Consider the following 103675-nt stretch of genomic DNA (forward strand, 5'->3'; position numbering starts at 1 on the left):
GACGACCGGGCCGGGCCGATTCCCCGACCGGCCGTGGGTGCCGGGCGGGCCGATGCCCGGCGCTCGACCTGGTGCCTGGGCGGTCAGCCATGTACAACGCCCCGCGCCCGCCACCGATTCCACGCTGACGATGGCACCGACCACAGCCACGCCCCCGCCCCGAACCGGACACAGCTTACCAAACCCGTCACGTCGTCGCCCGGGCGGACCGCATCACCGCGCGATCTTGCAGCTTGGTCCCCGCTGAAACCATGCAAAGCGGGCATCTCGCGGGCATCAAGTGCAAGATCGCGTGAGTGTCCGATGCCGGCTGCGGGGCTGGGGAGCGTTCCTTCCGCGCAATGAGATCGGCAGGCCACATGATGGGAGCCGGGAGAGATCTTGGTACGAAAGGGCCCTCATAGGGGCCGTTTCCTACCAAGATCTGCGAAGGGCTTGGGATGGGCGGTGGGAGAGGGAGAGGGAGAGGGAGAGGGAGAGGGAGAGGGCACCCCGGGTGGGGTGGGGTGGACGCGGTGGCGCAGAGTGGCGCTGTGCGATATCTGCGCAGTGACGGACGCGTCGCCATCCGCCGTCCCCGTCCGGCCGACGAGGCGGAGTTCGTCGCCGCCGCCCGGCGCAGCCGCGACCTGCACCATCCGTGGCTGTCCGCACCCGATGACGCGCAGCGGTACGCGGCGTACCTGCGCAAGATCCGGGCGCGGGACAGCTCCGGGTTCCTGTTCTGCGACCGGGCCACCGGGCAGATCGCCGGATACGCGAACATCAGCGGCATCGTGCTCGGCGCGCTGCGCGGCGGTTACCTCGGATACGCGGCGTTCCGCCCGTACGCGGGCACCGGGCACGCCTCGGCCGGGGTGCGGCTGGTGATCGAGTACGCGTTCGGGCCGCTCGGACTGCATCGGCTGGAGGCGAACATCCAGCCCGGCAACGAGCCGTCGAAGCGGCTGGCGCGCCGGCTCGGCTTCCGGCTGGAGGGGTTCTCGCCGGACTACCTGTTCATCGACGGCGCGTGGCGCGACCACGAACGCTGGGCGATCACCGCCCCGGACGGGGTGGACCGGACGCCGGGGCGGTGACCGACCGGCCTCAGCTACCGGGCTTCGGGAACGCGACCGGGCTGCGGTGCCCGTCCCGGTCCACCGCCCGCACGCCGAAGAAGACGTTGTCCTTGGACAGGTCGATCGTCACCTCGGTGACGTCGCCGACCGGCAGCACCTTCTGCCACTGGTCGGCCGTGGTCTCCCGCCACACCACCTCGTACCCGGCCAGGTCCGGCTCGGGGCCGCGCTGCCACCGCAGCGTGGTGTCGTTGGTCAGGTTCGTGGTCACCACCGTGGCGCCCTTGGGTGTACCCGGCGCCTGGGCCAGTGACCACAGCGTCGCGGCGTTCACCCGCGCCACCCGGGTGATGTAGCCGAAGTCGCAGAACTCGGGCAGGTCGCCGTACTGCACCCCGTCGACGACGCGCACGTCCTGGTGCTGGTGGGCGAAGTCCTCGTTGGGCTCGGTGAACCGCCCGGCGGGCCACCCCTCGCGCAGGAACGAGATGTGGTCGCTGCCGCGCAGGTAGCGGTCCCGCCGGTAGATGACGCGCACGTCCATGCCGGTGGCGGAGTTCTCGGCCACGTCGGTGACGAACCGGGCGAGCTGCCGTGACGGCGAGTCGTTCTCGCCGCCGACGGACTGCCGGACGCTCGCCTCGGCCGGGGTCTCGGCGGTCGGCACGCCCTCGGCGAACAACCGCACGGTACGCGGGTCGCGGGTGCCGTCGTCGGCGGTGCTGGAGCCGACGATGTCGTTGCTGAACATGGCCTGGACGTCGGCACCGGCCGCCTTCAGCTGCGACGCCAGGTACGCCGAGCCGTACAGGCCCTGCTCCTCGGCGGCGACGGCGGCGAGCACGATGGTGGCCTCGGTGCGGCGGGTCGACAGCACCCGGGCCAGTTCCATCACCACCGCCACGCCGGAGGCGTCGTCGTCGGCGCCGGGCGCGTCGCTGACCGCGTCCATCACGTCGGTGGCCCGGGAGTCGTAGTGGCCGGTGATGACGTACACCCGCTCGGGCGTGACGTCGCCGCGCACTGTCGCCACCACGTTGGTGATGGTGGTCGGGACGGGGATGCGGGAGGCGGGCTGCTGCACGTACGACTGCAGTTCGACGCTCATCCGGCCGCCGGACGCGGCCGCGTACCCGGAGAGCTGGGCGTGGATCCAGTCGCGGGCGGCGCCGATGCCGCGTACCGGATCGGTCTGGCTGGACAGGGTGTGGCGGGTGCCGAACGCGGCGAGCCGGCGCACGACGGCCTCGATCCGGCGGCTGTCGATCTCGCGCAGCAGCGCGGTCAGCTCGCGGTCGGGCCGCTGCGGCCGGGCCGGACGGCCCGGCCCCGGGGGCGCGCCGGTCGCGGCGGCGGCCGGGGCGGCGGCGAGCGGGGTGGCGACGGCGGCGGCGGTGGCCGCGGCGGAGGCGGTGAGGAACGTACGCCGGCTGGACCTCGTGGGCCGACCCTCGGCGGTCTCGTGGTTTCCCATCCCGGCATCCTCGCGCCGATCACGAGGAATGTCCATATAGCCCCCGATGGATGGATCATGGGCACGTTTGTCGCAGGTCTGCCCGGGAACGGCAGCAGGCATGACGAAACCACGGGTGGTGATCGTGGGGGCCGGGTTCGCCGGGTACCACGCGGCCAAGACGTTGCGCCGGCTGGCCCGCGACCGGGCCGAGATCGTCCTGCTGAACACGACCGACTACTTCCTCTACCTGCCGCTGCTGCCCGAGGTGGCGGCCGGTGTGGTGGAGCCGACCCGGATCGCGGTGCCGCTCGCCGGCACGCTCGACGGCGTCCGCGTGGTGGTCGGCGAGGCCGACCGGGTCGACCTGCAGAACCGGTGGGTCGGCTACCGCTCGATCGAGGGCGAACACGGGCAGCTCGCGTACGACCGGCTGGTGCTCAGCGTCGGCAGCGTCAACAAGCTGCTGCCGATCCCCGGCGTGACCGAGTACGCCCACGGCTTCCGCGGCCTGCCCGAGGCGCTGTTCCTGCACGACCACGTGGTCCGGCAGGTCGAGCTGGCCGAGCTGACCGAGGACCCGGCCGAGCAGCGGGCCCGCTCCACGTTCGTCGTGGTCGGCGCCGGCTACACCGGCACCGAGGTGGCCGCGCACGGGCAGCTGTTCACCGACCGGCTGATGGCCCAGCGCCCGCACCTGAACGTCCGGCCGCGCTGGATGCTGCTGGACGTGGCGCCCCGGGTGCTGCCCGAACTGGACCGGCGGATGTCGGTCACCGCCGACCGGGTGCTGCGCAAGCGCGGCGTGGACGTGCGGATGGGCACGTCGGTCGCCGAGGCCACCCCGGACGGGGTGATGCTCACCGACGGCGAGTACGTCCCGACGTGCAGCCTCGTCTGGTGCGTCGGCGTACGCCCCGACCCGTTCGTGGCCGAACTGGGCCTGCGCACCGAGAAGGGCCGGCTCGTGGTCGACGAGTTCCTCAACGTCCCCGGCTACCCGGAGGTGTTCGCCTGCGGCGACGCCGCCGCCGTGCCCGACCCGACCCGCCCGGGTCAGGTGTGCGCGATGACCGCGCAGCACGCCCAGCGGCAGGGCAAGCTGGCCGCGCACAACATCGCCGCCTCGTACGGGCAGGGTGTGCGCAAGTCGTACAAGCACCACGACCTGGGCTGGGTGGTGGACCTGGGCGGCAAGGACGCGGCGGCGAATCCGCTGAAGGTGCCGCTGGCCGGGCTGCCCGCCAAGGCCGTCACGCGCGGCTACCACCTGCTCGCCATGCCGGGTAACCGTCCTCGGGTCGCGGCGGACTGGGCGCTGGACGCGACGCTGCCCCGGCCCGCCGTGCAGCTCGGCCTGGTCCCGGCCAACGCGGTGCCGCTGGAGAGCGAGTCCCCGGAGCTGGCCCGCCGCCGCTGAGCGCCGCACGCACCCGCCGGCCGGCCCTCACCCGCCGGCCGGCGGCCGTTCCGGCGCTCCCGGGCCGGCCTCCGGCCGATCCGGCGCGATCGCACCGACGGCCGGGCCCGTGTCGGGCGGACCCGCCGGTTCCGCCCGTTCGCCGTCGGCGGGCTGCGGCAGGGCCTGCCGTCCGGCCGGCGCGAACTCGCGCAGCAGCACCTGCACGATGCCGGCCGCCGGGATCGCCAGCAGCGCCCCCACCAGCCCGGCCAGCTCGACCGACAGTATCACGCTGACCAGCACCGTCAACGGGTTCAATCGCACCGCGCGGCCCATGATGACCGGTTGCAGCAGGTGGTTCTCCACCTGCTGGTAGACCACGAAGAAGACAAGCACCACGAGGCCGGCGGTGGGGGAGTGCAGGAACGCCGCGCCGGCCGCGGCGAGCGCGCCGAGCGTGGCGCCGACGAGCGGGATCAGGTCGAACACGGCGACCGTCAGCGCGATCACCGCGGCGAACGGCACACCGAGCAGGAACAGCACGACGAACGTCAGACCGCCGCAGATCACGCTGATCAGCAGGTTGCCGCTCAGGTAGCCGGTGACGATCCGGGACGAGTCACGCCCGATGCGCCGCAACCGCGCCGCCGCGCCGTCGCCGGTGAGCCGCAGCGTGGCGGCCACGATCTTCGGCGCCTCCAGGACCATCAGGTACGCCAGCACCACCACGGTGACCAGCGCGGCGACCGCCTGGGCCACGCTGCGGACCACCCCGACGGTCGGGTCGCCGAGCCGGGCGCCGTACCGGCGCAGCTGCCCGGGTTCGGCGTACCGGAGCAGGTGGAAGCGGTCCAGCAGCCGCCCGAGCGGCCCCTGCCCGGCCTGCGCCTCGCGTACGAGGTCCGGCGCCCGGTCGGCGAACCGGCCCACCTCGTCCACCAGCGGCACCACGATCAGCGCGCCGACGGCGGCGAACAGCGCGAACGCGGCCAGGAACACCAGCAGCGTGGCGAGCGCGCGCCGGTGTACCCGGCGTTCGAGACGGTCCACGAGCGGTTTGAGGGCGACCGCGAAGAACACCGCCACCAGCCCCCACACCAGCACCCGCCGGGTGGCCCAGACCAGCGCCAGCCCGACCCCGGTGGCGAGGACCAGACCGATCACGATCAGCGTCCGGCGCGCGATGGACCGATCGTCGGCGGCGCTCATCCGGCGCGGCTACCCGCGCTGCGGGTACGAAAACCCGGCTCAGCCCAGGTCGGCGTCGGTGACCGGGTGGGCGCCCGCGGCGAACGCGTCGAGCGTCGCGCCGTGCAGCACCGTTCCGGGCACCGGGTCGGCGGCGACGCGGGTGGCGAGCCGGATCACCGGGATCCGGCCCGCCGTGGGCGTGGCGGCGAGCACCACGTTGCCGTAGCGGCGTCCGCGCAGCATCCGCCGGTCGGCGACCAGGCAGACGTCGGCGAACACGGTACGCAGCGTGGCCACCTGTGACCGGGTGTGCGCCAGCGGCGGCAGATCGGTGAGGTTGATCAGGTAGAGGCCGTCCGGGCGCAGCACCCGGGCCACCTGCGCGGCGAACTCGACCGCCGCCACCTGCGGCGGCATCCGGGCCGCCCGGTACACGTCGGCCACCACCACGTCGTACGCCCCGGACGGCTCCTCGGCGACCGCCTCCCGGGCGTCGCCGAGCGCGACCACCACCTCCGGCGGCAGCCGCGGCAGCTTCCGCCGGACCAACTCGACCACCCCCGGATCGCGCTCGATCACCCGCTGCGCCGAACCGGGCCGGGTGCTCGCGAGCCAGCGCGGCAGCGTGAGCGCGCCGCCGCCGAGGTGCAGGGCGGTCAGCGCCGTGCCGCGCGGTGCGGCGAGGTCGATCGCGGCGGCGATCCGCCGCACGTACTCGAAGTGCAGGTACCGGGCGTCGGCCACGTCCACGTACGACTGCTCGACCCCGTCGGCCAGCAGCGTGCGCCCGGACGGGCGGGCCGGGTCCACCACGATCTCCAGGGTCTCGGTGTCGTCGTGATCCACGGCGGGACACGGTACCGCGCGGTCGCGGGCGGCCCCGGCCCGCGTGGGACCGGGGCCGCTCCGCCGCCGGGTCAGCCGGCCGCCATCCCGGCGCCGGCCTCGTCGACCGCCGCGTCCACCCGGTGCGCGAGGTCCACGTCCGCCGCCGTCACGCCGTCGACCTGCTGGGTCCGAACCGTCAGCACGGCGTTGTCCGGGTCCGGACGCCCGATCTGCGGCGACCGTCCGACGTCGGACTTGAGCCGGTCCAGCCGGTCGAGGACCCGGTCCAGGTTGCCGCCGGGCAGCTCGATCGTGCGCACGAGCGAGCGCCTGTCGCTGGACCAGTAGGGCAGCGTCGCGAGCGCGTCGCGCAGCTCCGCCTCGGTCAGCGGCGCGGTGGCCGAGGACGCGCCCACCAGGCCGCCGCCGAAGTCGGTCGGCCCGAGCAGGTCACGCAACTCGTCGGGTACGCGCAGCGACTCGACCAGTTCCGCGTCGGCCTCGGCGAGCGCGGCGAGCGTCGCCTCGGCCTGGTAGCGGGCCTGCTCCGGGGTGAGGCGGCTGTACCGGCCGACCTCGGCCAGGAAGCCGGGCAGGTCGGTGCGGCGTTCCATGCCGTACACCGGCACCACGTCGTGCAGGGTCAGCGGCACCGCCTCCAGCAGCCGCTCCCGTGCCGCCTCGTCCAGTGCCTGGGCCAGGGCCAGCACGGTGCCCTCCGCCGCGACCTTGGCCGTGGTGAAGTCCACCCCGGCGCGCCGGCTCACGTCGTCGACGAGATCCCGGTAAGCCATCGAGACCCCGGGTGACGGCGTCGGGTCCGGCAGCGGGCGCTGCTGCTCCGCGACGGCGACCGGCGGCGGCGCGGGACCACCCCGGGTGGTGTCCGGCTTGTGCCGTCCGGCCGGCGGCGGGCCGGACCGGTCGTGCTGGTCCAGCGAGGTGACCTGCTTGGACGCGCTCAGGCTGGCGCCGGTCTGGCTCGGCCGCAGCCCTCGTTCGCGGGCCTCGCGGGCCAGGGCCCGGCGGCGCTGGTTGTCGCCCTCCATCTGCTTGCGCATCGTCGCACCTCGTTCCTGGGTCGGTTGCGCTTGCGCCGACCGCGTTCCCGGCGCTGGCGGGAAGGTAACGGCGGACCGCCGGGGCGGACGCTTCACTCGCTGCGGGTGAGGAGCGCTCACCCCGGCGGGCGGCAGGCTCGGACGGACCGGACAACTTCCGACGCACGCGGAAGGGCAGGTCGACATGAAACGGATCGTGGAGATCGTCCCCGCCCGTCCCGGCTGGTACGCCCGTTGGCGCATCGGCCCGGACGACACCCGCTCCTACCCGGTGACCCTGTGGGCGCTGCTGGAACACCACGACGGCAGCGGACGCGAGGTGGTCGGTGTCGACTGTGTCGGGCAGTGGCCCGGCGCGGACGACGACGACATGAGTGGGGACTTCGTCCGTTATCTGTTCCAGACGCCTGATTCCGGCGTGCCCGAGGACGTCGAGCCTCCGCTCGCGGGGCAGTCGCGCGACGAGACGCGGCACCGGCAGGCCGAGCCCGCCGCCTGAGCCATCCTCCCGGCCCCCGGCCCCTGGTCCCAGGGTCGGGGGCCACCCCTGTCCGCCCGTCGCTCAGCCGCTCGACGGGTCGAACCGGGCAGGGTCAGCCGACCTCGCGGACGCCGCCGGTCAGGTCGCGCGGCGGGGCGGCCAGCAGTTCGGCCAGGCCGGTGCGGTCCAGCAGGTGCCTGATCTGCGGGTTCAGGTTGAACAGGCGGATCGCCCCGGTGCCGGCCCGGTGGATCACCACGAGCGCGCTCAGGCCGGAGGAGTCGCAGAGGTTCACCCCGGCGAAGTCGATTTCCAGCTCCTGGTGACCGTCGCGGCGCAGGTCGGCCACGGCGTCGACGAGTTCCGGCGCGGTGTCGAAGTCCAGCTCTCCGGCCAGCCGCACCCGGGCGGAACCGGCGTCGAGCCGGTCCACCTCGATGGTCAACATCTGGGAGGGCACGTTCCCATGTTCCCAGCCGGGCCCGGCCGGGAAACCCCCGGGGTCACGCGGACGCGGCCGAACCCGGCGCGGCGAGGCCCGGCGCGTCGTCGACCGGCGAGCGGTCGAGCAGACCGGTGACGCCGGTCAGGTCGAGGATGGTCTCCAGGAACCGGGGGACCGACCGCAGCTCGATGGTGGTGCCCGCGTGCTGGCCCTCCCGCCAGGCGTGCACGATCACGGACAGGCCGGTGCTGTCCATGAACTGCAGGTCGCCGAAGTCGAACACGAGCGTCACCGGACGCGCGGCGAGCAGCCGGTCGATCTCGGCGCGCAGCGGGGTCGCCGTGGCGTACGCCAGGTCACCGCCGACGACCACCACCGGAACGGCCGGGTCGGAACGATCCACGGAGATGCTCAGCGGGCTCGCCTCGGGCCTTCTCCGTTGAGGAACCACGTCACGCCTTTCCGCGGGGCTGCCGGCCGGGACCGGGATGACAGGATCGTAACAACAGCGGCATCACCTCGCTGGACGCGCGAGCGGGCCTGGCAGCGCCGTGGGGTGGCGGTCCCGGCATACCGGCGTAGGGTGGGCGGGGAGACGTGACCACAGGCGCCGGGTCCGGCGCCCCCGGGTGTCGACGAGGAGAGTGGGGCTCAGCTGGTGACTGCTGCCGACGTCAGGGGTGCCGACCCGGGCGACGGACGGATCTCCACGCCGAGCGCCGCAAGGGCTCCGGCGTGGTCCGCCGCCGCGCCCGCGCCGTCCGCTTTGCCGCCGCTGGCCGCCGACCGCGACCTCACCGTCCCGAACTGGTCCGAGGTGGTCGAGCACTTCCGTGAGGGCCTGGTCGTCTGCGACGCCGACGGTGTCGTCCAGCACGTGAGCCCGGTCGCGGAGCGCCTGATCCCCGAGGTGACGCCCGGCGAGCTGCTGGCCGCCGCCGGTCCGGCCCCGCTGCGTGGCGACGGGCCGGCCGAGTTCACCCACCACGGGCGGCGGCTGCGCGTACGCCCGGTCGCACTGTCCCACCGCCGGCGCTGCTGGTACGTCGACGACGTCACCGAGATCGTCAGCCGGGCCGACGCGCTGCTGGCCGAGCGGGCCCGCTCGGCGTTCCTCGCCGTGGTCGGCGAGAAGCTCGGCAACCCGCTGCACCCGGACCGGGCCGCCGCCGCGGTGGTGCGCCTGGCCGTGCCCACGGCGGCCGACGTGGCGGTCCTGGTCCTCGCCCCCCGCTCCGGCCGGGCCCGCTGGTGGCGGGCGGTACGCGCCGACGACCGGCCGCCGGTGGTGGACAGCGGGGTGCTGCCCGCCACGGCGCTTCCCGCGGCGATCGAGGCCGGCCTGGCCGGCACCGAGCCGCACGAGCTGGACTGGCTGGTCGAGCAGGCCGCCGACGCGGGTTGGCTGCCCGGCCTGGACACCTCCGGCGCCACCGCGCGGGTGGTGCCGCTGCCCGGCCGGGAGGCGCCCGCGGGCGCGCTGCTGGTGGCCCGGCGCGCCGACCGCTGGTACGACGAGGCCGACGTGGACCTGGTCCGCGCGTTCGCGGCCCGGGCCGGTGCGGCGCTGACCACCGCCATGCTCTACCGCGACCAGGCCGAGGTCGCCGACACGTTGCAGGCCAGCCTGCTGCCGGTCGAGCCGGCCGCCGCGACGGGCGTGCAGTGGGGCACCGCGTACCGGCCGGCGCAGGCCGGGCTGCGCATCGGCGGTGACTTCTACGGCTCGCACCGGCTCGCCGACGGCGGCTCGGTCTTCTTCCTCGGTGACGTGTCCGGCAAGGGCGTGGAGGCGGCCGTGTTCACCGGCCAGCTGCGCCAGTGCCTGCAGGCGCTGCACCGGGTCGAGACGCAGCCGGGGCGGCTGCTGAAGCTGCTCAACGACGCGTTGCTGGAGACCACGCAGGCGCACGGGCAGGGGCGGTTCGCCACCCTGGTGCTCGGCGTGGCCCGGCCGCACCGCGACGGCGGCCTGACGCTGACCCTGGCCGGCGGCGGGCACCTGCCGCCGCTGGTGCTGCGGGAGTCCGGCGAGGTCGAGGTGGTGCCGCTGCGCGGCATGCTGATCGGCGTGGTGCCCGATCCCCGCATCGGCGAGGTGACCGTGCACCTGGCGCCGGGGGAGACCTGCCTGTTCTACAGCGACGGGGTGACCGAGGCGCGCGGCGGCCGGCGCGGCGACGAGCAGTTCGGCCCCGAGCGGCTGCTCCACGCGGTGACCGGCTGCCACCGGATGCCCGCGCCGGCGCTCGCCGAGCGGGTCGAGCAGGTGACCTGCGACTGGCTCGCGCACGGCGACCACGACGACATCGCGGTGCTGGCGCTGCGCGCCACCGGGCCGGCCGGGCGGGTGCCGCGGCACCTGCACGCGGTGCCGGACCCGGCCGTGACCGAACCGACGAGGGAGTTGTCCGCGTGACCGTGCCGACCGTCGAGGCCGACCCGGGCCAGGCCTTCCCCCGCTACCTGGAGTGCCTGGCCGACGCCGACGAGTCCGCCGCCGTGGCGGTGGCCCGGGGGCTGCTGGAAGCGGGTGTGCCGGCCGAGCGGGTGCTGCTGGACCTGGTCGCACCGGCCCAGGCCGAGGTGGGTGAACGCTGGGCCCGCAACGAGTGGAGCGTCGCCCAGGAGCACGCCGCCACCCACATCAGCGAGCGGGTGGTGGCGGCGGTGGCCGCGTACGCCGATCCCCGCCCGACCCGCGGGCGGATCGTGATGGCCTGCATGGACGGCGAGTGGCACGCGCTGCCGGCCCGGCTGGTGGCCGAGGTGCTGCGGCTGCGCGGCTGGCAGGTGGTCTTCCTCGGCGCCAGCGTCCCGGCCGCGCATCTGGTGTCCTACCTGCACCGCTACGACGCGGAGGCGGTGGCGCTGGCCTGCGCGCTGCCGATGCGGCTGCCGCACGCGCACCGGATGGTGGAGGCGTGCCGCCGCTCCGACGTGCCGGTGGTGGTCGGTGGCCGGGGCTTCGGCGACGACGGCCGCTGGGCCCGCGTCCTCGGCGTGCCGTGGGCGCCCGACGCGCCGGCCGCGGCGGACCTGGTGGCCGACGAGCGGGTGTTGCGCGAGACGCCGCCCGCGCGGCTGGACCACCTGGCCGACGACGAGTACGCCAGCCTGGTCAAGCGGCGCGGCGAGCTGATCGACAGCGCCCTGGCCGATCTGCGGGAGCGGGTGCCGTCGACCGCGGACTACACGCCCACGCAGCTCGACTCCACGATCAGCGACCTCGGCTACATCGTGGACTTCCTGGCCGCCGCGCTCTACGTGGACGACGCGACGCTGTTCACCGCGTTCGTCGAGTGGCTGGTGGAGATCCTGGTCAGCCGCGGGGTGCCGGCGGGCGCGGTCGGGCTGACGCTGGAGCACTATGGACAGCAGCTGCGCGACTTCCCGCGCGCGGCCGCCTTCCTCGACCGGGGGAGGGTCCTGGTGGGCGGGTTGTCGGCGGCGGGCCGCTGAGGGGCGGCGGGGCGGCCGTCGCATATACTTGCACCACTGCAAGGATTCGCCTGCGGTGGGAGCGAGAGGGGCCACGGTGACGTTCACCGTCACGTACGCCCAGCGGGACGGGGGCGGCGCCCACCTCCGGCTGGCCGGCGAGCTCGACCTCGGCACGGCCGGAGAGCTGAACTCGGCGATCGACCGGCTGATCGCCGAGGGGCACCGTGAGCTGCTGCTCGATCTCACCGACCTGACGTTCTGCGACTCCACCGGCATCGCGGCGTTCGTCCGGGGGGACAACATCGTCGCCGCCGACGGCGGCTGGCTGCGGCTCACCGGGGCGACCGGGCGGGTCGCCCGGGTGCTCCAGGTGACCGGGCTGGCCGAGGTGCTCCACCACGACCGCGACACCGTCGACCCGACCGCGCCGGCCGCCTCCTGATCCGATACATTTCCCCGCCAGCAGCCGGCCGTGCGGCCGGGACGCCCTCCTCACCGAGAAACAGGTAACCCCATGGGTCAGACCAGTCCCAGCCCCGTTCGCATCCTGGTGGTGGACGACGACCCGGGTGACGTCCTGATGATCGAGGAAGCGCTCGCCGACTCCGACGTCGACAAGGTCATCGACGTGGTCGCCGACGGCCAGGAGGCGATGGAGTTCCTCCGCCGCGAGGGCCGGCACACCGAGGCGCAGCGCCCGGACGTGATCCTGCTCGACCTGAACATGCCCCGGATGGACGGGCGGCAGGTGCTCGGCGAGGTCAAGGGTGACGAGAGCCTGCGGACCATCCCGATCGTCGTGCTCACCACCTCCAACGCCGACACCGACGTGGTCAGCAGCTACACGCTGCAGGCCAACGCGTACGTGACGAAGCCGATCGACCTGGACGCCTTCAACGACGTGGTGCGCCGGATCGACGAGTTCTTCGGACGGGTGGTCGTGCTCCCGAAGCACCAGTAGGGGCGGGAAGTCCGGGCCTCCGCATCCTGCACATTTTGTGGGAACGGCCACGCCCGGGAGCGCCCGGACCGCAGGATCGGCTGGTGGGGACGCACACCGGCTGCCTGGGGGGCGACGCATGAGGTTCTCGGTGGTGGAGACCGGCTACGACAGGCGTCAGGTGGACGCCTGCCTGGACGAGCTGAGCCTGCGGCTCGGGCGGCTGGCGGCGCGTGCGGAGGGCGCCGCCGGGGCCGGCCGGGAGTGGGACCAGATCCGGTCGGACGCCCTGCACCTGTGTGACTTCCTGCATCGCCGTACCGCCCCGGTCGAGGGCGGCACGTCCCGCCCGCCGGCGGCCGAACGCGAGGCCGCCGAGCTGCTGGCGCAGGCCCGCGCCGAACTGGAGGCCGCCCGCGAGGAGGCCCGCCGGTTGCGGGAGGAGGCGTACGCCGAGGCCGTGCGGGCCCGCCGCGAGTTCGAGGCGGCCCTGCTGGCCCGCCGGCGCCGGGAGTCCCGGGTCGACGAGATCCTGGCCGGCGCGCGGGGCGATCGGGTGGCGGTCGACACCCCCACCGCCGCGGCGGGCGTGCGCCCCGGTGGCGGCGGGCGCAGCGCCGCCTGACCCGCGCCGGTCAGACCAGCGCCGCCACCACGGTCGTGGCGCGCTTCTCGTGCCGGGCGTACGCGTCGGGGTAGGCGGACACCTGCACCGCCTGGGCCGCGGCGGTGACGCTCATGTCCGCCCAGCCGGGTACCTCGCGCAGCGCGGCGTAGAAAGCCCGGGCCGCGTACGCGGGCCGCATGAGCTGGGCGACGGTGCCCCAGCCGCTGCTGGGCCGCTGCTGGAACAGCCCGACCGAGTCGTGGTCGGAGCCGCTGCCCTGGTGCGGATGGTCGAACGACTCGGGCAGCACGTCGCTGGCCAGGTTGTAGAGGTCGCTCTCCTGCATGGCGGTGGCGACGGCGACGACCATGGCCCGGCGGGGCATCTTCATCTCCCGCCCCACGTCGACGATGGCCTTGGCGTTGTCCATCTGCCGCTGGTCCAGGCCGGCGACCGGCCGGGGGCGCTTGGGCGGCGCAGGCTTGCGCGGCGGCTTCTTCGTCGCCGGGGTGGCGCTGGGCGTGGGGGCGGGCGGCGGCAGGGCCGCGGCGGCGGGCGGCGCGATCCGGGTGAAGTCGCGGGAGGCGCGCTGGTCGGCGGCGGCCCGGTCGGCGACGGCCTCGCGTACGTCCAGGTGTGCCGGGCCGGTCTCGCCGACGCCTGCCACGCCGATCAGGCCGAGGCAGCAGGTGACGCCGGTGGCAACAGCGATCCGGCCGGGTACGGTCCGGGCCGGGCCGCGTCGCGGCGGTTCCGGGGCGCGGTGACGCCCCACTCTCCGTTCGGCTGATGCCGGGTCAATCGTTCGGCGAACCGGGCGGTTGGCGGGCAGCGGCTGATGATCGGAGTCGTCGGGATGCACCCGCCGAGGCTAGAAAGCTTCCGGGCCTTTGCCATCGGGGTGATTGGTGGCATGCGCCACAATCTGCCGGATTCGCGGGCCGCATTAGGGGTGCTGGATCATGAAGGCCGCTAACGTCGCGTACCCGAAAGAATGCCTATGTCGGTTTCGACGGCGCGAAACGGACGTCAGGCCGAGCCGGTGGTGGCGTACCCCCGGCTCCTCCGTTCGACGGAGGGTGCCCTGGTCGGACGGCTTGCGCGCGGCGGCGGTCCACCGACCCGCCGGGATCGACGCCTCGCGATCGGACGCTCCGCACGTGCGCCTTGTGGATCATGGCGAGGCCGCCGCGCGGCGGCCCGGGCGCTCGATACGATTCCCACGGTGACGGAGCGGATGGTCGACGAGCGCCCGAGCGGCCCCCGCAGCCGGCGCGGCACGCTCGTCGTCGTCTGCGCCGTGCTGCTCGCGCTGCTGCTCGCCGGGCACCGGCTGGTGCCCAACGTGCACGGCCTGGGCAGCCTGGTGGACAGCGTCACCCCGCTGCTCGGGATCGCCGTACCGCTGCTCGCGCTGGCGGCGCTGCTGCGCCGCTCCCGGCCCGCGCTGCTGGCGGTGCTGCTGCCGGCCCTGATCTGGGCCGGGCTGTACGGACGCGCCTGGCTGCCCCCGGCCGCCGGCGCGGACGGCGCCACGGTCCGGGTGGTCAGCCAGAACCTGCGCGTGAGCAACCCCGACCCGGCCGCCACCGTCGGCGCGCTCACCGGCGACGCCCCGGACCTGATCGGGCTCCAGGAGGTCGCCGACGGCGGCCGGGTGGCGCCGGTGCTGGCCGAGCGCTACCCGCACCGGGCGGTCGTGTCGACAGTCGCGCTGTGGAGCCGGTGGCCGATCCGCGAGGCGCACGGCGTGGACACCGGGCTGGGCTGGGACCGCGCGCTGCGGGCCGTCGTGGCCGCGCCCCGGGGCGACCTGACCGTGTACGTGGTCCACCTCGGCTCCGCCCGGGCCGGGCACACCGCCACCCGGGACCAGACCGTCGCCGCGCTGGCCGACGCCGTGCGCGCCGACCCGGCCGACCGGCTGGTGGTGCTCGGCGACCTGAACACCGCCACCACCGACCGGGTCTTCGACCCGCTGACCCGGCTGCTCGGCGACGCGCAGGCCGAGGCCGGGCAGGGATTCGGCTTCACCTGGCCGGCGGAGCTACCCGTCACCCGCCCGGACCATGTCCTCTACCGGGGACTCACGCCGACCACCGCCGGAGTGCTACGCACCCCGGACAGCGACCACCGCGCCGTGACCGCCGGCTTCCGCTGGTGAACGCTCAGTGCCGGCCGTTCTCCGCCGGGGTCACGGTGAGCCGGTGCCGGCTCGGGTCGCCGCTGGAGAACGGCCACAGCCGGTCCGCGTACGCGACCAGGTCGGCCAGCTGATCCCGGGTCAGTCCCGCCGAGGAGATCTCGGCGTGCACGTCGGCCCGGTAGCGGCCGTCGTCGTCGCGGCCCAGTTTCGCCTCGGCGGTCACCTGCACGGTGTGCGCCTCGTCGGTGATCTCCCCGGCCGCCTCCACCGCCGCGTGGTGCAGGCAGGAGGCGAACGCCGCGGCCAGGAGCTGCTCCGGCGTCAGGCCGGTGCAGTGCGGCGCCAGCGGGGACGCCAGGGCGGAGGAGAGCCCGCCGTCGTCGGTGCGTACGTGACCGCCCGCCGCGGTCGCCGTGGCCGTCTCGGCCAGCCAGGAACTCGGATCCGGCATCGCGTTCCTCCCGTCACTCACCGGACCGCGTTCCCGGACCCGCAGCGGCGAAACCGTGCCCGGGCGGGCAGTAGGAGCGCTCAGCCGACCCGGCCGCTGGTCGCGGCGTCGACGGCCATCGCCTCGGTGGCCTCGGCGGCGGCCCGGCTGGTCCACGGCGACACCTGCGGTTCGCGCTGCCGGGGCAGCGCCGCGGTCATCGGCACGTAGATCCGGGCGTCCACCGCCTCGGCCAGCAGCAGCGCGGCCATCGGGCTGGTCGGCCTGGCGGACGGGTCGGCGTCGAGGCAGCGCCGGCACAGCTCGGCCACCTCGCCCGGCAGGCCCGGCACCTCGGGCAGCGGGCGGGGCGGTCGGCGGCGGCGCGACCCGAGCAGCTGGGTGGTGCTGCCGGCCTCGTACGGCAACTCGCCGGTGAGGCAGTAGTACAGCAGCACGCCGAGCGCGTACATGTCGGCGGCCGGGGTGGCCGGCTGCCGGTCCAGCTGCTCCGGCGCCAGGTACGCCGGGGTGCCCACCACCACGCCGTCCGGAGTGTGGTCCGGTGCCCCGGCCGGGGTGGCGATGCCGAAGTCGAGCACCTTCACCCCGCACGGGGTGAGGATCACGTTCGCGGGCTTCACGTCCCGGTGCACGATGCCGTGCGCGTGCGCGGCGGCCAGCGCGGCGCACACCTCGGCGCAGACCCGGACCGCGATCCGCCAGTCCAGCGGCCCGCTGCGCAGGTGCGCGGCGAGCGTCTCGCCCTCGGCCAGCTCCATCACGATGTACGGCACCGGCCGCCCGTCCGGCAGCGTCGCGGTGCCGAAGTCGTGCACGCTGGCGACGTTCGGGTGCACCAGCCGCGCCGCCGAGCGCGCCTCGGCCCGGATCCGGTCCACCGAGCCGGCGTCGCCGTCGAGCGCGGGCGAGATGAGCTTCACCGCGACGGTCCGGTCCAGCACGCGGTCGTGCGCGCGCCACACCTCCGACATGCCACCCAGGCCGGCCCGCTGTTCGAGCTCGTACCGCCCGCCCAGCGTCCGCATCGCCCACTCCTCGCCTCGTCCGGTGCCCTCCGGTCCCGCTACCCGGCCCCGGAGCTGTGCAAACCGCCGAGGGGCGGTGCCGCGGCGGGGTAGCTTCGCGGCGGGGGCGTCGAGGAACGGGGGGCAGCGGTGGCCGTGGTGCGCGTACGGTTCGTCGGCGGACCGGCCGACGAGCTGACCCGGGAGCTGCCGGCCGGGCCGGACGGCGCGCCGCCGCCCCGGTGGGTGCTGCGTCATCCGGAGGAACCGGCCGAGGGGACCGCCGACCACCTCTACGAGCGCGACGACCACGCGTCGCCCGGCGGCTGGACGATGCGGTACGTGCACACGTTCCCGTTCGGCGCGACCGAGTGAGGCCCCGGAGCGGCCGGGCGCGCCGCGTCAGGCCGGCCGGACGCCGGTGGTGCCGAGGATGACCGAGGCGACCAGCTCCGGATCGTCGTGCATCGGCACGTGCCCGCAGCCGGGCAGGTCCAGGTGCCGCGCGGCGGGCAGCCGGGTACGCGCCAGCGCCGCCTGCCGGTAGGGCAGGATCCGGTCCCGCGTACCCCAGGCCACGGTGACCGGCACTGTCGGCGCGCCCGCGTAGGCGTATCCCCGTCCGGCGCGGGCGACGGCGCGGAACGCCCGCGCCTGGCGCAGCGCGCGGGCGTCGGCGAGCGCGTCGTCGAGGGCCATCCGGTTCGGCCGGGCCAGGATCATGCCCATCGCCAGCATCCGCAGCGCGGGCGCGGCGAACAGGCGGCGCAGCACCGGTTCGGGCAGCCGGGCCGCGTTGCGGTGCAGGGACAGCACGGTCAGCGCCCAGCGCAGCTCACGCGCGGTGCAGAACCCGGCCGGCGACAGCGCGGTGGCCGACGAGACCGCGCCGAGCGCGGCCAGCTCCAGCGCGATCGCCCCGCCCAGGCTGTTGCCCGCGACGTGCGGGCGTTCCAGCCCGAACGCGGCGAACAGCTCGACCATGGCCACGGCCAGGCCGGGCATGTCGGCGGGCAGCCCGGCGGCGGGCACCGGGGAGCGGCCGAAGCCCGGCAGGTCGACGGCTATCACGTCGTGCGCCTCGGCGAGCCGGTCCAGCACCGGCCGCCAGGCACCGCCGTGGTGGCCGATGCCGTGCAGCAGCACCAGCGTCGGCCCGGCGCCCCGCCGCTCGTACACGACGTCCACCGGCGCGGTCACGGCCGCCCCTGCGGCGTGCTGGCGCCGAAGCCCCGGCCCAGCGCCCGGGACTGCTCCTCGATCAGCGGAACGGTGGCCCGTGCGGTGCGGCCCACCAGCCGGTCGGCCAGCGGGCTGACCAGCACCGATCGCATCGCCTGCACGCCGGCCACGGCGCGCGGCACGTACACCCGGCGGCTGCGCCGCTCGATCGCCCGGACGAACGCCTCGGCGCACTCGGCCACCGTCGTGGTGCGCCGCAGCGGCCAGGGCAGCTTCGCCAGCGCCGTGGAGAAGGCCGGCAGGTCGGCGCGCGCCTCGCGGACCAGGTCGGTGTCCACCCACGACGGATGGGCGGTGCCGACCGCCACGCCCCGGTGCGCCAGTTCGAGGCGGATCGCGTTGCCGAACTGCTCGACGCCCGCCTTCGACGCGCAGTAGGCGGCCATGCCGGGCAGCGCGGCGAACGCCGCGGCCGAGGAGACGATCAGCAGGTAGCCGCCCCGGTCCACGAGCGCCGGCACGGTCGCCGCCGCCGTGCGCATCACCCCGATCAGGTTGACCTCGACGGTACGCACCAGCGCCTCGACGTCGCCGACGGCGATCGTGCCGCGGTTGGCGACCCCGGCGTTCGCGACCACCGCGTCGATCCCGCCCAGCGCCGTCCGCGTACCGTCCACCGCCGACGCGAGGGCGTCCTGGTCGGTGACGTCGGCGGCGAACCAGGCGTGCCCCGGCCCCAGCTCGGCGGCGAGCGCGGCGAGCCGGTCGGGTTCCAGCCCGACGAGGGACAACCGGGCGCCGCGGGCCGCGGCGAGGCGGGCGGTGTGCTCGCCGATGCCCCGGGCCGCGCCGGTCACCAGCACCACCTTGCCGGCCAGTCGGCCGGAAAAACGACCGTCGATGGACATGCCGGGAAGTTACCACCGGGTAGCCCGGGTGCGGAAGACCTCGCCGGGCCTGCCCGGAACGGCACCGTACGGCGCGCACAGCTGGTACACAGGATCGGGACAGCCCGGCGACAGCGGGTCCGCCCACGATGGGGGCATGGTCATGAACGCGCAGTCCGCGCAGGGCCGCATCGAGCTGCGCCGACCGGACGGCGAACCGGTGCGGGTGCTCGTCGTCGACGACGAGCCGACGCTCACCGACCTGCTCTCGATGGCCCTGCGGTACGAGGGCTGGCAGGTCGCCACCGCGGGCAGCGGCATGGCGGCGGTCACCACCGCCCGCCAGTTCCGCCCGGACGCCGTGGTGCTCGACGTGATGCTGCCCGACCTGGACGGATTCCAGGTGCTGCGCCGCCTGCGCGAGGAGTCCCCGAGCGTGCCGGTGCTGTTCCTCACCGCCCGCGACGCCGTGGAGGAACGCGTCGCCGGGCTCACCGTCGGCGGCGACGACTACGTCACCAAGCCGTTCAGCCTGGAGGAGGTGATCGCCCGGCTGCGCGCGCTGCTGCGCCGCTCCGGCTTCGCGGTCGCCGCCCGCCAGGAGGCGGTGCTCACCGTCGGCGACCTCACCCTCGACGAGGACAGTCACGAGGTACGTCGCGGCGACGACCTGATCACGCTCACCGCCACCGAGTTCGAGCTGCTGCGCTACCTCATGCGCAACCCGCGCCGGGTGCTCAGCAAGGCGCAGATCCTCGACCGGGTGTGGAACTACGACTTCGGCGGCCAGGCCAACGTGGTCGAGCTGTACATCTCGTACCTGCGCAAGAAGATCGACGCGGGCCGCGCGCCCATGATCCACACATTGCGCGGGGCGGGTTATGTCCTCAAGCCCGCCGAGTGACAGCCGTGGCCGGCTGCGCCGCCGCCTGGCCGGCTGGTCGCTGCGCCGCCGGCTCGTGCTCTCCGTGGTGGCGCTGCTCGCGCTGGTCAGCCTCGGCATCGGCGGCCTGACCACAGTGGCGCTGCGGCACTTCCTGATCGATCAGATCGACAACCAGCTCACCTTCGGCGACCGGCGGCCCGCCGACTTCGAACGCTGGGCCCGGCGCGGCATCGACCCGCCGCGCCCGGATCAGCGGCCCACCCCGCCGGACTCCGACGAGGTCGCGCCGGATCCCCCGGGCGGCTTCCCGCCAGGCTCCGTCGCGGTCCGGGTGCCCGCCGCCGCCGAACCCGTCGGCCGGGTCCGGTCCGAGAGCGGCGGCAGCGAGGAGGTGCCCGCCGCCGACCTGACCGCGCTGGCCCGCGTACCCGTCGGCGACCGACCGCGCACCGTCGTCGTCGGGGACCGGGGGGACTACCGCGCGGTCGCGCTGCCGTCGCCGCGCGGCGACGGCGACGTGCTGGTCCTCGCGATCCCGCTGGCCCAGGTGGACGACACAGTCATGTGGATGATCGTCGCGCAGGCCGGGGTGATCGGCGCCGGCCTGGTCATCGCCGGCGCCCTCGGTCTGCTCATCGTCCGGGTCACGCTGCGCCCGCTCAACCGCGTCGCCGCCACCGCCGCCCGGGTCACCGAACTGCCGCTCGACCGTGGCGAGGTCGCCCTGTCCGTGCGGGTACCGGCCGCCGACACCGACCCCCGCACCGAGGTCGGGCAGGTCGGCGGCGCGCTCAACCGGATGCTCGGCCACGTCGCCGCCGCGCTCGCCGCCCGGCAGGCCAGCGAGACCCGGGTACGCCAGTTCGTCGCCGACGCCAGCCACGAGCTGCGCACCCCCCTGGCCGCCATCCGCGGGTACGCCGAGGTGGCCCGCCGGGGCCGCCAGGAGGTGCCGCCCGACGTGGCGCACGCGCTGCGCCGCGTCGAGTCGGAGAGCACCCGGATGACCAGCCTCGTCGACGACCTGCTGCTGCTGGCCCGGCTGGACTCCGGCCGTCCGCTGGCCGCCGAACCGGTCGACCTGACCGCCATGGCCGTGAACGCGGTCAGCGACGCGCACGTCGCCGGGCCCGACCACCGCTGGCAACTCGACCTGCCCGACGAGCCGCTCACCGTCACCGGCGACGCCCACCGGCTGCACCAGGTGCTGGCGAACCTGCTGGCGAACGCACGGGTGCACACCCCGGCCGGCACCACCGTCACGGTCCGGCTCGCACCAGCGCCCGACGGCGTCGAACTCCGCGTCACCGACGACGGACCGGGCATCCCGGAGCAGTTGCAGCCGGAGGTCTTCGAGCGGTTCGCGCGCGGCGACACCTCCCGCTCCCGCGCGCAGGGCAGCACCGGCCTGGGACTGGCCATCGTCGCCGCCGTGGTGGAGGCGCACCACGGCCGGGTCGACGTGGTCAGCCGGCCCGGCCACACCGCGTTCACGGTCTGGCTGCCGGGATCCACAGCCGACGCATAGGCCGTTCACGGGAGCGGGCCAGCGGGCCCGCCGAGTCTTGCCGGCATGAACCGAACCGACAGCCTGCCGACCGTGCCCACGGCCGCGCCACCCGGCACCGAGCCGGCCCCCGCGCCCGTACCCCTGGAGACCCGCACCGGCCGCGACCCGCGCTGGGCCCGGCCGGCCCTGCTCGGCCTGCTGGTCGTGACCGCGCTGCTCTACCTGTGGGGTCTGGGCGCCTCCGGCTGGGCCAACGCGTTCTACTCGGCCGCCGTGCAGGCCGGGTCGCAGAGCTGGACGGCGTTCTTCTACGGCTCCTCGGACGCGGCCAACTCCATTACAGTGGACAAGACCCCGGCCTCGCTGTGGTTGATGGCGCTCTCGGTGCGCATCTTCGGCCTGAGCGGCTGGTCGATCCTCGTGCCGCAGGCGCTGCTCGGCGTCGCCTCGGTCGGCGTGCTGTACGCGACAATCCGCCGCTGGTACGGCCCGGCCGCCGGACTGCTCGCCGGCGCGGTGCTCGCGCTCACCCCGGTGGCGGCGCTGATGTTCCGGTTCAACAACCCGGACGCGCTGCTGGTGTTCCTGCTCGTCGCCGCCGCGTACGCCACGGTGCGTGCGGTCGAGACGGCGAGCACCCGGTGGATCGCGCTGACCGGCGTGCTCGTCGGCTTGGGCTTCCTCACCAAGATGCTCCAGGCGTTCCTGGTGATCCCGGTCTTCGCCGGGGTCTACCTGCTGGCCGCGCCGACCGGTCTCGGACGGCGGATCCGCCGGCTGCTGCTCGCCGGGCTCGCAGTGGTCGTCTCCGCCGGCTGGTGGGTGGCGATCGTCGAGCTGGTGCCGGCGAGCGCCCGCCCCTACATCGGCGGCTCGCAGAACAACAGCATCCTGGAGCTGACGCTCGGCTACAACGGCCTGGGCCGCATCACCGGCGACGAGGTGGGCAGCGTCGGTGGCGGCGGTGGCGGCCGCCCCGGTGGGGGAGGCGGCGGACCGTTCTCCGGCCAGACCGGGCTGCTACGGATGTTCGACACCGAGGTCGGCGGGCAGATCTCCTGGCTGCTGCCGGCCGCGCTGATCCTGCTGGTGGCGGGGCTGTGGCTGGCCGGGCGGGCGCCGCGTACCGACCGCACCCGGGCCGGTCTGCTGCTCTGGGGCGGCTGGCTGCTGGTCACCGGACTGATCTTCAGCTTCATGTCCGGGATCTTCCACGCGTACTACACGGTCGCCCTGGCCCCGGCGGTCGGCGCGCTGGTCGGCATCGGCGTCACGCTGCTGTGGCGCGCCCGCTCGGCACCGGTCAGGTGGCGCCGGACCGCCGCCACGCTGGTCCTGGCCGGCGCGCTGGCGGTCACCGCCTGGTGGTCCTGGCACCTGCTCGGCCGCACCCCCGACTGGCACCCCTGGCTGCGCCCCACGGTCCTGGCCGTCGGCCTGACCACCGCAGCCCTCCTGGCCGTCTCGGCGTTCCTCACCCGCCCCCACCGAACCGCCCGGCCCTCCCCGGTGATCAAGGAGTTTGTGTCCGGAAGTGGCGTTCAGGGTGACACGAACTCCTTGATCAACCCCGAGGCGGGAGAGACGGCGGGGGAGAGGGCCGGGGTTGCCGGGCGGGTGGTGCGGTGGGTGGTGCCGGTGGTGTCTGTCGCCGGGATCGCGGTGGCGCTGGCCGGGCCGGCCGCGTACGCGATGCAGACCGCTGCCACCCCGCACAGCGGCTCGATCCCGAGCGCCGGGCCGGCCGGAGCGGGTGGCTTCGGTGGCCCCGGCGGACCGGGCGGGCGGATGCCGGGCGGCGCGAACGGGCAGTTCCCCGGTGGTCCGGGCGGCGGGAACGGGCAGTTCCCGGGCTTCCCGGGTGGCCCGAACGGCACCGGCTCCAACGGCACCGGCCCGGACGGCGGCACCGCGCCGGGTGGCATCCCGGGTCGGGGCGGCTTCCCCGGTCAGGGCGGCTTCCCAGGGCAGGGCGGCTTCCCCTGGCAGTACGGCGGGACCGGGCAGGAAGGGCGGGGGCAGCGCGGCGGTGGCATGGGCGGGCTGCTCGACGCCCGCGAGCCGAGCGCCGAGATGACCGCGCTGCTCACCGCCGACGCCGACGACTACACCTGGGTCGCCGCGACTGTCGGCTCGAACAACGCCTCCGGCTACCAGCTGGCGACCGGCCGGCCGGTCATGCCGATCGGCGGGTTCAACGGCAGTGACCCGTCGCCGACGCTCGCCCAGTTCCAGCGGTACGTCGCCGACGGGCGGATCCACTACTTCCTCGGTGGCGGCGGGTTCCGGGCCGACGGCGGCAGCAACGCCTCGGCCGAGATCGCCGCGTGGGTCGCGGAGAACTTCACCGCGACCACCGTCGACGGCGTGACCGTGTACGACCTGAGCAGCGGAAAGCAGGGCTGAGCGATGACTGACACGTACGCGCCCCGGGCCGCCGTGCAGGCCCGGCCCGCCGCCGGCAGCGCGGTGCTCGACGTGGTGGTCCCGGTCTACAACGAGGAGGCCGACCTCGGGCCCTGCGTCCGGCGGCTGCACGCGCACCTGACCGCGCACTTCCCGTACCCGTTCCGGATCACGGTGGCCGACAACGCCAGCGTGGACGGCACCCCGGCGGTGGCCCGGGCGCTCGCCGACGAGCTGCCCGAGGTGGGGGTGCTGCGCCTGGACGAGAAGGGCCGCGGCCGGGCGCTGCGGGCCGCGTGGTCGGCCTCACCGGCACCGGTGCTCGCGTACATGGACGTGGACCTGTCCACCGACCTGGCCGCGCTGCTGCCGCTTGTCGCGCCGCTCATCTCCGGGCACTCGGACCTGGCCATCGGCACCCGGCTGGCCCGCACCAGCCGGGTGGTCCGGGGCACCAAGCGGGAGGTCATCTCGCGCGGCTACAACCTGCTGCTGCGCGGTGCGCTCGCGGCGCGTTTCTCCGACGCCCAGTGCGGGTTCAAGGCGATCCGCGCCGACGTGGCCGCCGAGCTGCTGCCGCTGGTGCGCGACACCGGCTGGTTCTTCGACACCGAGCTGCTGGTCCTGGCGCAGCGGGCCGGGCTGCGCATCCACGAGGTGCCGGTGGACTGGGTGGACGACCCGGACAGCCGGGTCGACATCGTCGCCACCGCGCTGGCCGACCTGCGCGGCATCGGGCGGCTGGGCCGGGCGCTGGTGACCGGGGCGCTGCCGCTGGCACAGTTGCGCGCCCAGCTCGGCCGGGGGCCGTTGCCGGCACCGCCGGCGCAGGTGCCGATCGGGCTGCCGCGCCAGCTCGCCCGGTTCGCCGCGGTGGGCGTGGCGAGCACGCTCGCGTACCTGCTGTTGTTCCTGCTGGCCCGCGGCCCGCTCGGGGCGCAACCGGCGAACCTGCTGGCGCTGCTGCTCACCGCGGTCGCGAACACGGCGGCCAACCGGCGGCTCACGTTCGGCGTCGCCGGGCGCCGGCACGCCGGCCGGCACCACCTCCAGGGGCTGCTCGCGTTCGCGCTCGGCCTGGCCCTGACCAGCGGCTCCCTCGCCGCGCTGCACGCCACCACCACCCCGAACCGCGCCCTGGAGCTGACCGTCCTGGTGACGGCCAACCTGGCCGCCACGGCCCTGCGCTTCCTCCTGCTCCGCCTGGCCATGCACCACCGCCCCTGACCCGCACCCACTCGGTCGATCATGAAGTTGGCGGCGCGACACGCCGGGCCACGGCGCCGTCAACTTCATGATCGACGGGGAGGGTGGCAGGGTTGGGGTGTGTACCGGGAGTGGGGAGCGCCGGGAATCGCGGGCGCGGTTCTGTGGCGCAGCGTCTCCGGCGGCAGTGAGACGCGGGTGCTGCCGGACGGGTGTCTCGACCTGCTCTGGTCCAGCCGGTCCGGGCTGCTGGTGGCGGGTCCGGACCGCACCGCGCACCTGTCACGATCCGCGCCGGGGGACCGGTGGATCGGGCTGCGCCTGCCACCGGGGACCGGCCCGGCCGTGTTCGGGGTGCCGGCCGAGGAACTGCGGGACCGCCGCGTACCGCTGGCCGACCTGTGGGGCAGCGCCGCCGCCGAGGTGACCGAGCGGGTCGAGGCGGCGCTGGCCGCGCCGGGCGACGAGGCGGCCGGGGCGCTCACCCGGGTCGCCCGCGACCGGCTGCGCGCGGCCGGCGGCCCCGACCCGATCGGCGCGCATGTCGCCGCCCGCCTGGCCGCCGGGGCCACCGTCGCCGCGACCGCCGCCGAGGTCGGCCTCGGCCCGCGCGCCCTGCACCGCCGCAGCCGGGTCCTCTTCGGGTACGGCCCGAAGACGCTGGCCCGCATCCTGCGGATGCGCCGCGCGCTGGACCTGGCCCGCGCCGGTGCGCCGCTCGCCGAGGTGGCGGTGCGCAGCGGGTACGCCGACCAGGCCCACCTGACCCGCGAGGTGCGGGAGCTGGCCGGGGTGCCGCCGACCCGGCTGCTCGCCCCGGCCCGGAGCCGCGCGCAGGCGAGCTGACCGGCCCGGAAGCCGCGCACGGGGCCGGCTCGCGTCTACTCGGCCGTGGGCAGTGGGGCGAACAGATCCACGCCGTTGCCGTCCGGGTCGTGCAGGACCGCGTACCGCTGGCCCCAGAACGCGTCCCACGGCGGCATCTCGCCGTGGTGCCCGGCGCCGGTCAGCTCGGCGTACCAGCGGTCCACCTCGGCCGGGTCGGCGCACCGGAAGGCCAGGCTCATCCGGTTGTTGCCGCCGGCCGGGTCGAACTCGGGATGGAAACTGCGGATCACCTCGACCGTGTCCCAGGCCAGCCGTACCCCGTTCGGCAGGGTGACCTCGACGTGCCCTTCGGTCTCGGCGCCGGCCGGGATCGGCAGCCCCAGCCGGCGGTAGAAGTCGAGCGTGCGGGCCATGTCGGTGACCACGGCCCCGACCAGATCGAACTGCGGTGTCATGCCGGCCACGGTAGGCGCGACCGGGCCGGCCGTCTTGAACGGATCGGACGGGGGACGAGTGGCCGGTGTGGCCGCGCACCCGGACACCGAGACGTTACGGTGTGGGACAAGTCCGGCTTCGAGCAACAAAGCTCGCATTCCGGGCGTGCTCCGATGACCTGGCGACGGAAGGAAAGCAGCCGTGACGCATCTGGCCTACCTGGACGCGGGATCCGGCAGTCTCATCGTGCAGGCGGTGGTCGGCGGGGTGGCCGGGGTGGCGGTGGCCGCCAAGCTCTACTGGCGCCGCCTGGTGTCCCGGTTCCGGCGTCAGCCCTCCGACCAGGGTCCGGCGGCGTGACGATCCCCGACACCGGCGTCCGCGTCGAGCCCGGCTCCTTCCGCGACCCCGGCAACCGGGTGTTCCACCGGGGGGAGGAGGTGCTGCGCGGGCTCGACGAGCGCTCCGCCCGGGACTGGCGGGCGCTGTCCGTCACCGACTTCTTCCGGCAGGCCACCAGCACCGGGCAGATCGTCGGCACCGAGGAGCTGACCCCGACCCCTGTCGACGCGCCCTGGACCGCGGTGCTGCGGCACGAGCGGATCCCGTTCGTCTCGCACCCCTACGAGTGGTCGTACGCCATGCTGCGCGACGCGGCGCTGCTGCACCTGGACGTGCTGCGCGCCGCGCTGGAAGCAGGCTTCACCACCAAGGACGGCTCGGCGTACAACGTGCAGTGGCGTGGCGCCCGGCCGGTCTTCATCGACGTCGGATCGTTCGAGGCGCTGCGCGACGGCGAACCCTGGGCCGGCTACCGGCAGTTCTGCCAGACGCTGCTCTACCCGCTGCTCATCCAGGCCCACCTCGGGCTGGACTTCCAGCCGTTCCTGCGCGCCCGCGTCGACGGCGTCGAGCCGGACCAGATGCGGCGGCTGTTCGGCGGCACCCGGCGCTGGCGGGCCGGTGTGCCCACCCACGTGCACCTGCACGGCGCCATGCAGGCCCGCAACTCCGCCGCGAGCACCACAGACGTCCGCGCCCAGTTGCGCGCCGCCGGGTTCTCCCGCGAGCTGGCGCTCGCCACGGTACGCGGACTGGCGAAGCTGGTCCGCCGCCTCGACCACCGGCCCGGCGACAGCCACTGGTCGGACTACCAGCGCACCTGCGCGTACTCGGTGCCGGACCGGCAGGCCAAGGAGGAGTTCGTCGACCGGGCGGTGGCCGCCGTCGGTGGCGGCTCGGCGCTGGACCTGGGCGCCAACGACGGCCGGTACGCCCGCATCGCCGCCCGGCACGCCGCGCACGTCGTCGCCGTCGAGCAGGACCCGGCGGTGGTCGACACGCTCTACCGCGCGCTGCGCGACGAGGGCGAGACACGGATCCTGCCGCTGGTGATGGACCTGGCCGACCCGTCCCCGGGTGGCGGCTGGCGCGGCGTCGAGCGGGCCGCGTTCGCCGACCGGGCCCGCGCGGACACCGTGCTCGCCCTGGCCGTGGTGCACCACCTCGCGATCGGGCGCAACGTGCCGCTGCCCGAGGTGCTCGACCAGCTCACCGCGCTCACCGCCACCGGCGGCAGCCTGGTGGTGGAGTTCGTCCACCCGGACGACCCGATGGCCCGCCGGCTGCTGGCGAACAAGCCCGACGGCCTGTTCCCGGACTACCGGCGCGACGTCTTCGAGGCGCTGCTCGCCCGCCGGGGCCGGGTGGTCGCCCGCACCGAGCTGCCGTCCGGCACCCGCACGCTCTACCAGGTGGTGGTGGGTGGCTGAGGACACCCTCGCGCCACCCCGGGACCACGCCGCCCTCCCGGTCCGGCGGGAACGCCGGCCGTGGTGGCGGACCGAGGCGGCCCGGCTGGCCGAGGTGGTGGCGCTGGTCGGGCTGGTGGTCACCCAGCCGCTGCTCGACGTGCTCGGCCGCAGCCCCGACTTCTTCCTGTTCCACCGCGCCTCCCGGGCCGACGTGCTGCTGCTGGTCGCCCTGATCGCGCTCGCCCCGACAGTGCCGTTCGCACTGCTCGGCGCGTTCGCGTTGCCCGCCGGACGCCTCACCCGGGCCGCCGTGCACACCGCGTTCGTGGGCCTGCTGCTCGCCGCGCTGGCGGTCCAGGTCGGCCGGCACGTCACGCCGCTTCGGGGCGTACCCCTGCTCGTCGTCGCCGGTGTGGCCGGAGCCGCCGGCGCGGCCGCGCACCGGCGGTGGCGGGCGCCCCGGCGGGTGCTGCGGGTCGCCGCCGCCGGGCCGCTGGTGTTCGTCGGGCTGTTCCTGTTCGCCTCGCCCGCCTCGGCGGTGGTGCTGCCGCGCGGCGAGGGCGGTGCGGCCGGTGTGGCCGGCGCGGGCGCGCACCCGCCGGTGGTCATGATCGTGCTGGACGAGCTGCCGCTGGTCTCCCTGCTCGGCCCGGACGGCCGCATCGACGCCGAGCGCTACCCGAACTTCGCGGCGCTGGCCGGCGGGTCGACGTGGTACCGCAACGCCACCGGCGTCAGCGGCTGGACGCCCTACGCGCTTCCCGCGATGCTCACCGGGCGCTACCCGGAGCGGGGGGTGGCGCCGCACTACTCGCAGTACCCGGACAACCTGTTCACCGCACTCGGCGGCCTCTACCGGATCAAGGCCGAGGAGAGCATCACCCGGCTCTGCCCGCCGAGCCGCTGCGAACAGGCCACCACCCCGGAACAGGGGCTCGGCGTGCTGGTCCGGGAGAGCGGCAGGCTGCTCGGCCGGATCGCCGCGCCGGTGGACAGCCGGATCGACCCGGAGGACTCCTACCGCGAGCGGACCGCCGCCGAGGCCGGGCTGGACGCCGCCGAGCCGGTGCCGGACGACCCGAAGTTCCGCTGGGACACCCTGGATGACAACCAGCCGGCCCGGTTCACCTCGTTCCTGGCCGGGCTGCGCCCCGACACCCGGCCCACGCTGCACTTCCTGCACCTGCTGATGCCCCACTCGCCGTGGGCGTACCTGCCGTCCGGGGCGCACTACGCGGCCCCGGAGGACCTGCCGAACGACGGCGCCGGCTGGGTCGACCTGGCCCGCGCCCGGCACCTGGCGCAGCTCGGCTACACCGACCGGCTGATCGGCGAGACGCTGCGGACGCTGCGCACCACCGGCCTCTACGACAAGGCGCTGGTGGTCGTCACCGCCGACCACGGCGTCAGCTTCCGCCGCGACTGGCAGGGCCGGGGGATGGACGCCATCGACCACGCCGCGAACGAGGTGGCCTGGGTGCCGATGTTCGTCAAGGAACCCGGCCAGCGCGCCGGACGCGTGGACGACCGCAACTGGGAGCACGTCGACCTGCTGCCCACGATCGCCGACGAGACGCACATGCGGGTGCCCTGGCGGATGGACGGCCGGTCGGCGAAGGCCGCCCCGCGCGAGCGGGCCGACAAACGCTTCTACGACCGTCCCGGCCAGCCGGTCACCGTCACCGGCGGCGTGCCCGCCCCACTCCCACCGCTCCCGGTCGACCGGCTCGTCGGCACCCGCGTCGGTGACGTGCCGGTCGGCGGGACCGCCACGGTGGCGAACCGGGACGCGTTCGACGCGGTCGACCCGGCCGGCGGTCGGCTGCCCGCGATGGTCTGGGGCACCGTGCCGGACGGAGTACCCGACGGCACCCGGCTCGCCGTGGCGGTCAACGGCACCGTCGGCGCGGTGGTGCCCGTGGTGCCGCCGGACGCCGGTGGGCGGCGGTTCGCCGCGCTGCTCGCCGACGACCGTCTGTTCGCCGCCGGCGTCAATCGGCTCGACCTCTACCGGGTCGGCGACGACGGGACGCTGCGGCGGCTCACGCTGTCGTGACGGACCTCCCGAACGTGCCCATGGCCGCGCTCCCAACCGGTTTCCGGACCGGCTGGCCGGGAAACAGGTGACGCACACCTCACCCTCAAACCATGACGAGCGGTGTTCTCCGCGCCGTGATTACGGTAGAAGCGAAGGCAATTCAACGAAGATCTTGCCGGCGAAGCGAGGAACAGATGACGGAAGTCAAGCTCGACCACCCCGGTGGGCAGCTGTCGATGCCGGTGCAGTCCGCGGTTGAGGGCCCCGCCGGGATCGGGGTGAGCAAGCTGCTCAAGGAAACCGGGATGACCACGTACGACCCCGGTTTCGTGAACACCGCGTCCTGCTCGTCCGCCATCACCTACATCGACGGTGATGCCGGCATCCTGCGGTACCGGGGTTACCCGATCGACCAGCTGGCCGAGAAGTCCTCCTTCCTGGAGGTCTCCTACCTGCTGATCTACGGCGAGCTGCCGACCCAGACGCAGCTCACCGAGTTCAGCGAGCGGATCCGGCGGCACTCGCTGCTGCACGAGGAGATGCGCCGCTTCTTCGACGGCTTCCCCCGCGAAGCGCACCCGATGGCCGTGCTCTCCTCGGCCGTCAGCGCCATCTCGACCTTCTACCAGGACAGCCTGGACCCGTTCGACTCCGAGCACGTGGAGATGTCGACGGTGCGGCTGATGGCGAAGGTTCCCACCATCGCCTCGTACGCGTACAAGAAGTCGATCGGGCAGCCGCTGCTGTACCCGGACAACTCGCTGGGCTACGTCGAGAACTTCCTGCGGATGACGTTCGGCGTACCGGCCGAGCCGTACGAGGTCGACCCGGTCGTCGCCCGGGTGCTGGACATGCTGTTCATCCTGCACGCCGACCACGAGCAGAACTGCTCCACCTCGACCGTGCGGCTGGTCGGCTCCAGCAACGCCAACCTGTTCGCCTCGGTCTCGGCCGGGGTGAACGCGCTGTTCGGCCCGCTGCACGGCGGCGCCAACCAGGCCGTGCTGGAGATGCTCCAGAAGATCCAGGCCGACGGCGGGGACGTCCGCTCCTTCGTGCAGAAGGTGAAGGACAAGCAGGACGGCGTGAAGCTGATGGGCTTCGGGCACCGGGTCTACAAGAACTACGACCCGCGCGCCGCCATCGTGAAGAAGGCCGCCCAGGACGTGCTCGGCCGGATGGCCAAGCCGGACCCGCTGCTGGACCTCGCGGTGCAGCTCGAGGAGATCGCGCTCGCCGACGACTTCTTCGTGTCCCGGCGGCTCTACCCGAACGTGGACTTCTACACCGGCCTGATCTACAAGGCCATGGGCTTCCCGACGAAGATGTTCACTGTGCTGTTCGCGCTCGGCCGGCTGCCCGGCTGGATCGCGCAGTGGCGCGAGATGATCAACGACCCGGAGACCAAGATCGGTCGGCCGCGGCAGATCTACACCGGCGCCACCGAGCGGGACTACGTCCCCGCCGCCCAGCGCTGAGCGTGTAAGGAAGGGCCCCTTGTTAACGCCTCCGGTAGAGGAGGGGCCCCCTTTTAACACGCGGACGATAAAGGCCGCCGACCCTGCTCGGGTCGGCGGCCTTCGTCGTGCTCACCGGGGTGCGAGGGCGTTAATAAGGGGCCCTTCCTCTACCCGAGGCGTTAATAGGGGGCCCTTCCTTATCGCAAGCCGGCGGCGGTGAGGAGGTTGCCCTCGGGGACGCGCGGGCCGGCGTGGCCGTGTGCCATGCGGTGCTGGGCGCGGGCGGCCGTGAACGCCGGGTCGCCGGCGATGGCGGCGGCGTACGCGGCGGCCGTACGGGACGCGATGGCCGCCCAGCCGTACTGCTCGTGCACCATGGTGCGGGCCCGCCGGGCGAGCGCACGCGCCCGGTCCCGGTCCGACAGCAGCGCGTGCACCGCCTCGGCGAGGCCGTCCGGGTCGTGCGGGGCGAACGTCATCCCCGTGACGCCCGGCTCGACGATCTCGGCCAGCCCACCGGTACGGGCCACGGCGAGCGGCGCGCCCGCGGCGGCCCCCTCCAGCGCCACCATGCCGAACGGCTCGTAGATGCTCGGCACCGCGAAGCAGTCCGAGGCGGCCATCACGGCGGGCAGGTCGGTGCCGCCGAGGAACCCGGGCATGCTCACCGTGGCACCCAGCCCGAGGCGGCGCACCTCGGCCTCCAGGTCCGCCTTGTACGGCCCGTCGCCGACGATCACCGCGCGCAGCCCGGGGTGCCGGTCGCGCAGCCGGGGCAGCCCGGCCAGCAGGTGCTGCACGCCCTTCTCGTACACGAGGCGGCCGGCGAACGTGACCAGCGGGCCGTCCGCGGCGAACCGGGCGCGGGCGGCGGCGACCGCCGACGCGGGCACCCGCCAGCGGTGCGGCTCGACGCCGTTGGGGACCACGTCGACGCGGGCGGCGTCCACGCCGAACAGCGCGCCAACCTCGTCGCGCATGTAACCGGAGCAGACGATCACGCGCCCGGACTCGCCGGCGAGCCAGTGCTCGACGCCGTGGATGGTGCGGTTCATCTCCTCCGGCAGCCAGCCCTGGTGCCGGCCGGCCTCGGTGGCGTGGATGGTGCTGACCAGCGGCACGTCCAGGTGCTCGCGCAGCGTCATCGCGGTGTGCGCGACGAGCCAGTCGTGGGCGTGGATGACGTCGTACGAGCCGGAGGAGGCGGCGCGCAGCGCGGCCCGGGTGAGGGTGTGGTTGAACGCCATCGTCCAGGCGAGCAGCGAGCCGGTGGCGAGGGGAAAGGTGACCGGGTCCTCGGCGGCGCGGACGATGCGCACGCCGTCGGCGTACTCCTCCAGGGGAGCGCCCTCGGCGTGGCGGGTGACGACTGTGACCTCGTGCCCGGCGGCGGCCAGGGCGACGGACAGCGCGTGCACGTGGCGGCCGAGCCCGCCGACGAGCACCGGCGGGTACTCCCACGACAGCATCAGGATGCGCCGGGTCCGGGGCGCGGACCCGGCCGGCGACGGCGGGGCCGGGCGGGAGGTGAGGGTGGGCCGGTGGAGCCGGTCCGTCGCGGTGGCGGGCTGAGCGCCGACCCGCAGAGTGGTCACGTGGATCTCCGTCCATGCATGGTGAGGCACGCCGGCATCGGTGGCGGCGACGAGCGGTGGTCAGGAGCGACCGGACGGCCGGCCGGGCGTCGGCACCAGCTCGCCGACGACGGCCTGGGCCGGATACCGATCGCGGGCCACCGGGAGGGTGCTGACGTCGATCGGGAACCGGAACCGTCCAGTCACCCTGCCAACCTACTGCGCCGGATCGTCCCGCGCGCGGTGAGCGATCCTCATCACTCTCCGACGCCTCCGCACACATGAGACAGTCACGGGAACGGGTGCGGATACGGGTTGATCTCCTCCGGGGCGAGCGGTTCGGCCCGGTGTCCGAGCCGGACCGGCAGGTCGCGCAGCCGGGGCAGGTCGACGCGCCGGTTGCGGTGGCCGAACGTCATCGGCAGCAGCCCCGGGATCAGCACCTTCACGCTGGTGAGGCCGACGGCCGCCTGCTCGCGGGCGGTCTGGTCGACGACCACCACGTCCAGGCCCTCGTCGAGGTAGCGTCCGGTCACGTGCCGCAGGTCATCGAGCAGGTCCGTGGCCGGGCGGTAGCGCGCCGCCGGCGGGAACGCCTCCGCCACGGACAGGATCTCGTCGCGCTCGTACAGGAACGCGAAGCGCGGCCAGGCGTCCGGGCTGGCCGCCGCCAGCAGGTGGTCCTCCATGGTCCGGACCAGGTCGGAGTCGGCGACCAGGCCGGGGGCCGTGGTGTCCTCGGCGACCATCTCCCGGGTGGCCTCGGCCACGCTGGCGAGCTCCACCAGCGCGGACCACAGCGCGCGCTCCGGGTCCAGGTGCGCCCCCGCACCGCAGAACGCCCGGGGACGTCCCGGCCGCACCGCGTCGTCGACGAGCATCAGCCACACCGCCGGGACGCCTTCGGGCATGGTGATGTCGAAGACATCCAGGCGGCTGCCGGTGGTCCGCTGGATCCAGTCGACGAGCACGCGGGTCATCGGGTCGGCGGAGGTCATCGGGTCCACGCGCGGCACTGGTAGCCGGGCGTACCAGGTGGACAGGAAGGCGTCCCGCTCGGCGACCTCGAAGATGCCGTGCAGGATCGCCTCCTCGAGGTTCGCGCCCAGCGCGCAGCCGTTCGAGCACTCCGGACCGAAACCCGTGCCGTGCGAGCCGTAGTAGGCGAAGGTCTCCGGCACCAGCACCGGGCCGTCGCGCCGGAACGAGTAGGCGTACACCCATTCCATGGTCCGGTCCGGGTCGTACGCGACCGCGTGGTCGTCGGGCGGCGCGGGCGGCAGGCCGAACTCCGTCGGCTCGACGGCCCGCCGCGGTCCGAGCTCGCGGAACGAGGCGCGGGTGACGGTACGGCGGGCGCGTGGGACGTTGCCGCCGAGCCGTTCCAGCGCCTCGGCGACGGCGACGGCCACGCTCGCCGGGTAGGTGAAGGTCCGGCCGTAGCCGGCCAGTTCACCACAGCACAACGGGCCACCGATCGCGCCGGCGAGGACCATCGGGTGGTTGTGGTGGACGGTGATCGACGACAGCAGCCCGGTCTCCTCGTCGTGCAGCGCCGCCAGTAGGGCGAGGTGCTCGTCGGGAAGGCGGCGGGCCCGGTAGTCGCCGGGTGCCCGTTTCGGCCGGGACGTCAGCGTGAAGGTGCCGGCGGCCGGGCTGTCGTCCGGCAGCGGGCCGCACACCGGGCAGCCGGGTTCGGGGACGAACCGGTGCCGCTCGACGGCCAGCGAGGCCGTGGCGACCTCCAGCACCGCTTCCGCGCACCGGCCGTCGCCGCCCTGCGCGACCCGGCGCAGCTCGTCGGCCACGAGCGCGGCGACCGCGGCGCGTACCGGCGGGCCGAGGACCGGCCGGGCGGGCTGCACGTTGCCGTCGTAGAGCCCCTGCCACAGCGCGGACCGGTGCGGTGTCCCGGTGGTCCGCGCCCGGCGTTCCCGCACCTGCACGCAGTGGTGGCAGCCCGGCCGACCGGGTGTGACGAACGGTCCGATCCGTACGCCGCGCGGCGTGGTGTACACCGGGAGGAAGGGCCGGCCGGCGTCGGCAGCCGCCCGGGCGGCCATGTCGACGTCCTCCGGTGGCCCGTCGACGACGAAGACGTCGACGTCGGCGACCGGTGCGGCGCCCAGCGACTGTTCCACTGCCCGGCGCAGGGCGCCGGCGCCGAGGATCCGCAGGCCGTGACGCGGCGCCACGTCGGACGAGGCGGGGAGGGCCGGTGTGGTCGTGACATCGGTCATGCGCTGCTCCCCGCTCGTGGCGACCACGCCGCCCTGATCATGAACGGCATCACCCGCTGCGCCCCGGGCGGCGGGTCGGCGGGCCGCACCAGCAGCGACCGCCCGTCCCGTGCCAGCTCGCGCAGCAGCGGCGGCAGCGCCGTGTCCCAGTCGTAGCCGCCCACGTCCGGCCCGATCTCGGCGCCGTCCGGGCGGCGTCCGGTCACGACGGCGACCGCCGCCTGCATCGCGTTCGCCAACGCGGTGTCCGTGTCGGTGGCGCAGCTGTGGGCGAGCCACCTGTCGCCGGCGGCGACGAACACGGTCGGGGGGCGCGATCCGTCGTGCCACGCCCGTGGCTCGTGGCCGAGGAGGGTCAGCTCGTGTGCCCTGACGCGGGTCGGCTCCGGCCACCGCGTCCGGTCGAGCCACCCGCCGGGCGGAGCACCGTCGGCAGTGGTGGCCGCAGGCGGGGTCGCGGCCGCGCGTCGCAGTTTCAGGATCGCCCGGCCCTGCGCCTCCGCCCAGGTGTGACCGCCGGCGGTCACCACGACGTCCGGCTGCGCGTCGACGACAGCGCCGCGCCCGGTGTCCCACCACGCCGTGGCGGTGTCGCCGGCGAAGGCCCGCGCGGCGAGCGCCTCCAGTGCCGCCGTGGCCGCGCGCAGCAGCGCCTGCTCCCGGCTGCCGCCGACGGCGGTGAGCAGCCGCGGGGCGCCGCCGGCCAGATCCACGACCGTCGCCTCGACGCAGCTGACCGAGATCTGCGAGTGGGCGCCGGTGTCGATGGCCAGCAGCGGGCCCAGCCGCGCGTCGACCAGGAACGGCATCCGGGCGACGAACTCCTCGACGGCCACCGGCGTGCGGGCGGCCATCGCGTCGACGTGCGCGGCGAGATCGGCGTACGGGGCCGAGGGCCGGCAGGAGCGGCAGCGGGGGTGCACGTCGAGCAGATGCTCGCTGGTGACAGCGGTTTCCAGGTCCACGCGGGTCATCCGGTTCGTGGCGGTGGTCTCCGCTCCCGTCCGGTGGCGCAGGTACGCGAACCCGAGCGCCGCGCCGATCAGGCCGCAGACCGGTGCCGACAGCCACTCGGACGTCGTGTCCGGCTCGTCGGCGCCACCCGGGGGGAGCCCGGCGCCCTGCCGGCTGAGCAGGGCGCACTCCCAGCAGCCGCCGGTGACGCCGCCGCCGGTCGGGCCGATCCACGCCTCCGCGCCGCCGGGCACCGCGTGCAGGACGGGCACCCCGATCGCCCGGGCCGCCCGGTTCAGCCGCGTCGCCCGCCCGGCCATCGGACGGGCGGCGCAGTGCAGCACCGCGTCGTACCCCGTCAGCAGGCCGGCGAGCCCCTCGTCGGTGTCGAGGGCGGCGGCCGCGTCCAGCAGTGTCAGCCCGGTCGTCGGGTCCTCGGCACGACGCCGCTCGACGATCCGCCGGAAGCCGTCGCGTTCGGTGCCGGCCTCGGCGGTCTCGACCAGCGAGGCCGTACGCAGCCCGAGTTCGAACAGCGTCTGGACGAGCGCGAGCATGCCGGCGCCGGCGCCGACGAGCAGCACCCGTCCGTCGCGGAACGCCTCGAAGCGGCTCAGCGGCGCGTCGGTGACGTGCTCGGCGAACGCGATCGAGTCCCGGTAGGTGTCGAGTTCCCAGTCCCGCAACGTGTGTGGCGGCTCGCTGTCGAGGTCGCGGGCGATGCCGCGCCGGACCAGCATCCGGACCAGGTCGGTGACGAGCTGCCGCTGCGCCGGGGCCAGACCCGCGGTCAGCGCCTCCACGGTGCGGGTGCCGTCCAGATGCGGGGCGAGCCGCTGCACGAGGCCGTACGCCGACGCGCCCGCCAGGTGGGTGCCGGCGAGTCCCGTCTCCAGGTACACGCCGTCGTCGGCCGGCACGTACATCAGGTCGTCGCGGAGCTTGACCCTCACGCGGCCACCTCCTTCCGCAGGTGTCCCATCCGCACCGCGACCGCGCGCCCGGCGTCGGTGAACGCCTGCCGGCCGTGCAGGTACCGGGAGTTGTCCACGACCAGCACGTCACCGGACCGCCACGGCACCGCCACAGTCAGCCGCGCGGCGGCGTCCGCGGCGGTGGCCACGAGGTCGTCGGGCACGGGTGCGCCGGTGGCGGAGCGCACCCGCAGCCGCCGGTCGTGGTACTCCCCGGGCTGCGGGCGGCTGATGAACAGCGAGTTGCAGAACGCGGGCGCGCCGCCGAAGAGAGTCGGTGGCGTGCACCGGGTGCCGAAGCCGACTGTCATCGCCTCCTCGTCCACGTCGATGTGGATCGACTCCCACGGCCGCAGGTACGGCTCCCACTGCCGCAGCATCCGCTCCGCGGCCGCCGGGTCGGTCGTGCCGCACATCCGCTGCCACACCGGTGTGGGCAGCGCGCTCTCCCAGCGCAGCGTCAGCTCCTCACAGGCGGCGCGGACCGCGGCGGGCAGGGCGGCCAGCAGCGCGAGACCGTCGCACAGCGTCGTGGCCCCGCCGTCGGCGGCGGGCCGCTCGCACCGGAACATCAGCAGGTCCGGCGCGCCCGGCGCGTACGACGCCTCCCGGTGCAGCGGCATGCCCTGCGTTCCCCGGGTGACAGTGGTAGTCGTCGGGTCACCGCCGATCACGTCCCGCTCGTCGTGGAACCCGCCCTGGTACGGCGACGCGGTCATCAGCGCGTCGCCGAGCGCGACGTAGTCCTCGTGCCGCCACCCGCCGCGCAGCAGCACCGCGCCGTGCTCGGCGACCGCCGCGAGCACCGTGTCCGGCGTGGGGGTGCCGACGAGCGCCGGAACGTCCGGTTCAGCCATGAGGGTTCCCTTCGGTGAGATGGGCCGCCAGCACCCCGGGCCGCGGCGCGGGCGTGCCGATGAGCAGTTGCGTCAGCGGCGACGCCCCGTCCGGCAGGCCGAGCCGGGCGGCGATCGCGCCGGCGGTGAGGCCGCCCAGCGCCCGGCTCGCCGCGCCGGTCGCGGTGGCGGCGAGCCCGGCCAGGTGAAGGGCCACACCGGCGAGCAGGTGCAGCCGGTGGAACGCGGCCGGGGTGAGCTCGTCGACGGGCCGGCTTCCGGCGTGGACCAGGTAGAGGGTCGCGCCGCGGGTGACCATCCGGCGGTCGACCCGGTGCGGGTACGCCGCCGGGTCGTCGGCCGATCCCGGCGGCCCGGTCGGCACCAGCCGGTGGCGGTGCGGCTGGTAGCGGTACGCGTCCGACGGGATGCCGTCGACGGTCCGGGCGAGGCACCAGATCTCCGGGTACAGCGGCTGCCGGGCCAGCGCGGCCAGGGCCGGCGAACCGGCCCGGCCGGCGGCGCAGGCCAGGATGTCGGCGACCTGCCCGGCGGTCATCCCCGGGCCGAGGTTCGCGGCGGAGGCGCGGCGGGCGGCGGCCGCGACCAGGTCGAGCGGCCGGGCCGGCGGCAGGTCGAGCGCCCGGTCCGTCGCCGGACCCACCGGGAGGCGCTGGGCCGGAAGGCGGTCGGTCGCCGGCGGTTCGGCGTCGGTGTCCCGGCCGTACGTCGCCCGGTGCAGCGCCACCGCGCTCGGATGGGCGGCCTCGTGGCCGAGCCGGTCGTGGTCCAGCCCGGTCGCCGGGGGCGGCCCGCCGGACACAAGCGGTGTCCAGGAGACGTCAGCGGTCGCCGGGAACTCGATCGCCGCGTAGGTGGCCTCCAACTCGGCGTCGAGTCCGAGCAGCTCACCGGCGAGCGCCGGGTCGAGGTCCAGGCGCGGTGTCGCGTCCACCGGCGACGTGAGCAACTGGGCCAGCAGGACACCGGAGTCGACGATGCCCAGCCGGTAGCCGAACGCCCCGTACTTGCTGGTGTTCTTCCACGGCCGGTGGGTCAGCAGCAGCGCGTGCCGGGGCGCCGCCGCGACCCCGAGAAGCCGGTCGAGCCGGGCGGCCGGGCTGCCCGGCCGCAGCAGTTCCAGGCAGTGGTGGGGCGGGTCGTAGTGGTAGACGCCGGCCGCGAGGTCGGGGGAGCCGGCCCAGGCGAGGTAGATCTCGTTGGGGTGGAACGCCCCGCCGGAGGGCACCGATCGGCGCAGCGTGTGCCAGCCGGGCAGCAGCCGCGAGGGGGTGGGCGTGTCCAGCGGGGAGCCGGTCAACGCGGACAGTCCGGCCAGCGTGATCGTCTCCGCCCGGCGTGGCGCGTACCCGAGAAGCATCGCGCTGAGCCGGTCGAGGCAGCCGTCGCCGAGCGGCGCGGACCCCGGGCCGGGCCACCGCAGCGACCGGCGGGCCGCGCCCGGGTACCGCTTGCCGCAGGGCGGAAGGTACGCCGCCGGCTGCCCGGTGTCGTCCCGCACCGCCGCCAGGTACCGGCCGACGGCGCCGGCCCGCGAGGCCGCCATCTCAGCTGCCCGCGCTCTCGTACCGGCGCAACCCGGCCCGGAAGACCGCCCACGCCCCGGCCGCGCAGGCCGCCGCGACGACCGGGGTGACCGCGCCGGCCGTCGTCGAGGCGCCCTTGTCCAGCAGCGCGGCCGTCGGGAAGTAGCCGACGAACGCGACGGGTACGAGCGTCAGCAGCGATCGCAGACCGGTGCCGTACAGGGTCAGCGGATAGCGGGCCAGGTCGCCCAGGGTGTGCACGCTCGCCGCGAGCGAGCTGGACGGGCTCAGCAGCCAGAAGACGACAGCGTTGGTGGCCAGGTTGACCGCCAGCTTGACCAGCACCCCGCTGGCGAGCAGCACCACCGCCCAGAGCACCGTCAGCGGCGTCCAGGCCAGATCGAGGTGGACGGCCGCGGCGCCGAGCAGCGCCGCGCCGAACCCGACGTTGCCGAGACCGTTGAACCCGACCGCGTTGCCGGTGACCTGGAGCACCACCGGGTAGGGCCGGACCAGCAGGTAGTCCAGCAGGCCGAGGTTGACCAGGCCGCCGAGATGCCAGGTCCCCTCGAACAGCAGGGAGCCGATGCCCTCGGCGAGCATCACCATGGCGCAGACGTACAGCACCTCCCAGCGGGTCCACCCGCCGAGCGCCGTCACCTGCCGGAACACCATGACCACGAAGACCAGTCCGGCGAGCTGACCGAGCACCGTCGCCCCGATCGTCAGGAGCGCGTCGGCCCGGTACTCGAGCACCGCCCGCAGATGCGCGCCGAGCAACCGGCGGTAGATCCGTGCCTCGTGCATCATCGGCCGGTCACCCGCCGTGCGCGGTGAGCCGCCGCACGCCCGCGGACCACAGCAGCCGGGCCGCACCCCACAACAGCACGACCCAGAGCAGCTGTACGCCGATCAGCGTCACCGCCTCGGCACCCCGTACCTGCCCCAGGTAGATCAGCGCCGGGGTGGAGACGATGCCGGGGAACGGGGACAGCTGGCAGACGACCTGGAGCCAGCCCGGGAATAACGCGATCGGCACGAGCGCCCCGGAGAGGATGTTGGTGACCGCCACCCGGGACAGGCTCAGCCCGTGGAAGTTGCCGGTCCAGAAGCACAGCAGTCCGACGAGGTAGACCAGGCCGAACTTCAGCGGCACCACCGCGAGCAGGCTGAGCAGGAACAGTCCGGCCTGCCCGGCGGCGGGCAGCGCGGCGCCGCCGAACGCCGACACCAGCGTCGCCGCCATCACCGCCACCGTCAGCACCTCGCCGACGACGTATCCGAGCGACAGCGCGAAACGCGAGAGCTGGTAGTCGATCGGCCGGACCAGGTCGAGCGCCACGGTGCCGTGCAGCACCGGGCCGGCGATCTGCGCGTCGGTGAAGCTCGACAGCAGCGCCCCGGTCAGGAACGCCACGACCAGGTAGCCCTTCATCTGCTCCCAGGACAACCCGCCGACCTCGCCACCGGCGGCGCCGGCGAAGACGGCCTGCCAGACCGCGAACAGCGCCACGGTCTGCACCACGACCCCGGTGAGCTGGAGGAGGAACTCGCCCCGGTAGATCAGCAGCGTCGACCAGGACATCCGCGCCAGCGTCAGGTACGCCCTCATGCCGGCACCGAAGGGCTCAGCTCGCCGGCGTACGCCCGACGCACCACGTCCTCGATGGACGGCTCGTCGATCCGGATGTCCACCACCGGCGTCCGGCGGGCGACCACCGAGACGATCTCGCCCGCGCCGTACGCGCCGTGGTCGAACGTGACGGCGATCTGCCGCGCCGGCCCGTCGTGGACGAGCCGGACGCCCGGCAGGTCGGCGTCGAGGTCGCCGTGCCAGTCGGCGCCGAGTGTCAGGTGCACGGTCCGCTGGTCGGCGACCAGCCGGCGGACGGAGTCGATCGAGCCGTCGAAGATGATCCGGCCGCCGTCGATGATCACGAGCCGGCGGCAGACCTGTTCGATGTCACCGATGTCGTGCGTGGTCATCAGCACCGTGGTCCCGCTCGCGCGCTGGGCCCGCAGGAAGTCCCGGACCGCCTGCCGGGCGACGATGTCCAGTCCGATGGTCGGCTCGTCGAGGAACACCACGGGCGGTGAGTGCAGCAGCGCGGCGGCCAGGTCGGCTCGCATCCGCTGGCCGAGCGAGAGTTGCCGGGCGACCACCGGTAGCAGCCGGCCGAGCCCGAGCAGCGCGTCGAACTCCTCCAGGCGTGCCGCGTACCGGGCCCGCGGGATGCGGTGGATGTCGCGCAGCAGCGCGAGGGAGTCGCGGACCTGCAGGTCCCACCAGAGCTGGCTGCGCTGACCGAACAGCACGCCGATGTTGCGGGCGTTGGCGTGCCGGTCGCGGTGCGGGTCGAGGCCGCAGACGCGCACCCGCCCGGCGGTGGGGTGCAGGATGCCGGTGAGCAGCTTGACCGTCGTCGACTTCCCGGCGCCGTTGGGCCCGACGTACGCGACCGCCTCGCCGGAGGAGATCGACAGGTCGACGCCGTCCACCGCCACGTGCTCGACGTGTCGTGGCCGTACGAGATGGCGCAGCGAGCCGCGAAGGCCCGGCTGCTTGTCGGCGATCCGGAACCGCTTGGTCAGGCCACTGGCCTCGATCACTGGCATCGGCGCTGCCGTTCCCGGTCAGCCGGCCGCGACGGCGGCACGGTGGTGCGGGCGCAGCCGCAGCACCGAACCGAGGCCGTCGACCTCGGTCAGGGTGGTCTCGAACGCCGCGCCCATGACCCGGCCGAGGTAACCCAGGCTCGCCGGATCCGGGTCGAACCGCGCCGAGAGCTCCGCGCCGGTGGAGACCAGGTGCACCTCGTCGGCGAGGGAACCGGCGACGTTGACGAACTGGCACAGGTCCTCCCAGTAGAGGTACCGCCAGAAGTCGACGCTGACCACGGCGTCCAGGCTGTCCGGGGCGACCGGTGGCCTGATCCCGACCAGGTGGAAGTTGGCCGGACCCGCGGGCGCCCCGTAGTCGTAGGTCAACGCGCCGTCGGGCAGCCCGGCCTCGGCGCTGCCGGTGCCGACCCACAGCACCCGGTCGCCGGGCAGGCGACCGGCGAGCCGCCGCACCGCAGGACCGATCCGGCACCAGGACCGGCGTACGCAGTCGTCCATCGCCCGGCGGTAGTGCACCACCCGCTCGGCCGCGCGGGCCACGTCCACCGGCCCGGCGAACTCCCACTCCACGACCGGGTACTTCTGCGCGACCCGATCCAGGTTGTCCATGAAGTCGTTCCAGTTCTGGATGACGTTGCGGTGGTGCGGCAGGTGGTAGACGGCGGCCAGGTCGTCGTAGGCGAAGTTGCGGCCGAGCACGCCGAGGTGTGCGTGCACCCGGTAGAACAGCTCCATGTCCTCCAGGCCCCAGCGCAGGCCGAAGCCCTCGTCGAACCCGCCGACCGCCTCGAACACGTCCCGGCGTACGGACGCGTTGTGGGTGAAGCAGAACAGCCACCCGGCCAGCAGCCAGTCGTCGCCGGACGGTCCCTCCTCGGTCCCGAACCGCATGTCGCCGCCGCCGGCTCCGCGTAGCCGGGGAACGGGCATCGTCGGCTGGTCGGCCAGCGCCGCGTGCACGTGCTCGATGCCGGTCTCGTCGCGCCGGCCCATCAGCACCGCGGGCGCGGACGGGTCGCTGTGGTGGTCGAGGTGGCGGCGCAGCAGGTCCGGCGTGGCGTACGAGTCGGCGTCGAGGAACAGCAGCAGCGGTGAGGTCGCCCGCCGCGCGGCCTCGTTGCGGGCCGCCGCCCGGCCGCCGCGCTCGGGCCGCTCGACGAAGTGCAGGCGCAGCCCCTTGCCGGCGTCGGCGATGCCGGAGTACTGGCTGCCGTCCCCGCCGTCGCGGACCACGATGACCTCGAAGCGGGCCGGGTCCAGTGTCTGGCGCCGCAGCGACCGCAGCGTGAGCTCCAGACAGGGTGCGTCCGCGTGGGTGGGGATCACCACGCTCAGCTCGACGGCTCGACCGGGTTCAACGCTCATCCGACGTACCTCTCCGCTTATCTCACGAGCCGGACCACCGGCCGCGCCGACGATGGGACGGAGCCGCCGGCGTCGGCCGGCGGCTCCGCGATGATCAGTGGCAGTTGACGCAGCACCACTGGATCGGCCGGCCCTGGCACGCGGCGCCGCCGCAGGAGCCCTTGCCCATGGCGGACGGGTCGGTCAGCGTGATCCCGCCGGCCGCCGGCATGGCGTACAGCCCCGCCGACGCCTCGTCACCGGCGCCCGACCAGGAGACCGCCGTGGTGTCCAGGTCGGACAGGTCGATCGACACGTTCCTGCTTTCACCCATCGATTCATCCTCTTTTCGGATCGATGTGGACAGTGGAACGAAGCGTAGGCCGGTCCTGGTGGGATCGGCGCCGCGCTGATGTAACGGAGAGATAAAGCGAGGCGGAATCGTCAATCAGCGCAGGTGGCGGCCGGTCGGGAACGGAAAGATTCCGGGCGGTGACGCGGCGTAGCTCCAGATCCACTATTCGAGAAATCCCTGCTCAGGTGGGGCCGAACGATGAGTCGTCGGATCAATTGCCCCCTTTTCTGATCGTGTGAAGGCGATGTAACGAGAAGATAAAGTGGGGGAGAGCGTCAATGAATGCGGGTGACCCTCTACTGTGAAGTGACCTGCGTATTCCGCCGACGCCGGTATGGAGAATGCCGGGACGGCGAGCTGGGCGTGACACGGGCACCCGAACGTGACACCCGGCCCCACGAGGGCGGATTTCGGTTACGGTCCGAACGGGTGGATTGACGGGGCGTGCGACGGGGCATCACCGGCGTGCGCATCGGCGGTTCCCCCTGTCCGGTGCGCTCACGATCATGGGCCGAAGGAGCGACATGCAGGTCTGGCCGGGCGAGAGCTACCCCCTCGGCGCCACGTACGACGGGATGGGCACCAACTTCGCGATCTTCTCCGAGGTGGCGGAGAAGATCGAGCTGTGCCTGTTCGACGAGTGGGACATCGGCACCGAGCGGCGGGTGGAGCTGCGCGAGGTCGACGCGTACGTCTGGCACGCCTACATCCCCGGCGTCGAGCCCGGCCAACGCTACGGCTACCGGGTGCACGGGCCGTGGAACCCGGCCGAGGGGCTGCGCTGCAACCCGCACAAGCTGCTGCTCGACCCGTACACGAAGGCCGTCGACGGGGAGATCACCTGGGATCCGTCGGTCTACGACTACGAGGTCGGCGGCGACCCGGACCGGATGAACACCGCCGACTCGGCGCCGTACATGCCGAAGTCGGTGGTGGTGAACCCGTACTTCGACTGGGGCAACGACCGGCCGCCGCGCACCCCGTACCACCACTCGGTGATCTACGAGGCGCACGTGCGCGGCCTGACCATGCGCCACCCGGGCATCCCGGAGGAGCTGCGCGGCACGTACGCGGCGATCGCCTCACCGGTGATGATCGAGCACTTCAAGCGGCTCGGCGTGACGGCGGTGGAGCTGATGCCGGTGCACGAGTTCGTGCACGACCACCGCCTGGCCGACCTGGGGCTGCGCAACTACTGGGGCTACAACACCATCGGCTTCTTCGCCCCGCACCACGGCTACTCCGCGCTGGGCCGCCTCGGCCAGCAGGTGCAGGAGTTCCGGGGCATGGTCAAGGCCCTGCACGCCGCCGGCATCGAGGTCATCCTCGACGTGGTCTACAACCACACCGCCGAGGGCAACCACCTCGGGCCGTCGCTGAGCTTCAAGGGCATCGACACGCCCAGCTACTACCGGCTCTCGGAGGAGGATCGGCGTTACTTCGTCGACTACACCGGCACGGGCAACAGCCTCAACGTGCGCAGCCCGCACTCGCTGCAACTGATCATGGATTCGTTGCGCTACTGGGTCACCGAGATGCACGTCGACGGTTTCCGGTTCGACCTGGCCGCCACGCTCGCCCGCGAGTTCTACGAGGTGGACCGCCTGTCCACGTTCTTCGAGGTGGTGCAGCAGGACCCGGTGGTCGGCCGGGTGAAGCTCATCGCCGAGCCGTGGGACGTCGGCCCCGGCGGCTACCAGGTCGGCAACTTCCCGCCGCAGTGGACCGAGTGGAACGGAAAATACCGCGACACCGTACGCGACTTCTGGCGCGGCGAGCCGGCCACCCTCGCCGAGTTCGCCTCGCGCATCTCCGGCTCCGCCGACCTCTACCAGGACGACGGCCGCCGCCCGTTCCACAGCATCAACTTCGTCACCTGCCACGACGGGTTCACGCTCACCGACCTGGTCTCCTACAACGACAAGCACAACGACGCGAACGGCGAGGACAACCGGGACGGGGAGAGCCACAACCGGTCCTGGAACTGCGGCGTCGAGGGCGAGACCGACGATCCCGGTGTACGCGCGCTGCGCGCCCGGCAGCGGCGCAACTTCCTGGCCACGCTGATGCTGTCCCAGGGCGTGCCGATGCTCGGCCACGGCGACGAGCTGGGCCGCACCCAGCGCGGCAACAACAACGCCTACTGCCAGGACAGCGAGATCGCCTGGGTGGACTGGGACCGGGCCGACGACGAGCTGCTGGACTTCGTCCGCCGGCTCACCGACTTCCGCAACCGGCATCAGGTGTTCCGCCGCCGCCGGTTCTTCACCGGCCTGCCGGTGGGCGGCCGCGCCGCCGGTTCCGGGCTGCCCGACCTGGCCTGGTACACCCCGGACGGCCGGGAGATGACCGGCGAGGACTGGGGCAACGACTTCGGCCGCTCGGTGGCCCTGTTCGTCAACGGCGACGGCATCGGCGAACGCGGCCAGTACGGCCAGCGCCACCGGGACGACTCGTTCCTGCTGCTGTTCAACGCGCACGACGCGCCGCTGGACTTCACGCTGCCCGGCGAGGAGTTCGGCACCCGGTGGGAGCTGGTGATCAGCACCGCGGAACCCGACCCGGAGAAGACGACACTGGTCGAGGCGGGCGGCACGGTCTGCGTACCGGACCGCTCGCTGCTGGTCCTGGAGAGGACGGCCTGACCCATGCCCGACACCCCCCGCTCGACGTACCGGGTCCAGGTGCGGCCCGGCTTCGACCTGGACACCACGGCCGAGCTGGCGGGCTACCTCGCCGCGCTCGGCGTCACCCACCTCTACACCGCGCCCCTGCTCACCGCCACGCCCGGCTCCACGCACGGCTACGACGTGGTCGACCACCGTGCGGTCAACCCGCAGCTCGGCGGCGAGGCCGCCCGGGCGCGGCTGGTCCGGGCGCTGCGCGCGGCCCGGCTCGGCCTGGTCGTGGACATCGTGCCCAACCACGCCGGGGTCGCCCGGCCCGACGCCAACCCGGCCTGGTGGGACGTGCTGCGGCGGGGCCGCGACTCGGCGTACGCGCGCTGGTTCGACATCGACTGGGACCGTGGGCGGCTGCTGCTGCCGGTGCTCGCCGACACCGCCGACGCGCTCGACGACCTGAAGCTCGTCGACGGGGAACTGCGCTACCACGAGCACCGCTTCCCGGTCGCCGACGGCACCGGCGACGGCACGCCCCGCCAGGTGCACGACCGGCAGCACTACGAGCTGGTGAACTGGCGGCGCGGTGACGCCGAGCTGACGTACCGCCGGTTCTTCGCCGTGTCCGACCTGGCCGGCCTGCGGGTGGAGGACCCGGAGGTGTTCGACGCCACCCACGCGGAGGTCCTGCGCTGGGTCGACGCCGGCGAGGTCGACGGCATCCGCGTCGACCACCCGGACGGGCTGCGCGACCCGGCCGGCTACCTGGCCCGGTTGCGCGCCGCCGCGCCGGAGAGCTGGCTGGTGGTGGAGAAGATCCTGGAGTACGGCGAGGACCTGCCGGACTGGCCGGTCGACGGCACCACCGGCTACGACGCGCTGGCCGCCGTGTCCGGGCTGTTCGTCGACCCGGACGCCGAACCGGAGTTCACCACGCTCGACGGCCGGCTGACCGGGCGGCACACCTCCTGGCCGGACCTGACGCACGCCACCAAGCTGGAGGCCGCCACCCGGCTGCTCGCCGCCGAGCTGACCCGTCTGGCCGCGCTCGTGCCGGAGCTGCCGGGCGAGCAGGTCCGCGCCGCGCTGGCCGAGCTGGCCGCCTGCTTCCCGGTCTACCGCGGCTATCCGCCCTCCGGCGCCCGGCACCTGGCCGCCGCCCGCAGCGAAGCGGGCCGCCGCCGCCCCGACCTGACCGGCGTCCTCGACCAGGTCACCGCCCGGCTGCGTGACCCCGGCCACGAGCTGGCCGCCCGGTTCCCGCAGTTCACCGGCGCGGTGATGGCCAAGGGCGTGGAGGACACCGCGTACTACAGGTGGAGCCGGTTCGTCGCCCTCAACGAGGTCGGCGGCAGCCCGGCCCACTTCGGTGTGCCCCCGGCCGAGCTGCACCGCTTCGCCGCCAGCCGGCACGTGCGCTGGCCGGCGAGCATGACCGCGCTGTCCACCCACGACACCAAGCGCGGTGAGGACGTCCGCGCCCGCCTCGCGGTGCTGTCCGAGCTGCCCGGCCGCTGGGCCGAGCGGGTCGCCGACTGGATGTCGCGCGCGCCGCTGGCCGACCCCGCGCTGGCCCACCTGCTCTGGCAGACCGCCGTCGGGGCGTGGCCGATCGAACGGGAACGGCTCCACGGGTACGCCGAGAAGGCCGCCCGGGAGGCATCGGTCACCACCAGCTGGGCCGACCCGGACCCGGCCTTCGAGCACGAGCTGCACGCCCTGGTCGACCGGATGTACGACGACCCGGAACTGCACGCCCAGATCACCGCGTTCGCCGCCGAGATCACCCCGCCCGGCTGGTCCAACGCCCTCGGGCAGAAGCTGGTGCAGCTCGCCATGCCCGGCGTGCCGGACGTCTACCAGGGCACCGAGCTGTGGGAGAACTCGCTCGTCGACCCGGACAACCGGCGGCCTGTCGACTTCGCCGTACGCCGGGACATGCTGGCCCGGCTCGATGCCGGCCGGCGGCCCGCGGTCGCCGGCGACGGCGCGGCCAAGCTGCTCGTGGTGTCCCGGACGCTGCGGCTGCGCCGCGACCGCCCGGACCTGTTCGGCGGCTACCGGCCGGTGCCGGCGCGCGGCCCGGCCGCCGCGCACGCGGTGGCCTTCGACCGGGGCGGCGCGGTCGCGGTGGCGACCCGGCTGCCGCTGCGGCTGGCCCGCTCCGGCGGCTGGCGGGACACGACCGTGTCACTTCCCGTTCACGAGTGCACCGACTTGTTCACCGGACGGGTCTACAGTGGTTCTGAGCTGCTCCTGGATGATCTGCTGAGCACCTATCCCGTCGCCCTCCTCGCACCCACCGACTCTGTGGAGGCCGCCGCATGACCGAGTTCACGGTGTGGGCGCCCGAGGCAGCGCGGGTGCGGCTGCGCCTGCCCGGCGTCGCCGACCACGCGATGCGTCAGGGGCCGGACGGCTGGTGGCGGGTCGAGGTGCCCGACGCCGGGCCGGGCACCGACTACGCGTTCCTGCTCGACGACGACGACCAGGCGCTGCCCGACCCCCGCTCGGCCTGGCAGCCGGCCGGGGTGCACGGGCCCAGCCGGCTCTACGACCACGCCGCGTTCGGCTGGACCGACGCCGCCTGGACCGGCCGGCAACTACCCGGCAGCGTGCTGTACGAGCTGCACATCGGCACGTTCACCCCCGAGGGCACGTTCGACGCCGCGATCGCCAGGCTCGACCACCTCGTCGACCTCGGCGTCGACATGGTCGAGCTGCTGCCCGTCAACGCGTTCAACGGCGAGTACAACTGGGGCTACGACGGTGTCTGCTGGTACGCCCCGCACGAGCCGTACGGCGGCCCGGACGGCTTGAAACGGTTCGTCGACGCCGCCCACGCCAAGGGCCTGGGGGTGATCCTCGACGTCGTCTACAACCATTTCGGGCCCTCCGGGGCCTACGCGCCGCGGTTCGCGCCGTACCTCACCGAGCAGAGCAACACCTGGGGCCGCACCGTCAACCTGGACGGCCCGCACTCCGACGGGGTACGCCGCTACATCGCCGACAGTGTGCTCGGCTGGCTGCGTGACTACCACGTCGACGGGCTGCGGCTGGACGCCGTGCACGCCATGCCGGACGACCGGGCCGTGCACTGGCTGGAGGAGGTCGCCGCCGAGGTGGAGGCGCTGTCGACGCACCTGGGGCGGCCGCTGTCGCTGATCGCCGAGAGCGACCTCAACGATCCGCGCCTGATCACGCCCCGCGAGGCGGGCGGGTACGGCCTGCACGCCCAGTGGAACGACGACGCCCACCACGCGCTGCACACGCTGCTCACCGGTGAGCGGCAGGGCTACTACGGCGACTTCGGCTCCCTGGAGTGCCTCACCGACGTGCTGACCGGCGGGTTCTTCCACGCCGGCACCTGGTCCAGCTTCCGGGGCCGCAGCCACGGCCGCCCGGTCGACAGGCAGCGCACCCCCGGCCACCGCTTCGTGGCGTACCTGCAGAACCACGACCAGATCGGCAACCGGGCCACCGGCGACCGGATCTCCGCCACGCTGTCGCCCGGCCTGCTGCGGGTCGGCGCGACGCTGCTGATGACCGCGCCGTTCACGCCGATGCTGTTCATGGGGGAGGAGTGGGCGGCCTCCACGCCGTGGCAGTTCTTCACCAGCCACCCCGAGCCGGAACTCGCCGCGGCGGTCGCCACCGGCCGCCGCCGCGAGTTCGCCGATCACGGCTGGGCCACCGAGGACGTGCCCGACCCGCAGGACCCGCAGACGTTCCTGCGGTCCCGGCTGGACTGGGCCGAGCTGGACAAGCCGGAGCACCGCGAGACGTACGACCTCTACCGGCGGCTGATCGCGCTGCGCCGCTCCCGGGCCGACCTGTCGGACCCGCGGCTGGACCGGGTCGACGTACGCCACGGCGACCGCTTCCTGGTGATGCGGCGCGGCGAGACGCTCGTGGTGGCGAACCTGGCCGGCCGGGCGCAGCGGATCAACCTGCCCGGCGTGGTACGCCGCGTGCTCCTCACCACGTCAGAGGGCGTCACGGTGATGCGCGACGGCGTCGAGCTGCCGCCGGAGTCGGCCGCGATCGTGGCGCTCTGACGGCTCGCGCGGCCTCCGGCCGTCGGTGCCGATCTTGGAGTTGTGGCGCCTCGAAGGTCGCAGATGTCCGGTTCGCGAACCACCACAACTCCAAGATCGGCGGGCGGGGAGCGGTGAGTTCGCCGAGGCGGTGCGGTCCAACCTCTGACGACCGACTCTGGAGGTTCCCCATGTCCGACAACCTGGGCCGAAACGAGCTGTGGGCGCTCGCGCATGCCGAGCGCGCCGCCCTGGCCGACGACCTCGCCGATCTCGACGCGGCGCAGTGGGCCCGGCGCACGCTGTGCGGCAGGTGGACGGTGCAGGAGACGCTCGCGCACATGACGGCGGCGGCGAGCGTCGGCCGCGTCCGGTGGCTCGCCAGCGTGCTCGGCGCCCGGTTCGACTTCGATCTGCACAACGACCGCCGGCTGGCCGAGCACCTGGGCGCCGACCCGGGGGAGACGCTGGGCCGGTTCCGCCGGATCGTCGGCAGCACCACGTCGACGTTCGGGCCGACCGAGGCGTGGCTCGGTGAGGTGGTCGTGCACGCCCAGGACATCCGGCGTCCGCTCGGCCTGACCCGTACGCCGTCGGTCGAGGCCGTCACGCCGGTCGTCCGGTTCTACGCCGGGCGGGACTTCACGGTGGCCGGGCGCAGCGCGATCGAGGGCCTGCGGGTGGAGGCCACCGACGGGCCGTTCAGCGCCGGAGCCGGCCCGCTGGCCAGCGGCACCACGCTCGCGCTGATGATGGCGATGGCCGGGCGGGCCGCCTACTGCGACGACCTCACCGGCCCCGGCGTGCAGACGCTGCGGGAGCGCTGCACGGCCGCTTGAGGACGCGGCGTCGGCGGGAACGCGGGAGAGCTGCGGACGCCTGCCGCAGCGACGTTCACGGCTTCGGCAGCGTCAGGATCTCCGCGCCGTCGTCGGTGATGGCGATGGTGTGCTCGCTGTGTGCGGTACGGCAGCCGGTCGCGCTGCGCAGCGTCCACCCGTCGGCGTCGGTGACCAGCGTGGCGGTGTCCGCCATGACCCACGGCTCCAGCGCCAGCAGCAGCCCGGGCCGCAGTGTGTAGCCGCGACCGGGCCGTCCGGTGTTCGACACGTGCGGGTCCTGGTGCATCGTCGACCCGACGCCGTGGCCGCCGAACTCGGTGTTGACCGTGTACCCGGCTTCGGTGAGGACCGAGCCGATGGCGTACGAGAGGTCGCCGACGCGGGCGCCGGGGCGGGCCGCGGCGATCCCGGCCTGCAACGCCCGTTCGGTCGCGTCGATGAGCGCGACGCTCTCCGCCGGCCGGGTGTCACCGACGACGAAGCTGATCGCGGAGTCGGCCACCACCCCGCCCAGGGAGACGGCCAGGTCGAGGCTCAGCAGGTCGCCGTCGGCGAGCGTGTAGTCGTGCGGCAGCCCGTGCAGCACCGCGTCGTTGACCGAGGTGCAGATGTAGTGGCCGAACGGGCCGCGCCCGAACGACGGCTCGTAGTCGACGTAGCAGGACTGCGCCCCGGCCTCGGCGATCATGCGCTGGGCCTGCCTGTCGATGTCGAGCAGGTTGGTGCCGACGGTGGTGCTGCCGCGCAACGTCTGCAGGATGTGGGCGACCAGGGCGCCGGTGTCCCGCGCCCGCCGGACGTCGGTGCGGCTCAGGATCTCGATCATGCAGGCGCCTTCCTCACAGAACCAATAAGTATCCCGGCCATGTTATCCCGGTATTAGAATCCTGGCATGGTCCGGTTGCCCCTCACCCCCGCCGAGGTCGAGCGCGGGCAGCGCCTCGGTGCGCTCCTGCGCCGCGCACGCGGTGAGCGCTCGATGCTGCTCACCGCGCTCGACGCCGGTGTCTCCCCGGAGACGCTCCGGAAGATCGAGTCCGGCCGGGTCGCCACGCCGGCGTTCCCCACCATCGCGGCCATCGCCGACGTCCTCGGCCTCTCCCTCGACGAGGTGTGGGCCGAGATCAACCACTCCGACGCCGCGGTGCGTCTCGCGCCGTCGGAGCGGCGCCTGGCCTCGTAGCGCCGCCCTGTCGGCGAGGAGAGCATACCGAGTATGTATCCTCCCTCGCATGCCACCCTCGCGTCGCGCCGTCGCCCTCGTCGTTCCCGTCGCCGGCTTCCTGCTCGGCTTCCTGGACTTCGTCTGGATCAAGTGGGTGCCGTTCCCCTTCGCCGAACTCGGCAACTCCACCGCCACCTGGGCGGTGGCCGCGTTCGCGCTGGGCTGGTGGATCCGGTCGGGCGCGGTGCGCGCCGCCGTGGCCGCCAGCGTCCTGCTGATCGTCGCGGTGCCCAGCTACTACCTGGCGGCGACGCTGCTCCAGGGCGACGACCTCGCCGTGATCTGGTCGCCCACCTCGATCGCCTGGATGGCGTTCGGCGTGGTGGCGGGCGTGGTGTTCGGCGTCGCCGGCATCTGGGCCCGGACCGAGGGATGGCGGCGGATCGTGGGGACCGCCCTGCCGGTGGCCGTCTTCGTCGAGGAGGCGCTGCGGTTCGCGCTGAAAGCGCGGTCCGGTTATCCCGGAGCGTGGTGGAACGTGGCGATCGACCTCGCGCTCGCCGCGCTGCTCGTGGTGCTGATCGGCCGGTCCGCCCGGGTGCGGCTGCTGGCCGCCGCGGTGGCGCTGCCGCTGGCCGCGGCGGGCGCTGTCACGTTCGCCGCCGTCGCGGGCTGACCCGCCGCGCCGGCCGAGAGACGGCGGTCTGCCGGCCCGACCGGGATCGGCGACAATGACCCGAGAACGGCGTGGTCCGGACGACGGGGGAGGAAACGGATGATCCGACGGCAGGTGCTCGCGGCGGCGATGCTCGCGGCGACGGCTCTTATGGCCGGCTGCACGAAGGACCGGCCCGAAGCCGCGCCGCCCACCAGCGCCCCGGCCGCGTCCACCGCCACGGCCACACCGAGCGAGACACCGAGCGCCGAGCCGGTGCCCGCGCCGGCCGAGCTGGCGGCACTGGAGCGGCGCTTCGGCGCCCGGGTCGGCGTCTTCGCCCTCGACACCGGCACCGGCCGTACCCTCGCTCACCGGGCCGACGAGAGGTTCGCGTACGCCTCGACCTGCAAGGCGCTCGCGGCGGGTGCGATGCTGGCCGCCACGACCGACACCGACCGGGACCGGGTGGTCCGCTACCGGCGCGCGGACCTCGTGGCGCACTCCCCGGTGACCGAACGGCACGTGGAGACCGGGATGACGCTGCGGGACGCCGCCGAGGCGGCGGTGCGGTACAGCGACAACACCGCCGGCAACCTGCTGTTCGACGCGCTCGGCGGCCCGGCGGGCTTCGCGCAGGCGCTCCGGGAGGTGGGCGACTCGGTCACCCGGCCCGCCCGTACCGAGCCGGAACTCAACGCGGCCACGCCCGGCGACGAGCGCGACACCAGCACGCCCCGGGCGCTGGCCGGCTCGCTGCGGGCGTACACGCTGGGGGAGGCCCTGCGGCCCGCGGACCGCGACCTGCTGCTGGGCTGGATGCGGGCCAGCACCACCGGCAGCGGGCTGGTCCGGGCCGGCGTGCCGGCCGGCTGGCAGGTGGCGGACAAGTCCGGCACCGGCGGGTACGGCACCCGCAACGACATCGCCGTGGTGTGGCCGCCGGACCGGGCGCCGATCGTGCTGGCGGTCATGACCAGTCGCGACGGCCGCGACGCGAAGCCCGACGACGCCCTGGTCGCCCAGGCCGCGCGGGCGACAGTGACCGCGTTGCGCTGACGGGCGGCCCGGCTCAGGGGATGGGCCACTCGTGCACGGGCCGGTTGCTGTGCATCAGGTCGACGTAGTGCCGGACCACCTCGCGCAGGGCCGCCGGCCGGTCCATGTGGTCGGCCGACTCCAGCCGGTGCAGCGTCTCCACCTGCCAGGTCGCGCCGTTGCGGCCGGTCAGGCAGCGTTGCTCGACGATGCCGAGCAGCCGGTCCCGCTCGGCCGGGTCGAGGCCCCACCGGTCCAGCCCGTGGTGGGCCATCGGCAGCAGGCGGCGCAGCACCAGCTCGGTCACCGGCAGGTAGCCGAGCCCCGGCCAGTACACCTGGGCATCGATGCCGTGCCGGGCGCAGGCGTTGAAGTTCTCCTCGGCCGCGCTGAACGACATCTGCGACCACAGCGGACGGTCCGACTCGGCGAGCGCCCGGACCAGGCCGAAGTAGAACGCGCCGTTCGCCACCGTGTCCAGCACCGTCGGCCCGGCCGGCAGCACCCGGTTCTCCACCCGCAGGTGCGGCCGGCCCTTGAGCACGTCGTAGACCGGCCGGTTCCACCGGTAGATGGTGCCGTTGTGCAACCGCAGCTCGGCCAGCTTCGGCACGCCGCCGCTGTGCAGCGTGGCCGCCGGGTCCTCCGGGTCGCACACCGGCAGCAGCGCCGGGAAGTAGCGCACGTTCTCCTCGAACAGGTCGAACACCGAGGTGATCCAGCGCTCGCCGAACCACACCCGCGGGCGTACGCCCTGGGCCTTGATCTCCTCCGCGCGGGTGTCGGTGGCCTGCTGGAACAGCGGCACCCGGGTCTCGCGCCACAGCTCCCGGCCGAAGAACAGCGGGGAGTTCGCGCCGAGCGCCACCTGGATGCCGGCGACCGCCTGGGCCGCGTTCCAGTAGTCGGCGAACTGCGCCGGGCTGACCTGGAGGTGGAACTGGGTGCTGGTGCACGCCGCCTCGGGGGTGATCGTGTCGGCGGTGGTGGCCAGCCGCTCCACCCCGCTGATCGCGATCGGCAGGTCCTCGCCGCGCGCGGCGAAGATCTGCTCGTTGAGCAGCGCGTACCGGGGATTCGCCGACAGCGTCTCGGCGGTCAGGTGCTCCGGGCGCAGCGTCGGCAGGATGCCGACCATCACCATGTGCGCGCCGACCGTCCGGGCCTTCTCCTCGGCGGCGTTCAGGCTGGCCCGGACGTGCTCCTCGAACGCGGCGGTGCCGGTCCCGGCGAGCCGCCGCGGCTCGACGTTGATCTCCACGTTGAACTGGCCCAGCTCGGTCTGGAACGCCGGGTCGGCGATCGCCTCCAGCACGTCGGCGTTGCGCATGGCCGGGTCGAAGCCGTCGTCGACCAGGTTCAGCTCGATCTCCAGGCCGGTCATCGGCCGCTCCACGTCGAACCGGGACTCCCGCAGCATCTCGGCGAACACGTCCAGGCACCGCCGGACCTTCTCGCGATAGCGGGCCCGGTCCTCCCGGCTGAAGGTACGCACGCCGACGTCCTCGCCCATGGTCACCACCCTGTCACCGTTGGTTCTCCCCAACCTCGCACGGAGTGGCGGGTCAGGAAAGGCCCGGAGGCCCTTTTCTGTACCCCGTGGCGGCCCCGGTGATCCCCGTCGCCGGGCTGCGGGTTCCGTCCGGGCGGCCCGGCCCGGGCGGCTAGCATGGCCGCCGACGGCAAAGGGGAGTGGCGGAATGCGCGACGGGTGGATCCGGGCGTTCGTGGTGGCGGCGTTCGCCGAGGGCTGCTCGTGGGCGGCGCTGCTGGCCGGTATGGCGGTCAAGTACGGCCCGCCCGGCAACGAGATCGGCGTGAAGATCTTCGGCCCGATCCACGGCGCGCTGTTCGTGGTCTACGGCCTGCTGACGCTCGTGGTGGCCCGGCGGCGCCGCTGGACGCTCGTGCAGACCGGGCTGGCCCTGGCCAGCGCGGTGCCCCCGTTCGCCACAGTGCTGTTCGAGCGCTGGGCGAACCGCCGGGGCCTGCTCGACGCCCCGGCTCCGGTGGAGCAGTCGCTCACCCCCGCCGGTCGCTGACCGCGGCGGCCTCCTCCGCGAGGAAACCGGCCAGCACGTCGGTCAGCTCCCGCGGCGCCTCCTCGGCCATGTGGTGCCCGGACGGGATCGACGCGGTCCGCACGTCGTCGGCCCAGTCGCGCCAGATCGCGGCCGGGTCGCCGTAGAGGTCGACCATGTCGTCGCGCTCGGACCAGGCGAACAGCACCGGGCAGCCGATCCGGCGCCCGGCGGCCCGGTCGGCGTCGTCCGCCGCCCGGTCCGGCCCGAGCCCGGCCCGGTAGTCCTCGCACATGGCGTGCACCGTCGCCGGATCACCGATGGCCCGCCGGTAGTCGGCGTACGCCTGCTCGCCCATCTCCTCCGGTGACCCGCCGTACCAGGCGTCCGGGTCGGCGTTTATGACCCGCTCGGCCGGCTTGGCGAGCTGGCCGAGGAAGAACCAGTGCCACCAGCGGGCGGCGAACCGGGCGTCGCAGCGGGCCAGCGCCTCACCGATCGGCACCCCGTCCAGCACGCCGAGGCGGCTCACCCGGTCCGGATGGTCCAGGGCGGTCCGCATGGCCACGTACGCGCCGCGGTCATGGCCGATCACGGCGGCCCGGCGGTGGCCGAGCGCGTCGAGCAGGCCCACCACGTCGGCGGCCATCGCCCGCTTGGAGTAGACGGTGTGCTCCGGGTCGCTCGGCGGCTTCGACGAGCCGCCGTAGCCGCGCAGGTCCGGGCAGATCACCGTGTGCCGCGCGGCCAGCCGCGGCGCCACCCGGTGCCAGGTCGCATGGGTACGCGGGTGCCCGTGCAGCAGCACCACAGGTGGCCCGGAGCCGCCGTGGCGTACGCGCAGGCGCACCGCGCCGACGTCGATCTCGGTGAGCGTGAAACCGGGGAACATGGCCGCAGCGGTGCCCACCACCGGTGACGGGGAAACCTAGGTGAGCGCCGAGCAGGCGGCCACGCCGAACAGCAGCACGGCGCCCAGCATCGCCTGGAGCAGCAGCGCCGGACCCAGGTGCGACCAGAGCGTGGCCGTACGCGGGGTGAGCAGCTGCCCGGTGGTCAGGTTGACGATCCGCTCGATCCGCGGCGGCAGGTCCTCGTCGCGTTGCGCCCGCAGCGTGAGCTGGACGTGGTCGCCGGGGTGCAGCGCGCTCTGCGGCAGGTGGCCGTGCAACTCGACCTCGACCAGCCGGCCGGTGGCGTCGCGGACCCGGACCGGGGTGACCAGGAACTCCGGCCCCTTCTTCAGCTCCTTGAAGCTGCGCCGAGCCCCGCCGCCGCCACTGCTGAGCAACGCGCGCACCACCTTCAGCAGCAGCCCCACCACCCCCGCGGCGGTGAGCACCGCGACCAGCGCGGGCTGCCCGACCCGGACCTCCCGGGCGTAACCCTCCATCAACCGGACCAGACGCCCGGTGACGACACGCTCCGTCGGGTGGACGACGCGTCGGGTGTACAACTCCGTATCCATGTTCACCACCGAGAGTCCCGTTCCGTGCACAGATGGTATCGGCCCTTCGGGTTGAACGACGTGAATGAACGGTGGTCACGCCCGGGCGGCCGGCAGGTGAACTCCGCCGGGGCGCGGGTATGCGTGCGGCCGAGCCGGAAAGGGGTCGAGCATGCAGCTGTCCTTCCTGCGCCCGCTCTACGACCGTCCCGGGCCGTGGTGCTCGGTGTACATGGACGCCTCCCGCGACACCCAGGACGCGCGAGCGCAGGTCGACCTGCGCTGGCGGGCCCTCAAGGGCGACCTGCTGGGGCAGGGCGCCGACCCGGTCACCGTCGAGGCGGTGGAGGAGGTCGTCCGCCGGCACCAGCCGATGCCCGGCGACTACGGCATCGCCGTGTTCGCCAGCCGGGGCCGCGTGGTGCTCACCGAGTACCTGTCCGCACCGCCGCTGCGTGACCTGGCGAGCTGGTCGGCGCTGCCGCACACCATGCCGCTCGTGGCCCAGCGGGGCGAACAGGTGGCCTGGGTGCGGGTGCTGGCCGACCGCACCGGCGCGGACGCCATGGCGGTCAGCGCCGGCGGGGTGCCCCGGCGGGCCCAGGTGCAGGGCGGGCAGAGCCGCCAGCTGCGCCGGGTGCAGCCGGGTGGCTGGTCGCAGTCCCGCTACCAGCGCGCCGCCATGGAGGCGTGGCACCAGAACGCCGGTGACGCCGCCGCGGCAACCGCCGACCTGGCCGAGCGCGTCGGCGCGGACGTCGTCGTGGTGGCCGGGGACGTCCGGGCCACCGGCATGATCGCCGCCCAGCTCCCCGCCCGCTGGCAGGACGTGCTGGTCCGCACCGACGCGGGCGCCCGCGACGTGGGCGCCGACGACACGCTGATGGACGACATCACCGTGCAGACCGTCGCCGAGGTCGCCGACCGGCGGATCGCCGCCGCGCTGGACCGCTTCGGCGTCCAGGAGGACGTCGGCGCCGGTCTCGACGCCGTGGTCTCCGCGCTGCAACGCAACCAGGTCGACACCATGCTCATCGTGGACGACCCGTCGGCCGACGGCGAGTTGTGGGTGGGCCCCGAGCCGACCGAGATCGCCACCGACCCGGGGCAGCTGGCCGGCATGTCGGTGGCCGACCCCCAGCGGGTACGCGCCGACGCGGCGCTGCTGCGCGCGCTGATCGGCACCGACGCGGACCTGACGGTGCTCGCGCCCGAGGAGGCACCGGAGCTGACCGACGGGGTCGGCGCGGTGCTGCGCTACGTCGACGCGAGCACGCCGGGGCGGGGTAATGGCTGAGCGCATCGTCGCCGACCTGGTGGTCGAACGCCTGCGGGCCTGGCGCGTGCCGCGGGTGTTCGGCTGTCCGGGCGCGGCGATCGCCCCGCTGGTGGGCGCGCTCGACGACGCGGGCGGGGACCCGGCCTTCGTCCCCGCCCGGCACGAGGAGACCGCCTCGTACATGGCCACCGGGCACGCGAAGTTCACCGGCGGCGTGGGGGTGTGCCTGGCGACCCAGGGCCCGAGCGCGGTGCACCTGCTCAACGGGCTCTACGACGCCAAGCTCGACAGCAAGCCGGTGGTCGCGATCATCGGCGAGGACGTCACCGGCCCGCTCGGCGGCGCGCACGAGGAGATCGGGCTGAGCCGGCTCTTCGGCGACGTGTGCAACCAGTTCGTCCGCTACGGCCGCAGCCCGGAACAGGTGCCGGCGCTGCTGGACCAGGCGTTCCGTACCGCCGCGGCGACCCGCAGCCCGACCTGCGTGGTGCTGCCGCGCGCGTTGCAGGTCACCGCCGTACCGGACCTGCTGCCGCAGACCGCCGGGGTGGTCACCGCGACGCCCGGCGAGCCGCTGGCCCGGGTGCTGCCGCACGACGCCGACCTGGACGCCGCCGCCTCGCTGCTCGGCAACGGGCGGCGGGTGGCGATGCTCGTCGGCCAGGGCGCGCACGGCGCGGCCGAGGAGATCGTCGCGCTCGCCGACCGGCTCGGCGCGGGCGTGGCCACCTCGCTGCTGGGCAAGCCGGTGCTCGACGAGCGGCTGCCGTTCCACACCGGCGTGCTCGGCGAGGTCGGCACCACCGCCGCCGCGCAGCTCATGGGCTCCTGCGACACGCTGCTGATGATCGGCACGAACGATCCGTGGACCGACTGGTTCCCACTGCCGGGCCAGGTACGCACCATCCAGATCGACATCGACGGCCGGCGCGTCGGCACCCGCTACCCGGTGGACGTGCCGCTGGTCGGTGACGCCGCCGAGACGTTGCGGGCGCTGCTGACCCGGGTGCCGGAGAATCCCCACCGCGAGTGGCGCGGTTTGGTGGAGAAGATGGTGGACCGGTGGCGTGAGGCCGCCGCCGAGCGCGCCGCCACGCCCGCCGACCCGGTCGACCCGCGGCTCGTGCTCCGCGAGCTGTCCACCCGGCTGCCCCGGCACGCCTCCGTCGCCGTCGACGTCGGCTCGGTCGTCTACTGGTACGCCCGGCACCTGGAGCTGCCGCCGGGGGTGCAGGCGCGGCTGTGCGGCACGCTCGGCTCGATGGGCTGTGCGCTGCCGTACGCGGTAGCGGCCAAGCTGGCCCGCCCGGACGAGCCGGTGCTCGCGCTGCTCGGCGACGGCGCGATGCAGCTCAACGGCCTGGCCGAGTTGATCACTGTGGCGCACCACTGGACGCGGTGGCGCGATCCGCGGCTGATCGTGCTGGTGCTGAACAACAGGGACCAGTCCGGCGTCGGCGGCGGCCGGTCACCGGGGGAGCGGGGGCCCGAGGTGCCGTACGCCGGGTGGGCCCGCCTGCTCGGGCTGCACGGCGTCCGGGTGGACCGGCCGGACCTGGTCGGACCCGCCTGGGACGAGGTGCTGGCGGCCGACCGGCCCGCCGTCCTGGAGGCGGTGGTGGACCCGGCCGTGACGCTGGACGCGCCCGAACCGGCGCTGGCCGACCTGCGCGGCCTGGTGGCCGACGGGGACGCGGCCCGCCGGGTGCGGGAGCGGGTGATCCAGACCGAGGCCATCGCGGCCGACGAAGTCGTTTAGCGGCATCGGGGCGGGGCACTGCGACTGGGCGCAACCGTCCCGGGAGGTCACCATGTCCGTCGCCGCCGACAGCCGTTACGGCCCCGCTCCGCTGCCCGCGGCGCGCGGGCCGGTCTCCGCCGCGCTGCGGGCCGCGCTGAGCGGCGCTCCGCGCGAGCTGCCGGCCGGGCTGGGCGCGGGGTTCGGCGCGGTGGCCGCGCCGCTGACCGACGACGACCTTCAGCTCACCCTGTTCCTCTGCTACGAGCTGCACTACCGGGGCTGGTCCGGCGTGGACGAGGCGTGGGAGTGGGAGCCGTCGCTGCTGGCGCTGCGCGCCCGCGCCGAGCGGCCGTTCGAGGCGGCGCTGCGCGAGCTGGCCGGCCCGCCGCCGGCGGTGCTGCCGGGCGGCGTGCCGGGTGCGCTGGCCGACCTGGTGGCCGCCGACGACGGCCCGCCACTGGCCGCCACGCTGCAGCGCCGCGCCGACCTCGACCGGTTCCGCGAGTTCGTCGTCCACCGCTCGATCTACCACCTGCGCGAGGCCGACCCGCACAGCTGGGCGCTGCCCCGGCTCGGCGGCCCGGCGAAGGCGGCGCTGGTGGAGATCCAGACCGACGAGTACGGCAACGGCCGGCTGGACCTGATGCACGCCGAGTTGTTCCGCACCACGATGGACCGGCTCGGCCTGGACACCGGCTACGCCGCCCACCTGGACCGGGTGCCCGCGGTGACACTGGCGACCAACAACCTGATGTCGCTGTTCGGCCTGCACCGGCGGCTGCGCGGGGCGCTGCTCGGGCACCTGGCCGCGTACGAGATGACCTCGTCGCTGCCGAACCGCCGTTACGGCAACGGACTGCGCCGGCTCGGCTTCGACGCGGTCGCCACGCGTTTCTACGACGAGCACGTCGAGGCCGACGCCGTGCACGAGCAGATCGCCGCGTACGACATGTGCGGCGGGCTGGTCCGGGCCGAGCCGGCGCTCGCGTCCGACGTGCTGTTCGGCGCCGCCGCCGCGCTGGCGCTGGACGCCCTGTTCGCCGCGCACCTGCTCACCGCCTGGTCCGCCGGCGAGTCGTCCCTGCGCCCGCGAGCCGAGACCCTGGCCGCAGCCTGACCCGCCCCCGCCCTCGCCGGCCCCGGCCCCGCCCCCGCCCTCGCCCCCGCGATCTTGCAGTTCGGGCCCTCAGGATGCCCGGTTCGCTACGTTTGCCGGGTACCAAAGTGCAAGATCGCGGGGAAGGGGCGCGGGGGTTCGGGGTCAGGGTGCGCGGTCGCTGCCGGCCCGGAAACCGGCCACCTTGTGCGGTGCCGTCGCAGAACGGCTTGATCGCGCTCTTGCCGCACCGGCACAGCGCCACCGTGCCCCGGCGCGTCTCGATCGGCGTGCCCTCGGGCGTGACGAGCGCGAAGTCGCCGCGTACCAGCAGTGGTCCGTCCCGGTACGGGGTGATGGTCGCCGCCGGGGTGCTCTCGTCGTCGGGCATGCGCCGTGCAGTGCCCGTCCCGGTCCGGCCCAAACCCGCCCGCGACGGCGGGCACGCGGCGCGACGGCGTACCTGGGTGTCGCGGGCGGTGCCGGTACCGGGCGGGCCTTGGTCCTGACCCGTGGGGAGATGCCCCGTTTAGACCCCAGAGGGACGGGAAGCCGGGCCGCGTGGTGAGCGAACGAGTCGAACGGGTCAGCGGCGCGGGCCTGCCCGCGGAGCGGGTGGTGGCGGCCGGCAGCGCCGCCCGGATCCTGGTCGCCGCGACCGCCCGGGCGCTGCGCGGAGACGACTGCGGCGACCTCGGCCACCCGGGCGCGCTGTCCCGCCTCACCGGCGCGCCCGAGCCGGTACGCCGCGCCGCCGCCGTCCGGGCCGCCGGGCGGGCGGCGCTCACCGCCGGCCAGATCGCCGCCGTGGACGCCGAACGGGTCGCCGGGTGGTTCGCCGATCAGTACCCGGACCGGCGCTTCCCCGGCGTGGTGCTCGGCTCGCCGCACGGCGCCGCCGCCCACCTCGCGGCGGCGCTCGGCGTGCCCTGGCTCCCGGCCGGGTTCGAACTGGCCGGGCAGTGGACCCGGGGAGCGGTGGACCGCCCCGACGCCGCGTACGCGCACGGCGCCACGCTGGCCGCCCGGCTGCTCGACGGCAACCCGCGTGTGCACGTCCGCCAGGTGCACTGCCCGGCCAGCCGGGGCGCGGCGGCCGGCGCGGCGGTGACGTTCGCGGTGCGCTGGCGCACCCTGCCGGAGGCGTACGCGCGCTTCCTGGCCGACCGGCTGGAACCGGCCGCGCCGGTGCTGCTGCTGCACGACGCCCGCACCTGGCCGGTCCGCGACGGCGGCGACGGGCACAGCTTCCAGGCCGGCTGCCCGGCCGGCGGCCTGGACCCGGTCGACTTCCACCCGGACGCCCGCGCGCTCGGTCAGGTGCTGCGCGCCGCCGGCGGCGACGAGACGCGCTGGGCGGCGCCGGAGGTCACGGTGGCGGGCGCGTTCGCCGAACACGGCGTGGAGTCCGGTTTCGAGCACGACGCCCGCTGTCTCGGCGACCGGTACGGGCATCCGCTGTACCGGGTGGTCGTGCCGCAGCCGGACGCGCTGAGCGCGGTGACCGCCGACCTGTACCGGCGCTGGCTGCGGCGGGCCGGCAAGACCGGCAACCGGCTGGTGGTGGAGTGCGGCCGGCTCCTCGACCCGGCGCAGGTGCTGCGGGCGGGCCTGGTGCCGTACTGGTGCGAGAACGCCACCGCACGCCGGGTCGCCGGCGTCGAGTGGTGGCTGGCCGGCAGCGAGCCGTTCAGCTCGGTGGACGTGCTGCCCGAGCCGCCCGGCCTGCGCTCGCCCGCGTCCGCGGGGCTGCCCCAGTGGCTGGCGGTGGCCGGCTTCGGGCGCAAGCGACGGGCCTTGGACCGAGGTGCCGCGCGCGGCTACCCGGTCGCCTCGGTACCCACCCGACGTGCCACGGAGGTGTTGCGCAACCAGCCCTGCGACCTGCCCGCGCCACCGCCGCTGCGGATGGCCGAGGCCCTCACCGCGCTGCGTGACGCGGGCGCACACCAGGGCCTGCTGGTCTCCTGAACCGCCGCCTGGACCGGCCTGCCGGCCCAACCTGGCGAAACTTCCTCGCGATCCTGCGGTCCGTGATTGAGTACCTACGGAGCGGGAAGACCGCTCGCCGCGAAACGGCCCACGACGCCGTGCGGCGGGCAGCCACCGCTTTCGACGTATCCGTCACGTAACCCAACTTCCTCACCCGGTGCGTGGTCCGACCACGCGCACGACCGGTTCCGACCGGGCGGGGGCTCTTCGGCGAGGGGGCGCGGATGTTCGGACAGACCACCACACCCACACCACCGACCACCGACCGGGGTCTGGAGGACCTGGACGCGGCGGCGCTCGCGTACGCGGCCCGGATCGAGGGCCTGCCACCGGAGCGGCGGCAGGAGGCGCGGGACGACCTGGTCCGGTTCGCGCTGCCGTTCGCCGGCCGGCTCGCCCGCCGCTACCGCGGGCGTGGTGAGCCGCTGGAGGACCTGGAGCAGGTGGCCCGTCTCGGCCTGGTCAACGCCGTCGACAGGTACGACCCGGAACGCGGTTCGTTCACCGCGTACGCGGCCATCACCATCGTCGGCGAGATCAAACGGCACTTCCGCGACCGCACCTGGGGTGTGCACGTGCCGCGCCGGCTGCGGGACCTGATCCTCGAGGTGGGACAGGCGACGGCGACGCTCACCAGCGAGCTGTCCCGCGCGCCCACGGTGGCCGAGCTGTCCGCCCGGCTGGAGACGCCGGAGGAGGAGATCCTCGCCGCGCTGGAGTCGGCCGCCGGGTACAGCCCGGCGTCGCTGAACGCGCCGGTGGGCGGGGAGAGCTCGGCCGAGTTCGGCGACCTGGTCGGTGAGTCCGACCACGCGCTGGAGTCCGTCGACGACCGGGTCACCGTCAGCGGCCTGCTGCACCGGCTGCCCTGGCGGGAGCGCCGCATCCTGGCGATGCGCTTCTACGGCAACCAGACCCAGGCGGAGATCGCCGCCCGGTTCGGCATCTCGCAGATGCACGTGTCCCGGCTGCTGTCGCGGGCGCTGACCTGGCTGCGTCAGGCGATGCTCGCCGACGCGCCGCCGCCCTGGCAGAACGGCGCGGCCGAGGCCGAACCGGCCAAGGCGCGGATCTCGGTGAAGCAGAACGGCGACCGGGTGGTCGTCGAGGTCGGCGGCGAGGTGGACCGGGCGGGCGCGGACCAGTTGCGCCGGGCGGTGCTCCAGGCGGTCACCGGGCAGCCCCGTGAGGTGGTGGTCGACCTGGTCGGGGCCGGTGGCTTCGACGCCGGCGGGATCGCCGCGCTGATGGCCGGCCGGGAGGCCGCCGCGCGTACCGGGGTGCCGCTGCGGCTGACCCGGGTGCAGCCGGCGGTACGCCGGTCGCTGGCCGCGGCCGGACTGCCGGCCGCCGACTGACGCACGCGCCACCGCGCCGGCTCCCCACCACGGGGAGCCGGCGCGGTGGCGTACGACGAGAGGGCCGGCGCCCGGCGGCCCCGGCCCTCGCCGGTGTCTCAGTTCTCCGGGGTGTCCCCGTGCCCGCGCGGGTGCCGCCACCTGTCGTTGGGCTGGTCGTCGCGCTCGGCGTTGAGCGCGCTGCCCTCCGGCTCGTCGGTCTCCTCGAAGCTGGGCCGGCGCACGTCCTCCGGCTCCGGCACCTCCACCGGCCGGGCCCCGGACTGCGGCGCGGGATGGAACTCCACCGCCTCGTGGGCGCCGTACGCGCCGCCGGCCGACGGTGACTCCGGCAGGTGCCGCTCGTGGTGCATCTCCTCGCTGAAGCTCTGCGGCGGCTTGGTGGTGCGCTGCGGCAGGTCCCGGCCCAGGTCGGACACGAGCGGTCCGTACTTGAGGTCGAACGCGGGCCGCTCGGAGCGGATGCGCGGCATCCGGTCGAAGTTGCGCAGCGGCGGCGGGCAGGTGGTGGCCCACTCCAGCGAGTTGCCGAAGCCCCAGGGGTCGTCCACGGTGACCATCGCGCCGTACCGCCACGACTTCCAGATGTTCCAGATCACGAACAGCGTGGACGCGCCGAGGACGAACGAGCCGATGCTGGAGATCGTGTTCAGCGTGGTGAAGCCGTCGCCGGGCAGGTAGTCGGCGTACCGGCGGGGCATCCCCTCGTTGCCCAGCCAGTGCTGCACCAGGAAGGTGGCGTGGAAGCCGATGAACATGGTCCAGAAGTGCATCTTGCCGAGCCGCTCGTCGAGCAGCCGCCCGGTCATCTTCGGGAACCAGAAGTAGAGCCCGCCGAACGCGGCGAACACGATCGTCCCGAACATCACGTAGTGGAAGTGCGCCACCACGAAGTAGGTGTCGGTGACGTGCCAGTCCACCGGCGGGCTGGCCAGCAGCACCCCGGTCAGGCCGCCGAGCAGGAACGTCACCAGGAAGCCGACGGCGAACAGCATCGGCGTCTCGAACGTGATCTGTCCCTTCCACATGGTGCCGATCCAGTTGAAGAACTTCACCCCGGTCGGCACCGCGATCAGGAAGCTCAGGATGCTGAAGAACGGCAGCAGCACCTGCCCGGTGGCGAACATGTGGTGCGCCCAGACCGTCATCGACAGCACCGTGATGGCGATGGTGGCGAGCACCAGGCCGGTGTAGCCGAAGATCGGCTTGCGGGAGAACACCGGGATGATCTCGGTGATGATGCCGAAGAACGGCAGCGCGATGATGTACACCTCGGGGTGGCCGAAGAACCAGAACAGGTGCTGCCAGAGCATCGGCCCGCCGGTCGTCGAGTCGTACACGTGCGAGTGCAGCAGCCGGTCCGAGGCCAGCGCCATCAGCGCGGCCGCCAGCAGCGGGAACACGAAGATCACCAGGACGCTGGTGAGCAGCGCGTTCCAGGTGAAGATCGGCATCCGGAACATGGTCATGCCCGGCGCGCGCAGCGTCACGATCGTGGTGATCAGGTTGACCGCGCCGAGGATCGTGCCCAGGCCGGACACGGCCAGGCCGACCACCCACAGGTTCCCGCCGACGCCGGGGGAGTGCTGCGAGGTGCTCAGCGGCGTGTACGCGGTCCAGCCGAAGTCCGCCGCGCCGGCCGGGGTGGCGAACCCGCCCACGACCATCAGCGCGCCCAGGAAGTAGAGCCAGTACGCGAACGCGTTCAGCCGGGGGAACGCCACGTCGGCGGCGCCGATCTGCAGCGGCACCAGGTAGTTGGCGAACCCGAAGAACAGCGGGGTGGCGAACAGCAGCAGCATCACCGTGCCGTGCATGGTGAACATCTGGTTGTACTGCTCCGGAGAGACGATCTGCATCCCCGGCCGGGCCAGCTCCGCCCGGATGATCAACGCCAGGATCCCGCCGACGATGAAGTACCCGAACGACGTGATCAGATAGAGCAGGCCGATCTGCTTGGCGTCGGTGGTGCGCAGCAACCGCCACAGCGCGTTGCCCTTCACCGCCTCCCGTACGGGCCCGGGGAATCCCCCGAACCGGGCCGGCGCGAGGATCGCGGGCCCCCGGTCTCGTGCCGGTTCCGTGACTACCCGCTTGGGCATGGCATCTCACCCCGTGTGACGACAGACAGGACGGGCGGGCGTACCCGGCCCTCTGCCCATGTAACCAGGCGAGAGCGGAGAATTCGGTCAATTAGCCGGGAGCAAGGCCCAGACGACCTTGCCGGCGCCGACCGGGGTGCTGCCCCAGCGCTGGGTGAGCTCCCGCACCAGCATCAGCCCGCGACCACCCTCGGCACGCGGGTCGCGGCTGCTCGCGGCGCGCGCGTCGGCCGGGCTGCCGTCCATCACCGCCACCCGCAGGTACGGCCGGCGCAGCGTCAGCGTCACCTGCATCGGGGTGCCGGCGTGCCGCACCACGTTGCCGACCAGCTCGCTGAGCACCAGCGACGCCGGGCCGGCCAGCTCCGGCACGTTCCACCTGCCACACGCCTCGGTGACCAGCTCCCGGGCCCGCCGGCAGGCGCCGGCGACCGGCTCCAGCCGGGCCCGCAGCCGGGGCGACGCCGCCGCACCGGCCAGCGCCGTGGCCTCGGCGCAGTCCCGGCGCACCGGCACCACCCGGCAGGCGGTGGTCTCGTTCAGCCACGCCGCCGTCTCGGCGCAGGGAGCGGCGAGCACCATCGGCACCGCCGGCCAGTCGGCGGCCCGGCGGGCGGCGGCGGCGAACACGGACAGCGCCAGCGGCTCGCCGACCTCGATCTCCTCCAGGTCGACCACCAGGGCGTCCGGCTGCGCGGCGAGGCAGCTGTCGAGCACCTCGTGCACCGCGCGCATCGTCCCCAGGTCGAGCGCTCCGGCCAGCCGTACGACAGTGACCGGCGACTCGTCGCGGACCTCGCACCTGATCCGGGTCACCATCGCCGCCTCGTTTCCTTCTCGTCGGGGAGGGCCGCCCTCGTCGGGGGAGGGCCGCCCGGCCGGGGCGGTCGCCGCCTCCCACAGCCGGAGGACTACGGACGTACCCGGGCCCGGGACCGGCGAAACCGGGCATCGGGGCCGCCGGGCGCAGGTCAGCGGCGCTCCCCGCGCCGCGCCGCGAGCAGCCCCAGCGCCAGCATGGCGGCGCCCAGCAGCAGGTGCAGCCACGAGTCGGCCCGGTTGACCGCGAGCGCGTTCGCCGCGTCGCGCCGGTCGACCGCCAGCCCGTAGAGCCACAGCACCAGGTAGACCGCGCCGGCGCCGACCAGGAACGCGCGGGCCCCGGCGACGGTACGGGCCAGCACCAGCCCGGCCACGCCGAGCACCAGGTGCACCAGGTTGTGCACCACCGAGACCTGGAACACACCGAACAGCCGGGCGCCCGAACCCGGGCCGGCGAAGCGCAGATCCGCGAAGTGGCTGGTGACGCCCGGCACGAAACCCAGCGCGCCGAGCAGCAGCAGGAGCACGGCGAACCCCGAGGCGACCCGGCGTACCGGAGCCCGCCCGTCGGCCGGGTTGCGCCGCGCCCGGGAGTGCGCCATCGAGTTCGTCACGCCGGCCTCCTCGCCACCGCGGGAAGCGCCGGTTTCCCTCGGCCGGCGGGCGCAAACGCCGGCCCGGCCGCGCGGGGCGGCCGGGCCGGTGGACGTGCTCGCGGGGGATCAGGCGGGCTGCAGCGGCTTCGTCACGCCCGCCCGGACCCGGTCGTACAGCTCCACGTACCGCTGTGCCATCCGGGCGGGGGTGAACCGCTGGGCCGCTTCGCGCCGGCACGCAGCCGGCTCCAGCCCGGCGGCGGCGAGCACCAGGTCACCCAGCTCCCGCTCGTCGCCGGTGAGCAGGCCGGTGCGGCCGTGCTCGATCAGCTCCGGCAGGCAGCCGCGGGAGGTGGCCACCACCGGCGTGCCGAGCGACAGCGACTCGACCACCGCCGTACCGCCCGGCTCCTCCCAGCGCAGCGGGAACAGCGACGCCCGCGCCGAGGCGACCAGGTCGTCGCGCTCCCGCCCGGCCACCGTGCCGACCCAGCGCACCCGGTCGCCGTCGACGTACGGGGCCACCTGGTCGTAGAAGAAGCGCACGTCCGGGTTCTGCCGGGCCTCGTCGCCGGCCGCGGCCAGATCCTCCGGCCGGTGGTACGGGCCGACCGGACCGGCCAGCACCAGCCGGAACCCGGCCTCCTGCGCCAGCCGGGCGCCCAGGTCCTGTCCCTTTCCCGGGTTGATCCGGCCGAGGACCACCACGTGGTCGCCCTTCGCCACCGGCGTGTGCCGGTCCGCGTCCACGGCGAGCGGGGTGGACAGGTGCACGTGTCCCACCGAGTGCGCGCGCAGCGCCTCCGGGGCGCGGGCCAGCTGCGACGCGGACACCCCGTTGACCCGTACCCGGTCGCCGCCGTCGAGGTTGCCGTACAGCTCCGGGTGCTTGGCGAGGTCCCAGTGCAGGGTGTGCAGCACCGGCGGGGCGTCCGGGCCCATCGCGGCGAGCGTGGCCAGGCCGACCGCCTCCACGTGGTCGTGCACCAGGTCGATGTCGTCGCGGGCGTGCAGCGCCCGCACCACCCCGGACAGGTGCGCCTGGGAGACACCGCAGACCTGGTTGTACGGCCGCTGCAAGGCGTGGAACTGGCCGTCCGGGAAGACCGCGATCCGCTCGTCCACCGGCAGCGTGCTGCTCTCCACCGAGGCGAGCACCACCCGTACGCCCAGCCGGCGCAGCTCCGGCACCAGCGTGGCGATCACGTTCTCGATCCCGCCGTAGCCCGGCGGCGGCACGGACAGCCACGGCCCGGCGTTCATCAGCACGGTGAGCGTCATGCGCTGTCCTCTCCGGTGTTCTTGCTGTTCATGCGGCCGCCACCCGGCGGCGGGGAAGGCGGTTGCGCATCTGCGCCAGCGGCGGGCGTTCCTGCACCGACACGTCGTTCACGACGATCTCGCGGTCCAGGTTGGGCAGCGCCTCGGAGCCGCCCCGGCGGAACTGGGTCAGCAGCGCGGTCGGCGCCACCCCCGGCGCCGCCCACCCGCGCCGTTGCAGCCGCGACCAGGCGGTCAGCATGATCTGCGCGGACATCCGGCCCAGCGCGGCGGTGTCCTGGTGCCGGTGCTTGCGCTCACCCAGGTCGACCTGGGCCAGCGCGTCCAGCCCGACCAGTTCCAGCAGGTCGATCAGCATGGCCGTCTCGACGCCGTACCCGGTGACGAACGGCACCCGCTCCAGCACCTCACGGCGGCCGGCGTACTCGCCCGCGAGCGGCTGCACGAAACCGGCCAGCTCCGGCCAGAACAGGTTCAGCAGCGGCCGGGCCATCAGCTCCGTCACCCGTCCGCCACCGTCGGGCTCCACACTTGTCGCACCGACCAGCGGCCGGTGGTAGAAGCCCTTCACGAACTCCACGCTCGGGTCCGTCAGCAGCGGTCCGAGCAGCCCGGTCACGAAGTGCGGCCGGAACTCGCGCAGGTCGGCGTCGACGAACGCGACAAGGTCCCCCTCGGCGGCGGCCAGCCCGGCCCAGAGCGCGTCGCCCTTGCCGGTCAGCCGGGGCAGCCCGCGCGTCATCGCGTCCTGGCTGACCACCTCGGCGCCGGCCGCGCGCGCCACCTGGGCCGTCCGGTCGGTGGAGCGGGAGTCCACCACGATCAGCTCGTCGACGAGCGGCACGCGGTCCATCAGGTGTTCCCGGACGGTCGACACGATCGCGCCGACTGTCGCCTCCTCGTTGCGGGCCGGCAGCACCACGCTGACCCGGCTCGCGCCCTTGGCCCGGACCAGCCGTTGCGCCGGCCAGTCGGCGGCGGTGCTGGTGCGGTACGTGGCCCACGCCTCCACCACAGGTGAGACGGTCGAATCTGATTCCCGCACGGGCACCCCCCATTAGTGGTGGAATCGCGAACCATGGTTTTCCCAATCCCGCATCCGCGCTAACCGGATCTTGCCTAACAACCTGATCACCAGGTGCGTACCGGGCGGTTCCGGGCAGATGAACGTTGCGTTGCGCCCCCCGGTGGCGTTTCGCGCGCCGCCGCCGGGGGGAGTGGTGACCGAAGTCTTCCAGTCGTGGCGAGAGGGTTGGTCGGATGCGTACCTGCCGGGTGGGACTAGTCGGAGCCGGTGGGGTGGCGCAACGCCACGCCCGGGTGCTCACGGGCTTCGAGGACGTGGAGCTGCTCGGTGTGACCGACGTCGCGCCGGAGGCGGCGGGGGCGCTCGCCGGCACGTACGGCGGCCGGGTGTTCCGCGACGTGGACGAGCTGCTCGCGGCCGGCCCGGACGCGGTGTACGTGTGCGTGCCGCCGTTCGCGCACGGCCCGGTCGAGGAGGCGGTGGTCGCCGCCGGGGTGCCGATGTTCGTGGAGAAGCCGGTGGCGCTGGACCTGGAGACCGCCGAGCGGGTCGCGGCGCTGGTGGAGCAGCGCGGCCTGCTCACCGGCGTCGGGCACCACTGGCGTTACCTGCACGTGGTGGAGGAGGCACGGCGGCTGCTCGCCGGCCGTCCGGTCCGGATGGTCAACGGCGCCTGGCTGGACAAGGTGCCGCCGGTGGCGTGGTGGGCGCGGCGGGACCGCTCCGGCGGCCCGGTGGTCGAGCAGGCCGCGCACGTGCTGGACCTGGTCCGGCTGCTGGCCGGCGAGGCGGTCGAGGTGACCGCGTACGGCGACGGCAGCCCGCCGCCGGTCGACGGCGCCGACATCGACTCGGTGACCGCCGCCACGCTGCGGTTCGGCTCCGGCGCGGTCGGCACGCTCGCGGCGTCCTGCGTGCTCGGCTGGAAGCACCGGGCCGGCGTGGAGATCCTCGCCGACGGGCTGGCGCTGTGGCTGGCCGAGGACGGCCTGACCGTGCGTGACGCCGACGGCGAGCGGCACGTTCCCGCCGACCCGGACGGCGCGCGGGTCGCCGTCGACAGGGCGTTCGTCGATGCCGTGTGCGGCCTCGGCGACGACGTGCGGGTGCCGTACGCCGAGGCGCTGCGCACCCACCGGCTGGCCCTGGCGGTGGCCGAGTCGGCGCGTACCGGCCGGCCGGTGGCGCTCCCGACCGGCCCGGCGGCCCGGCTCACCGCGCCGGTCGCGGACGCGGGGGTGAGCGTCGATGCGTGACCGGGTGGTGGTGGTCGGCGGACCCGGCCGGGTGGAGCTGGCCGAACTGGACGCGCCGGAGCTGCGCGAGGGCACGTTCCGGGTGGAGACGCTCTACAGCGGCGTGTCCGCCGGCACCGAACTGAGCTTCGTCAAGGGCACCAACCCCTATCTGCACGTCACCTGGGACGCCGCGCTCGGGCTGTTCCGCCCGGGCGGGGCGAGCACGCCGTATCCGGTGACCCGGCTCGGCTACATGCAAGTCGGGCGCGTGGTGGAGAGCCGTACCCCGGCCGTCGCGGTGGGCGAGGTCGGCGCCATGACGTACGGCCACCGCAGCGGCTGGGTGGCCGACCCGCTCACCGAACGGTTCGTGCCGCTGCCCGACGACCTCGATCCGCTGCTCGGCGTGTATGTCGCGCACATGGGCCCGATCTGCGCCAACGGGCTGCTGCACGCCGCCGCCGACCTGTGCGGCACCGATGTGCGCACGCTCGGTGACGGTGTACGCGGACGCCGGGTGGCGGTGGTCGGCGGCGGCGTGGTGGCTCTGCTGACCGCGCTGTTCGCCCGCCGGCACGGTGCCGCCTCGGTGGTGGTGGTCGACCCGACGCCGGCCCGGCGGCAGGTCGCCGAGGCGCTCGGTCTGGACACGCTCGACCCGGACGCGGACGACCCGGCGGTGGTGCTCAAGACGCGGTGGAACCACGCCGCCGGGGACCGGGGTGCCGACGTGGTCTTCCAGTGCCGCGGCCAGGACTGGGCGTTGCAGCTCGCGCTGCGCCTGCTGCGTCCCCAGGGAACGGTGATCGACCTGGCGTTCTACCAGGCCGGCGCGGACGCGGTCCGGCTCGGCGAGGAGTTCCACCACAACGGGCTGTCGCTGCGCTGCGCGCAGATCGGCCGGGTGCCGCGCGGCCTGGTCCCCACCTGGGACCGGGAGCGGCTGTCGGCGGAGACGGTGGAGCTGCTGCGCCAGTACGGGGACGTGATCCGCAAGCACCTGATCTCCGCAGTGGTCCCCCTGGACGAGGCCCCCACCCTGCTGACCGACCTGGCCGAACGCCGCCGCAGCGAACTCCAGGTGGTCCTCACCCCCTGACCGCCCTTCCCAGGGCGTCGATCATGAGGTTGGCGGCGACAAAACGGACACGACATGCCGTCAACCTCATGATCGACGGAAGCGGGCGGACGGTAGGCGGGAGGCGCGCGGTGGGCGGGGGTCACAATCGGCTCCGGTTCGCGTACCGTTGCCGCTCATGGGTGTGTCGCAACGGTTGAAGACCAGGTTCCGCCGGTTCCTCCAGCGCCCGGGGACGACAGTCGACCTGGCACCGCTGGAGAAGCTGCTGCCGGCGATCGAGGCGCGCGAGGCGGACCTGGAGCAGCTCTCCGACGCCGAGCTGACCGAGGCCGCCGGCCGGGCCACGGGGTACGAGGAGATCTGCGCGATCGGCCGCGAGGCGGCCCGGCGCGGGCTCGACCAGCGCCCCTACGACGTGCAGCTGCTCGGCGCGATGGCGCTGCTGTCCGGCAAGGTCGCCGAGATGGCCACCGGTGAGGGCAAGACGCTCACCGCCACCGTCGCCGCGTACGGGCACGTGCGGCTGGGCAACGGCCCGGTGCACGTGCTCACCGTCAACGACTACCTGGCCCGCCGCGACGCCGAGTGGATGACGCCCGTCTACGACCTGCTCGGGCTCACCGTCGGCTGGGTCAACGAGGCGTCCACGCCCGAGGAGCGGCGCGCCGCGTACGGCTGCGACGTCACCTACGTGTCGGTCAGCGAGGCCGGCTTCGACTTCCTGCGCGACCAGCTCGTCACCGACCTGGCCGACCGGGTGCAGCCGGCGCTGAAGACCGCGATCGTGGACGAGGCCGACTCGATCCTGATCGACGAGGCCCGGGTACCGATGGTGCTGGCCGGCGCGGTCGGCGGCGAGCAGGATCCGGTGCACGCGGCCGCCGCGCTGGTGCGCGGGCTGCGCAAGGGCAAGCACTACACGATCGCCGAGGACGGCCGCAGCGTCGCCTTCACCTCGGTCGGCCTGGCCACCGTCGAGGCCAAGCTCGGCGGCATCGACCTGTACGACGAGGAGCACGTCGGGCAGCTCTCCGCGGTGAACGTGGCGCTGCACGCGCACGCCCTGCTGCACCGCGACGTGGACTACATCGTCCGGGACGACTCGGTCGAGCTGATCGACGAGATGCGCGGCCGGGTCGCGCAGCGCCGCCGCTGGCCGGACGGGCTGCAGGCCGCGGTCGAGGCGAAGGAGGGCCTGGACGCCACCGCCGAGGGCGAGGTGCTGGGCACGATCACCGTGCAGGCGTACATCGCGCTCTACCCGACGGTCTGCGGCATGACGGCGACCGCGGTGCTCGTCGGCGACCAGCTCCGCGAGTTCTTCGGCCTCGAGGTCGCGGTGATCCCGCCGAACACCCCCTGCGTCCGCGAGGACGAGCCGGACCGGATCTACGCCACCCGCGCCGAGAAGGAGGAGGCGCTGGTCGACGAGATCACGCGCTGCCACGAGGCGGGGCGGCCGGTGCTGGTCGGCACGCTCGACGTCAAGGAGTCCGAGGGGCTGGCCGCCGCGCTCAACGCCGCCGGCGTGTCGTGCGTGGTGCTCAACGCCAAGAACGACGACGAGGAGGCCGGCATCATCGCGGAGGCCGGCGCGTACGGCGCGGTGACGGTCTCCACCCAGATGGCCGGCCGGGGCGTCGACATCCGGCTGGGCGGCAGCGACCAGGCCGACCGGGACCGGGTGGCCGAGCTGGGCGGCCTGTACGTGATCGGCAGCGGCCGGCACGACAGCCGCCGGGTCGACGACCAGCTCCGCGGCCGGGCCGGCCGGCAGGGCGACCCGGGCGGGTCGGTGTTCTTCGTCAGCCTGGAGGACGACCTGGTGGTCCGGCACGCCGGCGACACCGTGCCGGCCTCGCCGCGGATGAACGCCGACGGCCTGGTCACCGACCCGCAGGTCGACTACGCGGTGGAGCACGCCCAGCGGGTCGCCGAGGGCGTCAACCACGAGATCCACCGCAACACGTGGCGCTACAGCCAGGTGATCGAGCAGCAGCGCAAGGCGCTGGCCGAGCGCCGGGAGCGCCTGCTGACCAGCGACATCGCCGCGCTGATGCTGCTGGAGCGGGTGCCGGAGAAGGCCGGCGACATGGACGAGGACCTGCTCGCCGACGTGGCCCGCAAGATCGCCCTCTACCACCTGGACCGGCTCTGGGCCGACCACCTGGCCGAGCTGTCCGAGGTACGCGAGGGCGTGCACCTGCGGGCGCTGGGCCGGCTCGATCCGCTCGACGAGTTCCACCGCAGCGCGGTGCCGGCGTTCAACGCGCTGGTGCCCGAGATCGAGACGCGGACCGTGGCCACGTTCGAGGAGACCGAGTTCGACGAGGGCTGGGAGCCGGACTCGTCGAAGCTGGTGCGGCCGACCGCCACCTGGACCTACCTCGTGCACGACAACCCGTTCGGCTCGGAGCTGGACCGGCTGATCGCCTCGGTGGGCCGGCGGCTCATCTCCGGGTCGCGCTGACCCGCGCCGAAAGGCCCCTGCCGGTGCGACCGGGAGGGGCCTTTTTGCGCGGTTTCGCCCGCGGTCTGCGAGGGTAGTAGGCCGGGGCCCACAGGAGGGACGGACATGGGACAGGCAACGGTGCCGGACGGGGAGACCGCGTGGACGCACGCGGGGACGGTGGAGGCCCCGGCCCGGTGAACCTCGACACGCGCCAACCCATGATCGACAACCTCGGTGTGCTGGAGACGGCCGCGCTGCTGCGTGAGCTGACCGCCGGCCTGATCGGTGCGGCCGGGTTCGACGAGGCGCTCGCCCGCCTGGTCCGGATCGCCCGCGACGCGGTGCCGGGCGTGGACTGCTGCGGCTTCACCGCGCTGCGCGCCGGTGAGCCCGCCGGGGTGGCCGCCTCCGACCCGGACCGGGCCGAGCTGGACGACCTGCGGCACGGTCCGGACACGCCGGCGATGACGGCGATCCACCGCCGGGAAATGATCATCGCGGACGGGTTGCCCGACGAGACGCGCTGGCCGGCCTGGAGCGAGCGGGCCCGCGCGCTGGGCGTGCACGGGGTGATCTCCGCCCCGGTCGACGTGGACGAGCAGGTCATCGGCGCGATCAACCTGTACGCCGAGGCGCCCGACGCGCTCACCCCCCGCCACCAGCTCACCGCGATGCTGCTCGCCGAGCACGCCGGTCTGCTGCTGGCCGCCGCCCGCGACCGCGAGCGGGCCGCCTCCCGGGCCGGTGAGATCGACGACTCGCTGCTGGCCGAGGGCGTGGTCGGGCAGGCCGTCGGCGTGATCATGACGCAGCGCGGCTGTCCCGCCCCGGAGGCGCTGCGGGTGCTGCGCAGCGCCGCCTCCTCGTTGGACATCCCGCTGCGCGAGGTGGCCGAGCGGCTCGTGCTGACCGTCTCCCGGCCCCGGGACAACTGAGCGACAGTCGTTTCACCCCGCGGCACCTCGGGTAGCACTCTGGACTGGTGAGCTGCGCCGACCTGGGGAGGAAGCGATGCAGAGCCGACTGCGGGTGCAGGGGCATCCCATTCAACCGATGCTTGTCACGTTCCCGTTCGGCCTGTTCGTCTGCGCCGCGGTCTTCGACCTGGCCGACGTGGCCGGCGGCCCGGCGTTCCTCGGCGAGGTGGGCTACTGGACCGCCGTGGCCGCGCTCGTCGCCGCCGGGCTCACCACCGTCGCCGGCCTGGTCGACCTGTGGGACGTCCGCGCCGGGCGCACCAGCCGGACCGTGCTGACGTTCAACCTCGTCAACGCCGTCATGGCGGGGCTGTTCCTGCTGTCCTGCCTGATCCGGGCGAACGCGCCGCAGCGGGGTGCGAACGGCGCCCTGCTCGCCGCCGAACTCGTCGCGCTCGCCGTCGGCGCGGTCGGGGTGGCCCTGGGCGCGCGGCTGATGCAGCAGTTCGACCGGGCCGCCGAGCCGAGCGGCTTCGAGACGTTCGGCGACGTGCCCGCCGGGTCCACAGTCGAGATCGCCCGCCCGCGCCCGTACTGACCCTGCGGAAATGCGTTGCCGCGGCTACCGCCGGGCGGCAGGCTCGCGGGCATGGTCGGCACGTTCGAGGAACTGGTAACCGAAGCCGAGGCGGCGCCGGTCGAGGGCTGGGGCTTCGACTGGCTGCGCGGCCGCGCCACCGAGGAGCGCCCGCCCTGGGGGTACGCGCGCCTGGTCGGCGAACGGATGGCCGCCGTGAAGGCGGCGCTGGACATCGACACCGGCGGGGGAGAGGTGCTGGCCGAGGTGCCCGCGCCGCCGCCGCTGCTGGTCGCCACCGAGGCGTGGCCGCCGAACGTGCCGGTGGCCCGGCGTCACCTGCGCCCGCTCGGCGCGTCCGTGGTGCGGGTGGGCGACCGACCGCCGCTGCCGTTCCGGGACGCCGCCTTCGATCTGGTCGTGAGCCGGCATCCGGTGCACACCTGGTGGGGTGAGGTGGCCCGGGTGCTGCGCCCCGGCGGCGCCTACCTGTCCCAGCAGATCGGCCCCGGCACGATGCGGGAGCTCAGCGAGGCGATCCTCGGGCCGCTGCCGCCGCCGGAGCACCGCCACCCGGAGAAGGCGGTCGCCGACGCGCGGGCCGCCGGGCTCACCGTCGTCGACCTGCGCGAGGCCACGCTGCGTGCCGTCTTCCACGACATCGGCGCGGTGGTCTGGTTCCTGCGCAAGGTGGTCTGGACGGTGCCCGGCTTCACCGTCGGCCGCTACACCGACGAGCTGCGCCGCCTGGACGAGCGGATCCGCGCCGAGGGACCGTTCGTCGCGTACGCCCGCCGTTTCCTCATCGAGGCGCGCCGGGACTGAGCGGGCCGGGCCGGTGGGCGGCGGCGTGGTGCGCGGCCAGCACGTCGGCGCCGAAGTCACCGGCCGGGCGGCGCAGCACGGTGTGCGCGTGGTTGCCGTCGTCCGTGGTGTTGTCGTACTCGATCAGCAGGTCGTCGCCCTGCACCCGGTAGTAGTGCCGCCGGCCCGGCTCGACCGGGCCGGCCCAGGCGAAGTGCAGCTCGCCGCCGTCGAGCCGGTCGGCCTCCCGGGCCGCCAGCTCCGGCGGGAGCCGGTCCAGGTAGAGCGCGACCAGCCGGTCGAGCAGCGCCCGGCCGGTGGGCCGCAGCCGCCCCCGGGGTACGCCGAGCGGGTCGAGCCGTCCCGGCGCGGTGGCCCGGGTGGCGCTGATGATGTCGGCGGGCGCCTCCCCGGCGATGATCGCGGCGGAGCGGCCGCCCGGTCCGAGCGCGTCGAGCAGCTCGCGGGCCAGGTCCTCCTCGGGGCCCAGGGGCCGGGAGACCGGGCGGCCGGCGTGCCGGACGGTGGCCGGGTTGGCGCCGAGGAAGACCGGCGCGGGGGAGACCCGGTCGTCGGCGACGGTCATGCTCACCGACAGGTGGTGTCCCTCGAACCGCCAGGCCCAGTCGTCGTCGCGGGCCGGGTCGCCGAAGACGGCCACCCAGTAGTCGCCGCTGTGCCGGCCGCGCCGCCAGTCCTCCGCCCGGTCCAGCACCTCTTCGAGAGCCATCACGGTCATGGCCTGCGCGTACGCGGCCGGGCTGAGCGCGGTGGCGAGCAGCCGGTGGGCGGCCTTGCGGGCGTCGACGTCCAGGCCGGCGAGCGCGACGCCGGGCCGGGGCCGCGGCCGGTACTCCAGCCACCGCCGGGCCGGCTCGTCGTCGAAGGCGTGCCGGGCGGCGTCGCGGGCCGGCTCGTCCAGCGCGGCCAGGAACGCCGCGGCGGCCGTGCGCATCTGCTCGGGTACGGGATCCTCCACCGTCCCTGTATACCGTCCGCCGCTCATGCGCGGCCGAGCAGCGCCAGCATGTCGGGCAGCTCGAAGAACCGGGCGGTCTCGACCGCGGACGGTCCGCCGTGGTCCGGGTCGGCGCCGGCGTCGAGCAGCGCGCGGACCGCCGCCTCCTGGCGCCGGAACACCGCCGCGGCGAGCGCGGTCTGCCCCCTGTCGTTCACCCGGGCCGGGTCGGCGCCCCGGGCCAGCAACGCGGCCACCGTGTCCGGGTGGGCGTGGTACGCGGCGAGGATCAGCAGCGTGTCGCCCTTGGCGTTGGTGAGGTTGACCGGCAGCCCGGCGTCCACGTTGGCCGCCAGTTCCTCGGTGGCCCCGGCCCGCGCCAGGTCGAACATCCGGTGGGCGAAGGCGATGGTCTCGTCGTCGAGTTCGTCGGGCATCCGCCCAGGCTATGGCGTCGCGGCCCGGCGCGCCTGGTAGCTTGCGCAGCCGGGCACGGGAGGCGCGCACATGGACGATCGGGTGTACGTGGGCAACGCGGCGGTGGACGGCGCGACCGACGCGGGCTGGCTGCTGGGCCACTTCAAGCCGGCCGGGGACGTGCGGCACAGCACCGACGTGGAGGTGAAGTGGGGCGTGCACCCGGCGGGGGAGAGCCGGTCCCGGTGGGCCACCGGCGAGCGGCGTACCGCCCTGCTGGTGTTGATCAGCGGCGCGTTCCGGATCGAGCTGCCGGACCGGACGGTGGTGCTGCGCGCGCCCGGCGACTACGTGGTGTGGGGCCGGGGCGTGGACCACTCCTGGTACGCCGAGCGGGAGTCCACGGTGCTCACCGTCCGCTGGCCGTCGGTGCCGGGTTACAAGGTGGGCCCGCCGGTCCTCCGCTGAGCCGCGCCCGGCGTCCCAGCATCTGGTATTACCTACTAAACCGATAGGCTTTACCGTCTAAGCTGTGCGGGTACATCCGCTCCGCACCGTGAGGACGCACCGCCGATGACCAGCACCGTTCCCGCCGACCTGCTCGCCGTCGCCGCCCGCTGGGCCGACCCGGACGGCTGGCCGGTGCCGCTGCGCTTCGAGGCGTCCGAGCGGTGGTACGCCCGGCTGGACGCCGGCGACGCGCACGAGGTGTGGGCGCTGAGCTGGCTGCCGGGACAGGGCACCGGCCTGCACGACCACGGCGGCTCGTCCGGTGCGTTCCGGGTCGTGGCCGGCGTGCTCACCGAGGAGACGGTGAGCGGCGGGCGGCTGCGCCCGCACCGGCTCGCCGCCGGAGCCGGCCGGCGCTTCGGCGCCCGGCACGTGCACCAGGTCACCAACCACGGCGACGAGCCCGCCGTCAGCGTGCACGTGTACCGGCCGGCGCTGACCCGGATGACCCGCTACCACCTCGTCGCCGGCCGGCTCCGGGTCGCCGAGGTGGCCCGAGCCGGTGTGGCCTGGTGAGCCGCACCCGCAACCCCGACGAACGGAAGGACGCCACGATGGCGCAGACCCCCACCCGCACCGGGCGCTGTCCGGTCCCGCCGCCCGGCTCGCGGGGCATCGACGAGATCCTCGCGGCCGCCCGCGCCCGCCTGCGCCGCCTCGACCCGGAACAGGCCCACCTGGCGTGCCGGGGCGGCGCGCTGCTCGTAGACATCCGTCCGGCCGCCCAACGCGCCGCGCAGGGCACAGTGCCCGGCTCCCTCGTTGTCGAACGCAACGTGCTGGAGTGGCGCTTCGACCCGCGCTGCGCGGCAAGGCTGCCGCAGGCGACCGGCTACGACGTCCCGGTGATCGTGCTCTGCCAGGAGGGCTACACCTCGTCGCTGGCCGCCGCCGCGCTCCAGGACATCGGCCTGCACCGGGCCACCGACGTCGCCGGCGGCTTCGCCGCCTGGCAGATCGCCGGCCTGCCCACCCTCGGTCCCACCCCGCCGACCCGACCCTCGTCCGCCGCGCCCCCGGTCACCGCCGGCGGGGCGCTCCGCTGACCGTCCCGCCGCACCCGGCGGGGCGGGGCGACCGCCCGCACAGGAGGCTCCCATGTCCGTCGTCGCCCTCACCACCCGTCCGGCCCGCTCGGGCCGCCCCGACCGGGCCGTGCCGCCCCGGCCGCGTACCGCACCGACGCTCACCATCACGCTCGACCTGGGCGCCGGTCCGCTGACGCCGGGCCTCGCGCGCCTGGTCGACCTGCTCGACGAACTCGCCGCGTCCGGCGAGGGACTGGCCACCTCCGGTGAGGGGCCGCCCGCCCGTACCGTGCTCGACCTGCGCCGCGGCGACGCCGCCGCCCCGGCGGCGCCCGTCCCCGGCGGCGTGCGCATCCTCACCGGCACCCGGCGCGTCCGCCACGGAGGCGCCGAGATCACGCTGACCCGCATCGAGTACGACCTGCTGCTGTTCCTCGCCGAACATCCCCGCCGCGTGTTCACCCGCCTGCAACTTCTCGCGAACGTCTGGGGCTACGAGCACGCCGTGGCGCGCACCGTCGACGTGCACGTGCGCCGGCTGCGGGCCAAGTTCGGGCCGGACACACCGCTGGTGACCACCGTGTACGGCGTGGGCTACCGCCTCGCCGACGACGCCGCGATCGTCGTGGACCGCGACGCCTGACCCCGGCCCGGCCGGCACGCGGCGCACCCCGTTCCCAGGTGCGCCGCGTTCACGTTCGCCGCTGATCCGCCATTGTGAACGCCCGGGGAGACCCCCCGTACCACCGCGAATCGGTGCTCTGCTGTAATCAACGGGCCTCGCACGCAGAGCGAGCGCACGGCTGCGATGTGTTCGTCAAATGTCACATTCATGCAACGCGGCCGCCCCTTGACCCTCGCAGAGACGCCGGGAAGCATCGATGAAGCGGCGTCCCGGGCCGTGGGGAGATACCCGGACCAGCCCAAGGAGGACCATGTCGGTCAGCCCCGCCTCGTCGCGCGCCGGATGGCATACGTCCCAACCCGCGGTCCCCGGTCGCCCCCCAGGCGGCCAGCGTCGTCCCGCGAACACGGCCGCCGCGCCCATGCTCACCGTCACCCTCACCATCCCCCTGGCCTGCGAGGAGTCGCTGACCCCGGCCGCCCGCCGGCTGCTCGACGCCGCCCGCGAGATGCTCGAACGCGGCGACGCGGTGGTCAGCGCGGGCACGGTCCCGGCCGAGCGCCGGCCCGACACCGTGCCGGGCGGCCGCGCCCCGGCCCGCCCGCTCGCCCCGACCATCCCCACCCTGCACATCCTCGCGTCGTCCCGGTCGGTGCTGCGCGACGGCGAGCCGCTGCCGCTGACCCGCCTGGAGTTCGACCTGCTGCTGCACCTGGTCGCCCACCCGCGCCGGGTGTTCACCCGGCTGCAACTGCTCAACGCGGTCTGGGGGTACGAGCACGCCGGCGTCCGCACCGTCGACGTGCACGTACGCCGGCTGCGCGGCAAGGTCGGCGTGGACGTCCCGCTCGTCACCACCGTCTACGGCGTCGGCTACCGGCTCGCCGACGACGCCCGCGTCACCATCGACCGCACCGGCTGACCGTCCGGGACCACCACCCGCCGATCGGCGCCGGACGGAGCCCCGACCGCCCGAACCGATCATGTGGTGACCCGCCCGCCCGCGCGGCACGATGGTCCGATGCGCGTGCGCCCGATCAGCCCCGACCGGCTCGTCACCGAGCTGGCCGAGCGTCTCGCCCGCACCGGGACGCCCGGCCGGCTGCGGGTCGCCGTGGACGGCCCGCCCGCCGCCGGGCCGGACACGCTCGCCGAGGCACTGGTCGACCCGCTGCGCGCCGCCGGCCGGCCGGTGCTGCACGTCCGCGCCGACGACTTCCTCCGTCCCGCCTCGGTACGCCTTGAGCACGGCCGCACCAACCCCGACGCGTACTACGAGGGCTGGCTCGACGAACCCGGGCTGCGCCGCGAGGTGCTCGACCCGGCCGGCCCGGACGGCTCCGGCCGGCTGCTGCCGTCACTGTGGGACGCCGGTGCCGACCGGGCCAGCCGCGCCTCGTACGTCGATCTGCCGCCCGGCGGGGTGGTGGTGGTCAGCGGTGCGCTGCTGCTCGGCGGCACGCTGCCGTTCGACGTCACCGTCCACCTCGTGCTCTCCCCGGCGGCGCTCGCGCGGCGCACCGACCCGGCGCTGCGCTGGACCCTGCCCGCGTTCGCCCGCTACGCCGGCGAGGTCGACCCGGCGTCCTTCGCCGACGTGGTGGTCCGGGCCGACGATCCGCGCCGTCCGGCGCTCGTCGAGGCCGCCTGAACTGCGGTTACGGACTCACCGGAAACACTCAGGAAACAGCCGGTTTGACCCGCCGAGGGCTGGGGTAATCGCCCGGCTCACAGAGCACGGGTGATCTCGTCGCCCGCGCATCCACAGTCGGACCGGGTCCGGGGCGCTGGCCGCCCCGGTCCGGTATGAGGGTGTAGGAAAGGCAGGCAGCGATGCTCGTCCACGACACGACAGCCACCGGCCGCTCCCAGGCGGAGGTCGACCAGATCCGGCAGTCCCTGCGGTCGCGGTACGACGAGCTGACCGCCGAGTACGAGAACACCGTGGCGCAGAGCCAGGTGCTGCGGCTGGTGGAGGTCGGCGACACCGCCGGCGACGACCAGGCCGACAGCGGCACCAAGACCGCCGAGCGGGACACCGCGCAGTCGCTGCTGCGCACCATCCTGGACCGGCGGGCCCAGTTCGAGCACGCGCTGACCCGCCTCGACGAGGGAACCTACGGCTTCTGCGAGGGCTGCACCGCCCCGATCCCGTTGGAGCGGCTGGAGATCTTCCCGTCCGCGACCTCCTGTGTGGCCTGCAAGCAGACCCGGGAGCGGCGGGCGGCCTGAACGCCGTTCCGGTTGCCGGTCGGTCCTCCATCGCGGTGAACTCCCACCATGGGTGAGATCAAGGTGGGCACCGCCTCGTGGACCGACCGGACGCTGCTCGACTCCGGCTGGTACCCGGCGAGCGCCGACACCCCGGAGAAGCGGCTGTCCTACTACGCCCGGCAGTTCCCGCTGGTCGAGGTGGACGCCACCTACTACTCGCCGCCGGCCGAGCGGACCGCCCGGCTGTGGGCCGAACGCACCCCTCCCGGGTTCACGTTCAACGTCAAGGCGTTCAGCCTGCTGACCGGCCACCCCACCCGCGTCTCCGCGCTCTACAAGGACCTGCGCCCGGACACCGACAAGCGCAACGTCTACCCGGACGACCTGCCCGCGCAGGCGTACGAGGAGGTGTGGACCCGGTTCCTGTCCGCCCTCGACCCGCTCGTCGAGGCCGGCAAGCTGGGCGCGCTGCTGTTCCAGTTCCCGCCCTGGTTCACCATCAAGCGCGCAAACAAGCAGTACCTGCTGGAGGTGGCCCGCCGGTGCGCGCCGCTACGCCCGGTGGTCGAGTTCCGGCACGCCTCCTGGTTCGACGGCGACAACGCCGAGGAGACGCTCGGCTTCCTGCGCGAGCACGGCCTGCCGTTCGTCTGCGTGGACATGCCGCAGGGACACAAGTCGTCAGTCCCGCCGGTGCTGGCGGCCACCGCCGACCTCGCGGTGGTCCGGTTCCACGGCCACAGCGACAAGTGGACCAGCAAGGACATCCACGAGAAGTTCGGCTACGACTACTCGAAGCGGGAACTGCGCGACTGGGCGCCGAAGCTGCGCGAGCTGGCCGGACAGGCCGAACAGACGCACGTGCTGATGAACAACTGCTACCGGGACTACGCGCAGCGCAACGCCACCACACTCGCCGGCCTGCTGGACGCCTGAGCGACTCACCCGGTCCGGGTGAGGCCCGCTCACCCGGCCCCGCCGCAGCATGGTCGGTGGGCGCCGGCTCGGGCGCCGCGACGAGGAGGTGGGTCATGACGGTACGGGTGGTGGCGGACCGGCGCCGCGGTGGCGTACTGCACGTGGTCGGCAGCTCCGAGGCGCCACGGCGGGCCGAACGGCCCGGCCGGTTCAGTCCGACCCGGTTGTGGCGGGGCCCCAGCGGCCCGCCGCGCCGCGCCGACGACCGACGCTGGGAGACCGAGGTACGGGGGTGAGCCCGATGGCCGAACAGCTGTTGTCCGCGTTCGAGTCCTCGCTGGACAAGACGAACGTGATCCTCAAGGAGATCGAGTCCGCGTACGGCTGGCCGAAGGAACAGCGCAACCAGTCCTACGCCGCGCTGCGTACCGTGCTGCACCTGTTGCGGGACCGGTTGCCGGTGCAGGAGAGCGCCGAGTTCGCCCAGCAGTTGCCGGTGCTGGTGCGCGGGATCTACTTCGACGGCTGGCAGCCGGAGAACGTGCCGATCAAGCTCAACCGCGACGACTTCCTGTACGAGGTGCGCCAGGGCTTCCCGTACGACGTCGAGGGCGGCGCGCAGCGGGTGGTGCAGGTCGTGCTGGACACGCTGCGGCGGCACGTCACCCAGGGCGAGTGGGAGGACGTGAAGGCCACCATGCCGGGTGACCTGCGTCAGATGATTCCCTGATCCGGCACCGGACCGGCCCGTCCCGCCCCCTCGGCGGGACGGGCCGCCGGCGTGCCGGCCAGGAACATCGCCGTGCCCTACTGAAGGTTGATCTGGAAGACCTCGAACGTGGCGCCGAACCGCGCGCCGAGCCGGCTGCCGGCCGGCCGGGCCATGCCCTCCAGGAACTCCTCGGCGTCGAAACCGCCGTCGCCGAGCCCGCTCAGGTACGCACCGTGCGCCCGCAGCGACGCCACACCCCTGTCGAACGTGTCGGTCACGTCCACCCCGTGCCGGGCCACCGGCGACCCGGCCGCCCACACCTCGCGGACCCGCGACCACGGCTGCGTGCCGTCGGTGAGCTGCTCCGGGAAGATCCACCGGTTGCCGGCGTCGCGGACCGCGTCCAGCGTGGCCCGGCCGCAGGCGATGTGGTCGGCCTGGTTCAGCGCGTACGCGCCGTCCCACGTCTCCCGGAAGTTGTTCGTCAGCACCACGTCCGGCCGGTGCCGGCGCACCACGGCGGCGATGGCCCGGCGCAGCGGCACGCCGTACTCCACCAGCCCGTCGGGCAGGCCGAGGAACTCGACCTCCGACACCCCGACCACGGCGGCGGAGGCCCGTTGCTCCTCCTCGCGCACCACCCGGGCGCGTTCCGGCGTCATCCCGTCGATGCCCGCCTCGCCGCTGGTGAGCAGGCAGTACACGACCTCCTTGCCCTGCCCGGTCCAGCGCGCCACCGCGGCGGCGGCGCCGAACTCCAGGTCGTCGGGGTGGGCCACCACTGCCAGCGCCCGCTGCCAGTCCTCGGTCAGCGGGGTGAGTGGCTCCGGCTGCGTCACGTGCGTCTCCTCGCGTCGTCCTCCCGCCATCCTGGCACTCGCCCACTCCTGCCGCTTGCCCCGCGAACCGTCCGTACGGCGGCGTCCGGGCGTCTACCGTGTGGTTAGAGAAGATCGGGCGTGGGGTACCACCCGCTGCACACGGACCCCGGCACCACGCGGGGCGGCACACCGAGGGAGCACCCATGGCATTGAACGACGACGACATCCAGAGCAGCGGCGGCAGCGGCCTGGAGGGCCCGGCCGACGGCGGTGCCACCCCGGGTCAGCACGACGGTGGCGCGGACGGCGGCGCGGAGGGCCCCGCTGACGGTGGCGCGACTCCGGGTCAGCACGACGGTGGCGCGGACGGCAGCGCCGAGGGCCCCGCTGACGGCGGCGCGACCCCGGGTCAGCACGACGGCGGCGCGGACGGCAGCGCCGAGGGCCCGGCCGACGGTGGCGCGACCCCGGGTCAGCACGACGGCGGCGCCGACGGCAGCGCCTGACACATGAGCACCACGCACGTCGACCCGCCGGGTGGCCACGGCCGCCCGGCGGTTCCGTTCTCCGCGATCGAGGCGCTGGCCCGGTGCGTGGCGGTGGAGCCGGCCAAGTTCGCCGCCGACCACTGGGGGCGCAGCCCGCTGCTGTCCCGCGCCGCCGAGCTGCCGAACGCCGACGGCTTCACCGACCTGCTCAGCACCGCCGACGCCGACGAGCTGCTCAGCCGCCGCGGCCTGCGTACCCCGTTCCTGCGGGTGGCGAAGGACGGCCAGCTCGTGCCGGCGGCGCGGTTCACCGGCGGCGGTGGCGCGGGCGCCGAGATCGGCGACCAGGTCCTGGACGAGAAGGTGCTGGCGTTGTACGCCGACGGGGCGACGCTGGTGCTGCAGGGCCTGCACCGCACCTGGCCGGCGATCGTCGACTTCGCCCGCGACCTGGGCACCGCGCTGGCCCAGCCGTTGCAGGTGAACGCCTACCTGACCCCGGCCGGCAGCCAGGGCTTCGCCACCCACTACGACACCCACGACGTGTTCGTGCTCCAGGTGGACGGACGCAAGCACTGGCGGATCCACACGCCGGTGCTGGCCGACCCGCTGGAACGCCAGCCGTGGGGCGGCCGGGCCGACGAGGTCTCCGCGACCGCCGAGGGCCGCCCCGAACTGGACGTGGTGCTGGAACCGGGCGACGCGCTCTACCTGCCGCGCGGCTGGCTGCACAGCGCCCAGGCGCAGGAGTCCAGCTCGCTGCACCTGACCGTGGGCATCCGGGCGCTGACCCGGTACGCGGTGGTCGAGGAGCTGCTCGCGCTCGCCGCCGAGGACGCGCGGCTGCGCGCGAGCCTGCCGTTCGGGCTCGACCTGGCCGACCCGGACGCGATCGAGCCGGAACTGACCGAGACGGTCGAGGCGCTGCGCGACTGGCTGCTGCGGGCCGACCCGGCGGCGGTGGCCGGCCGGCTGCGTGCCCGGGTGTGGCCGGCCGCCCGCCCGGCGCCGATCCGGCCGCTGGCCCAGGCGCAGGCGCTGGCCCGGCTCACAGCGGACAGCGAGGTGGCGGTACGCGGCGGGCTGCGCTGGCAGCTCACCCCGGCCGCCGACGGACGGGTCACGCTGCGGGTGCCGGACCGCACGCTCACGCTCCCCGGCACCTGCGAGGCGGCGCTGCGCGCGCTGCTCACCGGCGAGGTGACAAGGGTCGGCGACCTGCCCGGCCTCGACGACGACGCCGACCGACTGACGCTGACCCGCCGCCTCCTCAAGGAGGCCGTCCTGACCCCCGCCTGATCCCGGCGATCATGAGGTTGACCGGCGGCGCGACGGCGTGTCGCGCCGCCAACCTCATGATCGACGGCGTGAGAGCCGGCGCGGGAGGGCGACGGTCAGCGGGTGTACGTCACCGTCAGCAGGAGCAGCGTCGTCACCAGGCCGGAAGCGGCCACCAGGATCATCGGGCGCGGGGTCAGCACCGCGTGGCGGCGGTCGGCCAGCAGCCGCGCAGGCGCCAGCCCGATCACCGGGCCGAGCAGCGTCACCACCAGTGCCAGCACCGGCAGGCCCACCGCCAGATCGCCGCTGGAACCGGCCGCGAGGGCCCGCGCGCCCACCCCCAGCGCGTACGCCACCAGCGCCCCGCCGATCCCGCACGCGACCAGCAGCGGGTTCACCGAACCGGGCAGCTCGCCCGGAGCGCCGGTGCGGTCCAGCAGCTCCCGGACCGCCCGCAGCAGCGGCACCGGGTCACCGGCCGCGCCGCGTACCGGGCCGGGCGGGTCGCCCAGCCGCCGCGCGCTCCCGCCGAGCCGGGCCCGCAACTGCGTCCACAGGTGCGTGACCTCGCCGTCGACGCGTTCCACGAGCAGGGACGCCTCGGCCACCTCCGCTTCGGCCTGCCGCACCTGCTCGGCGGCCTCCGCGACCGCCCGGTCGGCGGCCGCCACCTGCTGGTCGTACCAGGTGTGCGCCTCGGCCCGCTGGGCGGCCACCCGGGCGGTCAGCTCGGCGAGCCGGCGGATCTGCGCGCTGTACGTCTCACTGGCAACCGGTTCGTTCATCGGGACGGACCATAAGGGATGATCACCTGTCCGGTGCGGTGCACCGCCCGGTCGAAGTAGAGACCGCGCCACGGCCGGGGATACCAGTCCGGCCCGCCGCTGCCCGGATACAGCGAGGAGCCCAGCTCACCGCCCTGCACGTCCAGCGCCACCCAGGCGCCGATCTGATCCGTGCGCGCGCCCGCGCCGCCCAGGTCCACACGCATCCGGGCCACGCCACGCCACCACGCCAGCACATGCGTACGCCGCTCCGGCCCGTCGTGCAGGATCCGGCGCAGCTGCTCCAGCCCGGTGCGCGTACCGGCCTTGCCGGCCAGCGCCGCCGCCGCCGCGTCCACCGCGTACAGCAGCAGGAAGTGCGGGGTACGCGCCGCACCCGGCGCACCGAGTCCGTCACCCGCCTCGGCCATCAGCTCCGGCACCGTCTCCTCGTCGTACCAGGAGGCGTCGCCTTCCAGGTCCTCGTACAGGGCGCGGGCGGCCGGGTCGGCGTCCGGGTCCAGGCAGGCGATAGAGAACCGGGCGGTGCCGGGCCGGTACTGCCGGGCCAGCGACCGGGCGGCGGCGTCGAGCACCGCGCACGCCTCGTCCACCCGGGTGCCCAGCACCGCGAGGTTGCGGCCCGGCGCGCGGGGCAGCCGCAGCGCCGCCGAGCGGGACTGCACGTCGATGATCTCGCCGAGCAGCGCCACCGGGCTGCGCGGCACGCCCTGCTCCGGCGCGGTGAGCGCCCGGAAGTCCGGCGCGTCGGCCAGCTTCGGGATCGCGTCGCCGTCGAACAGCCGGGCCGGCGCGGCGTCCTGCGGGCGCATCCGCCACAGCCGGTGCTGAAGCTCGCTCCACGTCTCCCAGTCGCTCGCCGACGGGATCCGGGCCACCTCGTTCCCCTCGGCCAGGCCCGACTCGGCGTTGACGACCGCGTGGTGGCGGGGCAGCGACTGCGCCGCGTCGTTGCGTTCGGCCAGGATGCGCAGCGCCTTCGGCAGCGCGATCCGCAGCGTGAACTGGGCGACCAGCGCGGGCCGCCCCCACAGCGCCTCGATGCCGCGTACGTCCTGCGAGGCGAGCACCAGGTGGATGCCCTGCGACCGGCCCCGCCGGGCCAGGTCCTCCAGCAGGTCGGCGGCCTCCCGGGCGACCACGTCCCGCCCGGCGAGCAGCGCCTGGAACTCGTCGACCACCGCCACGATGCGCGGCCAGTGCCCGTCCGGGTCCACCGCGCGCAGCTCGGCCAGCTTGGTGACCTCGTGCTTCTTCGCCGCGTCGGCGCGGCGGCGCAGCTCCTCGGCGAGGAAGCGCAGCAGCGCCAGGCCGAACTCCCGGTCGGTGTTGACGTTGATGCCGACCAGCCGCATGTGCGGCAGCCAGCTCGGGTCGCGCCGGCCCTGCGCGAACCGGGCGAAGGACACGCCCTCCTTGAAGTCCAGCAGGTAGAACTCCAGCTCGGCGGGGGAGTAGCGGGCGGCGAGCGCGCCGATCCAGGCGAAGATCAGGTTCGTCTTGCCGGTGCCGGACGGGCCGCCGATCAGCGCGTGCGGCGGGTAGTCGCCCAGCGTGAGCAGCACCTGCCGCCCGTGCGGGCCCTCGCCGATCGGGGCGCTGAGGCCGTGCGCGGAGTCCTCCCGCCAGTACTCGTCCGGCGGCGGGAGCAGGTCGGTGAACGGCGTCGGCGGCGGGCCGGCGGCCACCCGGGACGCGACGGTGCGGCAGGTCTCGGTGACCAGGGCGGGCGGGGGCGGCGCGTCCAGCACCACCGGCAGCCCGGCCACCCGGGCGTCGTCCGGCTCCACGGTGATCCGGGTGACGGTCGGGTCGTCTGGCAGCTCGATGCCGCGGACCACCAGGTGCACGCCGCAGGCCGCGCCGGTCCGCACCACCCGGTCGAGCTGGCCGCGTTCGTGCCGGGACAGCTCGTCGCCGCCGAGCAGCACCGCCACCCGCCACGGCTCCGGGCGGCGCCCGGTGGCGGCGGCCAGCTCGCGCAGCGAGCCGTACTCACCGGCGAGCACCGTGGCGTTGATCCGGCGGATCTGCTCCACCAGGTCGTCGAGCAGCCGGCCCAGCCCGCCCGGCCCGACGAACGTGAGCAGCCCGGCCGTGCCCAGCGGCGCGAACCCGGCCAGCCCGCCGCCCAGGTGTTCCGGGTCGTACCCGTAGAGCCGCACCGCGCCCGGGTCGGCCCGCCCGACCGAGCGCAGCAGCAGCGCCGGCACCACGGCGGCCAGTCCGTCCCGGTCGCGGCCGGCCAGGTGCGCGTGCCCGGCGTCGAGCAGCGGGACGAGCGCGGGCACCGGTTCGGCGCCGTCGAGGCGTACCGTGCCGACCCGCAACGCGCCGGGCGGCTCGGACCGGCCGGCGGGCGTGGCCCGCCAGCGGTCCCACGGCGCGGACGCCGCGCCGGGCGCCTCCCGCTGCGCCGCAGCGGCGGCCCGGCGGGCCAGCTCGGCGAGGCGGGCGGTGTGCCGGGCGTCGATCTCGGCCAGGCGCCGGTCGCGGGCGGCGCCCACCCGGGCGGGCACCGCGGCGGCGGCCTTGCGGGTACGGGCCAGCCGGTCCCGCCCGGCGGCCAGGTCTGCCTCGGCGGTGGCGAGCCGGGTGCGGGTGGCGCCGAGGGCCTCGGAGAGCATCCCCCGGACCCGCGTCACCAGTCGAGCGCGGACGTCAGCCACGGGACGGCTCCCGATCGTCGGTGTCCTTGGGCAGGTCCCGGCCGAGCCGGTCGAGCAGTACGCCGGTGAGCACACCGGCGGTGACCGCAGGGTCGGCCGCGTGCGGCTGTTCCGCGTCGTCGTCGCGGCGCGGCGGGGGCATCCGGCACACCCGGGTCAGCAGCGTGTCGAGCACCGGCCGCGGCAGCCCGGGCAGCAGGTCGCGGACCCGGGAGTCCAGCGCGCCGCGCAGCCGGGGCAGGTCGTCCGCGCGGGGCGGATGGCCGAGCAGCTCACCGGCCAGTTCGCGCAGCAGCGGCGGGGTGATCGCGGCCAGCCCCAGCCCCACGTCGGCGTGTGCCCTGCGCAACTCGCGGTGCAGCCGGTCCCGGTCGCCGGAGCGGACCCCGGCGGTCACCCGGCGCAGCAACTCGTGGGAGTCCACGACGCGCTCGTCCGGCTCGTCCGGCGCACCCTCCCGGCCGCCGGTCAGCTCCGCCACCCGCACCGCCCACCAGCGCCGTACCGCCGGCTGCTCGCCCGGCTCGGCGGCCGGGCCGGGCGCGGGCGGCTCCTCGCCGCGCGGCGAGTCGTGCTTCGGCGGCCGCTCGCCCGGTGGCGCCGGCCGCGCGCCGTCGGGGGCCAGCCCGATCGCGGCCAGGTACGCGGTGAGCTGCTCCTGCGCCACGCGCAGCGCGTAACCGGCCGTCTCGGCGTGCTCGGTGGCCGAGGACAGCTCCGGCACCCCCATCGGGTCGGACGACTCCTGGCGTACCCAGCGCAGCCGCTCCTGCGCCTGGCCGAGCTTCTCCAACGCGGCGGCGAGCTGCGCCAGCGGCAGTTCCTCGGCGGCGGCGCGCACCTGCGCGCCGATGTCCTCGACGATGGACACGGCCGGGCCTCAGAGCGTCGCGACGTAGAGCTGTGCCTGCTCGACCGCGACCAGTGTCGCGGCCAGACACTCCTCCAACTCCTGGCCGGCCTGTGTCAGCGAGGCCTGCGCCGCCTCGACCGTCTCGTGGCCGCTGCCCTCCAGCGCGCCGGCAAGGGTCTGCTGCGCCTCGGCCAGCTTCTCGCCGGCGGCCTGCACCGCTGTCTGGCCGTCACCGATCTGCTGGAGAGCGACATCGATGGCGGCCTTCAGCTCGGCGACGCTCGCCACGGGGACCTCCTGGGGGCGAAAGAGATCTCCATTACAACCCATCGGAACGGGTGGACGAACATCCACCCTCGCGTGGTTGCGGCCCTCGTGTCCGGTTCCCGCGCTGACGTGCGCGAAGACCCCGGCCGGCGGTCCTGCCGGCGGACACCGCGGTCCCGCTCGCGGGACCGGCGGGCTAGCGGCCGAGCCAGCGCGGTCCGCGTACCTCGGCGCCGAGCGCGGTGACCCGCTCGCGCAGTTCGCGGTCGGCGGTGACCACCACCCGCCGCCGGTCCGGCGCGGCGGCCACCAGCTCGACCATCGTGTCGTCGCCGGAGCCGGGCGCGGAGACCACGTCCACGCCGGGCGCGGGCGGCACGTGCCGGGCCGCGCCCTCCACCACGAGCACCACCTGCACCGGTGGCGGCAGCTCCGGCGGCACGCCCGCGTCCCCGACGGACGCCAGCGCGTCGCGCAGCCGGACCGCCGCGCCGGCCCGGTCCCGCCACCAGCCGTCCGGGCGCGAGCCCACCACGTTCGCGCCGTCCACGATCAGCAGCGGTCTGCTCTCCATGCCCCCAGCCTGCCATCCGGTCGCGTTTGTCGCGCCGACCGCCGGGTAGCCACCGCCGACCGTGCCGCGCGTGCCGGGTGCCGGTCGTGCCGACTGACTGCGGAGGACGAGATGATGGGACCGGGTGACTTCGGCAACGACCCCTGGGACGAGTTCCTGGCCCGATACTTCGGCCGGGGCGAGGGGGGACGGCGGCCGGCGCACCGGGTCGACATCACGCGCCTGATGACCGCCGACGCGCGGGAGATGCTCGCCGACGCGGCCCGCCGCGCGGCCCAGAAACACAGCAACGACCTGGACACCGACCACCTGCTCTGGGCGGCGTTGCAGCGCGAGCCGCTGCGCGACCTGGTCCGCCGGGCCGGCGCCGACCCGGACGCGCTGCTGGGCGCGCTGGGCGGCCGCGGCGAGGGCGCGCCGCGCGGCGAGGTGCCGCCGAACCTGTCGCTGACCCCGGCGGCGAAGCGGGCGCTGCTCGACGCGCACCAGTTGTCCCGGGCGATGGGCGCCAACTACATCGGTCCCGAGCACATCCTGATGGCGTTGCCGCTGAACCCCGAGTCGCCGGCCGGCCGGATGCTCGCCGCCGGCCGGATCCAGCCCGAGTCGTTGCAGGCGGCCAGCGCCGAGCGCGGCGCGACGAACGCACCGCGACCGGACCGCGGCACCCCGACCCTCGACCAGTACGGCCAGGACCTCACCGAGCTGGCCCGGATGGACCAGATCGACCCGGTGATCGGCCGGGCCGACGAGATCGAGCAGGCGGTGGAGATCCTGTCCCGGCGGACCAAGAACAACCCGGTGCTGATCGGCGAGGCCGGTGTCGGCAAGACCGCGATCGTGGAGGGTCTGGCGGAGCGGATCTGCGACGGCGACGTGCCGCAGACGCTGATCGGCAAGCGGGTGATCCAGCTCGACCTGTCCGGCCTGGTCGCCGGCACCCGCTACCGGGGCGACTTCGAGGAGCGCCTGAAGAAGGTGATCGACGAGATCCGCGCCCACCGCGAGGAGCTGATCATCTTCCTCGACGAGATCCACACGCTGGTCGGCGCGGGCGGCGCCGGCAGCGAGGGCGGGATGGACGCCTCGAACATGCTCAAGCCGGCCCTGGCGCGCGGCGAGCTGCGGGTGATCGGCGCGACCACGCTGGACGAGTACCGGCGTAGCATCGAGAAGGACGCCGCGCTGGCCCGCCGGTTCCAGCCGGTGCTGGTGCCCGAGCCGACAGTCGACGACACCATCGCGATCCTGCGCGGCCTGCGCGACAGGTACGAGGCGCACCACCAGGTCCGGTTCACCGACGAGGCGCTGGTCGCCGCCGGTGAGCTGTCCGACCGGTACGTCACCGACCGGTTCCTGCCGGACAAGGCGATCGACCTGATCGACCAGGCCGGCGCCCGGGTGCGGCTGCGCACCCGTACCCCGGCCGAGGACGTGCGCGAGCTGGAGCAGCAGCTCGACGAGACGCGCCGGGACAAGGAGCAGGCGGTCTCCGACGAGCAGTACGAGCGGGCCTCCGCGCTGCGCGACCGGCTCGCCGAACTGGAGGACCAGGTCCGCCGCGCCCGCGGCGACGAGGGCCCCAACCACGTGCCCGAGGTGGGCCCGACGGAGATCGCCGAGGTGGTCTCCCGGGCCACCGGCATCCCGGTCACCCAGCTCACCGAGGAGGAACGCGACCGGCTGCTGCGCCTGGAGGGGCACCTGCACGAGAAGATCATCGGCCAGGACGACGCGGTCAGCGCCGTCTCCGAGGCGGTACGCCGCTCCCGTACCGGCCTGGCCGACCCGGACCGGCCGATGGGCAGCTTCCTGTTCCTCGGCCCGACCGGCGTCGGCAAGACCGAGCTGGCCCGGGCGCTGGCCGAGGCGCTGTTCGGCGAGGCGGACCGGATGGTCCGGGTGGACATGAGCGAGTTCCAGGAACGGCACACGGTCAGCCGGCTGGTCGGCGCCCCGCCCGGGTACGTCGGCTACGAGGAGGCCGGCCAGCTCACCGAGGCGGTGCGGCGCCGCCCGTACGCGGTGGTGCTGCTCGACGAGATCGAGAAGGCGCACCCGGACGTGTTCAACATCCTGCTCCAGGTGCTCGACGACGGGCGGCTCACCGACAGTCAGGGCCGCACCGTGAACTTCAAGAACACCGTCCTGATCATGACCAGCAACCTCGGCTCGGAGCTCATCACCGGCACCCAGCGCACCGTCGGCTTCGCCACCGGCGCACCCGGCGAGCAGGAGAGCGACGAGCTGCGGGAACGGCTGATGCGCCGGCTCCAGGAGAACTTCCGCCCGGAGTTCCTCAACCGCATCGACGAGGTGATCATCTTCCAGCGGCTGGAGGCCGAGCAGCTGCGCCAGATCACCGGGCTGCTGCTGGAGGAGACCCGCCGCCGCATGCACGCCCAGGACATCCAGGTCGACTTCAGCACCGCCGGCGTCGACTGGCTCGCCGAGCACGGCTACCAGCCCGAGTTCGGGGCCCGTCCGCTGCGCCGGGTGATCCAGCGCGAGGTCGACAACCGGCTGTCCCGGATGCTGCTGGAGAACGAGATCTCGCCCGGGCAGAAGGTCACCGTCGACACCCGCGACGACCAGCTCGTCTTCGACGTCACCGCCGGTGAGCGGGGCTACACGCCGGCCACCACGTCCCATCCCCGATGACCGGCCGTGGCCTGTCCCGGCCGGGACGGGCCGCCACCGAAGGACCGGAGGGCGGACATGACCGAACCCGAGGAGATCCCCGACGACGTCGGGGCCGGTGAGCCGATCGAGGCGACCCCGACGGCGAACCCGTCCCGGGTGCGGGTGCCGCCGGAGGGCCTGAAGCAGCACACACCGAACGAGGGCGAGCCGGCATCCGGGCCGCCGCCGGGAGAGGAGGCGTGATGGTACGCGAGGCGCGACTCGACCCCGAGGTCGAGGTGATCTGGGACGACTTCCACGCCGAGGTGAACGTGTCCTCCGAGACGCTGCGGCAGTGGCTGCTGACCCGCGGCTCGGGGGAGGAGGCGTTCGGTCCGGGCCCGGACCTGGACCTGCCCGAGCCGGGCCGGCAGATCCTCGCCGTGCTGCGCAAGCGCAAGGTGGACCTCACGCCGGAGGACATCGAGGTGATGCGGGAGGCGATCACCCGGATCCGGGAGCTGACCGCGCAGCGGCCACGCCGGGGCAACGCCGACGACGAGTGGCGCCACGCCCTGCTCGACCTCGGTCACGACGTACTCGTCGAACGCTGAGCCGAAAGCCGGCGGCGCCCGGGCGGACCACCCGCCCGGGCGCCGCCGGCTACTCCGGCTCCAGGCTGGGCAGCCGCAGCCCGGCCGCGTCCGCAGCGGCCTGCCGGTCGGCGCGGGCGCGTTCCTCGCGGCTGAGCAGGTTGGCGTACTCGGTCACGTCGGCCGGCCCCGGCACCTCCGGCAACCGGCGCAGGAACGCCTCCACCTCGGCTGCGGCGGTGGTGTGCGCGGTGGCCGCCTGGCGCAGCAGCTCCCGCTGGTCGGCGGCCGGATACAGATCAGTCATGTCGCCGGTGTTACCCGGGTTCAGGCGATTCGCACCCCACCCGAGCCGTTGGGCTGCACACCGAACTCCGGATGCGCCAGCAGCCAGCCCAGGTACTCCGGATGGTTCGCCAGCGCGTCGGTGTACGCCGCGACCGCCGCCGCCAGCACCGGCTCGGCCACCGCCGCGGCCGGCACGTCCGGATGCCAGCCCAGCAGCAGCCGCCAGCGCAGCGGCGTACCGGCGAGCCGGCGGGTCACCAGACCGGCCACCGGACGGAACGTGGCCTGGCACAACGCCACCGCCTCACCCGCGTCCACCAGGTCCAGCGCGGCCCGCACGTCCGCCTCGTACACCTTCTTCGGGGTGAAGCCGGAGCGGGCGCAGGCGGCGGCGAAGCAGTCGCCGAAGCAGCCGTCGCCCGGCGCGGCCACCCACCGCTCACGCCGCAGGTCGACCAGGTCGACGTCGGCGCGGCCGGCCAGCGGGTGGGTCTGCGGCAGCAGCACGCAGATCGGCTCCACCGCAACCTCCCGCCAGCTCAGCCCGAACCCGGCCGACGGCGTCGAGTCGCCGCACACGCCGGTCAGCGCGAAGTCGAGCCGGCCACCCGCGACCATCTGCGCCAGCTCGTCCACCGACCAGGAGCCGTACGTGGTGATCTGCGCGTCCGGCCGCTCGGCGGCGAGCCGGTGCACCAGCCGCCCGAGGATCGGGCTGTTCACCCCGCCGAAGCGGTACCGGCGCAGCGGATCGCCCGCGCCGGCCATCCGGGCCGCCTCGTCCCGCAGGCCCTTCATCGCCGGCAGCAGCACCCGCGCCCGGTCCAGCACCAGCTCGCCCAGCGCGGTGGGGCGGGCGCCGCGGCGGTCCCGTTCGAACAGCGGCCCGCCCAGCGCCCGTTCGATCCGCTGAAGCTGGGCGGTCAGCGCCGGCTGGGCCAGGCCGAGCGCCGAGGCGGCCTTGGTGACGCTCCCCGTCTCCGCGATCGCGCAGACCACACGCAGGTGTCGCAGCTCCAGATCCATACCGTGACGGTAGGACCACGAACCGATACACGGAAGGGGCGATCGGCTCACCCCTCGCGGCGGTGCTCCAGGTCGCTCAGCCGGGTACGCCGCCCGGTGACCGCGTCGCGCACCTTGTCCAGCACCCCGACGGCCGGTTCGACGATCTTGTTCCAGGGCGGGGTGGCGGGCGTGCCGGGGTGCGGCCGGGTCGGCGCCGCCTCCTCCGCGATCTCCCACCGGTTGCCCAGCCGGATCAGCTCTGCGTCGCTCGCCACCTCGCGCAGCGGCGTGACCAGCGCCGCGACGCGGCTGACGTGCCGGCGGACCCGCTCGGCCACGTCCGCGACCGCCGGGTCGTCCGCCCCGGACAGCTCCTTGAGCGCGGTCAGCAGCCCGGCATCCGCCTCGATCTCCCGCTCCACCAGCTCGGCGGCGTCCGGCATCGCGGCGCGGGCCGCCGGGAACAGGTACTGCTCCTCGGCGGACAGGTGGCGGGACACCGCGGCGGTCAGCACGTCGAGCACCTCACGCCGGCCGGTGGCGTCCAGCGCCGGGTCCGTGACCCGGTCGGCCAGCCCCAGCAGCGCCCGGTGCTCGGTGTCCACGAGGTCGGCGACGCTGCGCCCACCCGGCCGGTACGCGTCGTCGGCGGCCGGCGGCAGCGGCGGCAGGGGGACGGTCATGGTGCCCTCCTCATGACGGCCGGAGTCGATGTCCGGGCGGTCCGGCGGTACCCGGCCCGGCGATCCGCGAAACCGCCGCCGTGCCACCGGCGGCCCGCGACCACCTCACCTGCTGGTATAAGGAAGCGATGACGAGCGACGCCGCCCCCGCCCGACCCGACGCCACCGACGAGGTCGTCGACCTCTGCCGCGACCTGCTGCGCATCGACACCACGAACACCGGCGACAACGACACCAGCGCGGGAGAGCGGCGCGCCGCCGAGTACGTCGCGGAGAAACTCGCCGAGGTCGGCGTCGACGCCGAGATCCACGAATCCGCGCCCGGCCGGGCCAACCTGGTCGCCCGGATCCCCGGCACCGAACCCGGCCGCGACGCGCTGCTCGTGCACGGCCACCTCGACGTGGTGCCCGCCGACCCGGACGAGTGGTCGGTGCACCCGTTCTCCGGCGAGATCCGCGACGGCTACCTGTGGGGCCGCGGCGCGATCGACATGAAGGACTTCGACGCGATGGTGCTCGCCGTGGTCCGTGACTGGCAGCGCACCGGCGTCCGCCCCCGGCGCGACGTCGTGCTCGCCTTCACCGCCGACGAGGAGGCCGGCAGCGACTACGGTGCGCACTTCCTCACCCAGCGGCACCGCGGCCTGTTCGACGGCTGCACCGAGGCGATCGGCGAGGTCGGCGGCTTCTCCTACTCGGTCGACGAGCAGCGCCGCCTCTACCTGATCGAGACCGCCGAGAAGGGCATCGACTGGCTGCGCCTGCACGCCAAGGGCCGGCCCGGCCACGGCTCGATGGTGCACGACGACAACGCGGTCACCGCGCTCGCCGAGGCGGTCGCCCGGATCGGCCGGCACCGCTTCCCGGTGGTGATGACCGACACTGTCCGGGCGTTCCTCGCCGAGGTCTCCGACGTGCTCGGCATCGAGATCGACCCGGACGACCCGGAGACCGCGATCGCCAAGCTCGGCCCGATCGCCAACATCATCGGCGCGACCGTCCGCAACACCGCCAACCCGACCCGCCTGGCCGCCGGCTACAAGGACAACGTCATCCCCGGCCGGGCCACCGCCACCATCGACTGCCGCAGCCTGCCCGGGCAGAGCGAGGAACTGGAACGGCAGCTGCGCGAGCTGGTCGGGCCGGACATCGCCATCGAGTACGTCCAGCGCCAGCCGGCCCTGGAGACCACGTTCGACGGTGACCTGGTGGCGCACATGTCGGAGGCGCTGCGCGCCGAGGACCCGGGCGCGCACCCGGTGCCGTACATGCTCTCCGGCGGCACCGACGCCAAGGCGTTCTCCCAGCTCGGCATCCGCTGCTTCGGTTTCGCGCCGCTGCGGCTGCCCGCCGACCTCAATTTCTCCGGCCTGTTCCACGGCATCGACGAGCGGGTTCCGCTGGACGGACTACAGTTCGGCGTGCGGGTTCTGGACCGCTTCCTCCGTACCTGCTGACCGCGCCCGCCGCGGCGCCGCCGGCGCGGAACCTCCCCCCATCGCGAAGGGACTGCCACACATGACCGACCAGCACGGTGAGCTGGACGCCGCCCTCGAGCGGGTGATCGACGCCGCCCGCGCCCACCTGGCCGCCGTCCGGGCCGCCCAGGGCCGGATCGACGACGACGCCGTCTGGCAGGCGTACGTCGCGTTGAACAACGCCTCGTTCGCCTACGACGAGCAGCTGCTCGACGCGTTCGGCGAGGTGACGCCCTGGGACGTGGAGTCGATCGACCCGGACGAGGCCGACGAGCGCTTCGGCGCCGTCGAGGGCGGCGAGCCCACCGACCCGCACCCGCGGGTCATCTCGGTGCGGCAGCGGCGCGACTACCGTGTGCCGAGTGTCGCCGCGCTGCTGCGCGCGGCCGAGGCGGCCCGCCGGGAGGGCACCCCGGAGGAGGACGAGCCGGCGCCGGTCGAGGGCGTCGGCGAGGCGGTGCTGGAGCTGCTGCAGAGCGGCGACGGCTCGCTGTCCGCGCTCGACGTGCCGGAGCTGGAGCCGCTGGACGGTGTGGTGATGGTCAGCGAGGTCGGCACCCCTGTCGACCTGGAGTCGTTCGACGACGACGACCCGGTCGGCCCGTTCCAGCCGGCCGCCGACGACCGGCTGGTCGGCCGGCTCGACGAGCACCCGTTCATGGAGCTCGACGAGGAGCACGACCACGCGCACTAGGCCGTGCGCGTCCCCGGGGCCGCGTCGCGCGGCCCCGGGGACGGGCCCGTCGTCAGTACGACAGGCCCGGCTGCGACTGGTTGACCAGGCGGCGCCGCAGCACCACCTGCCGCGTGCCGTCCCGGTAGAGCCGCACCCGGGCCAGCTCCCAGCCGGAGAACTCGGCCTGGATCGCCAGCTGCGCCGCGGCGGTCAGCCGATCGACGTTCGAGGGCAACCGCAGCGGCGCGTATTCGTAGTCCATGCCCCTATGCTGCCCAGGTCGCGGGCCCTCCGCCACCCCCTGCGGGTGACCCGGATCGCCCTCGTACGGCTCAGCCGTCGCGCTCCGGGTAACCCACCGGCACCGCCGACACGTCGTCCAGCGCCGTGACGATCTCCTCCGGCAGCGTCACCCGCTCCACCTGCAACGCGCCGAGCAGCTGCCCGACGGTCCGGGCGCCCAGGATCGGCGCGGTCACGCCCGGCCGGTCCCGCACCCAGGCCAGCGCCACCTCCAGCGGCGACACGCCCAGCCCGCCGGCCGCGATGGCGACCGCCTCCACGATGCTGGAGCAGCGCGGCTCCAGGTACGTCGCGACGAACCGCTCGAAGTGCGGCGACACCGCCCGCGAGTCGGCCGGGCGGCCGTTGCGGTACTTGCCGGTCAGCACACCCCGGCCCAGCGGCGACCAGGGCAGCACACCCAGCCCCATCCCGGCGCAGGCGGGCAGCACCTCCCGCTCCACACCGCGCTCCAGCAGCGAGTACTCCACCTGCGCGGCGACCACCGGCGCCCGCCCCGGCCAGGCGGCCTGCCAGGCGGCGGCCCGGGCGGTCTGCCAGCCGGAGAAGTTCGACACACCCACGTAGCGGGCCTTCCCGCTGGACACCGCGTGGTCCAGGGCCGAGAGCGTCTCCTCCAGCGGGGTGTCCGGGTCGTACCCGTGCACCTGCCACAGGTCGACGTGGTCGGTGCCCAGCCGGCGCAGCGAGGCGTCGAGCGTGCGCAGCAGGTGCCCCCGCGAGCCGTCCCGGCGGCGGCTGCCCGGCCGCAGGCCCGCCTTGGTGGCGATCAGCAGCTCGTCGCGGTCCACCAGGGTGCCCAGCAGGGAGCCGATCACCGACTCGGCGTCGCCGTCGGCGTACACGTCGGCGGTGTCGACGAGGTTGCCGCCCGCGTCGAGGTAACTCTTCAGCTGGGCGGCCGCGTCGTCGGCGTCGGTGTCCCGTCCCCAGGTCATGGTGCCGAGCGCGAGCCGCGATACCGCCAGCCCGCTTCGGCCGAGCGGTCGCTGTTGCATGCGTGAACCTTATTTCGAACCCGGCGTCACGGATATCCTCGCCGCAGTCAACTTCCCGCGCGACCTCCGCCCGGTGTGACATGTTCGGGGCGAGCCGGACGTCGAGGGCGCCACGCTCATTGCGTAACCTGATGCGACCTGTGGTGCGGACGGTGGGAGGATCAGTGCGACTCGGGCTCAACCTCGGATACCAGACGGCGTGGAGCACGCCCTTCGACCACCTGGCGCTGGCCCAGGAGGCGGACCGGCTCGGCTACTCGGTGGTCTGGGCCGCGGAGGCGTACGGCTCGGACTCGCCGAGCATGCTGGCCTGGATCGCCGGTCAGACGGAGCGCATCGACGTCGGGTCCGCGGTCATGCAGATCCCGGCCCGTACCCCCGCCATGACCGCGATGACCGCCGCGACCATCGACACGCTCTCCGGCGGCCGGTTCCGGCTCGGCCTGGGCGTGTCCGGCCCGCAGGTCTCCGAGGGCTGGCACGGCGTGCGGTTCGCCAAGCCGCTGGCCCGCACCCGCGAGTACGTCGACATCGTCAAGCTGGCGGTGGCCCGCAAGGAGGTCGCGTACGACGGCGAGCACTACACGCTGCCGCTGCCCGACGGCCCCGGCAAGGCGCTGCGGCTGGGCTTCCACCCGCCGCGCGAGCACATCCCGATCTACCTGGCCGCCGTCGGCCCGAAGAACCTGGAGCTGGCCGGCGAGATCGCCGACGGCTGGCTGGCCGTCTTCTACTCCCCGGAGTTCGCCGAGGAGCACCTCGCCTCGGTGCGCGCCGGGCGCGCCGCGGCGGGCAAGGAACTGGCCGGCTTCGACGTGGTGCCGTCCGTGCCGGTCGTGGTCGGCGACGACATCGCCACCTGCGCCGAGCTGGTGCGCTGGTACGCCGCGCTGTACGTCGGCGGCATGGGCAGCCGCAAGCAGAACTTCTACAACCAGCTCGCCACCCGGATGGGCTACGGCGACGCGGCCCGCGAGGTCCAGGACCTCTACCTGGCCAAGCGGCAGCGCGACGCGGCCGCCGCCGTACCGATGGAGTTCATCGACCGCACGTCGCTGCTCGGCCCGAAGGAGCGCATCGCCGAGCGGATGCGGGAGTACGCCGCCGCGGGCGTGACCACGCTGTCGGTGTCGCTGTTCGTGGCCGACCGGGACAGCGGGGTGCAGACCCTGCGTACCGTCGCCGAGGCGCTGGAGCTGTCCGGAGTCGGCGAGTGACCTGGATCGAGGCCATCGTCCTGGGCCTGGTCCAGGGGCTGACCGAGTTCCTTCCGGTGTCCTCGTCCGGGCACCTGCGGATCACCTCGGAGCTGTTCTTCGGCCGGGACGCGGGCGCGTCGTTCACCGCGGTGACCCAGCTCGGCACCGAGGCCGCCGTCCTGATCTACTTCGCCAAGGACATCTGGCGGATCGTCCGCACCTGGTTCGTCGGCCTGGTCGACCGCTCGGTGCGGTCCAGCCTCGACTACCGGATGGGCTGGTACGTCATCGTCGGCACCATCCCGATCGGCATCTTCGGGCTGCTGTTCAAGGACCAGATCCGCACCGCCGGCCGGAACCTCTGGCTGATCTCCTGCACGCTGATCATCGGCGCGATGCTGCTGGCCTTCGCCGAGTACTGGGGCCGGCAGACCCGTACGCTGGAGAACTTCCGGATGCGCGACGGCGTGGTGATGGGCTTCGCCCAGGCCGCGGCGCTGGTGCCCGGCGTGTCCCGGTCCGGCGGCACCCTGACCGCGGGCCTGCTGCTCAACCTGACCCGGGAGACCGCGGCCCGCTACTCGTTCCTGCTGGCCATCCCGGCCGTGGTGATCTCCGGCGTGTTCAGCCTGCCGGACGTCTTCGAGCCGTCGGCGCCGGGCACCGCCGCGCCGAGCGTGGCGCAGATGGTGATCGCGACGCTCATCGCGTTCGCCGTCGGGTACGCGGCCATCGCCTGGCTGCTGCGCTACGTCGCCCACCACACGCTGTACGTCTTCGTGCTGTACCGGGTGGCGCTGGGCAGCCTGCTGATCTGCCTGCTGGCGACCGGCACGATCAGCGCCACCTGACGCTGTCGTGCGAAAGGCCGGCACCCCGCTGTTCGGGGTGCCGGCCTTCTGCTTGTCTCAGCTGTTCCAGTGCTGGGCGACGAGGTCGGCGGCCTGCTGTTCCCACTGGGCG

Annotated in this window: 104 protein-coding genes; 58 read left to right on the plus strand and 46 right to left on the minus strand. The window is 74.4% G+C overall.

What is annotated here, in order from left to right; genetic code table 11:
- Window positions 1–533: 533 nt before the first annotated feature.
- Window positions 534–1079: a GNAT family N-acetyltransferase gene (locus tag OC439_RS24600; RefSeq protein ID WP_262015506.1), complete on the plus strand. Its 546-nt coding sequence runs from the start codon at window positions 534–536 to the stop codon at window positions 1077–1079.
- Window positions 1080–1089: 10 nt separating this feature from the next.
- Here OC439_RS24600 and OC439_RS24605 read toward each other — a convergent pair whose 3' ends face one another.
- Window positions 1090–2535, minus strand: a complete 1446-nt coding sequence (locus OC439_RS24605; RefSeq protein WP_262015507.1) for a M20/M25/M40 family metallo-hydrolase — start codon at window positions 2533–2535, stop codon at window positions 1090–1092.
- A gap of 100 nt (window positions 2536–2635) precedes the next feature.
- On the opposite strand from OC439_RS24605, the gene OC439_RS24610 reads away from it, so the two are divergent.
- Window positions 2636–3934: an NAD(P)/FAD-dependent oxidoreductase gene (locus OC439_RS24610; protein ID WP_262015508.1), complete on the plus strand. Its 1299-nt coding sequence runs from the start codon at window positions 2636–2638 to the stop codon at window positions 3932–3934.
- A 27-nt stretch (window positions 3935–3961) separates the two neighbouring features.
- Here the strand turns inward: OC439_RS24610 and OC439_RS24615 are convergent, their stop codons facing one another.
- The 3 genes from OC439_RS24615 to OC439_RS24625 all read right to left on the minus strand — a co-directional run bounded on the left by OC439_RS24615 (window position 3962) and on the right by OC439_RS24625 (window position 6996).
- Window positions 3962–5125: an AI-2E family transporter gene (locus OC439_RS24615; protein WP_262015509.1), complete on the minus strand. Its 1164-nt coding sequence runs from the start codon at window positions 5123–5125 to the stop codon at window positions 3962–3964.
- Window positions 5126–5164: 39 nt separating this feature from the next.
- Window positions 5165–5953 carry a spermidine synthase gene (locus tag OC439_RS24620; protein WP_262015510.1) on the minus strand — a complete coding sequence of 263 codons (789 nt, stop codon included), beginning with the start codon at window positions 5951–5953 and terminating at the stop codon, window positions 5165–5167.
- Between the two features lie 71 nt (window positions 5954–6024).
- Complete coding sequence (locus OC439_RS24625) at window positions 6025–6996, minus strand: DUF2267 domain-containing protein (protein ID WP_262015511.1); 972 nt, start codon at window positions 6994–6996, stop codon at window positions 6025–6027.
- Window positions 6997–7180: 184 nt separating this feature from the next.
- Here OC439_RS24625 and OC439_RS24630 point away from each other — a divergent pair, with 184 nt between their 5' ends.
- Window positions 7181–7495: a hypothetical protein gene (locus tag OC439_RS24630; protein ID WP_262015512.1), complete on the plus strand. Its 315-nt coding sequence runs from the start codon at window positions 7181–7183 to the stop codon at window positions 7493–7495.
- A 94-nt stretch (window positions 7496–7589) separates the two neighbouring features.
- Here OC439_RS24630 and OC439_RS24635 read toward each other — a convergent pair whose 3' ends face one another.
- Together OC439_RS24635 and OC439_RS24640 are read right to left on the minus strand one after the other, a co-directional pair.
- Window positions 7590–7937: an STAS domain-containing protein gene (locus tag OC439_RS24635; protein WP_262015513.1), complete on the minus strand. Its 348-nt coding sequence runs from the start codon at window positions 7935–7937 to the stop codon at window positions 7590–7592.
- 43 nt (window positions 7938–7980) lie between these two features.
- On the minus strand, window positions 7981–8325 hold the full coding sequence (locus tag OC439_RS24640) for an STAS domain-containing protein (RefSeq protein ID WP_194801685.1): 345 nt from the start codon (window positions 8323–8325) through the stop codon (window positions 7981–7983).
- A 255-nt stretch (window positions 8326–8580) separates the two neighbouring features.
- Between OC439_RS24640 and OC439_RS24645 the strand changes: the two genes are divergently transcribed.
- The 5 genes from OC439_RS24645 (at window position 8581) to OC439_RS24665 (ending at window position 12931) form a co-directional block, all read left to right on the plus strand.
- A complete protein-coding gene (locus OC439_RS24645; RefSeq protein WP_262015514.1) occupies window positions 8581–10341 on the plus strand; it encodes a PP2C family protein-serine/threonine phosphatase in 1761 nt (586 codons plus the stop codon).
- Window positions 10338–11384, plus strand: a complete 1047-nt coding sequence (locus OC439_RS24650; RefSeq protein ID WP_262015515.1) for a B12-binding domain-containing protein — start codon at window positions 10338–10340, stop codon at window positions 11382–11384. Before OC439_RS24645 ends, OC439_RS24650 begins: the two co-directional genes overlap by 4 nt.
- Before the next feature lie 76 nt (window positions 11385–11460).
- Window positions 11461–11808, plus strand: a complete 348-nt coding sequence (locus tag OC439_RS24655; protein ID WP_262015516.1) for an STAS domain-containing protein — start codon at window positions 11461–11463, stop codon at window positions 11806–11808.
- Between the two features lie 72 nt (window positions 11809–11880).
- Window positions 11881–12327 carry a response regulator gene (locus tag OC439_RS24660; protein ID WP_262015517.1) on the plus strand — a complete coding sequence of 149 codons (447 nt, stop codon included), beginning with the start codon at window positions 11881–11883 and terminating at the stop codon, window positions 12325–12327.
- A gap of 118 nt (window positions 12328–12445) precedes the next feature.
- A complete protein-coding gene (locus OC439_RS24665) occupies window positions 12446–12931 on the plus strand; it encodes an ATPase (RefSeq protein ID WP_135239867.1) in 486 nt (161 codons plus the stop codon).
- 10 nt (window positions 12932–12941) lie between these two features.
- Here the strand turns inward: OC439_RS24665 and OC439_RS24670 are convergent, their stop codons facing one another.
- The gene (locus tag OC439_RS24670; protein WP_410054954.1) at window positions 12942–13775 is read right to left on the minus strand and encodes a hypothetical protein; all 834 of its coding nucleotides are present in this window, start codon (window positions 13773–13775) and stop codon (window positions 12942–12944) included.
- 363 nt (window positions 13776–14138) lie between these two features.
- On the opposite strand from OC439_RS24670, the gene OC439_RS24675 reads away from it, so the two are divergent.
- The gene (locus OC439_RS24675) at window positions 14139–15077 is read left to right on the plus strand and encodes an endonuclease/exonuclease/phosphatase family protein (RefSeq protein ID WP_262015519.1); all 939 of its coding nucleotides are present in this window, start codon (window positions 14139–14141) and stop codon (window positions 15075–15077) included.
- A 4-nt stretch (window positions 15078–15081) separates the two neighbouring features.
- Here OC439_RS24675 and OC439_RS24680 read toward each other — a convergent pair whose 3' ends face one another.
- Complete coding sequence (locus OC439_RS24680) at window positions 15082–15510, minus strand: OsmC family protein (protein WP_013285994.1); 429 nt, start codon at window positions 15508–15510, stop codon at window positions 15082–15084.
- Window positions 15511–15590: 80 nt separating this feature from the next.
- Window positions 15591–16538 (minus strand): serine/threonine-protein kinase, encoded by a 948-nt coding sequence (locus OC439_RS24685; RefSeq protein ID WP_262015520.1) that lies wholly within the window; start codon window positions 16536–16538, stop codon window positions 15591–15593.
- A gap of 138 nt (window positions 16539–16676) precedes the next feature.
- Here OC439_RS24685 and OC439_RS24690 point away from each other — a divergent pair, with 138 nt between their 5' ends.
- Complete coding sequence (locus OC439_RS24690; RefSeq protein ID WP_262015521.1) at window positions 16677–16892, plus strand: hypothetical protein; 216 nt, start codon at window positions 16677–16679, stop codon at window positions 16890–16892.
- A gap of 27 nt (window positions 16893–16919) precedes the next feature.
- Here OC439_RS24690 and OC439_RS24695 read toward each other — a convergent pair whose 3' ends face one another.
- Entirely contained in the window at window positions 16920–17717 is a 798-nt protein-coding gene (locus tag OC439_RS24695) for an alpha/beta fold hydrolase (RefSeq protein ID WP_194801677.1), read from the minus strand.
- Window positions 17714–18607 (minus strand): SDR family oxidoreductase, encoded by an 894-nt coding sequence (locus tag OC439_RS24700; RefSeq protein ID WP_262015522.1) that lies wholly within the window; start codon window positions 18605–18607, stop codon window positions 17714–17716. Before OC439_RS24700 ends, OC439_RS24695 begins: the two co-directional genes overlap by 4 nt.
- Before the next feature lie 136 nt (window positions 18608–18743).
- On the opposite strand from OC439_RS24700, the gene OC439_RS24705 reads away from it, so the two are divergent.
- The 5 genes from OC439_RS24705 to OC439_RS24725 all read left to right on the plus strand — a co-directional run bounded on the left by OC439_RS24705 (window position 18744) and on the right by OC439_RS24725 (window position 25440).
- A complete protein-coding gene (locus OC439_RS24705; RefSeq protein WP_402805650.1) occupies window positions 18744–19490 on the plus strand; it encodes a response regulator transcription factor in 747 nt (248 codons plus the stop codon).
- Window positions 19468–21000, plus strand: coding sequence for a sensor histidine kinase (locus OC439_RS24710; RefSeq protein ID WP_262015523.1), 1533 nt, complete (start codon window positions 19468–19470; stop codon window positions 20998–21000). Before OC439_RS24705 ends, OC439_RS24710 begins: the two co-directional genes overlap by 23 nt.
- A gap of 45 nt (window positions 21001–21045) precedes the next feature.
- Window positions 21046–23388 carry a glycosyltransferase family 39 protein gene (locus tag OC439_RS24715; RefSeq protein ID WP_262015524.1) on the plus strand — a complete coding sequence of 781 codons (2343 nt, stop codon included), beginning with the start codon at window positions 21046–21048 and terminating at the stop codon, window positions 23386–23388.
- Window positions 23389–23391: 3 nt separating this feature from the next.
- Entirely contained in the window at window positions 23392–24615 is a 1224-nt protein-coding gene (locus OC439_RS24720; RefSeq protein WP_262015525.1) for a dolichyl-phosphate beta-glucosyltransferase, read from the plus strand.
- A 99-nt stretch (window positions 24616–24714) separates the two neighbouring features.
- The gene (locus tag OC439_RS24725) at window positions 24715–25440 is read left to right on the plus strand and encodes a helix-turn-helix transcriptional regulator (protein ID WP_262015526.1); all 726 of its coding nucleotides are present in this window, start codon (window positions 24715–24717) and stop codon (window positions 25438–25440) included.
- Window positions 25441–25475: 35 nt separating this feature from the next.
- On the opposite strand, the gene OC439_RS24730 is transcribed toward OC439_RS24725, so the two are convergent.
- Window positions 25476–25877 (minus strand): VOC family protein, encoded by a 402-nt coding sequence (locus OC439_RS24730; RefSeq protein WP_262015527.1) that lies wholly within the window; start codon window positions 25875–25877, stop codon window positions 25476–25478.
- 181 nt (window positions 25878–26058) lie between these two features.
- On the opposite strand from OC439_RS24730, the gene OC439_RS24735 reads away from it, so the two are divergent.
- The 4 genes from OC439_RS24735 to OC439_RS24750 all read left to right on the plus strand — a co-directional run bounded on the left by OC439_RS24735 (window position 26059) and on the right by OC439_RS24750 (window position 31127).
- Window positions 26059–26217 (plus strand): hypothetical protein, encoded by a 159-nt coding sequence (locus tag OC439_RS24735; protein WP_013286005.1) that lies wholly within the window; start codon window positions 26059–26061, stop codon window positions 26215–26217.
- On the plus strand, window positions 26214–27629 hold the full coding sequence (locus tag OC439_RS24740) for a methyltransferase domain-containing protein (RefSeq protein WP_262015528.1): 1416 nt from the start codon (window positions 26214–26216) through the stop codon (window positions 27627–27629). Before OC439_RS24735 ends, OC439_RS24740 begins: the two co-directional genes overlap by 4 nt.
- On the plus strand, window positions 27622–29667 hold the full coding sequence (locus OC439_RS24745; protein ID WP_262015529.1) for a sulfatase-like hydrolase/transferase: 2046 nt from the start codon (window positions 27622–27624) through the stop codon (window positions 29665–29667). Before OC439_RS24740 ends, OC439_RS24745 begins: the two co-directional genes overlap by 8 nt.
- A 176-nt stretch (window positions 29668–29843) precedes the next feature.
- Window positions 29844–31127, plus strand: a complete 1284-nt coding sequence (locus OC439_RS24750) for a citrate synthase (RefSeq protein ID WP_194801668.1) — start codon at window positions 29844–29846, stop codon at window positions 31125–31127.
- 179 nt (window positions 31128–31306) lie between these two features.
- On the opposite strand, the gene OC439_RS24755 is transcribed toward OC439_RS24750, so the two are convergent.
- The 11 genes from OC439_RS24755 to OC439_RS24805 all read right to left on the minus strand — a co-directional run bounded on the left by OC439_RS24755 (window position 31307) and on the right by OC439_RS24805 (window position 43534).
- Window positions 31307–32704 carry a glycosyltransferase family 4 protein gene (locus OC439_RS24755; protein ID WP_262015530.1) on the minus strand — a complete coding sequence of 466 codons (1398 nt, stop codon included), beginning with the start codon at window positions 32702–32704 and terminating at the stop codon, window positions 31307–31309.
- A 60-nt stretch (window positions 32705–32764) separates the two neighbouring features.
- Window positions 32765–32890 (minus strand): hypothetical protein, encoded by a 126-nt coding sequence (locus OC439_RS24760; protein ID WP_255419514.1) that lies wholly within the window; start codon window positions 32888–32890, stop codon window positions 32765–32767.
- A gap of 83 nt (window positions 32891–32973) precedes the next feature.
- Window positions 32974–34923 carry a TOMM precursor leader peptide-binding protein gene (locus OC439_RS24765; protein ID WP_262015531.1) on the minus strand — a complete coding sequence of 650 codons (1950 nt, stop codon included), beginning with the start codon at window positions 34921–34923 and terminating at the stop codon, window positions 32974–32976.
- Window positions 34920–36830, minus strand: a complete 1911-nt coding sequence (locus OC439_RS24770; RefSeq protein ID WP_262015532.1) for a TOMM precursor leader peptide-binding protein — start codon at window positions 36828–36830, stop codon at window positions 34920–34922. The genes OC439_RS24765 and OC439_RS24770 overlap by 4 nt, the downstream gene beginning before the upstream one ends.
- Window positions 36827–37708, minus strand: a complete 882-nt coding sequence (locus tag OC439_RS24775) for a TauD/TfdA family dioxygenase (protein ID WP_262015533.1) — start codon at window positions 37706–37708, stop codon at window positions 36827–36829. Before OC439_RS24775 ends, OC439_RS24770 begins: the two co-directional genes overlap by 4 nt.
- On the minus strand, window positions 37701–39254 hold the full coding sequence (locus OC439_RS24780) for a hypothetical protein (protein WP_262015534.1): 1554 nt from the start codon (window positions 39252–39254) through the stop codon (window positions 37701–37703). The genes OC439_RS24775 and OC439_RS24780 overlap by 8 nt, the downstream gene beginning before the upstream one ends.
- Before the next feature lies 1 nt (window position 39255).
- Window positions 39256–40044, minus strand: coding sequence for an ABC transporter permease (locus OC439_RS24785; RefSeq protein ID WP_262015535.1), 789 nt, complete (start codon window positions 40042–40044; stop codon window positions 39256–39258).
- Window positions 40045–40051: 7 nt separating this feature from the next.
- Window positions 40052–40846 (minus strand): ABC transporter permease, encoded by a 795-nt coding sequence (locus OC439_RS24790; protein ID WP_262015536.1) that lies wholly within the window; start codon window positions 40844–40846, stop codon window positions 40052–40054.
- A complete protein-coding gene (locus tag OC439_RS24795) occupies window positions 40843–41850 on the minus strand; it encodes an ATP-binding cassette domain-containing protein (protein WP_262015537.1) in 1008 nt (335 codons plus the stop codon). Before OC439_RS24795 ends, OC439_RS24790 begins: the two co-directional genes overlap by 4 nt.
- A gap of 18 nt (window positions 41851–41868) precedes the next feature.
- Window positions 41869–43221, minus strand: coding sequence for a glycosyltransferase (locus OC439_RS24800; protein WP_262015538.1), 1353 nt, complete (start codon window positions 43219–43221; stop codon window positions 41869–41871).
- A 94-nt stretch (window positions 43222–43315) separates the two neighbouring features.
- Entirely contained in the window at window positions 43316–43534 is a 219-nt protein-coding gene (locus OC439_RS24805) for a hypothetical protein (protein WP_262015539.1), read from the minus strand.
- A 545-nt stretch (window positions 43535–44079) separates the two neighbouring features.
- On the opposite strand from OC439_RS24805, the gene glgX reads away from it, so the two are divergent.
- The 4 genes from glgX to OC439_RS24825 all read left to right on the plus strand — a co-directional run bounded on the left by glgX (window position 44080) and on the right by OC439_RS24825 (window position 51052).
- Window positions 44080–46200, plus strand: a complete 2121-nt coding sequence (gene glgX, locus OC439_RS24810) for a glycogen debranching protein GlgX (RefSeq protein ID WP_262015540.1) — start codon at window positions 44080–44082, stop codon at window positions 46198–46200.
- A gap of 3 nt (window positions 46201–46203) precedes the next feature.
- On the plus strand, window positions 46204–48504 hold the full coding sequence (gene treY, locus OC439_RS24815) for a malto-oligosyltrehalose synthase (RefSeq protein ID WP_262015541.1): 2301 nt from the start codon (window positions 46204–46206) through the stop codon (window positions 48502–48504).
- Window positions 48501–50234, plus strand: a complete 1734-nt coding sequence (gene treZ, locus OC439_RS24820) for a malto-oligosyltrehalose trehalohydrolase (RefSeq protein WP_262015542.1) — start codon at window positions 48501–48503, stop codon at window positions 50232–50234. The genes treY and treZ overlap by 4 nt, the downstream gene beginning before the upstream one ends.
- Before the next feature lie 170 nt (window positions 50235–50404).
- Window positions 50405–51052 carry a maleylpyruvate isomerase family mycothiol-dependent enzyme gene (locus OC439_RS24825; RefSeq protein WP_262015543.1) on the plus strand — a complete coding sequence of 216 codons (648 nt, stop codon included), beginning with the start codon at window positions 50405–50407 and terminating at the stop codon, window positions 51050–51052.
- 55 nt (window positions 51053–51107) lie between these two features.
- On the opposite strand, the gene map is transcribed toward OC439_RS24825, so the two are convergent.
- Window positions 51108–51881 (minus strand): type I methionyl aminopeptidase, encoded by a 774-nt coding sequence (gene map / locus OC439_RS24830; protein WP_262015544.1) that lies wholly within the window; start codon window positions 51879–51881, stop codon window positions 51108–51110.
- Window positions 51882–51947: 66 nt separating this feature from the next.
- On the opposite strand from map, the gene OC439_RS24835 reads away from it, so the two are divergent.
- The 3 genes from OC439_RS24835 to bla all read left to right on the plus strand — a co-directional run bounded on the left by OC439_RS24835 (window position 51948) and on the right by bla (window position 53934).
- The gene (locus OC439_RS24835; protein WP_262015545.1) at window positions 51948–52238 is read left to right on the plus strand and encodes a helix-turn-helix domain-containing protein; all 291 of its coding nucleotides are present in this window, start codon (window positions 51948–51950) and stop codon (window positions 52236–52238) included.
- A 49-nt stretch (window positions 52239–52287) separates the two neighbouring features.
- A complete protein-coding gene (locus tag OC439_RS24840) occupies window positions 52288–52896 on the plus strand; it encodes a DUF6518 family protein (protein ID WP_262015546.1) in 609 nt (202 codons plus the stop codon).
- 99 nt (window positions 52897–52995) lie between these two features.
- Window positions 52996–53934 carry a class A beta-lactamase gene (bla, locus tag OC439_RS24845; protein ID WP_262015547.1) on the plus strand — a complete coding sequence of 313 codons (939 nt, stop codon included), beginning with the start codon at window positions 52996–52998 and terminating at the stop codon, window positions 53932–53934.
- A 13-nt stretch (window positions 53935–53947) separates the two neighbouring features.
- On the opposite strand, the gene OC439_RS24850 is transcribed toward bla, so the two are convergent.
- Window positions 53948–55426, minus strand: coding sequence for a glutamate--cysteine ligase (locus OC439_RS24850; RefSeq protein WP_262015548.1), 1479 nt, complete (start codon window positions 55424–55426; stop codon window positions 53948–53950).
- Window positions 55427–55613: 187 nt separating this feature from the next.
- Between OC439_RS24850 and OC439_RS24855 the strand changes: the two genes are divergently transcribed.
- Window positions 55614–55955, plus strand: a complete 342-nt coding sequence (locus OC439_RS24855) for a DUF3817 domain-containing protein (RefSeq protein ID WP_262015549.1) — start codon at window positions 55614–55616, stop codon at window positions 55953–55955.
- Here the strand turns inward: OC439_RS24855 and OC439_RS24860 are convergent.
- Both OC439_RS24860 and OC439_RS24865 read right to left on the minus strand, forming a co-directional pair.
- Window positions 55936–56826, minus strand: a complete 891-nt coding sequence (locus tag OC439_RS24860) for an alpha/beta fold hydrolase (RefSeq protein ID WP_262015587.1) — start codon at window positions 56824–56826, stop codon at window positions 55936–55938. The genes OC439_RS24855 and OC439_RS24860 overlap by 20 nt on opposite strands.
- Window positions 56827–56862: 36 nt before the next feature.
- Window positions 56863–57402, minus strand: a complete 540-nt coding sequence (locus tag OC439_RS24865; protein WP_410054955.1) for a hypothetical protein — start codon at window positions 57400–57402, stop codon at window positions 56863–56865.
- A gap of 151 nt (window positions 57403–57553) precedes the next feature.
- Between OC439_RS24865 and OC439_RS24870 the strand changes: the two genes are divergently transcribed.
- The 3 genes from OC439_RS24870 to OC439_RS24880 are packed head-to-tail and all read left to right on the plus strand — an operon-like array spanning window position 57554 to window position 61518.
- Window positions 57554–58678 (plus strand): Vms1/Ankzf1 family peptidyl-tRNA hydrolase, encoded by a 1125-nt coding sequence (locus OC439_RS24870; RefSeq protein WP_135239893.1) that lies wholly within the window; start codon window positions 57554–57556, stop codon window positions 58676–58678.
- A complete protein-coding gene (locus OC439_RS24875) occupies window positions 58671–60419 on the plus strand; it encodes a thiamine pyrophosphate-binding protein (RefSeq protein WP_262015551.1) in 1749 nt (582 codons plus the stop codon). The genes OC439_RS24870 and OC439_RS24875 overlap by 8 nt, the downstream gene beginning before the upstream one ends.
- Before the next feature lie 52 nt (window positions 60420–60471).
- On the plus strand, window positions 60472–61518 hold the full coding sequence (locus OC439_RS24880; RefSeq protein ID WP_262015552.1) for an iron-containing redox enzyme family protein: 1047 nt from the start codon (window positions 60472–60474) through the stop codon (window positions 61516–61518).
- Here OC439_RS24880 and OC439_RS24885 read toward each other — a convergent pair.
- Window positions 61454–61831: a CDGSH iron-sulfur domain-containing protein gene (locus tag OC439_RS24885; protein ID WP_262015588.1), complete on the minus strand. Its 378-nt coding sequence runs from the start codon at window positions 61829–61831 to the stop codon at window positions 61454–61456. The genes OC439_RS24880 and OC439_RS24885 overlap by 65 nt on opposite strands.
- Between OC439_RS24885 and OC439_RS24890 the strand changes: the two genes are divergently transcribed.
- The 3 genes from OC439_RS24890 (at window position 61728) to OC439_RS24900 (ending at window position 64847) form a co-directional block, all read left to right on the plus strand.
- A complete protein-coding gene (locus OC439_RS24890; protein WP_262015592.1) occupies window positions 61728–62006 on the plus strand; it encodes a hypothetical protein in 279 nt (92 codons plus the stop codon). The genes OC439_RS24885 and OC439_RS24890 overlap by 104 nt on opposite strands.
- Window positions 62007–62058: 52 nt before the next feature.
- Entirely contained in the window at window positions 62059–63468 is a 1410-nt protein-coding gene (locus OC439_RS24895; protein ID WP_262015553.1) for a hypothetical protein, read from the plus strand.
- Between the two features lie 245 nt (window positions 63469–63713).
- A complete protein-coding gene (locus OC439_RS24900) occupies window positions 63714–64847 on the plus strand; it encodes a SigB/SigF/SigG family RNA polymerase sigma factor (RefSeq protein WP_262015554.1) in 1134 nt (377 codons plus the stop codon).
- Window positions 64848–64945: 98 nt separating this feature from the next.
- Here OC439_RS24900 and ctaD read toward each other — a convergent pair whose 3' ends face one another.
- From ctaD to OC439_RS24925, 5 genes are all read right to left on the minus strand, one after another.
- Window positions 64946–66949 (minus strand): cytochrome c oxidase subunit I, encoded by a 2004-nt coding sequence (gene ctaD / locus OC439_RS24905; RefSeq protein ID WP_262015555.1) that lies wholly within the window; start codon window positions 66947–66949, stop codon window positions 64946–64948.
- Between the two features lie 87 nt (window positions 66950–67036).
- Complete coding sequence (locus tag OC439_RS24910) at window positions 67037–67768, minus strand: ATP-binding protein (protein WP_262015556.1); 732 nt, start codon at window positions 67766–67768, stop codon at window positions 67037–67039.
- 152 nt (window positions 67769–67920) lie between these two features.
- The gene (locus OC439_RS24915; protein ID WP_262015589.1) at window positions 67921–68373 is read right to left on the minus strand and encodes a DUF4383 domain-containing protein; all 453 of its coding nucleotides are present in this window, start codon (window positions 68371–68373) and stop codon (window positions 67921–67923) included.
- 120 nt (window positions 68374–68493) lie between these two features.
- On the minus strand, window positions 68494–69648 hold the full coding sequence (locus OC439_RS24920; protein WP_262015557.1) for a glycosyltransferase: 1155 nt from the start codon (window positions 69646–69648) through the stop codon (window positions 68494–68496).
- Between the two features lie 28 nt (window positions 69649–69676).
- Window positions 69677–70660, minus strand: a complete 984-nt coding sequence (locus tag OC439_RS24925; protein ID WP_262015590.1) for a glucosyl-3-phosphoglycerate synthase — start codon at window positions 70658–70660, stop codon at window positions 69677–69679.
- Between the two features lie 248 nt (window positions 70661–70908).
- On the opposite strand from OC439_RS24925, the gene OC439_RS24930 reads away from it, so the two are divergent.
- The 6 genes from OC439_RS24930 (at window position 70909) to OC439_RS24955 (ending at window position 77765) form a co-directional block, all read left to right on the plus strand.
- Complete coding sequence (locus OC439_RS24930; RefSeq protein ID WP_262015558.1) at window positions 70909–71931, plus strand: Gfo/Idh/MocA family protein; 1023 nt, start codon at window positions 70909–70911, stop codon at window positions 71929–71931.
- Entirely contained in the window at window positions 71924–73012 is a 1089-nt protein-coding gene (locus tag OC439_RS24935) for a zinc-dependent alcohol dehydrogenase (protein ID WP_262015559.1), read from the plus strand. Before OC439_RS24930 ends, OC439_RS24935 begins: the two co-directional genes overlap by 8 nt.
- Window positions 73013–73169: 157 nt before the next feature.
- Entirely contained in the window at window positions 73170–75464 is a 2295-nt protein-coding gene (secA2, locus tag OC439_RS24940; RefSeq protein ID WP_262015560.1) for an accessory Sec system translocase SecA2, read from the plus strand.
- A 200-nt stretch (window positions 75465–75664) separates the two neighbouring features.
- A complete protein-coding gene (locus OC439_RS24945) occupies window positions 75665–76381 on the plus strand; it encodes a GAF and ANTAR domain-containing protein (protein ID WP_410054956.1) in 717 nt (238 codons plus the stop codon).
- 76 nt (window positions 76382–76457) lie between these two features.
- Window positions 76458–76961, plus strand: coding sequence for a DUF2231 domain-containing protein (locus OC439_RS24950; RefSeq protein ID WP_315985948.1), 504 nt, complete (start codon window positions 76458–76460; stop codon window positions 76959–76961).
- Window positions 76962–77012: 51 nt separating this feature from the next.
- Window positions 77013–77765 (plus strand): class I SAM-dependent methyltransferase, encoded by a 753-nt coding sequence (locus OC439_RS24955; protein WP_262015562.1) that lies wholly within the window; start codon window positions 77013–77015, stop codon window positions 77763–77765.
- Here the strand turns inward: OC439_RS24955 and OC439_RS24960 are convergent.
- Both OC439_RS24960 and OC439_RS24965 read right to left on the minus strand, forming a co-directional pair.
- Window positions 77743–78723 (minus strand): DUF3500 domain-containing protein, encoded by a 981-nt coding sequence (locus tag OC439_RS24960; RefSeq protein ID WP_262015563.1) that lies wholly within the window; start codon window positions 78721–78723, stop codon window positions 77743–77745. The genes OC439_RS24955 and OC439_RS24960 overlap by 23 nt on opposite strands.
- Window positions 78724–78746: 23 nt before the next feature.
- The gene (locus OC439_RS24965; protein WP_013476997.1) at window positions 78747–79139 is read right to left on the minus strand and encodes an ankyrin repeat domain-containing protein; all 393 of its coding nucleotides are present in this window, start codon (window positions 79137–79139) and stop codon (window positions 78747–78749) included.
- Between the two features lie 70 nt (window positions 79140–79209).
- On the opposite strand from OC439_RS24965, the gene OC439_RS24970 reads away from it, so the two are divergent.
- The 10 genes from OC439_RS24970 (at window position 79210) to OC439_RS25015 (ending at window position 85144) form a co-directional block, all read left to right on the plus strand.
- Window positions 79210–79587: a signal peptidase I gene (locus OC439_RS24970; protein WP_262015564.1), complete on the plus strand. Its 378-nt coding sequence runs from the start codon at window positions 79210–79212 to the stop codon at window positions 79585–79587.
- 105 nt (window positions 79588–79692) lie between these two features.
- Window positions 79693–80145, plus strand: coding sequence for a cysteine dioxygenase (locus tag OC439_RS24975; protein WP_262015565.1), 453 nt, complete (start codon window positions 79693–79695; stop codon window positions 80143–80145).
- Between the two features lie 38 nt (window positions 80146–80183).
- A complete protein-coding gene (locus OC439_RS24980; RefSeq protein ID WP_262015566.1) occupies window positions 80184–80675 on the plus strand; it encodes a rhodanese-like domain-containing protein in 492 nt (163 codons plus the stop codon).
- Window positions 80676–80727: 52 nt separating this feature from the next.
- Window positions 80728–81300 (plus strand): winged helix-turn-helix domain-containing protein, encoded by a 573-nt coding sequence (locus tag OC439_RS24985; protein ID WP_262015567.1) that lies wholly within the window; start codon window positions 80728–80730, stop codon window positions 81298–81300.
- Between the two features lie 292 nt (window positions 81301–81592).
- A complete protein-coding gene (locus OC439_RS24990) occupies window positions 81593–82204 on the plus strand; it encodes a winged helix-turn-helix domain-containing protein (protein WP_262015568.1) in 612 nt (203 codons plus the stop codon).
- A 99-nt stretch (window positions 82205–82303) separates the two neighbouring features.
- Window positions 82304–82933, plus strand: coding sequence for a uridine kinase (locus OC439_RS24995; protein ID WP_262015569.1), 630 nt, complete (start codon window positions 82304–82306; stop codon window positions 82931–82933).
- A 182-nt stretch (window positions 82934–83115) separates the two neighbouring features.
- A complete protein-coding gene (locus OC439_RS25000) occupies window positions 83116–83514 on the plus strand; it encodes a TraR/DksA family transcriptional regulator (protein WP_262015570.1) in 399 nt (132 codons plus the stop codon).
- 48 nt (window positions 83515–83562) lie between these two features.
- A complete protein-coding gene (locus OC439_RS25005; RefSeq protein ID WP_262015571.1) occupies window positions 83563–84432 on the plus strand; it encodes a DUF72 domain-containing protein in 870 nt (289 codons plus the stop codon).
- Between the two features lie 95 nt (window positions 84433–84527).
- A complete protein-coding gene (locus tag OC439_RS25010) occupies window positions 84528–84710 on the plus strand; it encodes a hypothetical protein (protein ID WP_262015572.1) in 183 nt (60 codons plus the stop codon).
- Between the two features lie 5 nt (window positions 84711–84715).
- A complete protein-coding gene (locus OC439_RS25015; RefSeq protein WP_194801626.1) occupies window positions 84716–85144 on the plus strand; it encodes a DUF2267 domain-containing protein in 429 nt (142 codons plus the stop codon).
- A 77-nt stretch (window positions 85145–85221) separates the two neighbouring features.
- Here OC439_RS25015 and OC439_RS25020 read toward each other — a convergent pair whose 3' ends face one another.
- Window positions 85222–85965 carry a PIG-L deacetylase family protein gene (locus tag OC439_RS25020; protein ID WP_262015573.1) on the minus strand — a complete coding sequence of 248 codons (744 nt, stop codon included), beginning with the start codon at window positions 85963–85965 and terminating at the stop codon, window positions 85222–85224.
- A 185-nt stretch (window positions 85966–86150) separates the two neighbouring features.
- On the opposite strand from OC439_RS25020, the gene OC439_RS25025 reads away from it, so the two are divergent.
- Both OC439_RS25025 and OC439_RS25030 read left to right on the plus strand, forming a co-directional pair.
- Window positions 86151–86453, plus strand: a complete 303-nt coding sequence (locus tag OC439_RS25025) for a hypothetical protein (protein ID WP_262015574.1) — start codon at window positions 86151–86153, stop codon at window positions 86451–86453.
- Between the two features lie 3 nt (window positions 86454–86456).
- Entirely contained in the window at window positions 86457–87734 is a 1278-nt protein-coding gene (locus tag OC439_RS25030; RefSeq protein WP_262015575.1) for a cupin domain-containing protein, read from the plus strand.
- A 95-nt stretch (window positions 87735–87829) separates the two neighbouring features.
- On the opposite strand, the gene OC439_RS25035 is transcribed toward OC439_RS25030, so the two are convergent.
- The 5 genes from OC439_RS25035 to OC439_RS25055 all read right to left on the minus strand — a co-directional run bounded on the left by OC439_RS25035 (window position 87830) and on the right by OC439_RS25055 (window position 92864).
- The gene (locus tag OC439_RS25035) at window positions 87830–88501 is read right to left on the minus strand and encodes a hypothetical protein (RefSeq protein ID WP_262015576.1); all 672 of its coding nucleotides are present in this window, start codon (window positions 88499–88501) and stop codon (window positions 87830–87832) included.
- Complete coding sequence (locus tag OC439_RS25040; RefSeq protein ID WP_262015577.1) at window positions 88498–91170, minus strand: FtsK/SpoIIIE domain-containing protein; 2673 nt, start codon at window positions 91168–91170, stop codon at window positions 88498–88500. Before OC439_RS25040 ends, OC439_RS25035 begins: the two co-directional genes overlap by 4 nt.
- Entirely contained in the window at window positions 91163–92041 is an 879-nt protein-coding gene (locus OC439_RS25045) for an FUSC family protein (protein ID WP_262015578.1), read from the minus strand. The genes OC439_RS25040 and OC439_RS25045 overlap by 8 nt, the downstream gene beginning before the upstream one ends.
- A 9-nt stretch (window positions 92042–92050) precedes the next feature.
- Window positions 92051–92311: a hypothetical protein gene (locus OC439_RS25050; RefSeq protein WP_013286060.1), complete on the minus strand. Its 261-nt coding sequence runs from the start codon at window positions 92309–92311 to the stop codon at window positions 92051–92053.
- 175 nt (window positions 92312–92486) lie between these two features.
- On the minus strand, window positions 92487–92864 hold the full coding sequence (locus tag OC439_RS25055) for a hypothetical protein (protein ID WP_194801619.1): 378 nt from the start codon (window positions 92862–92864) through the stop codon (window positions 92487–92489).
- Window positions 92865–92975: 111 nt separating this feature from the next.
- Between OC439_RS25055 and OC439_RS25060 the strand changes: the two genes are divergently transcribed.
- Genes OC439_RS25060 through OC439_RS25070 form a run of 3 tightly spaced genes read left to right on the plus strand, consistent with a single transcriptional unit; the run spans window position 92976 to window position 96100 of the window.
- Window positions 92976–95525, plus strand: a complete 2550-nt coding sequence (locus OC439_RS25060; RefSeq protein ID WP_262015579.1) for an ATP-dependent Clp protease ATP-binding subunit — start codon at window positions 92976–92978, stop codon at window positions 95523–95525.
- Between the two features lie 57 nt (window positions 95526–95582).
- Window positions 95583–95750: a hypothetical protein gene (locus OC439_RS25065; RefSeq protein ID WP_262015580.1), complete on the plus strand. Its 168-nt coding sequence runs from the start codon at window positions 95583–95585 to the stop codon at window positions 95748–95750.
- On the plus strand, window positions 95750–96100 hold the full coding sequence (locus OC439_RS25070; protein ID WP_135239924.1) for a DUF3140 domain-containing protein: 351 nt from the start codon (window positions 95750–95752) through the stop codon (window positions 96098–96100). Before OC439_RS25065 ends, OC439_RS25070 begins: the two co-directional genes overlap by 1 nt.
- A gap of 49 nt (window positions 96101–96149) precedes the next feature.
- Here the strand turns inward: OC439_RS25070 and OC439_RS25075 are convergent, their stop codons facing one another.
- From OC439_RS25075 to OC439_RS25085, 3 genes are read right to left on the minus strand one after another with little or no spacing between them, the layout of a single operon-like run.
- Entirely contained in the window at window positions 96150–96386 is a 237-nt protein-coding gene (locus OC439_RS25075) for a hypothetical protein (RefSeq protein ID WP_262015581.1), read from the minus strand.
- A 20-nt stretch (window positions 96387–96406) separates the two neighbouring features.
- Complete coding sequence (locus OC439_RS25080; RefSeq protein WP_013286066.1) at window positions 96407–97393, minus strand: LysR family transcriptional regulator; 987 nt, start codon at window positions 97391–97393, stop codon at window positions 96407–96409.
- A gap of 47 nt (window positions 97394–97440) precedes the next feature.
- Window positions 97441–98058, minus strand: a complete 618-nt coding sequence (locus OC439_RS25085; protein ID WP_262015582.1) for a hemerythrin domain-containing protein — start codon at window positions 98056–98058, stop codon at window positions 97441–97443.
- Between the two features lie 128 nt (window positions 98059–98186).
- On the opposite strand from OC439_RS25085, the gene OC439_RS25090 reads away from it, so the two are divergent.
- Both OC439_RS25090 and OC439_RS25095 read left to right on the plus strand, forming a co-directional pair.
- On the plus strand, window positions 98187–99515 hold the full coding sequence (locus tag OC439_RS25090) for a M20/M25/M40 family metallo-hydrolase (RefSeq protein WP_262015583.1): 1329 nt from the start codon (window positions 98187–98189) through the stop codon (window positions 99513–99515).
- A 61-nt stretch (window positions 99516–99576) separates the two neighbouring features.
- Window positions 99577–100230, plus strand: coding sequence for a hypothetical protein (locus tag OC439_RS25095; RefSeq protein WP_013286069.1), 654 nt, complete (start codon window positions 99577–99579; stop codon window positions 100228–100230).
- 52 nt (window positions 100231–100282) lie between these two features.
- On the opposite strand, the gene OC439_RS25100 is transcribed toward OC439_RS25095, so the two are convergent.
- Window positions 100283–100474 carry a DUF5703 family protein gene (locus OC439_RS25100; RefSeq protein WP_030274256.1) on the minus strand — a complete coding sequence of 64 codons (192 nt, stop codon included), beginning with the start codon at window positions 100472–100474 and terminating at the stop codon, window positions 100283–100285.
- Window positions 100475–100544: 70 nt separating this feature from the next.
- Entirely contained in the window at window positions 100545–101513 is a 969-nt protein-coding gene (locus OC439_RS25105; RefSeq protein WP_262015584.1) for an aldo/keto reductase, read from the minus strand.
- Between the two features lie 164 nt (window positions 101514–101677).
- Between OC439_RS25105 and OC439_RS25110 the strand changes: the two genes are divergently transcribed.
- The gene (locus OC439_RS25110; protein WP_194801613.1) at window positions 101678–102730 is read left to right on the plus strand and encodes an LLM class F420-dependent oxidoreductase; all 1053 of its coding nucleotides are present in this window, start codon (window positions 101678–101680) and stop codon (window positions 102728–102730) included.
- Window positions 102727–103563, plus strand: coding sequence for an undecaprenyl-diphosphate phosphatase (locus tag OC439_RS25115; protein WP_262015585.1), 837 nt, complete (start codon window positions 102727–102729; stop codon window positions 103561–103563). Before OC439_RS25110 ends, OC439_RS25115 begins: the two co-directional genes overlap by 4 nt.
- The last annotated feature ends 112 nt before the right edge of the window (window positions 103564–103675 follow it).

Origin of the sequence: Micromonospora sp. Mcm103 (assembly GCF_024519755.1) — a bacterium.
GTDB classification, from domain to species: domain Bacteria; phylum Actinomycetota; class Actinomycetes; order Mycobacteriales; family Micromonosporaceae; genus Micromonospora; species Micromonospora aurantiaca.

Coding starts and splice junctions, on each gene's coding strand:
- OC439_RS24605 (WP_262015507.1), bottom strand. CDS start 2,535: ATGGGAAACCACGAGACCGCCGAGGGTCGGCCCACGAGGTCCAGCCGG.
- OC439_RS24610 (WP_262015508.1), top strand. CDS start 2,636: ATGACGAAACCACGGGTGGTGATCGTGGGGGCCGGGTTCGCCGGGTAC.
- OC439_RS24615 (WP_262015509.1), bottom strand. CDS start 5,125: ATGAGCGCCGCCGACGATCGGTCCATCGCGCGCCGGACGCTGATCGTG.
- OC439_RS24625 (WP_262015511.1), bottom strand. CDS start 6,996: ATGCGCAAGCAGATGGAGGGCGACAACCAGCGCCGCCGGGCCCTGGCC.
- OC439_RS24630 (WP_262015512.1), top strand. CDS start 7,181: ATGAAACGGATCGTGGAGATCGTCCCCGCCCGTCCCGGCTGGTACGCC.
- OC439_RS24660 (WP_262015517.1), top strand. CDS start 11,881: ATGGGTCAGACCAGTCCCAGCCCCGTTCGCATCCTGGTGGTGGACGAC.
- OC439_RS24665 (WP_135239867.1), top strand. CDS start 12,446: ATGAGGTTCTCGGTGGTGGAGACCGGCTACGACAGGCGTCAGGTGGAC.
- OC439_RS24680 (WP_013285994.1), bottom strand. CDS start 15,510: ATGCCGGATCCGAGTTCCTGGCTGGCCGAGACGGCCACGGCGACCGCG.
- OC439_RS24685 (WP_262015520.1), bottom strand. CDS start 16,538: ATGCGGACGCTGGGCGGGCGGTACGAGCTCGAACAGCGGGCCGGCCTG.
- OC439_RS24700 (WP_262015522.1), bottom strand. CDS start 18,607: ATGTCCATCGACGGTCGTTTTTCCGGCCGACTGGCCGGCAAGGTGGTG.
- OC439_RS24705 (WP_402805650.1), top strand. CDS start 18,744: ATGGTCATGAACGCGCAGTCCGCGCAGGGCCGCATCGAGCTGCGCCGA.
- OC439_RS24710 (WP_262015523.1), top strand. CDS start 19,468: ATGTCCTCAAGCCCGCCGAGTGACAGCCGTGGCCGGCTGCGCCGCCGC.
- OC439_RS24715 (WP_262015524.1), top strand. CDS start 21,046: ATGAACCGAACCGACAGCCTGCCGACCGTGCCCACGGCCGCGCCACCC.
- OC439_RS24720 (WP_262015525.1), top strand. CDS start 23,392: ATGACTGACACGTACGCGCCCCGGGCCGCCGTGCAGGCCCGGCCCGCC.
- OC439_RS24730 (WP_262015527.1), bottom strand. CDS start 25,877: ATGACACCGCAGTTCGATCTGGTCGGGGCCGTGGTCACCGACATGGCC.
- OC439_RS24750 (WP_194801668.1), top strand. CDS start 29,844: ATGACGGAAGTCAAGCTCGACCACCCCGGTGGGCAGCTGTCGATGCCG.
- OC439_RS24765 (WP_262015531.1), bottom strand. CDS start 34,923: ATGACCGATGTCACGACCACACCGGCCCTCCCCGCCTCGTCCGACGTG.
- OC439_RS24775 (WP_262015533.1), bottom strand. CDS start 37,708: ATGGCTGAACCGGACGTTCCGGCGCTCGTCGGCACCCCCACGCCGGAC.
- OC439_RS24780 (WP_262015534.1), bottom strand. CDS start 39,254: ATGGCGGCCTCGCGGGCCGGCGCCGTCGGCCGGTACCTGGCGGCGGTG.
- OC439_RS24785 (WP_262015535.1), bottom strand. CDS start 40,044: ATGATGCACGAGGCACGGATCTACCGCCGGTTGCTCGGCGCGCATCTG.
- OC439_RS24790 (WP_262015536.1), bottom strand. CDS start 40,846: ATGAGGGCGTACCTGACGCTGGCGCGGATGTCCTGGTCGACGCTGCTG.
- OC439_RS24795 (WP_262015537.1), bottom strand. CDS start 41,850: ATGCCAGTGATCGAGGCCAGTGGCCTGACCAAGCGGTTCCGGATCGCC.
- OC439_RS24800 (WP_262015538.1), bottom strand. CDS start 43,221: ATGAGCGTTGAACCCGGTCGAGCCGTCGAGCTGAGCGTGGTGATCCCC.
- OC439_RS24805 (WP_262015539.1), bottom strand. CDS start 43,534: ATGGGTGAAAGCAGGAACGTGTCGATCGACCTGTCCGACCTGGACACC.
- glgX (WP_262015540.1), top strand. CDS start 44,080: ATGCAGGTCTGGCCGGGCGAGAGCTACCCCCTCGGCGCCACGTACGAC.
- treY (WP_262015541.1), top strand. CDS start 46,204: ATGCCCGACACCCCCCGCTCGACGTACCGGGTCCAGGTGCGGCCCGGC.
- treZ (WP_262015542.1), top strand. CDS start 48,501: ATGACCGAGTTCACGGTGTGGGCGCCCGAGGCAGCGCGGGTGCGGCTG.
- OC439_RS24825 (WP_262015543.1), top strand. CDS start 50,405: ATGTCCGACAACCTGGGCCGAAACGAGCTGTGGGCGCTCGCGCATGCC.
- map (WP_262015544.1), bottom strand. CDS start 51,881: ATGATCGAGATCCTGAGCCGCACCGACGTCCGGCGGGCGCGGGACACC.
- OC439_RS24835 (WP_262015545.1), top strand. CDS start 51,948: ATGGTCCGGTTGCCCCTCACCCCCGCCGAGGTCGAGCGCGGGCAGCGC.
- OC439_RS24840 (WP_262015546.1), top strand. CDS start 52,288: ATGCCACCCTCGCGTCGCGCCGTCGCCCTCGTCGTTCCCGTCGCCGGC.
- bla (WP_262015547.1), top strand. CDS start 52,996: ATGATCCGACGGCAGGTGCTCGCGGCGGCGATGCTCGCGGCGACGGCT.
- OC439_RS24850 (WP_262015548.1), bottom strand. CDS start 55,426: ATGGGCGAGGACGTCGGCGTGCGTACCTTCAGCCGGGAGGACCGGGCC.
- OC439_RS24855 (WP_262015549.1), top strand. CDS start 55,614: ATGCGCGACGGGTGGATCCGGGCGTTCGTGGTGGCGGCGTTCGCCGAG.
- OC439_RS24860 (WP_262015587.1), bottom strand. CDS start 56,826: ATGTTCCCCGGTTTCACGCTCACCGAGATCGACGTCGGCGCGGTGCGC.
- OC439_RS24865 (WP_410054955.1), bottom strand. CDS start 57,402: ATGGATACGGAGTTGTACACCCGACGCGTCGTCCACCCGACGGAGCGT.
- OC439_RS24870 (WP_135239893.1), top strand. CDS start 57,554: ATGCAGCTGTCCTTCCTGCGCCCGCTCTACGACCGTCCCGGGCCGTGG.
- OC439_RS24875 (WP_262015551.1), top strand. CDS start 58,671: ATGGCTGAGCGCATCGTCGCCGACCTGGTGGTCGAACGCCTGCGGGCC.
- OC439_RS24880 (WP_262015552.1), top strand. CDS start 60,472: ATGTCCGTCGCCGCCGACAGCCGTTACGGCCCCGCTCCGCTGCCCGCG.
- OC439_RS24900 (WP_262015554.1), top strand. CDS start 63,714: ATGTTCGGACAGACCACCACACCCACACCACCGACCACCGACCGGGGT.
- ctaD (WP_262015555.1), bottom strand. CDS start 66,949: ATGCCCAAGCGGGTAGTCACGGAACCGGCACGAGACCGGGGGCCCGCG.
- OC439_RS24910 (WP_262015556.1), bottom strand. CDS start 67,768: ATGGTGACCCGGATCAGGTGCGAGGTCCGCGACGAGTCGCCGGTCACT.
- OC439_RS24915 (WP_262015589.1), bottom strand. CDS start 68,373: ATGGCGCACTCCCGGGCGCGGCGCAACCCGGCCGACGGGCGGGCTCCG.
- OC439_RS24920 (WP_262015557.1), bottom strand. CDS start 69,648: ATGACGCTCACCGTGCTGATGAACGCCGGGCCGTGGCTGTCCGTGCCG.
- OC439_RS24930 (WP_262015558.1), top strand. CDS start 70,909: ATGCGTACCTGCCGGGTGGGACTAGTCGGAGCCGGTGGGGTGGCGCAA.
- OC439_RS24935 (WP_262015559.1), top strand. CDS start 71,924: ATGCGTGACCGGGTGGTGGTGGTCGGCGGACCCGGCCGGGTGGAGCTG.
- secA2 (WP_262015560.1), top strand. CDS start 73,170: ATGGGTGTGTCGCAACGGTTGAAGACCAGGTTCCGCCGGTTCCTCCAG.
- OC439_RS24945 (WP_410054956.1), top strand. CDS start 75,665: ATGATCGACAACCTCGGTGTGCTGGAGACGGCCGCGCTGCTGCGTGAG.
- OC439_RS24950 (WP_315985948.1), top strand. CDS start 76,458: ATGCAGAGCCGACTGCGGGTGCAGGGGCATCCCATTCAACCGATGCTT.
- OC439_RS24955 (WP_262015562.1), top strand. CDS start 77,013: ATGGTCGGCACGTTCGAGGAACTGGTAACCGAAGCCGAGGCGGCGCCG.
- OC439_RS24965 (WP_013476997.1), bottom strand. CDS start 79,139: ATGCCCGACGAACTCGACGACGAGACCATCGCCTTCGCCCACCGGATG.
- OC439_RS24970 (WP_262015564.1), top strand. CDS start 79,210: ATGGACGATCGGGTGTACGTGGGCAACGCGGCGGTGGACGGCGCGACC.
- OC439_RS24975 (WP_262015565.1), top strand. CDS start 79,693: ATGACCAGCACCGTTCCCGCCGACCTGCTCGCCGTCGCCGCCCGCTGG.
- OC439_RS24980 (WP_262015566.1), top strand. CDS start 80,184: ATGGCGCAGACCCCCACCCGCACCGGGCGCTGTCCGGTCCCGCCGCCC.
- OC439_RS24985 (WP_262015567.1), top strand. CDS start 80,728: ATGTCCGTCGTCGCCCTCACCACCCGTCCGGCCCGCTCGGGCCGCCCC.
- OC439_RS24990 (WP_262015568.1), top strand. CDS start 81,593: ATGTCGGTCAGCCCCGCCTCGTCGCGCGCCGGATGGCATACGTCCCAA.
- OC439_RS24995 (WP_262015569.1), top strand. CDS start 82,304: ATGCGCGTGCGCCCGATCAGCCCCGACCGGCTCGTCACCGAGCTGGCC.
- OC439_RS25000 (WP_262015570.1), top strand. CDS start 83,116: ATGCTCGTCCACGACACGACAGCCACCGGCCGCTCCCAGGCGGAGGTC.
- OC439_RS25005 (WP_262015571.1), top strand. CDS start 83,563: ATGGGTGAGATCAAGGTGGGCACCGCCTCGTGGACCGACCGGACGCTG.
- OC439_RS25010 (WP_262015572.1), top strand. CDS start 84,528: ATGACGGTACGGGTGGTGGCGGACCGGCGCCGCGGTGGCGTACTGCAC.
- OC439_RS25015 (WP_194801626.1), top strand. CDS start 84,716: ATGGCCGAACAGCTGTTGTCCGCGTTCGAGTCCTCGCTGGACAAGACG.
- OC439_RS25025 (WP_262015574.1), top strand. CDS start 86,151: ATGGCATTGAACGACGACGACATCCAGAGCAGCGGCGGCAGCGGCCTG.
- OC439_RS25030 (WP_262015575.1), top strand. CDS start 86,457: ATGAGCACCACGCACGTCGACCCGCCGGGTGGCCACGGCCGCCCGGCG.
- OC439_RS25035 (WP_262015576.1), bottom strand. CDS start 88,501: ATGAACGAACCGGTTGCCAGTGAGACGTACAGCGCGCAGATCCGCCGG.
- OC439_RS25055 (WP_194801619.1), bottom strand. CDS start 92,864: ATGGAGAGCAGACCGCTGCTGATCGTGGACGGCGCGAACGTGGTGGGC.
- OC439_RS25060 (WP_262015579.1), top strand. CDS start 92,976: ATGATGGGACCGGGTGACTTCGGCAACGACCCCTGGGACGAGTTCCTG.
- OC439_RS25065 (WP_262015580.1), top strand. CDS start 95,583: ATGACCGAACCCGAGGAGATCCCCGACGACGTCGGGGCCGGTGAGCCG.
- OC439_RS25070 (WP_135239924.1), top strand. CDS start 95,750: ATGGTACGCGAGGCGCGACTCGACCCCGAGGTCGAGGTGATCTGGGAC.
- OC439_RS25075 (WP_262015581.1), bottom strand. CDS start 96,386: ATGACTGATCTGTATCCGGCCGCCGACCAGCGGGAGCTGCTGCGCCAG.
- OC439_RS25080 (WP_013286066.1), bottom strand. CDS start 97,393: ATGGATCTGGAGCTGCGACACCTGCGTGTGGTCTGCGCGATCGCGGAG.
- OC439_RS25085 (WP_262015582.1), bottom strand. CDS start 98,058: ATGACCGTCCCCCTGCCGCCGCTGCCGCCGGCCGCCGACGACGCGTAC.
- OC439_RS25090 (WP_262015583.1), top strand. CDS start 98,187: ATGACGAGCGACGCCGCCCCCGCCCGACCCGACGCCACCGACGAGGTC.
- OC439_RS25095 (WP_013286069.1), top strand. CDS start 99,577: ATGACCGACCAGCACGGTGAGCTGGACGCCGCCCTCGAGCGGGTGATC.
- OC439_RS25100 (WP_030274256.1), bottom strand. CDS start 100,474: ATGGACTACGAATACGCGCCGCTGCGGTTGCCCTCGAACGTCGATCGG.
- OC439_RS25105 (WP_262015584.1), bottom strand. CDS start 101,513: ATGCAACAGCGACCGCTCGGCCGAAGCGGGCTGGCGGTATCGCGGCTC.